The following is a 115,343-nucleotide window of genomic DNA, read 5'->3' as shown; positions in this document are numbered from 1 at the left end:
AGGAACGTCCGATGTACGAAGCCGAGATTGCGCTTTTGCGCGGTGATGTAAAGGAGCGGTTCGGTATCGGCTTCCTCGAGGACGTAGAGAAGCTGCATCATTATTTCGCGAAACATGAAATCGATCCTAGATCGTTTGTGATCGATACATGGAATCTGCTCAAAAACGATGCAAAAGCGAAAAAGGCTGATCCTCGCGAGCCGATGGAACGTCTGTATGACATGCTGGAAGTGGACGGGCCGTTGTCATCCGAGCTTACGGAGGAGCAAGTGAATCAGCGCCTAACTGCATGGTTCGCCGGGAAAGAACTTCTGGTGAATGTATAACATAGAGAAAACAAAATTGAAATAGAAAAGGAAGATTTCTCAGATGTCATCTCAATCTGCAAAAGCAACAAAAGGAACTGAGGGACGCGCTCGGATGCTGATTTCCTGCCCAGACCGACCGGGAATCGTCGCGGCTGTATCCCACTTTCTCTATGAACATGGCGCGAACATCGTTTCTTCGGACCAATACACGATGGATCCCGAAGGCGGCATGTTTTTTATCCGGTTCGAATTTGACCTTGCCGATATGGACCGTGAGCTTCCGGTTCTGGTAGAGGACTTTAATCGCGTCGCTGACCGCTTCCAGATGAAGTGGCATACGTTCCGCGCCAGCCGCAAAAAAAGATTGGCGATCTTTGTGTCCAAGGAAGATCATTGCTTGATGGAGCTTCTCTGGCAATGGCGTGCAGGCGAGCTCGATGCCGAAATCGCGATGGTTGTAAGTAATCATCCCGATATGCGCGAGTTGGTAGAGTCGTTCGGCATTACGTATCACCATATTCCGGTTACAGCGGATACAAAGGCGGAAGCGGAGCGCAAGCAAATGGAGGTCGTCGCAGATAAAGCTGATATTATCGTGCTGGCCCGTTATATGCAGATTATTTCGCCGAAGTTTATCGAGCAGTTCCCGAATCGCATTATCAATATCCACCACTCCTTCCTTCCTGCCTTTGTCGGCGGCAAACCGTATGCGCAAGCCTACACACGCGGCGTTAAGATCATCGGTGCCACCGGTCATTACGTAACGGAAGAGCTGGATGGCGGTCCGATTATTGAGCAAGACGTACAGCGCGTCACTCACCGTGACAACGTGGAGGATTTGAAGCGGATCGGCAGAACGATCGAACGAGTTGTACTCGCTCGCGCCGTGAAGTGGCACATCGAAGACCGCGTCATTGTACATGGCAACAAGACGGTTGTATTCAATTAATACCAGGTGGTACAATATTCAAAGCTTTCTACGAATTTGAAGAAACACATAGAAAATCTAATGTATTGATTATGGCACTAACGAATAGAGAACAACCAAATTAGGAGGAATCGTACAATGTCTGTCACGCAAAAATCCATCGATCAGCTATCGATCGACACAATCCGTACGCTGGCGATCGACGCAATCGAAAAAGCCAAATCCGGTCATCCGGGCATGCCGATGGGCGCCGCTCCAATGGGCTACCAACTATTCGCCAAGGATATGAACCACAATCCTTCCAATCCAGAGTGGGTCAACCGTGACCGCTTTGTATTATCCGCTGGACATGGCTCCATGCTGCTTTATAGCTTGCTGCACCTGTCCGGTTATGCATTGTCTATCGAAGAATTGCAGAACTTCCGTCAATGGGGTTCGCTCACACCCGGCCATCCTGAATTCGGTCACACTGCTGGCGTAGACGCTACAACAGGCCCGCTCGGTCAAGGTATCGCGATGGCAGTCGGCATGGCAATGGCAGAGGCGCATCTGGGGGCTGTTTATAACAAAGAAAACTTCGATGTCATCGATCACTTTACGTACTCCATCTGCGGCGACGGCGACCTCATGGAAGGTATTTCGCATGAAGCGGCTTCCCTTGCGGGGCATCTGCAGCTTGGCAAACTTGTGGTCATGTACGATTCTAACGATATTTCCTTGGACGGCGAGCTGAACTTGTCCTATTCGGAGACCGTTCAGAAGCGGTTCGAAGGATATGGCTGGCAAGTACTGCGCGTTGCTGACGGCAACGACCTCGCAGAATTGTCCAAAGCGATCGAAGCGGCCAAAGGGGATCTTACAAAGCCGACGCTCATCGAAGTGAAAACAGTTATCGGCTTCGGCAGCCCGAATAAGGGCGGCAAAGGCGGACATGCCGGTCCTCACGGCTCACCGCTTGGTGCCGACGAGACTAAGCTGACGAAGCAAGTATACGGCTGGGACGAAAATCATCAATTCCATGTGCCGGATGAAGTTCGCGCTCACTTCGGGGATGTGAAAGCAAAAGGCGAGCAAAGCAATGCAGCTTGGAACACACTCTTTGCTTCGTACAAAGAAACGTATCCTGAGCTTGCAGCGCAATTCGAGCTGGCTACAGCAGGCGACTTGCCTGAAGGTTGGGATGCTGAGCTTCCTGCCTACACGACGGAGGACAAGCCGTTGTCGACACGCGTAGCATCTGGCAATGCATTGAATGGACTTGCGAAACATATACCGAACCTGGCAGGCGGATCCGCCGACCTTGAGAGCTCGACAATGACACATTTGAAGGGTCTTACGCAGTTCAAGCCTGGCAGCTACGACGGCCGCAACATCTACTTTGGCGTGCGCGAGTTCGGAATGGCAGCAGCAATGAACGGTATTGCTCTCCATAGCGGTATCAAAGTGTTCGGCGGCACGTTCTTCGTGTTCACGGACTACCTGCGCCCAGCAGTACGATTGGCAGCGCTCATGAATCTGCCTGTCGTGTATGTACTTACACATGACTCCATCGCGGTTGGCGAAGATGGTCCAACACACGAGCCGATCGAACAGCTGGCTTCTATTCGTATTATCCCGGGCCTCACGGTAATCCGTCCTGCGGATGGCAATGAGACTTCGGCAGCATGGGCATATGCAGCCGAGAACAAAGGAAATCCGATAGCACTGGTGTTGACGCGCCAGAACTTGCCGATTCTCGAAGGTACGGTATCAGGCGCTCGCGAGAACATTGCCAAAGGTGCTTATGTGGTTTCCGATGCAGCCGGCGAGCCGAAAGCGCAATTGCTCGCTACTGGCTCCGAGGTGCAGCTTGCTGTTGCTGCACAGAAAGCATTGGCTGAAGAAGGTATTCCAGTACGTGTTGTCAGCATGCCGAGCTGGGATCTGTTCGAACGTCAACCAAAGGAATACAGAGATTCTGTCATTCTGCCAGGCGTTAAAGCACGTCTTGCGATTGAGATGGCTCATCCGTTCGGCTGGGAACGTTACACGGGCGATCAAGGCGATATTCTTGCCATTGACCGCTTTGGCGCATCGGCTCCAGGCGATCGCGTGATCAAGGAGTACGGCTTCACGGTGGAGAACGTAGTTAGCAAAGTAAAAGCTCTGCTGTAGATTTCAATAATAACCGATGATCGACCGGGAGAAACTCAGCGAGCCTTTTCCTGGTCGAAGGATCGTAATCATCATCCATTATAATGCCCTGAGCCCAAAGGAGATTGAATTCACTATGTCCCAATTCGAAAACGTAACAGTTATCAAAAAAGCAAATGTATACTTCGAAGGTAAAGTAACAAGCCGCGCCGTAGTATTCGCTGACGGCACAAAGAAGACGCTTGGTATCATGCTGCCAGGCGACTATGAATTCGGTACAGATTGTCTCGAAATTATGGAAATTCTCGGCGGAGATCTGAAGGTGCTTCTGCCAGGCGAGACAGAATGGATTCATATCCAAGGCGAAGGCGAATTCAAAGTGCCGGCTAACACGAAGTTCAAGCTGCAAGTGGCGGAAGTCACAGACTATTGCTGCTCTTACATCTACGAATAAAATATCGTTTTCTTCGAGGAGCTGTATCGCTGTAGCGATGCGGCTCTTTCTTATTGGAGGAGCAATGGAATTCCATTCTTCTAAGCGCGTGCGGAGTATTGTAACAAATACGTCAACACTCCGACATTGTAATCTCTGCTTTATTTCGGCTACAGTAGAGACAAACAATCAACCTATATCAATGTTGCACAGGGAGGCCATTCATGAAACAAAGAAACTATACGCCGTTGGTGGCGGTTCTAACGATCGTTATCGTCGCGTTGATCGCCATTCTGTTCTTCTTGCCGGCATACGATGGCGAGATTGGCTTCGACGTGTTAATACTGCCGCTGTTAAACGCGATTTTCAACTGCTTTACGTTTCTGGCGCTAATCATAGCGTTAGTTGCGATCAAGAGAAAAAACATCAAGATGCATCGGGCTTTTATCGGTCTGGCATTCTTATCGACGACGCTGTTCCTCGTCTCTTATGTGTCCTATCACTATCTGACGGAGTCGACAAAATATGGCGGAGAGGGTATTCTGCGAGGCATTTATTTCTTCGTGTTGCTCACCCATATCGTGTTAGCTGTTGTTGTCGTCCCGCTGGCGCTAATGTCGGCTATTCGCGGTATTACGAATCAAATTGAAAAACATCGCAAAATCGCAAAATGGACCATGCCGGTATGGCTCTATGTCAGCTTTACAGGCGTTGTCGTATACTTGATGATTTCCCCTTACTATTAAGGTCAGAACGACTTGACGGAGCGGTTCAATCGAACCGCCTTGCAGGTCAGAATGCTTGTATTCCCAAAGTAAATCCGATATTCTAATGAAATAGTGTAATGAGGAGGAGAAAGCTAAGATGAGCAAAACAGTACAATTTGATTACAGTAAGGCGCTGGGCTTCCTCGGCCAGCATGAGATTGACAACTTGACGGAGCAAGTCAAAGCGGCGCATAGCCAATTACATAACGGTACGGGGGCTGGCTCTGACTATCTGGGCTGGATCGATCTGCCGACGAACTATGACAAAGAAGAATTCGCTCGAATCAAACAAGCCGCGTCCCGGATCCAATCCGACTCTGAAGTGCTGATCGTGATCGGCATTGGCGGTTCATATCTCGGCGCGCGCGCTGCAATCGAAATGTTATCGAATTCATTCTATAACATTCAGACAAAGGAACAGCGCAAGACGCCTCAAGTGTTGTTCGCTGGCAATAACATCAGCTCGACTTATGTCACGCATCTGACTCAGTTGCTCGATGGCCGGGACTGGTCGATCAATGTTATCTCCAAATCAGGCACAACAACGGAGCCGGCGATTGCGTTCCGTCACTTCCGTGCGGAGCTGGAGAAGAAATACGGCAAGGAAGAAGCTCGCAAACGGATCTATGCGACGACAGACCAGGCGAAGGGCGCACTCAAGCAGCTTTCGAACGAAGAAGGGTACGAATCATTTATCATTCCGGACGATGTGGGAGGACGTTACTCCGTACTGACAGCGGTTGGTCTTCTGCCGATTGCGGTAGCAGGCATTGATATCGACGCGATGATGCAAGGCGCGGCTGACGCATCCAAGGAATACGGCAATCCTAACCTTGCAGAGAACGAAGCGTATCAATACGCAGCAGCGCGTAATGCCCTGTATCGCAAAGGCAAGGCAACGGAAATCCTCGTAAACTACGAGCCTAACCTGCACTTCGTATCCGAGTGGTGGAAGCAACTGTTCGGCGAGAGCGAAGGCAAGGACTACAAAGGCATCTACCCGGCTTCCGTTGACTTCTCGACGGATCTGCATTCTATGGGGCAATTTATCCAAGAAGGCAACCGGAATATTTTTGAGACGGTCATCCAAGTCAAGGAAGTCGCAGAGCATATCTCGATCGGTCATGACGATGACAATCTGGATGGGCTGAATTTCCTAACAGGCAAAACGATGGACTTCGTGAACAAAAAAGCGTTCGAAGGCACGTTGCTTGCTCATACGGACGGCCAGGTGCCGAACTTGATTGTCAACATCGCGGACATGACGCCGTACACGTTCGGATATCTCGTTTATTTCTTCGAGAAGGCATGCGGGATCAGCGGTTATTTGCTGGGTGTCAATCCATTCGACCAACCAGGCGTTGAGGCTTATAAGCGCAACATGTTTGCTTTGCTGGGCAAACCAGGTTTTGAGAAGGAAAAAGCAGAGTTGGAAGCTCGTCTGTAGTTCCCGGAAAAGGGGTCGAAGCCGATGAGTTTTACTTTAACCAAATACAATACAGTAAGACAAGAAGCGAATAACGAAATTGTGATTAAGAAATCACGGTTTATCGGTTATGCGAAACCTGTGCAGTCCGAGGAGGAGGCAGTCGCTTATATCGACGAGATTAAGCGACTGCACCGGCAAGCGACACATAACTGTTCGGCTTATGTCGTTGGAGAACGCGATCAGCATCAGAAGGCGTCCGACGACGGAGAGCCGAGCGGTACGGCAGGCAAGCCGATCCTCGAGGTGATCAAAAACAAAGGCCTCAAAAATGTGGTCGTTGTTGTCACTCGTTATTACGGCGGCATTATGCTTGGGGCTGGCGGGCTCGTGCGTGCGTATACGGATGGTGCAGTTGCAGGTATCGAAGCCGCGGAAGAAATTGAGCTTGTGCTGCACCGGGAAGTATTTGTCGACGTGGATTATACGTGGTATGGCAAGATCGAGAATGAACTGCACGGCCGCGGTACTCGTGTTGGCGACACTCAATTTACCGATCGTGTGACGGTATGCTGTTTGCCGGAGGAGCCGGAGTGTGATGCTTTCATCGCATGGATGACCGATCTGACGCAAGGGCAAGCCGAGATTGCGCAAGGCGAGAGCCGATATTATATACAAGGTGAATGAAAGGAGATCGGCGCATCTACGCCGGTCTCCTTTTTCTATGTCAAGCAAACCAACCCTCCTGCATCATATTAGCACATATATTATTCGATGAAAGTTAAAAAAGGTGGGCGGTTTCGCTGTATAAGCATATGTTATGGAGTGTGTGTGTTTTTCGTAATAAACCATTGACTTCCATTAGTAGAGGATGCTACATTTATAATACCTAGTAAATTAATAGGAATTATGCGGTTATTGATTGTTTTAGAACACCAACGGCTCGAGCCGACGGTTTGGAGGGCATTGGAAAGTGAACGCATTATTCCGGGGAAAAGCTTGGAGCTTCGGCTTTAGAAGCGCCATCATGATTTATTTTATATGTTTGATCGTTCTGCCGATTATAGGGATTTACACGCAATCACTTTCGCTCGGCTGGACGCCATTCTGGGAGAGTGTATCGGATCCGCTGGCGTGGAAGGCTGTATTGCTTACGCTCAAGCTGGCACTGATTTCGACACTGCTCAATATATTCCTCGGAACGATGATTGGTTGGGTCTTGATTCGTTATCGTTTTCCGGGTAGGAGCCTGCTGAACAGTCTGGTCGATCTGCCCTTCGCTTTGCCTACTGCGGTAGGCGGCTTGCTTATCTTGCTGCTGCTGGGTCCCAACAGTCTCGTAGGCGATCTTGCACAGAGAATGGGCTTTGAAATCGTATTTCATGAACCGGCGATTGTCATTGCGATGTTGTTCGTAACGTTTCCGTTCGTAATCCGTGCGATTCAGCCGCTCCTCGAAGAGCTGGACCGTTCCGAAGAAGAAGCAGCGTATACGCTCGGGGCGTCCAAAGCTAAAGCCTTTATGAGTGTTATCTTCCCGACGATGCTGCCCGGCATTCTGAGCGGCGCGATGCTTGCCTTCTCCCGTGGGCTTGCGGAATTCGGAGCCGTCGTACTTGTCGCCGGCAATATCCCTGGCAAGACTTTAGTTGCATCCGTTTATATTTTTGGCGAAATCGAAAGCAATAATCCGCAAGGAGCGGCGGCTGTTTCGGTCATGCTGCTTACGCTGTCCTTCCTGATCCTGTGGCTTGTTAATCAGTTGCAGGCTAGGAGGTCGAAGCCATGAGACAATTGTGGATTACCTTAACGTACGTCGTATTTGCGCTCTTACTGATCGTTCCTCTGATCCAGATCTTTACCGGAGCATGGGAAGAGGGGGTTCATGGCTTCTGGGAAGCCCTCTCAAGGCCGCAATCGATACATGCCCTAATGATGACAGGAATTATAGTAATCGTCGTTACAGCGATCAATATGGTGTTTGGCGTCATGCTGGCTTTGTATCTAGTGAGAGCATCGTGGATCGGGTCAAGACTTAAGCGACTGCTTAACAGTATTGTGGATCTTCCCTTTGCTGTTTCGCCGGTTATTGGCGGTTTGATGATCGTCCTCATCCTGGGACCAAGCACAGTCATCGGCACATTGTTCTCTGATATGGGGATCGATATCGTTTATGCCCTCCCAGGGATGATATTGGCGACATTGTTCGTTACATTTCCAATTATGGTTCGTGAGGTCATGCCAGTGCTGCAAGAAATCGGAGGCCTGCAAGAAGAAGCGGCTTCCACACTTGGTGCCTATTCTTGGTACACCTTCTGGAAAGTGACGTGGCCATCGATTCGCTGGGGTGTCATCTATGGCGTCGTTCTGACGGTGGCGCGTGCGATGGGTGAATTTGGGGCGGTACTGGTTGTCTCCGGTAATATTATGAATAAAACGCAAACAGCAACGACGCTTGTTTATCAAGACGTCGAGAACTTTAACGTAGTAGCCGCTAACGGCATCGCTTTGGTGCTGGCCGCGATATCTGTCGGTTTACTCCTATTGATGGAATGGTCGAAGAAAAGGAAGGAAGTGCATGAATGATGCATATTGAAGTTCGCGGCTTAAATAAAAGCTTCGGCGATTTCCACGCCGTCAAGGATGTCAGCTTTGACATCGAGAAAGGAAAGCTGATCGGCCTGCTTGGTCCTAGCGGCGGCGGCAAAACGTCGATTCTGCGCATGCTTGCTGGTCTAGAATCGCCGACTAACGGCGATATTGTATTCCACGGCAAACGAGTCAATGATCTGCCACCGCAAGAACGCGGGATCGGGTTCGTCTTCCAAAACTATGCCCTTTTTAAACATATGACTGTGTACGACAATGTCGCGTTCGGACTCAAAGTAAAGAAGTTGTCCAAGGAAAAGATTCGGGAGCGCGTCATGTATTTGATCGAGCTCACCGGACTCAAAGGCTTCGAGCATCGTTATCCGCATCAATTATCCGGCGGACAACGGCAGCGGGTCGCTTTTGCCAGGGCGCTCGCTCCTGAACCGCAGCTCTTGCTGCTCGATGAGCCGTTCGCGGCCATTGATGCCAAGATTCGGACGGAATTGCGTACGTGGCTGAAGGAAATGATCGAGCGAGTCGGCATTACTTCGATCTTTGTAACGCATGATCAAGAAGAGGCGATTGAAGTTGCTGACGAAATTATGATCATCAGCAAAGGGCGACTGGAGCAGAAGGGCAGTCCGTGGGACATCTACAAAAATCCGGAGACGCCGTTCGTAGCGAGCTTTATAGGCGAATCCACGATCATCGATGATATCTCTGTGCTCAAAGGGTTCCAATCGGCAGCAGATATGCCAGGCACGAAGGCGCTAATCCGTCCGGAATATATCGAGCATGGCAAGCCGGGCGAGATCAAGCTTGCATCGGCGGCAACGACAGCGACAGTACGCCATCTTCATTTCCGTGGCAGCGAGTGGATGGTGGAGCTTGTCATTGGAGATACAAAGCTGATTACGTATCGTTCGTTAGAGCGAGACGTACTCCATGTTGGAGAGCAAGTACAAGTACTTGTACATCGCGCGTATTTGTTCAACGAAAACGACAGCTGGATTATGGAGAACCCGCTTAAGGTCGATCCGATGCCGATCCATATTTAAACGTATAGCCAACATAAATAACGACTTTCTTGAGAAAGAGTTGTTGCATGGATGAAACACCACTATTCAATAATTAAAAGGGTTATCGCTTCTCTACTCGTGACGTCAGCTCTGTTGATGGCTGCCGGGTGCGGCGAGGAAGAAGTGGGGAAAGCAGATCAGCAAGGCGATGTTACGCTCGTTATTGGCGCTTATTCGGTTGTAAGAGATGCTTTCGCCGATCTTCTTCCTGCTTTTCAAGCGTATTGGCAAGAGGAGACGGGGCAACGCGTTGTCTTTCAAGAGTCGTACGAGGCATCTGGCACGCAAGCGAGGGCGATTGCTGGAGGCTTCGAAGCCGACGTTGCGGTGCTGGCGATGGAAGGCGACCTTGATAAAATCGAAGAAGCAGGATTTATTGATCATGATTGGCGGGCTGTGAGCGACGCTGGCATGATTACAGAATCAATTGTCGTGCTTGGAACAAGAGAAGGAAACCCACTCGCTATTAAAGATTGGGATGATCTAACCAAAGAAGGCGTTAAGGTGCTGTACCCTAATCCGAAAACTTCCGGCGGTGCACAATGGGACATCAACGCAATCTACGGAGCTGGTCTTAAGCGATCAGAAGAGCTTGAAGGCGAGAAGTCCGAGTCATATGCCAAGTCGTTTCTACAGTCGATACACGCGAATGTAGAGTCACTCGACAAGAGTGGCCGTGCATCTATGGCGGCTTTCGAATATGGGGTCGGCGACGTCATTGTGACATACGAGAATGAGCTGAAAGCGCGGATCAAACAAGGTGTGCCGTATGAGATCGTCGTGCCGGAGCATACGATTCTTATTCAGAATCCGGCCGCGGTCGTTGATCGTAACGTCGACAAACACGGCTCCAGAAAAGTAGCAGAAGCGTTTATCGCATATCTGCATTCGGAAGACGGGCAGCGCGTGTTCGCAGAACATGGCTTCCGTCCTGTCCATCAAGCCGTCAAAGAAGAGACGAAAGGGCAATTCATCGAACCGACCGGGTTATTCGATATTTCCTATCTGGGCGGCTGGGATGAGGTTCGTAGCAAACTTTATTCGAAGAAAGGCATTTGGTACCAAGTCCTTGCCGGGATCTGAACAAGATACCGTAACACATATATGCAATTATTTAGGCCGTTCTCATCAAGAGACGGCTTTTTAATTTTAGATAGAAATCCGGATATCCGGCACCACGATGGTAGCGCAAACATTTTATTTGAGTCGGTGAAGAAATTGCTATAAAATAGGAGGATGTCACGTACGGAGCGTTGAATACATATGTTAGCGGATGACATCGTTCGCAGATAGAGATTGCATTATCGAAGAAAATGGTCTACGATTAGATTAGAATTATTCTAAACAATTGAAAATTTTGGTTGAACATTGTCATTCCAACAAGGAAAGCCCAATAGAGATCATTCGGCAGAAGGGAGCAAGACAGAATGAACGTTTCGGCTGAGATCGACAAAATTAAACGAGCGTTAATGGAGAACGGATCCAAGCTGACGACGCAAAGGGAGATCATTGTGCGTGTTCTGCTTGAGAATGAGCAGGATCACTTAAGCGCAGAGGATGTCTATATGCTCGTTAAGGAGAAATTCCCGGAGATTGGTTTAGCGACGGTATATCGTACACTGGAGTTGCTCGCGGACCTTCAGGTTGTTGCGAAGATGAACTTTGGAGATGGCGTTGCAAGATACGACTTGCGCGGCGAAGGACAGGAGCATATGCACCATCACTTGATCTGTCAGCGATGCGGCACGCTCAAAGAAATTAAAGAAGATTGGTTGACCGATCTAGAAGAACGTTTGGAGCGGGAGTACGGCTTCAAGGTGCTGGATCACAGGCTTGATTTCATCGGGAATTACAAGGAATGTTCGAATAACGATTGCAAGAAGGGCAATAAGGCAGTATCTTGATTCCTGGATCATCAATAATGGAGCAGAGGACCTGACCGGGCGATGCCGGGGACAGGTCTTTTTTTAATTTCCAAATAACCACAAACGAGAGATCTCGTATGTGGTTTTTGCTGTTTAGGGTTGCACAAAACAAATGAGAACTATTATCATATATGTACATGCGATAAAGGACGGGGGATCATTACTATGAAACGAATACTCTTGATCGAGGATGAAGCGCATTATGCTAATTTTCTGGAACTCGAGCTGCAGCATGAAGGTTTTAGCGTGGAGGTAGCGCGTGACGGGATGGCGGGGGCAAAATATGCGCTTGCCGAATCATGGGATCTCATTCTGCTGGATCTAATGCTTCCTGGTATGGACGGGGCCGAAGTCTGCAAAGAAATTCGCAAATACAAAAAGACACCCATTATGATGATTACGGCAAGAGACAGTGTATCGGATCGTGTCTCTGGACTGGATGGCGGAGCTGATGATTATTTGCCTAAGCCGTTCGCAATTGAGGAGCTGCTCGCAAGAATTCGTGTTGTCTTCCGCAGACAAGCAGAAACGATGGAGGCTGGTTCAGCTCTGACATGCGGAGACGTGCTGCTTGAACGCAATTCGCGTACTGTAACAAAGGGTGGAGACAGAATCGAGCTCACCAAACGGGAGTTCGAGCTTCTGGAGGCGTTGTTAAAGAATACGAATCGAGTGATGTCGCGGGAGAAGCTTCTGGATACGGTCTGGGGATATGAGGCGGTAGTAGACAGAAATGTTGTTGATGTGTACGTGCGATATTTACGTAATAAAATAGATAAACCCGGCATGCCAAGTCTCATTGAGTCGATTAGAGGCATCGGTTATGTGATGCGCAAATGATGCCTCAGCGAAAATGGGATGCTTCGAGGCTGCTGCCGATGTTATTGAGCCGTCTGCCTTTTCCATGGCGAATGACGTTCCTGGCAGCCGCGCTGCTTAGCTTACTTATGTCACTCAGCAATATAACGCAATATGTGTTCGTCGAACGGTGGATGATCGGACAGGAAGAAGTAAGGATCAGACAAGATATGCGGGAACTGCTGAACCTGCTTCTAGCCAAGGAGATTGATATCTCTGTCGTCAATGAGACGCAGCTTCGATTGTATCTGGAGCGAGCGAACGTACGGGGAGGTATGATTACTCTACGATCCTCTCAAGGCGAAGCGGCAATCGTTGTTGCGGACAATGTGCCGGACAGGTGGGAAGAGACCTTGCCGCGGTCCAACATGGAATTAGGTTCGGTGCATTATGAATCCGGGATGCTGGCTCTGCGAAGTCCAATTACGATCTTCAATTTTCAAGGCTCGATTGAGATGGTGCGAAGCATGGAAGAGGTGGAGCGGTTAATTGCCCACTTCTATAAGATAATGTTGATCTGCTGTTGTGCTGCCGTCATCATTAGCGTAGCTGGCGGAAGATTACTTGCAATCGGATTGATTCGCCCCTTGCGTGCGATGAATGCGACAATGAGCAGAGTCAGACAGAATGGACTGCAGGAACGTATGCCTGTAGCTCTTGCCAAGGATGAGATCACGGCGCTGCAATCCACATTTAATGGCATGATGGACGAGGTGGAGAAGTCTTTCGATAAGCAAAAACGTTTTGTAGAGGATGCCTCGCATGAACTGCGCACGCCAATTGCCATCGTCGAAGGGCATCTTCGGATGCTGAGCCGATGGGGGAAAGCAGACGTTGAAGTATTAGATAATGCCTTACGGATATCTACAGAGGAGATCCAGCGGCTGAAGCGTCTTGTTGACCATCTACTTGTTCTCTCCAGGGCTGAGCAGTCGGACGTCAGTCATCCACTCGGCATCCAGTGCGAGCAACCATCAGACGTAATAGAGGAGGCTGTTGAGAAATGCAGGAGGCTGCATCCGGATTTCGAATGGGATGTGGATGTATCTGGAATAAAAGGCGCAATAATAGCTTTTGATGAACATGAGCTTGCTCAATTGATCCATATTCTGCTTGATAATGCGGTCAAATACTCCGGAGGAGGCAGGAAGATATCCGTTGCCGCTTATTCTAGAGGGACTTCGGCCGTTATTACGGTCGAAGATCAAGGGATCGGCATTACGCAAGAGGATCTGCCGCGAGTCTGGGACCGCTTTTATCGTGCAGACAAAGCGAGAAGCGGCGGCAAGGGGGGCTATGGTCTGGGTTTGCCCATCGCCAGGTCACTTGTTCGCAATCATGGCGGCGATATTCGCTTGGAAAGCACTGTAGGCGAAGGGACAAAAGTAGTTGTGGAGCTTCTTTTCATATAAATTTATTTTTCACAGCGTTTTCTCATTATTGTTCGCTACAATAAGGTGGTAATGATATTCATTATCACAATTAATCGATACGAAATGAGAGGGACGAAGAAAATGAATAAAAAGTACATAACAGGCGCGGCGACAATCATACTTGGAGCATCTATGATATTAGGAGCCTGCGGGAGCAACAGCTCCAATGCCAATGAAAAGCAATCTAGCGAGGGTACCGTTCAGACAGGTGGAAACAAAGGGGCTGTAAATGTCTTTACGGCTCGCCACTACGATATCGATTTTGCGATGTTCGACAAATTCGAGAAAGATACCGGCATCACCGTCAATGAAATCAAAGGCACAGCGGAAGAGCTCGTAGAACGTATGAAACGGGAAGGCGAAAGCACCGAAGCAGACTTGTTCATCACAGTCGATGGCGGTGTCCTGAATTATGCCAAGGAGAATGGAGTACTTCAACCGATCGAATCAGATGTCATACTCAACAATGTGCCGGAGAATTTGCGCGACTCTGAGAATCAATGGGTTGGACTTGCGACACGAGCACGCGTCATTGTATACGATAAGGAACGCGTGAAACCAGAGCAATTATCTACCTACGAGGCGCTTGCGGAAGAACAATGGAAGGGCAAAGTGCTTGTCCGCTCATCGAGTAATCTCTACAACCAATCACTTGTTGCTTCGATGATCGAGCTTAATGGCGAAGAGGCGACTGAGAAGTGGGCACAAGGGCTTGTAGCAAACTTGGCGCGTGATCCGGAAGGAGGAGACCGCGATCAAGCGAAGGGGATTGCCGCGGGAATCGCTGATGTTGCGATTATGAATACGTATTATGTTGGTCAAATGCTGCAATCGAAAGACGCGGAGGAAGTGAAGGTAGCGGAGAGCATCGGCGTGTTCTTTCCCAACCAAGAGACTACGGGTACTCATTTGAACATCAGTGGTATCGGCTTGGCTGCACACTCGAAGAACAAGGATAATGCGCTTAAGCTGGTCGAATATATGACGAGCAAAGATGGCCAAGAGATGCTGACAAGCGGCAGCTTCGAGTTCCCTGTCAACAAAGAATCGGCGCTTCCCGAACTGTTAACGCAATGGGGAACGTTCAAAACGCAAAGCATCGATTTCGCGAAGCTGGGAGAGAACAACAAAGCGGCGACGGAGCTTATGAACAAAGTAGGCTGGAAATAAGATGACCTTCTGGTTTCAAAAGCTGAAACAAAGATGGAACGCGTGGATCGTAATAAGCGGAATAGGGGCTCTAGCAGCCCTTCTTCCGTCTCTTTATATTTTGAGCGGGCTCTGGGGCAAGCCAGGGGAGAACTGGCCGCATATCCGTACGTATGTGCTTCCCAGTCATATTCTCGAATCCTTGTTGCTGGCAGCTGGAGCTGTCCTGTTGAGCATCTTGTTAGGCGTTACGCTTGCGTGGCTCATTGCCGCATATGACTTCCCGATGAGGAAGTTTTTTTCTACCATGTTGGTGCTCCCGCTTGCGATTCCTCCCTATATTGCTGCTTACACATATGGCGATATGTTCAGCTACACAGGCACGGTGCAGAGACTGCTGCGGAACAGCTTGGGGCTGAGTTTTGATCAACGTTATTTTGACATGATGTCGATGAAAGGCGCCATTTTTATTTTCGCCTTCTTTTTGTTCCCTTACGTGTATCTGATGACCAAGTCGTTCCTGGAGAAACATAGTGCGACTTATATAGAGAATGCTAGGTTACTTGGTGAGCGGCCAATATTCATTTTCCTTCGGGTGGTGCTGCCGTTATCGCAAGGAGCCATTGTAGGAGGAGCTAGCCTTGTCGCGTTTGAGGTGCTTAACGATTATGGAGTAGCCAAGCACTTCGGCATCCAAACATTAACGGTCGCTATCTTCAAGACCTGGTTCGGGATGTATGATCTGGAATCGGCAATTCGTCTTGCAGGTGCGCTTATGAGCGTCTTGATCGGAGTTTTTGTTATCGAACGGCTGATTAGAAGACGCAAGCGATACCATGCAGCGGCTAATCGCAGCACTACGATTCGACGAACAAGGCTGCATGGACTTTCTGCTGTAGGGGCATTCACTCTGTGCGGTATGGTGTTGGCTTTGTCATTCTTCATACCTGTAGCGCAATTGGCCGTTTGGCTGACATGGACATTCGGAGATGTCTGGAATGACAGATTTCCTTCGATGGTCGGAAATACACTGCTCGTCTCCGTTATAACGGTAATCCTGATTATGGCGATGTCTGTCATTGCGGCCAATTCTTTGCGGATGTGGCGCAGCGGATGGAGTATGGCAGGAAGCAAGCTGCTGTCGATGGGGTATTCCATGCCTGGGGCAGTCCTCGCGATTGGTGTGTTAGCCCTGTTCTTGTCTATTGATAACGCTATGTCTGCCATTTATGTTTTGTTAGGACTGGATTCGGGGAAGCTGGTGCTCAGCATGTCACTGGTCATGTTAATCTTCGCTTGCTTCGTACGTTTTTTGGCTATCGGCTTTAATGCCGTAGATGCCGGTTATGATCGTGTGGGAACGAGGTATGCCGAAGCTTCGAGATTGTTAGGTAACGGCGTGACTCGCACGTTCTTCAAAGTAGAGGCTCCCCTCCTTAAGGGAGTGATTCTGACGGGAGCCGTCATGACGTTCCTGGAAGTTGTGAAGGAATTGCCGCTGACTCTGCTGCTCAGACCATTTAACTTCGATACGTTAGCGACCAAGGCATATCAATACGCCAGTGATGAGCAAATACAACAAGCATCTTTGCCCTCGCTCCTAATTATAGCTCTTGGTATTCTATCTGTATCCTTCTATCATGTCATCGAGAGGGGGGAGAAAGGATGACGTACGTGATGATGAATAACCTCTCTTACACTTACGAGGGAGGGGGGCAACGGGCTGATGTCCTGAGCGGATTCACGCTCGCGATCAACAAAGGTGAGACAGTAGGGCTTCTCGGAAGAAGTGGAAGTGGCAAGAGTACACTGCTCCGTCTAATTGCGGGACTTGAGAACCCTTACGATGGCGAGATCGTTATTAACGGAGTCGTTATGGTGGGAGGCGGTTGTTTCGTACAGCCGGAACGACGAGGCGTGGGGATGGTATTTCAGGATTATGCGCTATTCCCCCATATGACAGTTGCTTCGAATATAGCTTTCGGTCTGAGGGGATTATCGCGTACAGAACGCGGAGCAAGGGTGGACGAGATGCTGGAATTGATCCAACTGTCCGGGTATGGGGCAAGGTATCCCCATGAGCTTAGCGGCGGCCAGCAGCAACGAGTGGCATTCGCCAGAGCGCTCTCGCCCAAGCCGCAGTTACTGTTGATGGATGAGCCATTCAGTAATTTGGATGCCGATCTCAAGAGTGATATCCGGCTGGAGCTTCATCAATTATTGAGGACATCTGGCATGACCTCCATATTGGTGACTCATGATACGGAAGATGCGGAGACGATCTGTGACCGGATCGTCCGCATGCCGGAGATGATTTCAGCGTGTTGACTTCTGTTCCCATGAGCCATGCTCGTGGAATCGTGTAACGCAGGCGTGACAGATACAGTTAATGCCGATAAGCGAGCGCGGGATTGCCGCAAGAAGCTCAGGGGGTATCGAGACGCCTGTGCACCAGCAATCCTGCGCGTCAGCAGATCGTTCCATCGCGCAGTCATTGTTTTGCCCGCAGAGCGGACACATCTGTTGAATATTGATGGTATACAGCCCCTTCCTTTAGACTGGCCCTGAGACGTTATTGTCATAGGGCCAGTCTTGTTGTCGTTGCATGCTGTTATTTCGCGTCCAGAACAAATTTATGGATAACATGGCTTACGCCTTCTTCGTTATTGGAGAATGTGACGTAATCAGCAATTTCCTTTAGTGCATCGATGGCATTACCCATTGCGACGCCGAGTCCGGCGGCTTGGATCATCTCGCGGTCATTCCATGCATCTCCCATGGCGATGGTCTGTTCCATCGTACAGCCGAGATGCTCTGCCATAAATTGCAATGCATGTCCTTTCGTGCCTTCCTTATGCATAAACTCTAGATAGTGGGCTTTGGATTTGGTGATATGCAATCGATCTCCAAGGACCGGCGCCAGCTCAAGCGCGATGGCATCGAGACGTGCAGGATCGTCGATGACGAGCATCTTATTGAGAGGCTTCGTAATTAATTGATCGAAGTCGGGTTCGATTCTGTAGGGGATATTGGACAGCTTGGAATAGGCTTTGATCCGGTCATTGTCTTCTGTGCCGAATAATTCGTCATCCACGTACAATTGCAGATGAAGCCCATGCTTGACGCAATAGTCATGAAGCTCTTGGGCGGCGTCAGACGGTACGTTACGTTCGTAAAGCACTTGGCCGTCCAGCAGCGTTTTGACTAGCGCTCCCTGATACGTGATAATAGGTACATTAAGTTCGATCTGGCGAGCAATCTTCTGCGCCGAGGCGAACATGCGACCGGTTGCGAGTGTAACGGTAACGCCTGCGGCGATAGCAGCTTCCATAGCTTTGCGTGTTTCATCCGTTACGATCAAGTCGTCCGTCAGTAGGGTGTCATCTACATCAATGGCAATCAACTTATACATAAGTACGATAAGGCTCCTCTCGGCAATCCAGTCCTAGTCTGTATCTTCATAATCAAGTTGATTGTAGCGAAATTCCAGCCCACATACAAGGAGAACTCACATGAACAATTATCCGTCAAGACCCGTAAAGGAGCGCTCCGGCGCCGTCTACGCTATCGGGGCGATTCTGTTATTGGCTGCGGGCTTTATACTCGGCATGTTATTTACAGGAACACGTTATCCCATTATTAAGGAGCCTCTGTTCAAACAATTCAGCGATTCGTATAGTCATGTTCTAAATGATTATCTGAACGATGTCACAGCTGAACAGCTTATACATGGGGCTGCCACTGGAATGGTCGCTTCACTCGATGATCCATACTCTAGCTATATGGCTGGCGACAAAGGCAAAGCTTACACGGACTCGTACGAAGGGCAATTCTACGGGATTGGAGCGGAGATGAAACAAGAGGATGGCAAGGTTATGATCAGCCATGTCATCAAGGATACGCCTGCCGAGCGGGCGGGACTAATGTCCGGTGATGTTATTCTTGCGGTGGACGATAAGGATATGACAGGGAAGTCGATGCAGGATCTGCTAGGCGTTGTACGCGGAGACGAAGGCACGACGATTCGGCTGCGGGTACTGAGGTCAAGCGAGAAGGAACCGCTTGAATTTACGATGATACGTGCGGCCATCCCAGTTCACACGGTTACGTCTGAGCGGCTTGAAGACGGCATAGGTTTAATTACAATTAGCCGCTTCGCCGAGGAGACAGGGAAGGAGTTTAAAGCTGAGCTCGACAAGTTGAAGGCGGAAGGAGAGCTTAAGGGGCTGCTGTTGGATCTGCGTTCGAATCCGGGAGGGCTCTTGCAATCCACAACTGAGATCGCCAACATCCTGATTCCGAAGGACAAAAAAATTCTCGATATCGTCTACAAAAATGAGCGGAGAATCGCGACACTAAGATCCAAGCAAACGGAACCTTGGACGTTGCCTGTCGTCGTGTTGGTCAATGGGCGTTCGGCCAGCGCGAGCGAAGTGATGGCATCCGCGCTCAAGGAATCGGCTGGCGCATTGCTCGTCGGAGAGAAGACGTACGGGAAAGGCGTTGTGCAGGGCTTCAAACAGTATAGCGACGGATCTGTCATCAGTCTGACAGAGGCGCAGTGGAAGACGCCTGGCGGCACATGGATCAACAAACAGGGTGTCACGCCGGATTATGTCGTCGAGCTGCCGGAATACGCAACGATCCATCAGCCTCCGCTCGGCACCGAGCTTGCCAAGGGCAGCTATGGCGATGAGGTGAAGCTGCTGCAACGGATGTTGAAGACGCTCGGATATGAACCGGTGGGTCAAGACGGATTGTTTGATGCGGATACGGAGTCTGCGCTGCAAAAGTTCCAGAGCGAGAACGGATTAACGGTGAGCGGTCAATTCGCTGATGCGACAAGCTACAAATTGATCGAGCTGTTACGGGAGAAGCTGACTAAGGAAGATACCCAGCAGCAGAAGGGAATCGAATTGTTGAAAGCTCAATAGCGCTCTCAGTATTGTTACCCGAAAGAGGCAGTCACTTCCTTGGATAAGGAGGTGTACTGCCTCTCTTCATGTTTTGCTTGACAACGGGAATGATAATTACTATCATCTTAATGAGAGCGATTATCAAAGGTTGTTTATCTGGACGACTCGGGGTGGATTCATGAAGAAGATCAAATATTGCAAGCGCAACTTGAAGCTCAGCTCCAAGTCGGTTTATAAGACGATGAAGGAGAAGTATCCCGAGATCAAACGGAAAAAAAGTGATTGCTTGGGCAATTGCAAGACCTGCAAGTTGGAATGTTTTGTAGTCATCAAGTCCAAGACAATCAGCGCTCCAACACCCGATCAATTGTATAAACGCTTGAAAAAAATGATTGGATAACATTAATGTTGGAAAATATAGGAGGGGCGGCCATTTGCCGCCTCTTATTTTTATGTTAGAATAAGTACAAATAAGAAAGCGAGGTGCACATCATTATGAAAGATTCTTTGGCTCAAGCACTAAACGAACAGATGAACTTCGAGTTCTACTCCGCTCATGTGTATCTGGCAATGGCGGCTTACTGCTCGGGAGACAGCCTAGACGGCTTCGCTAATTTCTTCATCGTGCAAGCAGAAGAAGAACGGTTCCATGCTATGAAAATCTATAAGTTCCTGAACGATCGCGGTCGTCGCGCAACTCTTGATGCGCTGCCGGAGCCTAATAACGATTACGAATCCATCCTGCATGCTTTTGAGCAAGGATATAAGCACGAGCAACAGAACACGGAACGATTCTATAAGCTGTCCGACCTTGCAATGAACGACCGTGAGCATGCGACGATCAACTTCCTGAAGTGGTTTATTGACGAGCAGGTCGAAGAAGAAGCGTTGTTCGACAGCATTATTAACAAGCTCAAGCGCATTGATAAGGACAGCAACGCATTCTATATGCTGGATGCTGAGTTTGCAGGTCGCTCGTTTACGCCTCCTGCTGGAGAATAAGCGATATAAACGAATGAATGTTGTGGAATATTACCATAGAGCCGCTCCTAAGCATGGATCTCATGCGGGGGGCGGCTTTATTTGTACACAGTAGTATCTATTCAGTTAAAGGAGATGTGTTATATGATGGAAAAAGCTGCAATTCATGATGCTGATGAGCTGCTGCCACTCTTGTTATCCGCGATCGGCAATATCGCATATACATTGTCAGGCTCGAAAGATGAAGTTTTAACACGCAGCGTCTTACGCGCGTATATCGCTGGAGACAACAGCCGGCTCAGCTATCGCAATATAATAGTGGATCGGCAAGAGGGAGTCATTGCCGGTATGTTGATCGCGTATTCCGGCGACAAGGCGGATGAGCTTGACAAGGAGATTCGGGAACGGCTGCAACGTCTGTACGGGGAGGAAGCTGCTGCTGCTGTCGTGACAGAATGTAAGGACGGCGACTATTATCTCGATTCAATCGCAGTGGACGAGAGGTTTCGCGGCAGAGGTATTGCCAAGTCGTTGATTGCTGAATTTGAGAGATTCGGACGTGCAGCGGGCTTCATACGCTTGTCGTTAATTGTCGAGCCCTACAATGATGGAGCATACAGCTTGTATCGTAAGCTAGGTTTTGTCGACGACGGGTTGTGGAACGTAAGCGACAGCGCCTACAAGCGGATGATAAAAGAGCTATAAAACAAAGGATTATCTAGTAGACACGACGGGGGATAACGAGTTGAAGATCTTCGGGGAAAAAGCATGGAAGTGGGTTCTAAGCAATTACATCCTTATTCTGTTGTTAATGGTCGGCACAGTCGTCCGTATATGGCATGGCGGCCTCATACCGCCGGGACTCAACCAGGATGAAGCATCGGTGGGATATGATGCATACGCGATACTTCACTACGGAATGGATCGGAATGGAGTCAGTCTTCCTGTGCATTTGATCGCATGGGGGAGCGGACAGAATGCGCTTTACGCCTATTTGTCCATGCCCTTTATCTCCTTGTTCGGACTTCATGTATGGACTATTCGTGCTCTTAGTATGGTTATGGGCGTGATTGGGATGCTCGCGATGTATGGGGTTGGCCGCAGGTTGTTCGGAAGCGAAAAATTCGCGCTTGTCACGTTGTTTTTGGCAGTCATCAGCCCATGGCACATCATGATGTCCAGATGGGCTCTGGAGTCTAATTTGTTTCCTACGCTTGTGCTGCTTGCCGTGTATTGCCTGCTGCGAGGACTGGAGAAGCCGTTTTGGCTTTACGGCTTTACTTTTTTGCTGGCGTTATCGATGTATGCGTACGGGACGGCCTATTTCTTTGTACCGGTGTTCGCTGCAGCTGTAGCCATTTATCTGTGGTTGACCAAAAGATTGAAACCGCTCTTGCTGTTGATCCACGGGGGACTGCTGGTCGTGTTGTCCTTGCCTATTCTGTTATTCCTATTCATTAACCGGGCCGGTAAGGCGGACATCATAACACCTTTCTTTACGATTCCCAAGCTAACCGTACCTCGAGTAGAGCAAATATCGTCGGTGTTCTCTGATCATGTTCTGCAGGGGCTTGTCAATCGGGCGGGCAAGCTGTTTGAGCTTATTGTTACGCAAACCGATGGTCTACCTTGGAACGCCATTCCTGCGTACGGCTACCTGTATCCAATCGCCCTACCATTCCTCATCATTGGGATCGGCGTGATGGCCGCCAAGGCGAATGTTATCAAAAGCGCAGCTCATGCCGTTACTTTAATTTGGTTCCTGACAGCAAGTTTGATGGCGCTAATCATGGAGATTAATATGAATCGAATCAACATTATTATTTTCCCGATCATACTGATCACAACCGTGGGGCTCGTATGGTGCGCTGAAAACATTCGCCATTCGTTCAAGGTATCCGTTGCAGCATTTACGATTGTATTCGGGATGTTCGGGTGGCATTACTTTACGAAGTATCCAGAAGAGATATCTCCGTACTTCTACGAGTCGTTTGGCGAAGCCATTCGGTACGCCTCGGATGCCAGTGACGGTCCCGTTTATGTGACAGACAAAGTCAATATGCCCTACATATATGTATTGTTTTACGAAAAAATCGAGCCGGAAACTTTCCAGCAGAGTGTGGAATACGCCAATCCTGGAGCGCCGTTCCAGCAGGTTAGCAAGTTCGACAGATATCAGTTCGGGAGCTATGTTCCTGAGCTTGGGACTGGCGCTGTTTACGTGCTTCGCAATGACGAGCTGCGGCCAGATGCAACGGCCGAAAACTTCGAAGTTCAACGGTTCAAACTTTTTTCGGTTTTCAAGGAAACTTCCTCCAATTAACTCTAGTTCATGATTAAATCTGCCGATATAAATAGGGTTAAGAATATTCAACATAGAGCAAGCCTATACCAGGGGGAGACAACCTATTATGGAAACAGTCAAGTCGCAAGGAGATCAGTCCTACAATGTAAAAAAAGTGCATAGAGTCAATCTAATTATGATGTGGTCGATCATTTTTATTATTGTCGTGCAATCCCTTCTCGTCAGTGGATTCGATTCGTTCGTGTCGAATTTAATTGATGGGCTGCCGATTGGCATAATCGTGACGCTCGTTTATTTTTTGCCTTTTATTCATGATCGATATAAGTCGCTCGTATTCGGTGTCGTGCCAGCCGTGGTGGGTCTAATGCTCAATTTACTTGACGGCTTCTCTCTCAGCAATTTCTTTATATTGTTTGCGTCGGTAGCTATGATCGCTCTTTATTTTGACAAGAGAAACGTATTATATTATGGCATTATCGTGAATGTTGTCATGCTGACTATGTTTATTACAGACGCCTCGACAATCGTTGGTACCGCGAAGCCAACGTTGTATATCAATATATTTGTCCTGCTCAACGGGATGTTATGTCTCATCTATTTATTGATGAAATGGGGCAGGGAGCTGGTCGACAATGCTGCTAACAAGGAAGCTCAGGTAGGAGCGCTTCTTGTCGGTCTAGAGGGGACTGTTCATCAGCTGGAGAACAGTGCGGCCGAGCTTTCTTTGACGATTACGAATGTGAATGCCAATGTGCAATCCGCTCGCGAGTCGAGCGGCGGCGTAACGATTGCCATGCGGGAGATGGCAGCCGGAATCGGCTCGCAGGCAGAGGGCGTCAGCGACATCAACGACAAGATGGGTGACTCCTCTCATCTCGTGAAGCAAGCTTTTGCGATTATTGAAGAAGTGCAGGCTAGTGCGGCGCAAGTCGTCGGAAACCTGGAGCGAAGCGGGATAAAGCTGGTAGAAATGAACGACGGGATGAATACGCTCGAAGGCTCTGTCGATGCTTCTCTGGCAACGGTTCGCAAGCTGCAAGGCAGCTTCGAGGAGATCGTTGGTTATCTGGGCACGATCGTTGATGTGGCGAGCCAGACGAATCTTCTTGCGCTTAACGCTTCTATTGAAGCGGCTAGAGCTGGTGAATACGGTAGAGGTTTCGCTGTAGTTGCTGGTGAAGTGCGTAAGCTGGCTGAACAATCAGGCGTGACCGTCCAGAATATTCAACAGATTCTAGGCCGTCTGACGCATGAGATGTCTCAAACCGTTGTGCAAGCAGAGCGGGGACAAGCCGCGCTGCAGGCGAGCAAGAGCGTAGTGAGTGAGCTGACAAATGAATTCCAGGCGGTCAAACAATCGTTCCAATTGACCGAGGAAGGTATGCAAGCCGAAACGGAGCTAGTCAAAGGAATTAACGAGCGGTTCGATGTGATTGCGCGCCAAGCGGAGAACATTGCAAGTATTACTCAGCAACAAGCCGCTTCGACGGAGGAAGTGTTGGCTGCTATTGAGGAACAAGGTGCCAATATGAACGGAATCGCTGAGCTGATGCAGAATATAAAGCTGCTTGGTGATCAGCTGACACAAGTGGCAAAGTCGGCGTCAGCGCGTTAAAATTCACTTCTACTTGCGAGAGTCTGATAATATCAAGAAATGATAGACATACCAAAATAAGGATGATAGGATAAAACGGATATGGCTTAGTTTTATATGGGAGATTTGGAGGAGAAACAAATGAAGTTCACGACTTGGTATAAAGCAGCAGTATGTACGATGGTGGCAGCCGGATTATTGTTGACACCGCTGAATCTGTCGGGAGGTCAAATCTATGCGGCAGCGCTGAAACCGGTAACGGCTCAAGCACAAACGCAAACATTGTCGCTATGGGTGGATGGTAAGGAATTAACGCTATCATCACCTCTGGTTCAAGTAAACAACGTTGCGCTTGCGCCAATGAAAGAGCTGGCGGATGCGCTCGGCGCAGTATCGGTCCTGGAGACGAAGAGCGGCGCCATGATTGTGCGTTACGGCAGCCTGACGCTATCGATGGCTGCAGGCAAGAAGGAAGCCGTTGTTAATGGCAAGACGGTTTATTTGTCGACGCCAGCGATGATTCAGAACGAAGTAGCTTATGTTCCCATTCGATTCATAGCCGAACAACTGGGTACGACCGTCAAGTGGGATGGCGCCAAGAACGCGATCAAGCTCGAGACCTGGCGATATGCGGACACACTCGCCAATGAGGATGAGGGCACGGCTCCCGAGCTTCCGAAGCTGACGGCCAAAGAAATCGTCAATCTCTATGATGGCAGCGTTGTTATGATTATGACGAACAAAGCGCAAGGAAGCGGCATTGCCATTGGCGATGATTTAATTCTTACCAACTACCACGTTATCGAAGATGCAACTTCCGCAACTGTCTACGATATCTTCTCGGATGAGATGGACGTAAAAGGCGTGGTCGCATACAACGAAGCAGCGGATTTGGCAATTATACGCACAACGAAACCGCATGAGCTGATGCCGGTGGAGCTCACATACGACTTTGTCGCGGATAAGGGAGACAAGGTCGTCGCGATCGGTAGTCCGCTTGGGCTGCAGAATACAGTCTCTGAAGGATTAATTAGCAACCTCAGCTTTGAGGGCGGCGTCAGCTGGATCCAATTCAATGCCCAGACGGATCACGGCAGCTCCGGAGGAGCATTATTCAACGAATATGGCCAGTTTATAGGCACGACTTCGGCGGGATACGATAATAGTATGGCTGATCTAAACTTTGCGGTTTCGGGATTCCATGCTTCTATGCTGCTAGGTCAAGTAACGGACGCCAAAATAAAAGATGCTAAGTTCCTTGCACAGGCGCTGCCGGATTCGCTTGTAGGTACGCCGTTGATCGATATCGAGAAGCTTCTCAAGAAGGAGTTCTCCTCTATTCCAACTTCGATGGGAGTTGCGGAATTGACGAGATGGGAAGCTGAGCGAGATGCAGAGGGATGGCTCGTTCTGAAGGCGAATATCGATCCGCTATTCTACTTATATTATGCCAAGAGTGTCGAAGACGAGCTAAAGCTATGGACGATCCAGCTGGGCCAAGAATTCCATGGTATGTTGCCGGATGACAAAATTCAGGTGCTGATTTCTTTCGAACGCGATTACGGCTTCCAGCCGCGCGGCTTTGCCCAAAGCGAGGTTACGAATGTCGGAGATGGCAAATGGCGTGTCAGACATACCGTGATCGATATGCAGTTGAAGGATCAAATGTACATCAGAACAAAAGTATAATGACGGATCAAGCAGGCGCGACCACGCGATAAGCGGTGGGTTGGCGCCTGCTTCTATTTTGCAGGGAAGTCCGGTACAATAGAAGTCAGCTTGTTTGTTGAGAGAGGGATAGAGAATGAAAGTTGTTTTGTCTACATTAAACGCAAAGTTTATTCATACGTCGCTTGCCCTGCGTTGTCTTAAGGCATACAGCGGCGATCGGTTTGATATCGATATCGCGGAATATACGATCAAGGATCCAGCGATGAATATTGCATCTGACCTGTTTGGTCGTAATCCCGACGTGGTCGGATTCTCTTGTTATATCTGGAATATAGAAGAAACGATAACCGTAGTTAATATGCTGCGCAAAATTAAGCCGGAGCTCAAGATCATCTTGGGCGGGCCCGAAGTAAGCTATGATACGGAGTATTGGATGGAGCGGCTGCCAGAGGTTGACTTTATCGTGATGGGCGAAGGTGAAGAGACGTTTGACCATCTGTTGACGGAAATCCAAGGAGCGGCCAAATACCATATGGTGTTCGGACTCGCTTACCGGAAAACGCGTAACAGCAAGACGGAAATTTTTATCAACCCGCATCGTCCGAAGTTGAATCTGAATGAGCTGCCATCCCCGCATCGATTCGCTGAGGACATCCCGAACCTCGGCAGCCGTGTCGTATATTTCGAGACGAGCCGTGGATGCCCGTTCAGCTGTCAATTCTGTCTGTCTAGCATTGAGGTTGGTGTACGGTACTTTGACGTGGAGCGCACCAAATCGGATATCAATTATCTGATCGACAATGGAGCCAAGCTCATCAAGTTCGTAGATCGCACCTTTAATATCAAACGCGATTATGCGCTGGAGATGTTCCAATTCCTCATCGAAAATCATCGAGGCTGCGTGTTCCAGTTCGAGATTACGGCGGACATCATGCGGCCGGAAGTACTGGACTATCTGGCGGAGCATGCGCCTCCCGGTGTATTCCGCTTCGAGATCGGCGTCCAGTCGACCAACGATCCTACCAATCTTGCGGTTCAGCGTCGTCAGAATTGGTCCAAGCTCGTGCGTACGGTAACCAAGGTTAAGGACTCCGGCAAAATCGATCAGCATCTGGACTTGATTGCAGGATTGCCGCTCGAGAATTACGATACGTTCCGCGGGACGTTCAATGATGTATTCGCACTGCGTCCTGAGGAGCTGCAGCTCGGTTTCCTCAAGATGCTGCGCGGAACCGGACTTCGGCTCGATGCGGAAAAGTGGGGGTATATCTATATGGATCGCGCGCCGTATGAGATGCTCGGCAACGATTTGATGCCGTTTGGCGATATTGTGCGGATCAAGCGAGTGGAGGATGTGCTGGAGAAATATTGGAATGCACATCGGATGGATCATACGTTGCTGTATCTGGTCGACCGTGTATTCCCGTCTCCATTCGATTTCTTCCAGATGTTCGGCGATTATTGGGAGGAACGAGGCTGGAGCAAGATTGGCCATCAGCTAGAGGATTTGTTCTCGCGGCTATGGAGCTTCCTGAAAGATCTACCGCAAGAGACAAAGCTGGGCGAAGGGGAGACGGTAGGTTCGAAGCTGAATCTGGACGTCGTGCTCGGCTTGATGAAATATGATTATTTCTTGAATCATAACTTCAAGCCGCGTAAGACATGGTGGGAGCACGCCATGGACAAAGCCGAATACAGCGCTTGGATGAGGAAGCTATTGGAGCGACCGGAGGATGTTTCACCGGAATTTGCCGCGATTGGCTTACATGAACGTGATCTACACAAACACGCTATGCTGGAGAAGCTGCCGTTCGACTTGGAAGCATTGCTTCAGAGAGGCGAACTTACGACGGATAGCCACACACTGCTTATTATGATGTACGCGCTGGATAAAGGCAGCAGCAAGCCGAAGCCACTCGCCTTTACGATGCAAGTCGGGCATACGGCTAACGTATAAAGCGTCATGGGCGCAACAATAAGGTCGCATGGAACGGCATTGCCGTAACATGCGACCTTATTTGATGTTTATTTGATGTTCGAATATTAAGCTGGCACGATGCTGCGAATGACTGTCATGCTGCCGGAAAGCTTGTACTCGCCAAGCGTGGCTGGAAGCAAGAAACATTCGCCTGCTTTCGCCGGGAGCTCGCCACCCGAATAACGCACGTAGCCTTCGCCGTCTGCAACGACAAGAATAACAAAGCTTTCGAGTGTTGTTGACAACGACAGCGTACCGTCGATTACGCCTTTCTCCACTTGGAAGTAAGGGGAGGAGGCGATCGTCAGCCACTCGCCTGCGCCGACACCATCCGTCTTCATCCGCTGGGCGCCTGCACCTTCGTAGGCGATAACGTTAAGCGAGTCCTCGACATGCAGCTCGCGGAGCTTGCCGTCGAGACCAGGGCGCTCATAGTCGTAGAGGCGATACGTCGTATCGGAGTTCTGCTGTATTTCGGCAACAACAACACCAGAGCAAAGTGCGTGAACAGTGCCCGCCGGTATGTAGAAGGCGTCGCCAGCTTCTACCGGCACGACCTGAAGTGTATCCATGATGCGACCGTCTCGAATTGCTTGTTCCATAGCGGCGCGATCTATACCTTCTTTAAGACCGTAGATAATCGTAGCTCCTGGCTTCGCACTCAGGATGTACCACATCTCCGTCTTGCCTAGCTCGCCTGCTGGCAAACGGTCGTAGTCATCCGTAGGATGAACTTGTACGGATAGATCATCGTTACAATCCAGCAGCTTGATCAAAAGCGGGAAACGTCCGTTTTTCTCAGAGAAGCCACGGCTCCCGAACCATTCGCGTCCGTATAACTCACGAATTTCGTCTAATCCGCGGCCCGCAAGCTCGCCGTTGATTACTTTCGTTGTTCCGTTCGGGTGATCACCGATCATCCAGCCTTCGCCGATCGAGCCATCCGGCATTTCCAGACCGTATTGCTCTAGTGCTCTGCCTCCCCAAACTCGTTCTTTCATCTCAGCTTTAAATTGTAATGGATAAGGTTGCACGTTCATGATGTATTCCCCTTTCGAATGGTGTAGGGCTAGTTGGCAGGCTGGAACAGCTCCAGCAGTTCGCCGTCTGGTCCGTACAGGAAGAAGTAACGCGCGCCGTTAGGAAGTGTTGTAATTTCAGTATCGCGTAGAGGCACGTTTAACGCTTTGATTCGTTCGAATTCCCTTTCGATATCATCTACCGTATAGGCGGTATGATGGGTCTTGCCTTCAGCAGGCAATTCACTGTTGTAGCCCTCGACGAGCTCGATTTCGGTCTCTTCGTGACCTGGGAACGACAAGAAAGCAAGTCGGATGATGCCGTTCGTGTGGAGCAGCGTAGAATTGTGTTTCAGTCCAAGTACGGAGGTGTAGAAGTGGACGGATTGCTCAATATTGCGAACCATGATGCCTACATGCTCGATTTTCTTAACTGCCATTAGGATAAGCTCCTCTCGATTGGTGAGTATGGTGCGTTGCATGACTGCGTTATGACCAGACGTAGCGTAAAGCGGGAATGGAACAGCTGGCGAACCAATATCATTGGTCCGCCAGCGCCAGCGCCAGCAACCGCGGATTGCGGAATAAGAGCTTAGTCTTGTTTGCTCTTGCGTCGCTCTATGGCAATCAGATAAGGAGCAGCCACGCGTTGCAGCTGGCGATATAGAACAACTTGTCCGACTGATGTCGGCAAGCTCGCGGCCCATGCTTCTACCGCGGCTGCTTCGGCGTCTCCTCCAGGATGACCAGGATACAGCGCACAAGTTAAAATTCCGCCAGGCCGAAGCACGTTTATCGCAGCGTCCAGCGCGCGGATCGTCGATTCGGGTTCCGTGATGACAGCCTGATCGCCTCCTGGCAAATATCCGAGATTGAACATGACGGCCGCTATGCTCCCATTGTCGCCAGGCTCAATATGCTGCTCCATCTCCGCGTGGTCTGCGAGTGTAAGCCGAACCGGGGATAGGCGTCCATTGTGTTCCGCGGCGGACAGCCTTTGTTTGGTCCGTTGAAGGGCCTCTTCTTGGATGTCGAAGGCGTAAACGGATCCCTTGGGACCAACAAGCTCAGCCAGCGCCAATGTGTCTACGCCTCCGCCGGCCGTGGCGTCGATTACTGTATCGCCGGGGTGAGCTCGTTCTGCGATCCACTTGTGAGCCATGCTAAGCACGGAAAGGAAACCCATATCCTACACCTCCTTCCGCCATAGTTTCCCTTGCCACGAGTCACGGCTGCGCAGTTCGGCGTCGATGCCGTTCAGCACAGGCCACTTATCCAGACTCCACTTAGGACCGATGAGGAGGTCGCGGGGGGCGTCGCCCGTTAAGCGCTGCACGATCATCTCCGGGGGCAGAAGCTCCAGTGTGTCGACGACTAGACCGATATAGGCGTCCCGCTCGAGAAATTGAAGCAGACCTGCTTCGTATTGCTTCACCATTGGTGTCTTGCGCATGAGATGAAGCAAGTGAATCTTGATGCCCTGCACATCCATGGCAGCGACTGCGCGCCCCGTCGTCAGCATCATCTCGTGCGTCTCTTGGGGCAAGCCGTAAATAATATGGGCACAAACACGGATGCCGCGTGCCCGCAGCCTGCGCACGGCATCCAGATAACAAGCGGTGTCATGCGCCCGATTAATCAGCTCCGACGTCGACTCGTGAACGGTCTGTAAGCCCATCTCTACCCAAAGATAGGTGCGTTCATTCAGCTCCGAGAGGTAGTCGACGACATCGTCGGGCAGGCAGTCGGGACGCGTGGCAATCGATAGGCCGACAACACCGGGTTGCTTCAGTATGACTTCGTAATATTCGCGCAGCTCATCGACTGGAGCGTATGTGTTCGTATAGGCTTGGAAGTAACCGATATACTGCGCCTCCGGCCACTTCCCGTGTTGCCGGTCGCGGATTTGGTTGAACTGGGTCACAAGATCGTCGCGGCGGCTGCCCGCGAAGTCTCCGGAGCCACGGGCGCTGCAAAATGTACATCCACCTTTTGCAAGCGTACCGTCGCGATTAGGACATGTGAACCCGGCGTCGAGGGTTACTTTGAACACCTTGCCGCCAAATTGCTCGCGCATTTCGTAATTCCATGTATGAAATCTTTTGTCCCCCCACATCATAGGTAGAGAGGGGAAAGCTTCGGGCTGATTCATGAAAATCTCCTTTTCTCCTTGCTTCACCCTACATTTTATCGAAAAAGCAGTCGAAAAGCCATGCCTATTCCATGAAGGACTAGCGATTGTTCGGATTCTGGCAGCTGGAAAATCGTCGCTGGTCAAAGGAAATTAGGCTTGCATAACCTAACATGATGTGTTATATTAAAAGTGCGACAAATCAATAAACGTATCTGACATAGCCTAAATGTAACCGTACACATGATAAGTCGATAAATTGGAAAAAATGAACGTAAATAAATCGATGAGGTGATGTGAGATGACAACGGCAAAAATTCCTTACGGCGATGAGAAAGTAACGGTAGAGCTAACAATCAAAGAACTGCAGGTGCTTGCCGGTATTCGGTTCCATTCGAACCATGAGCTTGAGATTTCGGCGCGCAAGAAGCTGAACTCGGTGCTCGAAGGCGTGAACGAGCGGGAATCCAGAGACAACGCTCCGATTCCTTATCAATTGCTTAGTTAGTATAAGATACCGGCAACTGACCGGATATGATACATGAACCTTAAGAGTCGTTGCCCTGTGGCAGCGGCTCTTTCGTTGTTACCCTGGTTATTGTGCTGTTGAAATGGATGCTGCGAATCGGTCCATAAAGGTAATCAGTTCCATCTTGGAATACAAATTATGCGTGCCATGTTTCGGGCTGATCCGAAAAAGCTTTACTTTGGAGGCGCTGTTGGGCACAATAAGGACGAATTGTTTATTAAGCGATTGAAGGAGCTAACGATATGCGTTTGAGAGGCAGAAAAGGAATCAGGGAGAATCTGGAGAGTCAGCCGGAGCTGGTCGTACTGGATGCGGAGCCACATCGCGGCAACTGGAAGGCGTTCTTCGGCAACGATAACCCGATCCATGTAGAGCTCGGAATGGGCAAAGGTCGTTTCATTAGTCAAATGAGCGTACGCAATCCACATATTAATTATATCGGTGTGGATATGTACGATGAGCTGCTGCGCCGGGCAAGCGAGAAGGGCAGATTGGCGTGGGAAGAAAAAGGCGTGGACTCGCCGCCTAACTTGGCGCTGCTTCGTGCGAATATTGAAGGAATCGAATCGATGTTTGCGCCAGGAGAGCTTGAGCGCATCTACTTAAACTTCAGCGATCCATGGCCAAAGAGCAAGCATGCGCGTCGCAGACTTACACATGAGCGATTTGTGTCCAAATATATCGAAATTCTAAATGAACGCGGCGAAATCCATTTCAAAACGGATTCGATGACGTTGTTTGAATTTTCCCTCAACAGCTTTGCAGGTATGGAGCTCGTGATGCGCAATATTTCGTTGCATCTCCATCGGGACGAGCCTAGGGAAGATTTGGTGTTCACGGAATACGAGATGAAGTTTATGCAGAAGGGGCAGCCCATCCATCGCGTAGAGGTAGTGATCGGAGAGGAAGCATTGCTGAATCACCGTGCGGGAAGACGCGAGGCAGCCAAGCTGGAAGCGGCCGCCTCGCAAGAAGAAGATCAAGAGTAGCTCTAAGGACGATTAAGTTACCCAGAAGTAATGGACGGCGAATGCTGTGGCCGTTCCTATAATGGCACCTGCGGCAACATCAGAAGGATAATGCAGGCCAAGATGCATCCTTGACCAGCCGACTGAGAAGGCAATAATGATGGCGGCTGGGATGATCATGAGACTTAGCGGAGTGCCTGTTAGCAGGAGCGGCGTAATCCATGCGAATACGGCGGTCGTGTGCCCGGATGGGAATGACGAATCCTCAAGCGGTTTCGGTCCTGTTCGTACGCCCTCCAAAGCTTGGTATGGACGCAGTCGCTTGAATTTGCGTTTGACGATCGCTACTGGCAGATGACTGATGATGACGGCAATCAGGCTTTGCCATCCGGCTGCTCCCCACGGTTGGGGTGCAAGCAGCGCGCATATAAGGGAGGCGAGGAGCGTAAAGGTCGCGCCTCCCGTATGCGTAATCGTACTGAACCAACGATCCGCCAGGACATGAAGCCTGTTCTCCGCGCGTTTCCTGTTCGCCCAGATAAGCATTCTCTGTTCGTTTGCTCTGATCCAGCCGAGCATTCTCTCCACTCTAGACCATCCTCTCTGCTTATTCCTTGCCCACATTGTAACATGATTTCGTTGTCGCACTGTTAAGGCTGCGTGAAGACTGTATTAACGAATGCTACATATCCCATTGACGTATCGCTAACAATAATCTGTTACGCTCGCTGTATACGATATTCGGCCTGTCGTGCCTGTTTGTCCAGAAGCGGCATTGGCAGCTTGCCGGAGTGACGGAGGCGATGAATGGATGAAAGTAGCGATTTTCACCGACACGTATGCTCCCGAAATAAACGGCGTTGCCCGAACATTAAGCAGGTGGACGGGATATCTCGAACGGCAAGGCATTCAATGCCGAGTGTTCGCGCCTGAGCCTACTACGGCTTCGAACCCTAGAATTCCAGCCGATAGTCCAATTGAGCGATTCATGAGTCTCCCCTTTTTTCTATATCCCGAATGCAGGCTCGCCTTTCCGAATCTGTCTTATGTCAGCCGCACCCTCCGCAGCTTCCAACCTGACCTCGTTCACGTAGCTACTCCCTTCAACCTCGGCCTATGCGGCATCCATTACGCCCGCAAATTCGACATCCCGCTCGTCGCATCCTACCATACAAACTTTGATCACTATTTGTCGTTTTACAATTTGCAATGGATGGAAAAGCTGTTATGGAGATATATGGAGTGGTTCCACCGTGATTGCAGCTCCATATTCGTACCTTCGCCTACGACACTGAAGTCATTGGTTGATCGGGGTTGGGACGATTCTCGAATGAAGCTGTGGACCAGGGGCGTTGATCCTGAGCTGTTCCACCCCGCAATCGAACGGGAACCGTTCCTTGAGCGTCACGGACTCGCAGATTGTCCATTCCTGGTTCTATATGCAGGAAGACTCGCGCCTGAAAAGGATGTCGGAATCGCGCTCGACGCGTTTGCGAAATTGCAAGCAAAGCAGCCTGGCGCTCGTTTCGTTCTCGTAGGTGACGGTCCGTCTGCACCTGCTTTAAAGGAAAAGTGTCAACGTGACGGGATTCAGGCATTGTTTGTCGGTTTTGCCGAATTGAATGAGCTGCGACTGTGGTATGCAGCAGCGGATGTACTGCTGTTCCCGTCGCCTACAGAGACGTTCGGCAATGTTGTGCTGGAAGCAATGGCTTGCGGGACTGCAGTCATCGGCGCAAACGCAGGCGGTGTCAAGGATATCATTCGCGATGGAGTGAATGGGCTGTTATGCCAGCCAGGGGATGTCGAAGCATTTGGGGATGCTTTGTCGATATTTCAGGGGGACGAGGCGTTTAGTTACGCGTTGGGGCAGAATGCCCAGGCCTATAGCAAAACCCAAACCTGGGATGGCATATTCAGCAGGCTGCTCGATGAGTACAAATTAATTAAATCTCATAACCGACCGAAAATTAGGGACATTCGTGCTAAAAACGCAGGAAATGGTTGAGAATAAGACTGTAGTGCAGGAAAAGGAGGGGATTAGATTCCCTTGCCCGAATGCAAGCGTTTTACCGACCGATTTAAACGTAATTAAGCCGATTTCCAATTTTGACAAAGCTGGGGTTTCGGTGGAAAATCAGTAAATCAAATATGACATACAGATGTTAACAAGAGAGAGCTTGCCGTCTCATCAAGAGGGGGAGGAACAAGCCGACAAATCAAAAGGTCAAGGGGGCCTCGCGTAATGTTCTTTACAGTTGTGTTTATTGCGTTTCAGGTTGTTCTAGCAACAATCGCCGTGTACCAGTTCGCGTTATCCCTGTTCGGTTTCATGAAGAACAAGAGCCGCAAACGCCAGGCTCCGCGAAAGTCATTTGCCGTGCTTGTAGCGGCGCATAATGAAGCTCAGGTCGTAGGCGCTCTGATCGACAATCTGAAGAAACTGGATTATCCGAAGGAGCTGTACGACATCTTCGTCATCTGCGACAACTGTACCGATAATACGGCTGACATTGCCCGCGACATGGGCGTTCATGCCTGCGTACGTACGAATACGCATCTAAGAGGTAAGGGTTATGCTATCGAATGGATGCTCAAGGAGCTATGGGCGTTGCCTCGCCAATACGATGCAATCGTGATGTTCGATGCCGACAATCTCGTTAATCCGGACTTCCTGCAATTGATGAACGATGATCTCTGCGCTGGACATCAAGTTATCCAGGGCTACCTGGATACCAAAAATCCTTCCGACTCCTGGGTTACGGCAGCTTACGCCATTACGTATTGGTATTGCAACCGCCTGTGGCAGCTGTCCCGCACAAATCTTAATATGAGTAACTTCCTTGGAGGCACTGGGATGTGTTTCGAATCGAAGCTGCTCAAGGATATGGGATGGGGCGCAACAAGCCTCGTAGAGGATCTGGAGTTCTCGATGCGCTGCGTGAAACGAGGAATTTATCCTGTCTTGAATTACGATGCGAAGGTGTTCGATGAGAAGCCGGTAACGTTCCGAGCCTCCGCCAGACAACGTCTGCGCTGGATGCAAGGCCACTTTAATGTGGCGCGGAACTACTTCTTCCCACTGCTGTGGGCGAGTATTAAGGAACGCAGCCTTGTGAAATTCGATGCGGCGATTTATTCGTTCTCCGTCTATAACACGTTGCTTGGCTTGCTTCTGACCGTTATTCTATGGATCGATATGATTATTCCTGCAAAGGATGTCATTCATTCGGTGTACAGCTACATGCCATGGTGGCTCGTCGCCATTGCGGTTGCTGCAACGGTTCTCCAGTTCCCTGCGGCCATGATGATGGAGAAGGTGCGCAGCTGGAAGATGTACGCGCATCTGCTTACGCTTCCGTTCTTCCTGATCTCTTGGCTGCCGATTACGTTCTACGCGTTCTTCACGCAGAACAATAAGACGTGGAGTCATACGCAGCATACGCGTGTCGTCCGCATCGAGGAAGTACAAGGGAAGTCGACAAGTTAAAGAAACGTTATAATTAACGGCAAGCTGCCTCGACCTACCTCGACTTCCTGACGGTTAGGAGGCAGCTTGTCTTGCGTCTACGGAGTAGTTGGAAAGGATGTCCCTCTATTCAGTTGAAACAATGTTCTTAAATCGGTTGACCCGGGCTTTTGTCTGTGATATAGTATTTGAGTGTTGAGATTCAACCATGATACGCACAAGAAGAAGCACCCGCTTCTCACCTTCCGGTTATGCCGACAGGTTTGCGATGATTCCAGGGTAAGCTGCCATTCTGAGTACATAGGATGGTTAAGGCAAATTCCAAGGACATTTACAAGACGCGGGTTCACTTAACCCGTGTTTTTATTTTTTTTCGGAGTTATAGGAGAGTATAGGGTCTACCTTACTTTATCTATATTTCACCTAGGCAGTATACCATTTTGGAGGTGGCACGTTATTAGCAGAGAACATCAAATCAACGATGAGATCCGGGCCAGAGAAGTACGTTTAGTAGGCGCGGATGGTGAGCAAATCGGCATTAAATCGATTCGTGACGCACTGCAGCTTGCTGTTGAAGCTAATCTGGATCTGGTGAACGTTGCGCCGACGGCCAAACCGCCGGTATGCCGCATCATGGACTACGGCAAATTCCGCTACGAGCAACAGAAGAAAGAGAAAGAAGCACGCAAGAACCAGAAGATCGTTGATCTTAAGGAAGTATGGTTCCGCGCTAACATCGAGGAGAATGACTACCAAGTCAAATTCCGTAATGTCGTGAAGTTCTTGAACGAAGGCGACAAGGTGAAGGCATCCGTTCGTTTTCGCGGGCGTGAAATCACGCATGCTTCGATCGGCCAGAAGATTCTGGAACGTTTGTCCAAAGAAGTTGCCGAAATATGCAATGTCGAGCGCGCTCCTAAGCTGGAAGGCCGGAGCATGATTATGATTTTGGCACCAAAATCAAACAGCTAGCAGCTGGTATAACATTAAGGAGGAATAACTGACATGCCAAAGATGAAAACGCACAGCAGTTTGAAGGACCGTTTCAAAATTACCGGTACTGGTAAAGTGAAGCGTCACAAAGCTTACAGAAACCACTTGCTCTCCCACAAATCGGGACGCCAGAAGCGCGTTCTTGCTGGTCAGCCGCTTATGGCTGCAGGCGACGTTCGTCGTCTGAAACAAGGTCTTTCTAACCTGAAATAATTGCACGTCTTGAAATAAAATAAGCACAATCAACTTACAGGAGGTTTCCACTCATGGCAAGAGTTAAAGGCGGATTTGTCCGCACTCGTCGTCGCAAAAGAATTCTGAAACTCGCTAAAGGTTACTTCGGTTCGAAACATCGTCTGTTTAAAACAGCGAAGGAGCAAGTTGGTAAGTCTCTGATGTACGCTTACCGCGACCGTCGCAACAAAAAACGTGACATCCGCAGACTGTGGATCGTTCGTATCAACGCAGCAGCTCGCATCAACGGCTTGTCCTACAGCAAGTTCATGCATGGCCTGAAGCTTGCAGGCGTAGAAGTAAACCGCAAAATGCTGGCTGACCTGGCTGTTAACGATATCGCTTCGTTCAACTCCCTGGCTGGCGTTGCTAAACAAAAAATTAACGCTTAAGTTTACTTAAGCCTACAAAAGAGGTTTGCTCCGGTTGAGACTGGAGCGAACCTCTTTTTATCGTTAAGAGGTTATCTGCTTTAAGTGCGTGTTCAAAAAGTACGGTTTTCAGTACCAAGAAGATGGGAGGCAGCTAGAAACTGAGTATCGGAGCGTAGCGGAGCTACGTGAGAAACGGAAGGTTCGGCTGCATTCCATATTCGCGTCGAGTAAGCTTCTTGGGTTACTTCGTAATGGGAAGCGGACTTTTTGAACATCCTCTTTAAGATGTGGATGGACTTTAGCGGACGATTGTATTAATTGCTGGTTATTGGCTCGTGCCTTACATACATATCGGTCTCAAGAGGCAGAGGCGGCGGCTGTAACTGTTGTATCGGCAATAAAGGTTTAGCGAGCTCGAAGCATTGCCACTGAGGCAAGTATCGAATGAAGGTGTATCCGAGCTTGCCGTAGAAGCGCTGAGCTCTGCCGTTAGAAGCGTCGACGAATAGACGTGCCATGCTGCACTGATGTGCTACGCCATAGCTTTCGGCATGGGCCATGAGCAGGCTTCCGTAACCTAATCCTTGATGAGCGGAGTTCGTGGCCAGCATATCGATCATCAACTGACCATCCGCGGCAAGGAAGTGGACAAAAGCAACAGGCGGTCCTTGTTTTGTTCTGGCCGCAACGTAGGTGACGCCCCAACGGAAGCGTTGTGGTAGCTCACGGATCATACGAGCGTCTAACGGTCTGGCTGTTGCGGACTGAGGAATCAGTTCCGTACGGATGAGGCGGACGAGCTCGGGATCGTCCTGGGGTTTGCGGGCTCTGATCATGGAAACCTCCAATTGCGGCGGCAATCGCGGTGTAGACGCCGACCACATGGAATGGATAAACATAGGCTACACTACTATATGTGACGCGCCGATCATTTGCGAATGACCAATAAGCAGAAAATTCGGATGTTCACTTCTTGACGTACCGTTCCAAACGGCATATAATAATGAAAAGTCATATCAATCGGCAATGATGAGGACGAAGTGATAAGGGCCCTTTTGCTCAGAGAGCGTACGGATCAGCTGCAACCGACGCCAAAATCCCTTTTCTACGAGCTCACCTCGGAGCTATTCTCCTGAAAAGCATTTCGCGTATTAGGGAGCATCGCAGGGCAAGCGTTACAGTGCCATGGTAGAGCGTCGGAATGTGCACAGCGTTCTAACCAATGGAGGTTATGTTTCGAGAGAGGCATAACGAATTCGGGTGGTACCACGGAAGCTAAACCTTTCGTCCCTTTCAGCAACAGTATGCTGAGGGACGAGAGGTTTTTTTGTTTTTCGAGAGGAGGAGAATGACTGATGGCAACGCAAAGCACGACGCTGAAGTCGAAGGAAGAATTATTGGAAAAGTTATCTAAGCCCGAGGTGATCTCGGGATCGGAAATATTGCTTCGCAGTCTCCTGCTCGAAGACGTGGATTGCGTGTTCGGTTATCCCGGCGGCGCCGTACTGTACATTTATGACGCCATGCACGGCAACCCGGATTTCAACCACGTTCTAACGAGACATGAACAAGGTGCAATCCACGCGGCGGATGGTTATGCTCGTGCGAGCGGCAAGGTTGGCGTATGTATCGCAACGTCTGGACCGGGGGCAACGAACCTTGTAACAGGTATCGCGACTGCCTATATGGATTCCGTTCCGCTCGTTGTTATAACGGGTAACGTCATTTCGTCGCTGATCGGCTCCGATGCGTTCCAAGAAGCGGACATCACTGGTATTACGATGCCGATTACGAAACACAGCTACCTGGTTCGCGACGTAGAGGAATTGCCGCGTGTCATCCGCGAAGCATTCCACATCGCCAATACAGGCCGTAAAGGTCCAGTATTGATCGATATTCCTAAGGATGTATCAGCGGCTAAGACGCTGTTCAAGCCGGTAACGGATGTGAACATTCGCGGCTACAATCCAACGGTTAACCCGAACAAGCTGCAAGTGGACAGATTGGTCAAAGCGATCCAGGAAGCGGAGCGTCCAGTCATTCTGGCTGGCGGCGGTGTTGTCTACTCTGGCGCACATGAGGAACTCTTGGAATTCGTGACCAAAACTGAAATTCCAATCACAACGACTTTGCTGGGTCTCGGTGGATTCCCGAGCGGGAATGATCTGTGGATGGGTATGCCGGGTATGCACGGCACGTATACGGCTAACACCTCCATCCAGAAAGCGGATCTGCTCATCAACATCGGCGCTCGCTTTGACGACCGCGTAACGGGCAAGCTGTCCGGCTTCGCACCGCTGGCCAAGATTGTCCATATCGACATCGATCCTGCGGAGATTGGCAAGAACGTGCCTACGGATATTCCGATCGTCGGTGACGTGAAGACGGTACTGAGCGTTGCCAACAAATTGGCAGTTCGTGCTGACAAGGCAGATGCTTGGAGGGCTCACATTCAAGCTTCCAAGAAACAATTCCCGTTCAGCTACAAGGATTCAGAGACGGAACTGAAGCCGCAGTGGGTTGTTGAGATGATTCATCAGACGACTAACGGTGATGCGATTGTAACGACGGATGTTGGGCAGCATCAAATGTGGGCTGCGCAATATTATAACTTCAACAAACCACGTTCTTGGGTCACATCCGGCGGTCTCGGCACGATGGGCTTTGGCTTCCCGTCCGCGATCGGCGCTCAGATGGCGAACCCGGATCGGGTGGTCGTATCCATCAATGGCGACGGCGGTATGCAGATGTGTGCTCAGGAGCTCGCAATCTGTGCTATCAACAACATTCCGGTCAAAGTCGTTATTCTGAACAATCAAGTGCTTGGCATGGTTCGTCAATGGCAGGAGCTCATCCATGAGAATCGTTTCAGCCATATCGATCTTGCGGGCAGCCCGGACTTCGTTAAACTCTCAGAAGCTTACGGAGTGAAGGGACTACGCGCTTCCAACAAAGAGGAAGCACGCGCAGCTTGGGAAGAAGCGCTCCGTCATCCTGGTCCAGCCGTTGTGGAGTTCGTCGTTCGCAGAGATGAGAACGTCTATCCGATGGTTGCCCAAGGCAGCACCATTGACCAAATGATCATGGGGGATGCGGAATGAAGAAACATACAATCGCTGTTATTGTGAATGACCAGCCCGGCGTTCTGCAACGCGTATCCGGTTTGTTCGGACGCCGCGGCTTCAATATCGAGAGCATTACGGTAGGCACGAGTGAAGAGCAAGGTTTGTCCCGTATGGTCATCGTCACTACTGGCGATGATCATACGCTGGAACAAATCACCAAACAGCTGTACAAGCTGATTGATGTTATTAAAGTTGTGGATCTTAGCGCTAATCCGATGGTTGGACGCGAGCTGGCATTGATCAAGGTCCATGCAGAGCCTGCTATGAGACCAGAGATTCTCGGCGTTGTGGAGACGTTCCGGGCGGCAGTTGTCGATATTGGCACTCACTCGCTTATGGTTCAAGTTGTAGGCGATACAGAGAAGATTGATGCAATGGTCGAGCTGCTGAAGCCTTATGGCATCCGCGAGCTTTCACGCACTGGTGTTACTGCGCTTAACCGCGGTAACGTAAAGCAATAATTTAAAGCAGTATCTGGTTCACGCAAGACAAGCCATCGTTCGAAATTACAAATGTCCACTTCCCGCTTTGAGCGGGAGTTTAAGAGAGGAACCGGCCGTTATGCTGACTGGGCTTCCTCGCTTAAACACCCGCTCAAAAGGGTTAAATTAAAGGAGGAAATTATTATCATGGCAGTTACATTGTATTATGAAAAAGACGCTGACCAAGGCGTTCTTCAAGGCAAAACAATCGCGGTAATCGGATACGGCAGCCAAGGTCACGCACAAGCTCAAAATCTTCGCGACAGCGGCTTGAAAGTTGTAATCGGTCTTCGCCCAGGTAAATCCGCTGACGTTGCAAGAAAAGATGGCTTCGAGGTTCTGACTGTTGCCGAAGCTACTAAAGTAGCTGACGTTGTTCAAATTCTTCTGCCTGATGAGACTCAAGCTCGTGTATACCACGAAGAAATCGAACCAAACCTGAAACAAGGCGCGGCTCTGATGTTCTCCCACGGCTTCAATATTCACTACGGTCAAATCGTACCAAGCGCGGACAAAGACGTATTCCTGGTAGCTCCTAAATCGCCAGGTCACATGGTTCGCCGCACATACCAAGAAGGTTTCGGCGTTCCTGGTCTGATCGCGATTCATCAAGATGCTACCGGCAATGCTAAAGACATCGGTCTTGCATATGCAAAAGGCATCGGCTGTACACGTGCTGGCGTTATCGAGACTAGCTTCAAAGAAGAAACAGAAACAGATCTGTTCGGTGAGCAAGCTGTATTGTGCGGCGGCGCTTCCGCACTGGTTAAAGCAGGTTTCGAAACATTGGTTGAAGCTGGATACGCTCCAGAGATGGCTTACTTCGAGTGCTTGCACGAGCTGAAGCTGATCGTTGACCTGATGTATGAAGGCGGCCTCGCTACTATGCGCGATTCCATCTCCAACACAGCAGAATACGGCGACTATGTTACGGGCCCACGCATCGTGACAGAAGAAACGAAAAAAGAAATGAAACGCGTTCTGGAAGATATCCAATCCGGCCGTTTCGCACGCGACTTCATCTTGGAGAACCAATCCGGTCGCGCAATGTTGACGGCTACTCGCCGCAACGAAGCTGCTCATCCAATCGAGCAAACAGGCAAACAACTTCGTGAACTGATGCACTGGATCAAGAAGTAAGAAATAGAATTATCATTAATCCCGGTTCACCGGCGTAACGGCTGCGTGCAATCGGGATCATTCTGTTCATGGAGGTGCAAGTAGCAGATATGCGAAAAATTTACATTTTCGATACAACGCTTCGTGACGGCGAGCAATCTCCGGGCGTGAATTTGAATACGAAAGAGAAGGTCGAAATCGCGCTTCAACTGGAGAAGCTTGGTGTAGACAGAATCGAAGCCGGTTTCCCGGCGGCGTCCCCTGGCGATCTGGCGGCGGTTAACGCTGTCGCTCGCGCGGTCAAGAACGCGACGATTATCGGCCTGTCCCGCTCTCGTGAACAAGATATCGATGCAGTACGTGAAGCGCTTAAAGGTGCTCAGGACCCGTGCATCCACCTGTTCCTTGCGACGAGCCCGATCCATCGTAAGCACAAGCTGCGGATGGAGAAGGAGCAGGTACTTGAAGCTGCAGATCGTGCAATTCGTTATGCGAAGCAATATTTCAGCAAAATAGAGTTTTCGCCTGAAGATGCTGGACGTACAGAGCTGGACTTCTTGTGTGAAGTGACCGACATGGCGATTAAAGCGGGAGCTACGGTCGTCAATATTCCGGATACAGTTGGTTACATGAATCCGCAAGAATTCGGCAACATCTTCAAGACGTTGAAGGAGAACGTTCCGAATATCGAGACGATCCAGCTTAGCGCGCACTGTCATGACGATCTAGGCATGGCAACGGCTAATGCGCTCGCAGCGATTCTGAACGGCGCTGACCAAGTAGAAGGTACAATTAACGGTATCGGCGAACGCGCAGGTAATACGGCAATCGAAGAGGTTGCTATGGCGCTTGCGACAAGACCTGATTTCTTCGGTGCTCAAACGACGCTTAACCTTAAGGAAATCGCCAAAACGAGCCGCCTTGTCAGCAAGCTGACGGGTATGGTCGTACCGGGTAACAAAGCGATCGTAGGCGCTAATGCCTTTGCCCATGAGTCCGGCATCCATCAGGACGGCATGCTTAAGGAAAAAACGACTTACGAAATCATCTCGCCGGATACGATTGGCCTGCGCGAATCCAAGCTGGTACTCGGCAAACACTCTGGACGTCACGCGTTCCGCGAGAAGCTGATCGATCTTGGTTACGAGCTGACTGATGAAGCGGTTAACGCGGCATTTGCCAAGTTTAAGGATTTGGCAGATAAGAAGAAAAACGTAACCGACGAAGATATCCGTGCAATGCTGGAAGAAAAACTGACGGATACACCGGAAGTATTCACGCTGGAAACCATTCAGGTGAGCTACGGCAACGAATCAACGCCTAATGCAACGGTTCGCGTGCGTACGGCGGAAGGCGATGCGCGAGTAGAAACGGCAGAAGGCAATGGTTCGGTTGATGCTATCTACAACGCGATCGACAAAGCAACGGCAGAGGTCGTTGAGCTAGAGGATTACTCCATCAAGTCGGTATCGCAAGGCAAGGATGCGCTTGGCGAGGTTCATGTTGTACTTAAGCAGGATGACATCTCTGCACAAGGTCGCGGTCTTAGCACCGATATCCTTGAAGCGAGCGCAAGAGCGTATCTCGACGCGGTTAACCGCTTGATCGAGAAACGCAAGTCGCCGGGACGCCGCGACAAGATGAGCTTGATCTAACCTATTGTATTGTAAACCCAAAGGAGCTGTCCCGAGAGTCATGGTGATGATGTGACGTCGGCACAGCTCCTATTTTGTTCGTTTCACCTCTTATAGTCCGCACCTATAAAGTCCATAGATTTTATATCTTGGAATGACGGCACTAAATGTGGTTAAATGATAATAGATTGAGAATGAAATAGAGGAGAGTTGAATTTAAATGCCAGAAGTGAAAAAAATCGCGGTTCTTGGCGGCGACGGTATCGGCCCTGAGGTTGTTGGAGAAGCATTAAAAATATTGAAGAAAACCGAGGAACTGTACGGCTACCAATTCGAAACGGAGCACGGCTTGTTCGGCGGTATTGCCATCGATGAAAAAGGAACGCCGCTTCCGCAAGAAACGTTAGAGCTCTGCCAAGGTGCAGACGCTGTATTGCTTGGCGCAGTAGGCGGACCGAAATGGGACAATAACTCGAAGGAGCTGCGTCCTGAGACTGGTTTGCTCGGCATCCGTAAGGCGCTTGGATTGTTCTCGAACATCCGACCTGCTACAGTCTTCGATTGTCTTAAAGAAGCGTCGACGTTGAAACCTGAAGTTCTTGAAGGCACGGATCTGATCGTTGTGCGTGAGCTTACAGGCGGCATCTACTTCGGCGAGAAGTTCCGCCGCGAAGGCGCGAACGGCGAAGAAGCAGTCGATACTTGTGTATACAACGTGCAAGAGGTAGAACGTATCGTTCGCCAGGCATTCGATATCGCGATGACTCGCGGCAAACGCCTTGCTTCTGTTGACAAAGCGAATGTTCTCGAAACATCCCGTTTGTGGCGTGAAGTTGTAAACCGGGTAGCTGTCGAGTACCCAGAAGTTGAGCTTGAGCATGTACTTGTCGACAACTGCGCGATGCAGTTGCTTCGCCGTCCGTCCAGCTTCGATGTCATTGTGACAGAGAACATGTTCGGCGACATCTTGAGTGACGAAGCTGCAATGCTTACGGGTTCCATCGGAATGTTGTCCTCCGCTTCGCTTGGCGAAGGAAGTTTCGGCTTGTACGAGCCGGTACACGGTTCTGCGCCTGATATTGCTGGTCAAGGCATCTCCAATCCGATCGCTACGATTCTGTCTGTAGCGTTAATGTTCCGTCTTACGTTCGGATACCATGACGCAGCGAAGTCCATCGAAGACGCAGTCAAAGACGTGCTTGATGCTGGTCATCGTACAGGCGACATCGCTGTCGACAAGAGCAAGGCGATTGGCACAACTGCAATGGGCGATCTTATTGCTGCAGCAATGAAGTAATAACTGCTCGACCTGGATACACCAGACAACAAGAGAGCTGTAAGAAGGACATGCCTATCCCTGAGGGGAAGGCATGTTTTTTTTTGGGGGGGGCACATGATAGATTCCTCTGGTAACAAATTGCGCAGAGCATGCTCAGATTCATCAAGCGGCTGCAGTAAACATGTGTTTGTACGTCGGCTGCTTGCCGAAAACGATGTATACCATGTATAGCCAAGCAAGAATGAAAAGCGCCCGTGCCTTCATGCGAATATAGGGGAGGGTGATGGAGGTGGCGAGACTTCTCGCGCAGATAGGTGAGGGTGAAGGAGGTGGCGGGACATCACGTAAATGATGTAATTCATACAGCAATATTATGCAATTTATAGCCAATTGGAAACAATTGATGTATTTGTGCAGCAATAATAAGCATGGGAGAGGGAAAAGGGGGGAACGGCGCAGAAATGATGTACAAAGTGCAGTAATTATCATAACTTCGAGGTTAGGAGGGCGGAATGATGTACAAAATGCAGGATTATTCGTTTGATGGTTTGTTTCGATGATTCGTTTGTGTTTGATTGTTTGATAATTCACTCCAATCGTAATCGTCTTCCGTTAGGAAATATTAATTTAGGACAGGTCAGGCAGGAATTTGCAAAGAGAGGGCCGAATAAATTAATAAATGAAGAATTTGTTTGATCTGTCGTTTCGTCGTTTCACGGTTTGTTCATCCTAACTTTAAGCAGGTTCTGCTTGCGCTGGAGGTTGACAAGATGAGTTTCTGCTGTGGAGCAAGTATGATTGGAACGAAAGGCACCTTGAAGCATATGGCTACGCATATTCATAACGTACCGATTTCCTTTTGTCCGGTATGTCATGGAATCGACATTCATTATCTGGCTCAAAGCGAATATGATATCTTGGCGGAATATGCTTATGGGGACGGTGCAGCAGAGGTCGATTTTGAGGATTATGTTGACCAGGACCCGGCTTCGCTGCTAGAGAATTGTGTGAATCACGAGAGTGAAGAGCCGATGGACGTCGTACGCAATCAGATTGATATGGCGCTGGACCTGCTCAGTTTTGCCAAACAGATTGCGGATAAGGAATGGCAGTACATGCTGAAGAAGAGGCTGCAAGTGCTAAATGGCAGGAGAAACAAGCTCCTGCAACGGAAATCCTCCGTTTGAAGCCATATCCGAAGTATAGAAAACACGCCTCCTTTATGGGGGCTTTTTATTTGCTGAGAAAAATGAGTGATTTTTAATAAGTACCCCCCCAATCGTCGAAACCGCGACGAAATCATAAGTAGTGAGGTGGAGCGGTTGTTGCTGATCCTGTTTAAGCGATTCCTGCGTAAAACGGCTCCCGCCGCGAAAGCGTCGACAGAAGCACAGTTGGAGCCGGAGCAGTACATAGCTTTAATCAAACAAGGTGACGAGATGCTTCGCGAGCAATTCATCGCTGAGTATTCTCCTTATATAGCCAAAGTAACAAGCAGATTTAGCAAACGGTACATCAATCCGGAACGGGATGACGAATTCAGTGTCGCGCTGCAGGCCTTCAATGAAGCAATTGATGGCTTTGATTATAAAGCGGGACGTTCATTCCTAGGATTTGCCAAAACCGTGATGCAGCGTCGGCTTATTGATTATGTGCGAAAAGAGCATAGGCATTTGAAGTCCGTTCCCTATAGCTCCTTCGATATAGAAGGCGAAGAACAAACAGCCTACAATGTGTTAGAAACGATGCAAGCGTTAGATGCGCATGAAACAAGCCGAATCGATCAGGAGCGCCGCTCCGAGATTATGGATCTGAACGAAGAGTTGGGGATGTACGGCATATCTATGGAAGAACTGGTCGGTCAGTCGCCCAAACATACGGATTCCCGCGTAATGCTGATTGGCATTGCCTGTAAACTGGCGGACACGCCAGAATGGATGGACATACTGACGGCGACACAGAGGCTGCCGATTAAGGAAGTAATGGAGGCTTGCGGCGTGTCGCGTAAGACGATCGAACGAAATCGGAAATATATTATCGCGATTGCCATTATTAGATCCGGTTCATATCCGTATATGAACGATTATTTGCGCATTCGAGAAAACGATGAATGGAAGAGCAAGGAGGTGAGCCGATGAAACGCGGAATCGTAATGAGCATTCACGAGAATCATGTTGTAGTAATGACCCGCGAGGGGCAGTTCCTAAGAACGCCTATCAAAGGCTCTCCATCACTTGGTGAAGAATTGCTCTTCGAAGAAGAAGCGAGTTCAACAACGAAACGAAGAAGGAAGCCGACTCGGTCGATGCTGACGAAATACGTTGCAGCGGCAGCGGTCATCCTGTTATTTTTCACTGCTTACATGGTGTATACAGCTACTCAAGCGAATGCTGTCGTCGCCTACGTTACGATGGACATCAATCCTAGTATCGAAATTGGAATCGACGAAAATGAGAAGGTACGTGAGCTAAGAGCGGTCAACGAGGAGGGCAGCCTGCTCATAGAGGGGATCTCCTTCAAAGGACAGGAGCTGGATCAAGTCGCGACAGCAGTACTGGAGAAAGCAAGCAATTCACATTATCTAGATGCTCCCCACAAGGATATTCTCATTGCAAGCATATGGATGAATAGCTCTGAACAACAAATTGAAGAGCTTGAGAGGCTGCTTGCGCAAAGCTTGGACGGTGAATTGCGCAGCTGGCTGGACGCGCATGGAAAATCGGCCGACAGTGTGACGATCACGACGTTGTTCCTCCCTGAGGAACTGAAGTCCGAAGCGGATTCGGTGGGCATCTCGGCAGGCAAGCTTGCGCTTTATTTGATGGCGAAGAACGAAGGTTATGCGCTGGAGCTTGAATCTCTTATGAAACAATCCATCGATCATGCGACAGAATCGATCGGAGGCGTTGGTCGAATTCTGGGCGATCCGGAGCATCCAACGACTAAAGCCGAGCTCCGTGAGCTGCTGAAGCAAGAGCAATCAGAGCATCAAGCAGTTGCTGCCAAACCAACGGCGACATCTGCTCCGACTGGAGGGTTACAGACTTCAAGTACGAAGCCAACGTTGAATCCCACAGCGAAACCAACGGCGAAACCAACGGCGAAACCAACCGGAAAACCGACGACAAAGCCGATAGGGAAACCAACGACAAAACCAATTGATAAGTCGACTGCTACATCTAAGCCGGGAATCGGACATGGTGGGAAGGACGACTGGGACGATTGGGAGGACTGGGAAGAATGGAAGGAAAAGTGGGGGAATAAATGGAGCAAGGCCGAGCTCGAAAAGCTTAAATCAGAATGGGAAAAGGCCGGCAAGGACTGGAGAGAGCAATGGAAGAAATGGGAGGAAGAGCACTCTTCCTGGTATGATGGTAATAACAAAGAAGAAAATAAGTACGGAAATTGGTCGTGGACCAAAGGTGATGACGATGATAAGGATGATGGTAAGGACGATAATCGGAATCAGAATGAAAGTAAAGGGAGAGGCGGTAGTGACGGAGACGACAAAAACGGTGGACGAAACGACAAGGATCGTGACGAAGATCAGGACAATGACCGGGGCTCCGATAGAGATAGCGGTAAGAAGGATGAAGGGAAAAACGATGACCGTGGAAGAGATCAGTGGCGAGATTAGAAATGGTCAGAATGTGCAATGCGTCTAATTTCCTAATTTTGGGATGCGTCCATAGGCTTTTTTCAGACTCTCATAAACGAGTCTTTTCGACTATTCAGAAGTGTTTTTTCGACAGTTTCTCCCGTTGACAGCCTTTGTAAAGTAAACCTATCATTAGGTAAGAGCTTACTTCGTTAAAACTCTTAGTTTATTGCTTTGCGGGGGGAGGAAAATAGGATGCAGGCTATTCGAAAGCGTTATTTCCCCGCGCTTGCCGAGTATATCCGCGGAGGCAAGGATGCATCGTTGATACATGCGAATGAGCTTGGAAAGCAACTGTATGGCTTTCAACCAGAGGAGATCATCGCCGTACATGAAGATTGTATTCAAGCGATTGCTGCTAACGTGGATTCCAAGGACGCCGTTCAAATTTACCATCGCTCCTTCCTGTTCCTGATGGAGTTAATGGTCGCCTGTCGTTTTCGAATGGAAATCAATTCGGACGGTGATATCATCGAGCCGACAGCAGGGCAAAAAATTGAGGCGATGCGCGAAAGAATGATGAGTACTTCCGAATCGTCATTCGAAAAGGTCAAGAATAGGTACGAGAATGTTCTGCAATATATGGACAGCGGCATCGCGTTATTTGATCACGACGGAATTTTGACATTCGTCAATGTTCAAATGGCGAAATTGCTCGACATCCCCCGAAATACGTTAGTGGGGCTCACTGTACGTGGCATTTTACTCCATCCGAAATTAAACATACAAGCCAAAAGAACGATTCTTCGTTTGTACCGTGAGATGATGATCAAGCGCAATCGGTATTACGAATTCCAGCAGAAGGACGGCAAACATTTACTTGCGACTGTTACATATGGAGACCAGCTCGACGGGGAGTACTTATTTAGTGTAAAAGATGTATCCGAATACAAACAAATCGAGCAGAGCGCTCTGCAGAACGACAAACTTGCGATGTTAGGCAAAATAGCAGCGGCGATCGCTCACGAAATCAGAAATCCGCTTACAAGTATAAGAGGTTTCATACAACTGCTGCGTCCATACTTGCTTGAGGTTGGCAAGGAGGAATACGCCAGAATTATTCTTACCGAAATCGACAGAGCAAACGACATCATTTATGAGTTCTTGAATTCGTCCAAGCCTTCTGCTCCGATGAAGCAATCCAAATCCATTGACCTGCTTATTAAAGAAGTCGTGATGCTGACCGAAAGCGAGTCGTTGCTCCGCAATTGCGAGATCGGCGTGGAGTCGCATCTGGAAGATGCTGTCGTATCCATCGACATTAAACAAGTGAAGCAGGTCATGTTGAATTTGGTGAAAAATTCGCTAGATGCTGTCGAGGCTGTACAGAGCGATCGTCGTGGCAGAATCGACATCGTCCTTAACAGTGACGGTCAATATGTCGAGATCATGATCAAGGATAATGGTAAAGGAATGGACAAGATGACGTTGACCAAACTGTTTGATCCGTTTTTTACGACAAAGGAAACGGGAACTGGTCTTGGACTGTCTGTGAGCTATCGGATTATCCGTAATCATGGAGGTACGATCAGGGTAAATAGTAAGATGGACAGCGGCACGGAATTTATTATTTATTTGCCATTAGCGGGATAAACGATTAGAATCGAATCGGGGCTTAGAGCTGTCCGGGTTTGATTCTTTTTTGTTTTGAAGGAAAGCGAGGAGAAACAATGACAACAACATTTACATATGGCGCGAGACAAGAGGGAGCAGCTTCCGTGGATGCCTGGGTGCGCTTCGTCACGGAATCTGAATTAAAGGGAGCTGCAGATACCGGCTCTAGTACTGTATTGGTGCAAGAGAAAATAGACGAGCAGTTACTGAAACGTCATGCGAGAGGGTTGTTCCAAGCCAAATTGGAGCAAGTCGAAGCCATTGCAACGTTAGGCCTATTGTCGCCTCATACGGTCATTGTAGCCGGATATGTACATGATTCGGGTACGGACGGACTACGATTAGCAGCAGCAGCGGCAGCTAAAGCCGCAAAGTCGGCGCGCGCGACTCACATCGAGCTGCAGCTTCATGACTCTACAATGGGGCAGGCGGTGAGTGAGTTAGGCGCCTCCGCAGTCGCACAAGCCATTACAGAGGGATTGCTGCTCGCGCTGCATGAACGTCAGCCGCTAAAGCGTGAAGAAACGAAACGTTTCGCCTTGAAGCATGTCGATCTGGTTTCAGACGGAGCAGCGGAACTTGGTGCTGCTGCAGATTGGGAGGCAGGAATTGCAAGAGGACGCATCGTTGCAGAAAGCGTAGCTTTCGCACGCGATTTGACCAATCTGCCTGGCAATGATTTGACGCCAGAGCGACTGGCGTTCCACGCCGAAGAGCTCGCTAGCGAATTCGATCTTGAAATTGAAGTGATAGACGAATGGACTGCTGCCGAGCAAGGAATGGGCGCTCTGCTCGCCGTAGGGCAAGGCAGTGTTAACCCTCCTCGAATGATCGTGATTCATTATCATGGCGCGCCGGATGCTGCAGAAACTTGGGGAATTGTCGGCAAAGGTGTAACGTTCGATACCGGCGGCATCTCGCTTAAGCGGGCGCCAGGCATGGAAGAGATGATCTCTGACATGGGTGGAGCGGCTGCCGTACTTGGCGCCGTAAGAGCGATTGCGGAGCTCAAAGCGGAGGTTAATGTGATTGCGGTTATTCCGGCTGCGGAGAATATGCCTTCAGATCGTGCGTATAAACCAGGAGACGTGCTTCGGACGATGAGCGGATATACGGTCGAAGTTGTCAATACCGATGCTGAAGGACGGCTGGTGCTTGCCGATGGCGTGACAACAGCAATCCGACGAGGCGCTACGAAGCTAATCGATGTTGCAACGCTGACGGGCGCGGTAATGGTGGCGTTAGGGTATGAGGCTACCGGCGCGATTACGAATCATGATGGATTGCTGCAAGAAGTAAAGGCGGCGTCCATTGCAGCTGGCGAACGGATCTGGGAGCTGCCTGCTTATCCGGAGTTCCGCAAGGCGCTTAACAGCGATGCGGCCGATCTCAAGAATGGAGGCGGCAAATATGGCGGAGCAAGCACAGGCGGGTTATTTATCGGTCATTTCGCTGAAGGATTGCCATGGGTGCATCTCGACATCGGAGGAACGGCTTGGCTGGAGCGGCCGCGAGGCTGGGAGCCCAAAGGAGCAACGGGCGTCATGGTTCGTACGTTAGTAGAGCTTCTAGCGGCGCGAGCAAGAGGGTAATCCGTTTAATTCCCGCCGAGATTGGAAATGAATAGTAGTATGAATGGGATTTCTATCATGCCTTGTCGCGAAATATCGTGAATCTTTCTAAATTATAGCGTGATTATCATCTTATCCATACCTGAAATGGATGAAACCGATGCCAATATGATTATGGAAGACAGGCGTGTAATGTACTAAAATATGAAGGAGCTACGAAACCGTGTTTGTCGCGGTCGACAGCTTCTTCTTTTGGTTTACGGCGCCGGCGTATGGAAACGCCCGCCACAGAAAATAATAGGACGGTTATGAATAGAGAGGGTGGAATTTTCTGCAATGAGCATCCATGATGACCACAATTCATCGCCTTGGAAGAGCTATTATGGACCAAACCTGGGTTATGTCCAGGAGCAATACGAGCTGTTTCTTAACGATCCCAATGCCGTAGAGGCTTCGGTACGCGACATGTTCGTTCAATGGGGCGCGCCACCAACAGATATTGCTAGCACTGTCGCATCTCCGCAGGCAGAAGTTGGCGTAAGAGCAACATCTGCTGCTGTACCAGGTCCGGTCGATAGCAATATGTTGAAGAAGGTCGTTGCTGCGCATCAGCTTATGCTGAACATTCGCCGTTACGGCCATTTAGGTGCGGATATTAATCCGCTTGGCATTAGCCAGGCTGCGGATACGAAGCTGCTCGATCCAGGGACATTTGGACTTACTGAGCAGGATTTGGCCTCCATTCCAGCTTCGCTGATCTGGGATAACGCTCCCGCATCGGTCGCTAACGGATGGGATGCTATTGTCAGATTGCGTGAAATCTACACCCGATCGGCTGCATACGAATTTACACATATCCATGATGAGAACGAGCGCACTTGGCTGAACAAACAAGCTGAGTCTGGTTCGTTCCCGGCTCCTCTCTCGACTCGCGAGAAGGAAGGATTGCTAGAGCGCCTCATGCAGGTTGAGCAATTCGAGAGCTTTATCCACAAAACTTTTGTTGGTCAGAAGCGTTTCTCCATCGAGGGCGTAGATATGCTGGTGCCTGTACTGGATGAGGTTGTCCGTGCGGTAGCTCATGATGGCGCTAATGATATCTTGATCGGCATGGCTCATAGGGGACGTCTAAACGTGCTTACGCACGTACTTGGCAAACCTTACGAGAAGATTTTCTCCGAGTTCCATCACTCCCCTAACAAGGAGCTGGTTCCTTCGGAAGGTTCGATCGGTATTAACTTCGGTTGGAGCGGCGACGTTAAGTACCATCTAGGTGCCGACAGAGCTTTCACAGAAGGCGAAACGGTACGTGCGCGAGTGACACTCGCAAACAACCCGAGCCATCTGGAATTCGTTAATCCTATCGTCGAAGGTTATACGCGTGCAGCGCAGGAAGACCGCAGCAAACCGGGCTTCCCAACGCAAGATTTGCATAAGGCCGTTACGGTTTGCGTGCACGGTGACGCGGCATTTATCGGCGAAGGTATCGTTGCCGAGACGTTAAACTTCAACAATCTGCAAGGCTACCGCAATGGCGGAACGATCCATATCATCGCAAACAACCGTCTTGGCTTCACGACCAATAGCGTAGACTCCCGTTCAACTTATTATGCAAGCGACTTGGCCAAAGGTTTCGATATTCCGATCATTCACGTTAATGCGGACGATCCGGAAGCATGTTTGGCTGCCGTACGCCTTGCTTGCGAATATCGTTTGATTTATAACAAAGGTTTTGTTATCGATCTAATCGGTTACCGCCGTTACGGCCATAACGAAATGGACGATCCGGATGCAACTCAGCCGCTTGTCTACTCCAAGGTTCGTAATCATCCTACTGTAGCCGTACTATACGCAGAACAACTGAAGTCAACGAACACGATCTCGGCTGAGCAGGTTGAACAATTGCGTGAGAAGACGGCTAATGCTCTCCAATCGGGTTATGACGCCATGAAAGCAAACGAAGGCAAAGCGCATGTTCAGATTACTCAGGAGTCAGGCGTTATCGTACCAGAAGACGTGCCAACAGCAGTTCCGATGGATACGCTCAAAGAGATTAATCTCGAGCTGCTTAATCGTCCGGAAGGCTTCACTGAATATTCGAAACTGCAGCGTATTCTTCAACGCCGAGCTACAAGCTTGAACGATGGAGAAAAGCTAGATTGGGCACATGCGGAAACTCTTGCTTTTGCTACGATCCTAGCGGACGGAACATCGATTCGTCTAAGCGGTCAAGACTCTGAGCGCGGAACGTTTGCTCATCGTCACATCATGCTGAATGATAACTCGACGGCTGAGAAATTTACGCCGCTGCATATGTTCCCGCAAGCGAAAGCGTCGTTCGCTGTGCATAACAGCCCGCTTTCGGAGACGGCTGTACTGGCATTCGAATACGGGTATAACGTCTTCGCGCCAAACTCGTTTGTCATCTGGGAAGCACAGTTCGGCGATTTCGCTAACGTTGCTCAAGTTATCTTCGACCAATTTATGTCCGCAGGTCGCGCGAAATGGTCGCAGAAGTCTGGTATCGCAGTCCTTCTGCCGCATGGCTATGAAGGTCAAGGACCGGAGCACTCCAGTGCTCGTCTAGAGCGATTCTTGCAGCTGTCCGCCGACAACAACTGGACGGTTGCGAATCTGACGACATCTGCACAGTACTTCCACTTGCTTCGTAAGCAAGCGGCGATGCTCGGCAGCGACAGTGTGCGACCGCTCATCTTGATGGCGCCTAAGAGCTTGCTCCGCAATCCGCGGGTAGCTTCGCACGGCGTAGAATTCAGCGAAGGATCGTTTAAGCCTGTCCTGCCGCAATTCAGCTTCACTGAAGCGAAAGCAGCCAAGGATAAAGTCAAACGTCTTCTTCTGGGAAGCGGCAAAGTAATGGTAGATCTGGACGAAGCATTATCGTCGAAGGATGAAGCTGATTACGGTTGGCTTCGCGTCGCTCGCGTCGAACAGCTTTACCCGCTGCCGCAAGCCGAGCTGGAGCGTGTTATCAGCCAGTTCCCTAAGCTGGAAGAGATCGTATGGGTGCAAGAAGAACCGAAGAACCAAGGATCCTGGTTGTACATGGAGCCACGTCTACGTGAGCTTGCCCCTGGCAAAGTAAATGTACGTTACATCGGTCGTCCTGACCGCGCAAGTACGGCAACCGGTCATCAAGAAATTCACGTAGCTGAACAGCAATCCATTATTTCATCCGCTTTGAATGGTCAGCCATTCGAATCGAGTCTGGTAAGGGGGTAACATAATCATGGCAGAAATTATCGTTCCAGAATTGGGAGAATCGATCACAGAAGGTACGATTACGAAGTGGTTCGTGAAAGAAGGGGATTCCGTCAATCAAGGCGATGTCCTTCTTGAGCTTGAAACGGATAAAGTTAACATCGAGATCAGCGCAGACAGCAATGGCGTCGTATCCAACATCGCTCGCAAAGACGGTGAGGTTGTACAAGTTGGCGAGGCAATCGGAGCAATTGGAGCTTCGACAGGTGCGGCACCTTCCGCGCCGGCTCCTGCGCCAGCTGTTGAGCCGGCAGCGGCAGCCCCAGTGGCTGCTGCGCCTGCGGCTCAAGCGGTTGCAGCTCCTGTACTGCCATCCTCTGCGGCAGCGGTTAATGCTTCGCCTGCAGCACGTAAGCTAGCGCGCGAACAAGGCATCGACCTTACGCAAGTACAAGGCAAAGACAGTATCGGACGCATCTTCCCGGATGATGTCCGCTCGCATGGACAAGCACCGGCTCCAGTTGCGCCTAAAGCTCCTGCTGCTCCTGCGCCAGCAGCTCCAGTTGCATCGACAACAGGCGGCAAGCCGGTCGAGCGCAAACGTATGTCGCGTCGCCGCGCTACGATTGCTACGCGCTTGGTAGAGGCTCAGCGTACGGCAGCTATGTTGACGACGTTTAACGAAATCGACATGACGGCAATTCTTGACCTTCGCAAACGTCGCAAACAATCCTTCTTCGACAAAAACGAAGTGAATTTGGGCTTCATGTCCTTCTTCACGAAGGCTGTTGTTGGTGCTCTGAAGCAGTTCCCGCTGCTTAACGCAGAGATCGACGGAGATGATATTATCGTGAAGAAATTCTACGATATCGGTATCGCCGTATCTGCTAAAGAAGGTTTGGTCGTGCCGGTCGTACGCGATGCTGATCGTCTGGGCTTCGCCGAGATCGAAAAAAACATCGTCGATCTGGCTAAGAAAGCACGTGCCAATACGCTCGCGCTTAGCGACCTTCAAGGCGGCAGCTTCACGATCACAAACGGTGGCGTATTCGGTTCGTTGCTGTCGACGCCTATTCTTAACACGCCTCAAGTAGGTATTCTGGGCATGCATAAGATTCAATTGCGTCCTGTTGCGATCGACGCTACGACAATGGAGAATCGTCCAATGATGTATATCGCATTGTCGTACGACCACCGTATCGTAGATGGAAGCGAAGCTGTTCGTTTCCTAGTCGCTATCAAAGAAATGCTCGAAGATCCAGAGCAATTGCTGCTTCAAGGTTAATTGACTCGGTCATATAACGGAAAAGAACCGATCCACTTTGTCCCTCGCGGGATGAATGGATCGGTTCTTTGTTGTTTGTCAGGTAGAGGAAGAGGAAGATGTATGATTCAGATTGTGAAGCTTGCGATATCGCTCTGGCGTCATACCCGTATGCTCTTTGAATACGCGGCTGAAATGCGATGAATGTTTGAAGCCAACATCATATCCGATACCTGTGATGCTCTCGTTATCGCTTATGAGTCGCAGCTTGGCTTGATAAACACGGCGATGCATCAAATATTGGAAGATCGTCAAGCCGGTAACCTGTTTGAAGGTTTTGGCCAAATAATATTTGTTCAAATGGAGCCTTGTTCCGATATCCTCCAAAGTGATTTCCTCGTTGTATTGATTCTCTAGATACGAAATGATCGTCTGGACATGTTCCTCCTTGAGGGATGGAAAACTTGTTTTATCTTTGAGAGGCTGGCTGCATAATTCGCTAATGAAAATAAGAAAATCGAGCAACCGGGCTTGAAATCGTTGGTATGACAGCGCTGTGCCTTGATTGTAAAGCTCATCCATCTTGGCGATCGCTTCTTCGGCTTCGCGTTTCACGTCACCCCGAAGCTGTAATCGAACATTCTGCAGCTTGCTGAAAGGCGCTAACAAATCATCTGTATACGAGGGCTGAATATGCTGCTGGAAGTAGATGGGATCTAGGTGAATCGTTGTGCGATGATAAGCGATTTGCGGATCGACATGCGCTTTGTGCAAGGTCATGCCATGCATCAGAAACATATCGCCTGGTTCAAGTGTATATATCTTGTCATTGATCAGATAATTGGCTTTGCCACCGTAGAAATAATAGATTTCGTAGTGGGGATGTGTATGATATTGATGGGCGAAGTTATAGCTGATCGTTGTTCCAAGTGTAATTGGAGCGGCGATGTGATGCTTGATAGTCATCCGATTTCCCCCTTACGGTTTCCCCTTCATTATACACCAACCAGAGTTAAATGAAAGTCGGAATCGGTTAATGCGAATGAAGTGACGAAAACGGTTACCGTGATAAAATGGAGTCATTAAGAAGTAAAGACGGAACACGGTTATCCGGTTCCCTTCAAAGGAGCGTAATTCTGATGAGTAGTGTGCGATTAGGTATTATCGGACTTGGTAATATGGGTAAAGGACATATCGGCTATATCAAGCGCGGAGAAGTGAACGGCGTTCAGCTTGCTGCGGTCAGCGATAGCGCGGAACCGGGTCAAGCGTGGGCGAAGGAAAATCTGGGCAGCGAAGTACCGTTATTCAGCGATCCCTACACGATGATGGATTCGGGTCTCATTGATGCCGTATTAATCGCGACGCCACATTATTCTCATCCTGAACTGGCTATCGCTGCATTCAAACGTAATTTGCATGTGCTCTGCGAAAAACCTGCCGGTGTATATACAAAGCAAGTGCGCGAGATGAACGATGCAGCCGCGAAGACGGACGTAAAGTTCAGCATGATGTATAACCAACGTACAAATCCGTTGTACATGAAACTTAAGGATCTGGTGGACAGTGGAGAGCTTGGCGAGATCAGAAGAACAAATTGGATTATAACCAACTGGTATCGCTCCCAGAGCTATTATGATTCCGGTACTTGGCGTGCAACGTGGGAAGGAGAAGGCGGCGGTGTATTGATTAATCAGGACCCGCATCAGCTCGATCTATGGCAATGGACTATTAACATGATGCCTAAGCGAGTTCGCGCATTCTGCTACTTTGGCAAGCACCGTGATATCGAGGTGGAAGATGATGTTACGGCATTCGTGGAATACGAGAATGGTGCAACAGGCGTGTTCGTGACGTCCACTGGCGAAGCGCCTGGTACGAACCGTCTGGAGATCAGCGGCGATAATGGCAAGGTGGTTATTGAGGACAACAAGCTGACATTCTGGAGATTACGGGTATCTGAGCGTGAATTCAATGCAACGTTCAAAGGTGGATTCGGCGCGCCAGAATGCTGGAAATGCGATATCCCGATCCATGGCACGAATCCAGACCATAAAGGAATCATCCAGAACTTTGTGAACGCGATTCTTCATGATGAAGCGTTGATTGCACCGGGCGCGGAAGGAATTAAAGGGCTAATGTTATCCAATGCCATGCACCTGTCGACCTGGACCGATAACTGGGTAGACCTGCCGATCGACGAGGAGTTGTATTATTCGTACCTTCAGCAGAAAATTGCAGAATCCAATAATCGTAAAGGGGTTATCGTATGAGCAAATCTGATGGCATGAACTACGCGCCAAAGGGGGAGTCCAAACAAGTAGTCGCTCCAGGCGAATTTATATTTGCTGCGACGAATTTGGATCACGGGCATATCTACGGGATGTGCAACGGTTTGATCGAAGCAGGCGGTGAGCTGAAGTGGGTCTATGATGCGGATCGCACAAGAGCAGAGGCTTTCGCGCAAAAGTATCCTGGCGTAACGGTTGTATCGTCACTGGAGGCGATACTTGATGATAGCGATGTGCAGCTCGTCGCAGCAGCAGCCATTACATCGGAGCGCGGCCCACTCGGCGTACGTGTTATGCGCAGCGGCAAACATTATTTTACGGACAAAGCGCCGTTCACGACGCTCGAGCAACTGGAAGAAGCACGTGTCGCAGCTGCCGAAACCGGCAAGAAATACGCAGTATATTATAGTGAACGGCTGCATGTAGAGAGTGCGATTTATGCTGGCGAGTTGATTCATCAAGGGGCGATTGGCCGAGTTGTGCAAGTGCTTGGTCTCGGACCGCATCGACTTAATGCACCATCGCGTCCCGACTGGTTCTTCAAGAAGGAGCAATACGGCGGCATCCTGTGCGATATCGGCTCGCATCAAGTTGAGCAGTTTCTATATTTCACAGGTAATAAGAACGCCACAGTTGCAGGTAGCAAAGTCGCCAATTACACGGCGAAAGATTATCCCGAGCTCGAGGACTTTGGTGATATGACGTTGATAGGCGAGAATGGGGCAACAGGATACTTCCGAGTGGATTGGCTGACGCCAAACGGACTGGGAACTTGGGGCGATGGACGTACGTTGATTCTAGGTACGGAAGGATACATCGAGCTTCGCAAGTACATTGATGTGGGCAGAGAGTCGGAAGGCGATCAATTGTACCTTGTCAATGGAGAAGGGGAACAGCATCTTCGTCTCAAAGGCAAAGTGGGCTTCCCATACTTCGGAGCTTTGATACTTGATATTATCAATGGCACCGAAAACGCGATGACGCAAGAGCATACCTTCAAAGCAGCCGAGTTGTCGTTGATTGCGCAGCGTGACGCGGTTAAAGTAGAAGGGTAATGAATAGAGGGCCGGGCATATCCAATGCCCGGTCCCTACAACGAGAAGAGCGGCATCCCGGACCAAGTAGTGAGGTCTGCGGGAGCCGCTCTTTTATGATTAAATGAGGACGTGAGATTGCGGGAAGCTCTTAGAAGTAGATCGCTTTACCCGTTTTGGCCGATTCGTAGATCGCCTCGAGAATTTGGGAAACGACGTAAGCCTGCTCCGGTGTCACAACCGGGTCGGTATCTTCGTCGATTGCTTTAATCCACATTCTCATCTCCAGATCGGAATCCTTCTCCGATTTTCCTTCGTAGAATGCAACGCCGCCAGCATTGAGGTCGATCTCTTTCGTGAACAGACGACTATGTTGCTCGCCGTTGATACGAAGGCCACCCTTCATGTCAGCCCCGCCTTCTGTGCCGCTTAGCGTACATTTGGCTTCATCTACTTCAAGCGTATTAAGTGCCCAGCTGGATTCAAGCACGATGGTTGCGCCATTCTCCATGACGATCATGCCGAATGCGGAATCTTCTACCGTGAATTGTGCTGGATCCCATGGTCCCCAAGCATTAGCTGCATTCTCGCGTCCGGACAGCTTGTGGAAGGATTGACCAAGTACAACTTTCGGTTTGTAGTTGTCCATCATCCAGAGCGTCAGATCAAGTGCGTGCGTGCCGATATCGATGAGCGGGCCGCCGCCTTGTTTTTCTTCATCGAGGAATACTCCCCATGTCGGAACGGCACGGCGGCGAACCGCATGCGCCTTCGCGTAATACACCTCGCCAAGCTCGCCTGCTTCGCAGACTTGCTTCAGGATCTGGCTGTCTGTCCGGAAACGGTTGTTGTAGCCAACAGTCAATTTTTTGCCGGTGCGTTTAGCAGCTTCCAGCATGCGGCCAGCATCGCTAGCGGTCTTGGCCATAGGCTTCTCACTCATGACATGTTTGCCGGCTTCCATCGCTGCAATCGCGATATCGGCATGAGAGTCGTTAGGCGTACATACGTGTACGATGTCGATCGTAGCATCCTTAAGCAGTTCCGTATAATCAGTGTATACACGTGCACCTTCAGCACCATACTGGGCCGCTGCTTCTACTGCACGCTCTTCGACGATATCGCAGAACGCTACCATCTCTACATTTTTTAGATGTTTAAGACTTGGCATATGTTTGCCGTTTGCAATACCACCGCAGCCGATAATAGCTAGCTTGTACGTTTTGGACATGACTTTAGCCTCCTGGATTTGTTTGTTTCCGATAATCGGATGGTGTCATGCCGTATCTCTTGCGGAATACGGCATGCAAATAATTGCTGGTGGAGAAACCTGTTGCTTTGGCGATCTCTTCAATCGACTTGACGCCTTCGGAGAGCTCGCGGCATACGGCCTCTAACCTGATGTCCTCAAGAACGCGGCTAAACGTATGGGCTTCGTCACTCATCTCCTTGAATAAACGTTGCAGTTGACGAGCGCTCAGTCGTTGCTTCTCCGCTACTTCCTCCAGTGACAACGGACCGCTGTAATTCGCTTGCATAAATTCGATGGCAAGCTGATAACGGTACGCCTTCATGTCTTTGGTCGGGAGATGTCTTGTCTCATTTACTGTATCATAGGCACGGACGGAACGCAGCAAAATTTGGATGACATTTTGTTTGATGGTCGTATAGCTTCCTGAGTAATAATCATTACAGGCCTCGTAAGCATTCAAGAAGCATCGCATTGCATCATGCGCGTCGATTGCAGGGAACAAGGGAAGTTCGATCAGCTTCTTGACGCAGGATCGCGCTTCGGCCCATTCCCAGTCTTCTTCTTCATCGCCCGTCTGTGTTCTCTCCACAATATCGATATGCAGGCAGAGTTCATCCATACCCTCACGATCGCCAGCCTCTTGATAATGCATCACGCCTGGACCGGTCAAATAAAATTGCCCGGGTCTCAATGAATATTCTTGATCCACCAATATGACCTTGCCCTTGCCCCGCGGGATAAAATGAAATTCGAACTCCGCATGTTTGTGGAAAGCGACAGCCCTGCCGGCCGGAAAATAAGTCAAATGAAATCGCAGCACGTGAATATCATAGGGTCCCCATTGGAATCTCAGATCCAGACGCTCAAGCGCATCGGGCCGTTCGCTCATGATGGAGTAAGGAAAAACCGTTGCCACTTCGAACTAGCCTTCCAATTCGTTCAGCTTGACAGAACGTCCTTGTGCCGCGGAACGTCCGGCGGCTTCCATCAATATCGTCAGCTCTCTCGCCAAGGCAATGTTCTCTTCGGCCGTCGTGCCGTTCTGAATATGTTCGACCCATTGCTCGAACGCGCTCGAACGATTCGCAGGGATCGTTACCGATGCCCAAGCCTCGTCGTCATTAGAGCGAACTAGCAGCAAGCTCTCAGGTGTTCCATATAATAAGGATCCTTTGGTGCCATGGATTTCGATCGTGAATGGCGAGTGCGGATTAACAAAGCCGGCCTCCACAATACCAATAGCGCCGCCAGCGCCGCGAAGAATTGCTACTGCATTGTCTTCAACCTCGCGTCCCGTCACATAACCGAATTGTGCGGATACTTCGGTAGGCAGCTCACCAAGGAAGAGGCGAGTCAAATACATCGGATGACAGCCCAAATCGATTAAGGCACCGCCTGCACATTGCTCCAGGTTATAGAAGTGTTCTGGCAGCCAGTTGGCAATAGCGCCGCCATGGGACAATCTGACGCGAACCTGCGTAATTTGACCCAATGTTTCTTTCTCGAGCAGCTCGCGAATCGCGAGCGTATATCCATCATTAAGGCGAGGCAGCGATACTGTCAGCTTCAATTCATTGGATTGAACCGCTTCCAGAATTTGATTCACCTCAACAAGTGTTGGTGCGATAACCTTCTCTGTGAAAATATGTTTGCCTGCAGCAGCTGCAGCTAGCATGACTTCTGCGTGGCGATTCGTTGGCGCGTCTACGATGACCGCATCGATGTCGCTTGCAAGCATCTCGTTAAGGTCAGCATAGAACGGTACGTCCAGTTTATCGGCCGCTTCGCGTCCCCGTTGTTCATCCTCGTCCCATACTGCCGCGATGACAGTGTCCGGATGTTCTTGTGTCTGTTTGGTATAGTCCCAGGCATGTACGTGCCAATAACTGATTTTGCCGATTCTCAACATTTCATCTGCTCCTTTGGGATGACCGATTCTATCTATGGAATACATGCGAATTTGTGACAACAGAATAAATCTAACATATTTATTTGACCAATATAAGTGTTAATTAGCGACTTTAAGGGTTTAAAATTGCGACATTGATTTTCGATACTCTCTAGGAGATATCGCAGCAACCTTTTTAAAGGTTTTGCCGAAATGAGAAAAGTTTTCAAATCCCACCCTTTCTGCAATGGCGGAAATCGATAGCTCCGTCTCGCGTAGGAGGCGTTGTGCTTCCTTGATCCGCGTCAGCACGACATAGTCGGTGAATACGAAACCTGTTACCTCTTTGAACATGCGGCTGAGATAATGCGAGCTGATAAAAAAACGATCGGACAGCTCCGCGAGCCGCAGCGGTTCATCGTAGTGTGCATTAATGTAGCGGACAATCTCGGAAATTTTGGCATGGAGGGGCGAGACGTGATGGAACGGTTCCGGTTGGTGTTTGGCCGCATAACGGCCGCATAGCAGCAGGAGGGACGCAGCAGCATGACGGATCGCCATGGGATAACCAGCCTCTCGGCTCTCGGCTTCTTGTTTCATTGTCCGGATAGCGGATTCGGCAATCAGGCTCTCAGAGCGCGGGAGACGTAGAACGCGCATATCCGCTTCGAACAATCGGGCGAACATCGTTTTCAGATCCCCTCCTAGCCCGCGGAACCATTCGTCTGAGCAATGAATAATGACACGCTCATGCTTAGATTCGCCCGCTTGCATAGTACGATGAAACATTTCCTTCCCGATAAAGACAAGATCTCCTTGTTCAATGGAATACGAACGGTCCTCGATAAAATAGACGCGGCTGCCTGACAAGAGGTAATAGATTTCGTAATAAGGGTGATAGTGATCGATATCCATCGTATAAGGCTCCGTACGTTTCACATATTCGACGTAGAGATCAGCTGGAGTGCCGTAATGAATCATCGATGAAGAAGAAGTCGTCAAGATATTCCTCCTATAATAAAGCATGATTTGCGTGGTTTATTGTGATTTACGCATTATTTGACAAGAATTATATCATTAATATGCTATAAAATGAATATATGAAAGCGTATGCGAAATTTGGGAGGTAATTGAGATGAATAAAAAGAAATACGTGCTTGTCGGTACAGGCGGACGTGCTGAATTTTTTTATGGAGCGATTGCAAGAGACTACCGGGATACATCGGAGCTTGTAGGTTTCTGCGATATCAATCAAACCCGGATGGACTACGCGAATAAGCTGCTGAAATCCAAATACGAATATGAGGAAGTACGGACGTACACGGCAGATCGTTTTGACCAAATGATCGAGATTGAGCGGCCGGATGCGGTGATCGTAACAAGCGTGGACCGGACGCATCATACGTATATTATCCGTGCAATGGAGCTCGGCTGCGATGTGATCACAGAGAAACCGATGACCGTCGATGCGAACAAATGCCAGGAGATTGTAGACGCAGTCGAGCGAACAGGTCGCAATGTACGCGTAACGTTCAATTACCGATATGCACCGCACCATACGAAAGCCAAAGAGCTCATCGCATCAGGCGCCATCGGGAAGGTAACCTCCGTACACTTCGAGTGGCTGCTGAATACGCAGCACGGAGCGGACTACTTCCGCAGATGGCATCGCAACAAAAACAACAGCGGCGGACTGCTTGTTCATAAGTCGACGCATCACTTCGATCTCGTTAATTTCTGGATCGGCTCCGAGCCGGAATCCGTATTCGCATATGGCGACTTGTTGTTCTATGGTCGCGAGAATGCGGAGGGACGCGGCGAGACGAAGTTCTACGAGCGTGCTACTGGGAATGAAAACGCAAAGGATGACCCATTCGCGCTGCATCTGGATGGGAACGATCATTTGAAGGCGATGTATCTTGACGCCGAGCATGAGGACGGCTATCGTCGTGATCAGAGCGTCTTCGGAGACGGCATTAATATCGAGGACACGATGGGCGTTTTGGTCAAATACAAAAACAATGCAATCCTGACGTATTCGCTTAACGCGTATATGCCATGGGAAGGATATCGTATCGCCTTTAACGGCACAAAGGGACGTATCGAAATGAGCATCATCGAACAATCCTATGTAAACTCCGGCGGTGATAAGGCGCTCGAAGGAGCGGTAATCGGCAAGACCCTGAACGTATTCCCGATGTTCGGTACGCCTTATACGGTTGAAGTGGAAGAAGGAAAAGGCGGACATGGCGGCGGTGATCCAGTATTGCTTAATGACTTGTTCGGTGTACCGAAGGAGGATCCGTTCCGTCGCGCAGCCAACCATGTAGATGGAGCGAAGTCGATTCTGACGGGTATTGCGGCTAACCGTTCCATTCAGACTGGGCTCGCGGTCGCGGTAGACACGCTGGTGAACATCGAACAATCCTAAGAGGAGGAAAGATCTTGAAGCCATTCCTGGACGAAAACTTTCTGCTAGCAAACGAAACGGCGATCCGGCTTTATCATGACTATGCCAAAGATATGCCGATCATTGACTATCATTGCCATTTGAGCCCACAACAAATATATGACAATACCAGCTTTTCCACCATTACTGAAGCATGGCTCTATGGCGATCATTACAAATGGCGGGCGATGCGCGCGAACGGGGTAGAGGAGCATCTGGTGACGGGCGGCGACGGCGCCACGGATTACGACCGCTTCTTGGCTTGGGCGGGGACTGTCCCGCAGACGATCGGCAATCCGCTGTATCATTGGTCGCATCTCGAGCTGCGGCGCTTCTTCGGCGTAGAAGAGCTTATCAATGAAACGAATGCGCCTATTATTTGGGAGAAGGTCAATGCGAAGCTTGCAACTGGACAATTCAAAGCGCGCGATTTGATCCGTATTTCCGGTGTCGAAGTCATCTGTACGACTGACGATCCAATCGATTCGCTAGAATATCATCGCCAGATCAAGGAGCTGGAGGATTTTGATACATTAGTCCTGCCTTCGTTCCGTCCAGATAAAGCGCTGGAGATCAACCGTCAGACCTTTCTTGGCTGGATAGAGGCGCTTGGGCAAGTAACAGGCGGCGCTATTACGGATTATGCGGCACTTCTGTCGGCGCTTGAATCGCGGATTCGTTTCTTCCACGAAGTGGGCTGCCGCGTATCGGATCATGCATTTGACTATGTGCCTTATGCACAAACCACGCAAGAAGAGGCAGCTGCGATCTTCTCGAAGGCGCTTCGCGGCGAAACCGTTACGCTGGATGAGGAGAAGGAGTATAAGACGTTTACGTTCCTCTTTATGGGCAGACTGTACGCAGAGCTCGGCTGGGCGATGCAGCTTCATATCAATGCATCTAGGAACAATAATAGCCGTATGTTCGGCAAGCTTGGACCGGATACTGGTTACGATTCCATCGGCGACAGTCCGGTAGCGGGTCCGCTGACAAGTCTGCTTAATGCGCTTGACGGCAGTGATTCATTGCCTCGTACGATTCTTTATTCGTTGAATGCCCGGGACAATGAAGTCATTGCGGCGCTTATGGGCAGCTTCCAGGGAGGCGGCGTGCCAGGCAAGCTGCAGCTCGGCTCGGCTTGGTGGTTCAACGATACCAAAAACGGTATGCTGGAGCAGATGAACTCGCTTGCGAACTTCGGTTTGCTGAGCCGGTTTGTCGGGATGTTGACCGATTCCCGCAGCTTCCTTTCGTATACGCGTCACGAATATTTCCGCCGACTGTTATGCAATCTGTTAGGCGAATGGGCGGAGAACGGCGAAGCGCCGAACGATCTCGAGCTGCTTGGCTCCATTGTCGAGAATATATCGTATCGCAACGCGAAGCAGTATTTTGGTTTCTGAATGACAAGATAGGTATGCCACATATCTTTACTTGAAAACAGCGTCTTCCGATAGAACGTCCTTTAGGACGGACTTCGGAAGACGCTGTTGGTATACCTAAGCATTTGCGGAACAGCTACATTGGCGGCGATGCAGAACCATTCTCCTTGCGCGAGCACTTTGCCTACCAAATAAAAAGCGAAGCCTCCTATAAGCTCAAAGGCTATAAATTCCTTCCACTTCCATGCGGGTACAACTAAGATTACATATTCGTCATACCTCGCAAGCCCCATTCTCCGCCTCATGATCGCGGTGTGCCCCCTCCTCTGCCGACTATTACCGTAATTATCGTATGCAGAGGGACAACTCGTGAATGCTATTCAATTTCAAGCAGTGCCTTGGTTAAGATAGAAGCCATCTCTTCGATATGCCACCGTTCTGTAACAAGCGGTGGCATTAATCGGATCGTCGATCCGCCTGTAACATTAATAAGCAGACCCAGCTCGAGACAACGGGAAACCAGCTTTGGCGCCATTCCCTCTGGCAGGTCAAAGGCGACGAGCAATCCTAGACCCCGCGCGTTACGCAGCAGTCCGCGTGCTTCAAGTGAGCGGAGAATGCCTAACAAATAGTCGCCTAGTCGTGCTGCGTTACCTGTTAAGCCGCGGTCGAGCAGCTCGCGAACGACGGCATAACCAGCGGCCATGCCGAGCGGCTGGCCGATATAAGTGCCGCCTTGATCGCCAGGCTCGAAGAGATCGAATTTGTCAGTAGCGAGCGCAGCGGATAGCGGATAACCGCCGCCGATTGCTTTGCCCAGCGTCATAATATCGGGTTTAATACCGAAATGTTCATAGGCGAATAGCTTGCCCGTGCGTCCCAGTCCAGTCTGAACTTCGTCAAAGATAAGGGCAATGCCGTACATATCGCAAATTTTGCGTATTCCGAATAGGTAAGCCTCGTCGACGGCATGAACGCCGCCTTCGCCCTGAACGAGCTCCAACATGATTGCACAGGTCCGATTGGAGACAGCGGCGAAACATGCGTCGAGATCCCCCAGCGGGACATGAATAAAGCCGGGCACTTTCGGTTCGAATAGGGATTCCCATTGCGACTTGCCCGTTGCGGACATCATGGCCAGTGTTCGTCCATGGAAGCTGTTGTTTAATGTAATGATTTCGTATGCGCCATCCAAATGGATCGCACCGTGTTTACGAGCGAGCTTAACTGCACATTCGTTCGCTTCGGCACCTGTGCTGGCGAAAAATACTTTATCCATCCCGCTAATATCGGTTAACAACTCGGCAAATCGAATCATCGGCTCATTATAATAGGCGGGACTAGCGAGCACCAGCTTGCTGGATTGCTCCGCGAGAGCTTGCCGAAGCACCTCCGGACTATGGCCTAGTGCGTTAACCGCCCATCCGCCAACGAAATCGAGGTAGGTTCTTCCTTCCGCATCTTTTATATACATGCCTTGTCCGGATTCCATTACAACTGCCGGACGATTGGCGGTAAATAACAAATGTTGGCGTGCTGTCCGGAGAAGCGTGTTTGTCTTACTGCCTGCCGCTAACGTTGTGGACGATAAAACTTGTTTCACAATGGTTACCTCCCTGTACATGCTATGCATGCTGGACTTGGGTGTTGTAGTGCTTGAAGTTGTAGCTGCTTTGTGTTTCGCTCAGTTGTTGCCTTAGTTTCTTATAGTGTATAAATATACACTTATAGTTATAAATATTCAATTGATTCATAGAAAATTTATTTCTGTTGTGCTTCAACACGAGAAAACAGACCTCAGACTCCACGGTTTGGTGGAATTTGAGGTCTGTTTGATAGGATTAAAAATTTGATTTTGATTAGATTAACCTTCAAAAACAAATGTAACGTCGTCCGTAATTGTCCAAGAGCCGACAGGGATGACTTCGTATTCGACGCCGGTCACGAGCTTGCCGCCATTCTGGAGTTCAAATGTGCCTTCGACACCTTTGCGTGTCTGAACTTTGTATTGTGCAGTCAAAGTGGATCCGTCGGAGCCGTTTAACTGGATGGAGCGGTATGCGAACAGCTCATCTCCTGGATCAACGTCGAGCTTGACGGATAGCGTCGTCTCGTTCACAGCATCAACTGCTGCAATCGTTAGCGGCTCGAATGCGGATGCAACAAAGGATGCATGCTCGATATCGAACCAATCCGATGTCAATTCATAACGGACACCAGGTTGCAGCGTCGTACCTTGCGGCAAACGGAATTTGGGCTCTTGTTTTCCGTCTGTAGATTGCGTGAATCCGACATACGAAACCTCGATCGGCGCGCCGCCAGCTGGTGTCAAAGTCGCTTTGCGCGTAGCCAGGGATGAAATAATCGTGACTGGCTTGCCGTTTAGGCGGTTAGCTTCATCAAGGATAGCTGCGTTAGCGCCTCTGCCGCCGGCGTATGCGGAGATGATGTAGCCATAGTCGATGACGCCTTCCTCGCGGAGGGAACTCGCTTCTATTGTATCGGCTGTAACTTGGCGAACTTCACGAAGCGGGATTCGCACGTCGCTTGCTGTTATGTCGAAGGTTTGTCCTTTGTAATCCAACGAATACGCGGCGTCCTTCATCGTCTGCACGGGTACGATATACGTTGCGTAGGATCCGGTCTTCAGCCGCGGTTGGTTCACGAGCTGGAGGCTCCCGCTGAACTTGAAGTTAGCGGAGGCTGCCGCCGTGGTTTCGTCATCGATTGTTAGCGGCGCGTCAAACTGGACTTCAAACGTCATGATGTTAAGGGCTTTGATCGATACGATCCGGGCATTCTCGGAACGGATCGACTGCTCGGCAGTGGCTAACAATTCGGCCGTATCGCCGCGTGTTACACCACCTGCGCCGCTGATGGACAGTTGTTCCATCCAATAAGCAATAGACTTGGCATCGCGTTGCAACGCTTTGGCGATCATCGATGTCATCGTCTGAATGTCTGCCGGCGCATTGGGAGATGCGTTGTCCGAAGCCGCAAGGAGTCCGTGCCCAATCGCCAATGTCATATAGGCGTCGTACCAATTGCGACCTGTCGATTGCGAAGAGGGTTCGTTATCGAGCTCGAGCGCCAGCAATACCATTTTGATCAGCTCAGCGTTCGTGACGAGATTGTTTGGACGAATGTCGTTATTCCCATAACCCTGAAGGACGCCTTTGTCGACGAGATGCGCGATTGCATTAGCTTGGGACATGGGGAGGGAAGCGACAGCCGTGGTCTGCAGGCTTGACTGAGCGAGTAGAGCATTGGCAGATGTCGTGATTGGGGCAGTAGTTGCAGCATGTGCAGCAGCCGGCAATGCTCCCCCGCTAAGCATAGCGGCAAGAAGTGCGATCGCAATGGCTTTTTGGCCGGGAGCTAGCTTGGAAGGTCTAGTGTGTTTATGGGTAAGGCTATTCTGTACGTTTTTCTGTTCTGTCATGTTCGTTACCTCCTGAGCTTTGTGGTGGACGATAGCTACATGAACAGCATAATCCTCGTTTCTAAACGGGTGGATAATAAAAGATAAACATTTTATAAACAGGCAGTAAACAATATGCAAATAAGTTGGTTGGAGGGAGACTGTCTAAACATTAAACCGGTAACCGGCGCCCCACACCGTTTCGATGAATTGCGGATTGGACGGGTCCGCTTCAATTTTCTCGCGGATGCGGGAGATATGGACGGTCACCGTGGCGATATCTCCATTCGCGTCGAACCCCCAAATCCGCTCGAACAACTCATCCTTGCCGAACACGCGATTGGGATTGGATGCAAGGAATAGGAGGACGTCATACTCCCTTGCTGTCATCAAAATCTCTCGTTCGCGCACGAACACCCGGCGTGCAGCTTTGTGAATGGACAGCTCACGAATGGCGATACGTTCCGTATTCGGCGTTCCCGCGCCGCCGCCTGTGAACCGTTCATAACGAGCCAGATGAGCCTTCGCTCGAGCGACCAGCTCGTTGGGACTGAAGGGCTTCGTAACAAAGTCGTCCGCACCAAGCCCGAAGCCACGTATCTTGTCGATTTCCTCTTTCTTGGCAGAAACGATCAGAAGGGGGATATCCAGCTTGTCGCGGATTTGTTTGCAGATGTCAAAGCCGTCCATGCCAGGCAACTGCAAATCAATGATGACTAACGAAAAAGTACCGGTTAGCGCTTGTGCCAAACCTTCGTTGCCATCACCGGATATCGAAACGTCGAAGTCGTGAAGCTGGAAGTAATCCCGTTGCAGCTCTGCGATATAAACATCGTCCTCAATGATTAATATTCGTTTCATGCCTGAGCGCTCCTCGTTGATGGATAATTATCTAGGGGGAGCTCCAGAATAAGAACAGTCCCCGCGCCTAGCTCAGATTCGGCCTTGATCGTGCCACCATGACCCTCCATAATTCCTCTTGCGATTGCAAGCCCAAGTCCGCTTCCCTGCGTGCCCAGACTTCTTGAAGCTTCTCCTCGATAAAATCTTTCGAAAATATGGGGAAGCGTCTCCGCGTCAATCCCAGGGCCGTTGTCCCGAACAGTGACAACAGCATATCCATTTCGTTCATCCATGCCTATGGTAAGTACTTTAGGATGTTCTTTCATAAATTTTAAGCCGTTATCCACCAAGTTAATGATGACCCGGCGAAGCTTCTCGCGATCGGCAAGAACGATTAGCGGACGGTTAGATGACGTTTCCCATATGAGGTCGACGTTATGTCGTTCCAGCTCAATGGTCATTTCGCCTAAAGTATGATTAAGGAATGCAATGAGCTCGGTTTTCTCGAACGAATAGGGTTCCTTGTTCATGTCCAGCTTCGAGAAGTAGAGCAGCTCATCTACCAGTCGCTCCATGTCTGAAGCTCTTGTATGAATGGCGCCCACATAACGTTGTAGCTTCTCCTCCGTATTCGTAACGCCATCGCGAATCCCTTCGGCATACCCTTTGATCGTCGTGATCGGCGTCCGGAGATCATGTGAGATGTTGGAGATAAGTCCTTTGCGGTTTTCTTCGTATCTGAGCTGAAGCTGAATGGATTCATTCAACCGCTCTCGCATGGCCTCGAAGCTCATGACAAGCTGTCCGACTTCATCTCCTGATTGTGGTTTAAGCTCATATGATAAGTTGCCCTCTTTAATCAATTCGGCAGACCGCCTTAGCTCGTCGAGCGGCTTGACGATCATACGCGTCACGTACCGATATAGCAGCAAACCCGTCAGAAGGAGCACTGCGACAAACACGACGATCAGAATCGGCAGCAGCGTCCGTACGATCTCAGCGAAGGGACTGCGTTCGCGAAGGACATAGATGCTTCCCTTGCCGTCTGGAGGCGTATCGGGAAACACGAAGTCGAACTTAGCATAGGAGAAGAAGCGGCTCCCCAAATTCATCGTGTTGCGAATGGAGTAATTACCCATCTCATAAGAGGGGAGCAGCGATGATAGCTTTTCCTCGGCAAGGGTTGGCGTGGCATATACGATGCGGTCATTCTCCCGGACGACCAGGCTGGCTTGTACCATTTTGAGCTGGATGTCGTAGCTCTCCAGCAGTTCCGCGCTGCGGAGCTGGGCAGGGTCGTGCTTGGCTAAATATTTGAGTTCCAGGAAGATGTTCTCCTCCTCGTCGGACAAGGGATGGAGCGAATAATGGATGCGATAAAAGCTGCTAATGCTGCGAAAATCTCCAGTGACGGCTACCGATAGCAGATAAGCGGCACTGACGAACAAGATGACTGAAACGATGACGACAGCAGAAAAAGACAGCAGCAATCGGAATCGGATGGACATTGGCGGTAAACCTCCTTGGCAGAGGATGGGTTTAATAGGTGCGAGAGTATCGTTTTGTTCGCCATTGTCGCATAGAAGCTTCTCAGATGCAACAATGTAGGGGGATAAGGATGGAATGATAGGCCGATACCTAGTCGAGTATGCGAAATAATAAGCCCCACAGACCATTCATCTGTGGGGCTTAACTTTCTACTTGCGAGTATAAACGAGAGGGTTGAGATGGCTTGCAGCAAGGTCACCTGCACGAAGCCCAGGGAACCATTGCTCCATATCGTGTTCCTGGGCTTTACTTGCAGGCTTGGAGATACGTTCACCATCTGCATAATAGATAACGGTCATGACTTTACGCATGTGATCGGTAGGATTGCCTGGGGCGCTGTGAATGGTCCATCCTGCATGGAACGTTGCATCGCCTGCAGCCATTGCACCGTAGTTAACCTGCTGTATGCCGCGTGCCTCAATGAACTGGCCTAGAGTGCGATGCGACTCGTCCGATATTTCTTGCCTGCTTACGTAGCCGAGCTTATGGGTGCCGGAAGCGAAATTCATCGTACCAACCTCTGCCGAAATCGGGACCAGCGGCATCCACATCGTAATGGTGTTATTCGTGTCGAGCGGCCAATAGATTTGATCTTGATGCCATGGCGTATGGCCGCCTCCGGGCTCCTTGAACAAAGCTTGGTCATGATAGATTCGCACGCTGTCTACGCCCATGAGGTCTGCTGCGATTTTCGCGAACCTCCGAGCCGTTACGAACTTCCGCACCTCTTCGCTCTTTGTCCATACGTTTCCGATTTGGATGAATGCCTTCCCATACGTATCACGTTCCGAAACCGGCTTGTTTTGATAGTTGAGCTTCATCACCCAATCCGTTATATGATTTTCAAATTCTTGTATCGCAGGTTGACTAACCAAGTTTGTCAAAAAGATATGACCATCCTCTCCGAATTTCTGTATCTGATCTTCTGTCAACGTATAGTCAAGCGAAAGCTCATTTTGATTATTTGTCATGTCTAATCCCGCCTTATCCAATTTATTTGGTTGCTGTGCTCACTTAACTATACGATAATACAGGTATATTTGGCTTTGTCATGAACAACTGTAAAGTTGTCAAAAAGTACTGGAGTAGAAGCGAGGTTATGATGGAGAAATTAGAAAAATGGCTTAGGCAGCATCCTATCGTGCCATACATTCGAGAAAGTGACTTGGCGGTACGTCATCCGTGGAGGATGCCTATTCGACGCTTGTTGGACTATTTGATCATTTACATTCAAGAGGGTGAATGTTTATTTGTGGTAGATGGAGAGGAGATTCTCTTCGGCGCGGGCGAAGTGGCAATTATTCAACCGAACAGTCTACATACGTTGGAAGGCATGACAGCAACGATTACTCCATATGCTCATCTCGACCTGTTCTATCAGGAAACCAGGGAGCAAAGTTTTCCGACCCGTGCCGGGCAAGTAGATCTCGAGCCGTATTCCCACTTGATCCAGCCTAGATTGGACGAAATTCTAGGCGTATCCATACCGGTTAAGATTCCTAATAATCTTGCTCTTCGTTTGCGCGATCCCTTTTTAAAGGCGGTCGAATGCTGGTCCAATCATACTCCGCTCATGGAGCTGAGAGCGCAACATGCAATGACTGAGGTCTGTCTCCATCTCTTACACCATTACATCGGTGACATCGAAGAGCCGCAAACGCAGGCTCAGACGCTTAACTGGATAACCTCATATTTCTCCTACCGCTTGAATGAGCCGATTTCTGTGCCCGATATGGCACGGAGAGCGAACTTGTCCATTTCTCGATTTCATACACTGTTCAAAAGGTATTACCATATGACGCCGCACCAGTATTTGCTTGATATGCGTATTCAGCATGCCTGCGAGCTCCTTAGGGGGACGGAGTACACATTGGAGCAAATCGCCTTCTATTGCGGCTTCGCGGATATTCATCACTTCTCGAAGGCGTTCAAAAACAAGATAAGAGCTTCTCCCGGCCGTTATCGCTCGGCTAAGTAAGCATGCCAAAAAGCGGCAGACGCCCCTTGGCTTCCATGATGTCGATTTCGCCGGATGCCGGCCAATGTCCGTAGGCCTGCTCCTGCGGCAGCAACCAGATGGCGGGCCAGATGTCGTCGCCTACTGGCAGCTTGGCGCGCACGATCAGCTTGCCGTACGTAAACGACATGTGATCCTTCGTGTCGATCCTCGCCGAAGTGTAAGCAAAGTTTCTACCGTCAGCCAGACGGATCGTCTCCCGGAGAGCGCAAAGATTAAACTCATTGCTGTCGATAGTGGATTTTCAATCCGTAAAAACCGTTTCTGAATTTTCATTCATATGTGCAGTATAATAGCTTAGTTTCTTATCCTCAGATTCTTTCAAATTACCATGCGTGTATAAAAAACAGTTTCACTCTTCATATACCCTCACTTCTTCTGCGTGTCATCGTAGTACTGTGCACTACTCCAAAGAAAATAAAGATAAAAACTGTGACCCGATCAAATAATAAAAAACTGTACCTTTTTATTTATCTGAATGAGGTTTAACATAAGTACAATTAATTTATTTTCTGAAGGAGATGGTTGTTATCTTTACAGGTCTGTCTGCATTTCCGCTAACTCCAATGAATGAGACTGGAGTAGATGAAATGACTCTCATACAGTTGTTCAAACGTCTAACTCAAGCGAAAGTAGATTCCATTGGAGTTTTGGGATCAACTGGTAATTATATTTATCTCAACAGAGAAGAACGTCTGCGTGTTGCTCAACTCTCAATTGAGCATGCCGAAGGAATACCAACAATCATTGGGATTAGTGCTTTACGTACACGAGATGTTCTCCAGTTAGCCGAAGATGCTCAAAAGGCAGGGGCGAATGCTGTACTCTTAGCACCTGTTTCCTATCAACAACTAACCGAAGACGAAGTGTTCTCCCTATATGAGACTGTAACAAGCTCTCTTTCAGTACCTTTATGTGTCTATGATAACCCTGGTACCTATTTAGCCCCCAAATGAACTTGGACAGTAAACCCCTTATTCCGATACAATGAAATCAGTCGGAGGGGAAAGCAATGGAGAGAAGAAGGTTTGATCTGAATTTCAAGAAGATGGTTGTAGCAAAAGGGAAAGAAATTGGTAATATGACCGCTGCTGCACGGCAGCATGAAATCGATCCGAAGATGGTACTACGCTGGGCGAGACAGCTTGAGCGTAAAGATCTTGATCAACTAGACGATACAGCTTTGAAGCAGCCAACGTTCATTCCCTCAGCAGCCGACTTCGCTGCCCTAGAGAAGGAACATGAGAAACTCAAGAAGCTTTATGCAGAGCAGGCGCTAGAGAGGGAGATCCTCCGTGACCTGTTAAAAAAAACGAACCCGCACTTGCGGATAAAATAGCGATTGCGCAGAAATATATCTGCCAGGGGCATTCGATCAGCCTTGTGCTGCGCTTTGTGGGAGTAGAGCGATCCACTTACTATACACATGTGGTTCGAACAAATCAGCAACCTGAACAATACCATAGGAGCGGTCGCCCCGCACCTGGATACTCATATACGCAAGACAACAAACGAATCAGTGACGAGCAAATCTGTGAATGGATCATGGAGTTATTAGCCGATGAGTATACGTCCGTTTATGGCTACCGTAAGCTGACAAAGCTGTTAAAACGCCAGCACGGACTTGTCATCAACAAGAAGAAAGTCTACCGACTGTGCAAGAAGATGAATGTGCTGCGGCCTCAGCGAGCGCTGAAAGTCAAGTACCCTAAGAGGCTGGCGAACAATAGAACGATTACCGGTTCCAATCAGTTGTGGGAGACGGATATTAAGTATGGTTGGATTTCAGGTGAACAGCGTTTCTTCTTTCTCATGAGCATCATCGATGTGTTCGACCGAGCCATCGTTACGTATCACCTCGGTTTGTCCTGCGAAGCCAAAGACCTTGTCCAGATCACGCAAGAGGCGCTCATGAAGCGCCAACTCTTTGGCAAGGCGAGTGGGCCAGTCATACGATCAGACAATGGACCACAGTTCATAAGCCATCGATTTGCGGAGGCCTGCGAACAATTCAAGATTATTCACGAGCGCATACCACCGAAGACTCCGAATAAAAATGCGCATATCGAATCTTTCCATGCCATTCTAGAATCCGAATGCTATCAGCGATACGAATTTGAAAGCTATCAACATGCCTATGAAGTCGTGACCGGCTTTATCCACAACTACAACCATGATCGCATTCATGGCAGCATCTACGATATGTCACCCTACGAATATATGGATGCAATTAAGCTTGGCATTGCAAAGCCTAAGGAAATCAAAGTGTGAGTCGATGAATAACGAAAATCGAAGCAACCCTAAGCAATTCTATGCAATCAATCGAATAAGAGGTGCACTGTCCATTATTCGGGGGTTAAACCGGTACAACCAATTTCCGATTCAGTGATAATTTACACGGGCGAATTGCGCAATTACAAAATGTTCAGTCCATAAAACTACCAGGAACTCCAGATGCGGACTCTGCTAAAAAGAGAGTAGAAAGTCTACGTGCTCAAATACCGACAGATGTTACATTAGGAATTAGTGGCGATCCGTATGGTACCATTGGCTTAAATGCTGGCTGCGATGCTTGGTATTCTGCACTAGGTGGTCTATTTCCTGAAATATGTTTAAAAATAACCCGTCTAGCGCTTGCTGGGCGTTCAGTCGAAGCCGAGACACAATCAGACTATTTGGAGCCTCTTTGGAAGTTGTTTCAAAAACATGGTAGTTTGCGCGTCGTTGCTACAATTGCGGAGATACTTGACCTGACCAACAATCCGAGTCTCCCCTTGCCGCTAAAAAGTTTAGATGGTGACGCTCGACAAGAATTAGGAAGTATCCTTAATAAATTGCAGCTCGAATTTCCAATAAGCTAAAGTTTGTTACTAAAGTTGTCTTATCGTCAGACGCAATGACAACCCTCCTCTGCCTGCTAAGTGCCCGCTGACCTAACAAGTTAGTGGGTTATTGGCACTTCCACCTATTTCGCAATATGGATCTGATGTTCGTTATCATCGTACTGTGCAATAATCGCCATGACTCTCGATACAAAATTCATTAAGCTAAATGGCAGATTATTGGAATATGTTGTATAATGATCGAACCTGAAAATAACCTTTAAGGGGGCTGGAAATGCGCTTATTGTCTGTTTTCTTACTGGTACTTTTTTTAGCTGGTTGTACTCATGATAAGTTTCCTTATCCAGAACTTTTACCAACACAGGATGGAAAATATTCAATACTATATATACGGGAAGAAGGTGACGGTTCACTAAAAGAACCCGATTTTCTTTCAGAGCCGGATATTCAAGGTATCCTGTCTAATGCAACTCTGACATCTTCAAGCAAAACAAACATAAAAGAAATATACCCAAAGCTTAACCTCGAAACTGTACCAATCGTTGTAATAATGGATAACAATGAGGTCTTACTGAAAACAAGCGATCTTCATAAAGCACAACAGTTTTTGACCTCATTTGCCAAAAAGTAGCCGAAGTATATGTGTTTGATAGCACATATACAAAAGGTTCTTGTACGAAAGAAAGATGATATCATTCCGCTATCGGGAGTTCAATTCACCGCCATATGAAAGAGGCGGTTTTTTTATTCCTCTCCGTCGCAATATGATTCGATTGCGTCAGCTCGTCGAACAGTTCACCACTTCATTAATAGAGCAATAAAAGGTTCGCTGTTCCAGAATCTATTCACGATTTCTTGAAGAGCTACCATGTATTTTCTGGTTTAGTCCTGAAAAACTCGACTATCGAGAGATACGATTTCGATATCGTCATAGTCGTACAGATCTTCGTCCCAATCAGTTCCTTGTACCATTCGATTGCTTCCTCAAGGGTGTATGCCATAGCCGAAAAACGCGGACATCCTTCAATCCTATTTCATCAACAACCCGTAATTCTTCCATTCTTCATCTCCCTTTCAAATTCGCTATATGGTTCTGATGTTCGTTATCGTCGGACTGAGCGGAGTTTACCTGAATGGTGACCAAGACTTGAAATTAGCAACCTATTCAAGAAAGTGTTCGTCTGATTATATCGAGGTGATATTAATGACGAAAATGAATAGTTTCATCATAATGTTAGTTTTAGTAGTGAGCATGATTTTTGCAGGCTGTACAAAGGCAAATACTGAGTCTGAACCCATACACACTGAACCAACTTCGACGAATACTTTTACAAATGAACAATCAGATTCAAACAGTAATAAAAATCAATCTGATTTAGTCGGTTCCTTTAAGGTAGAAACCTTAGGTTCCGATACTAAAATAACTTATACTTTCAAAAATCAAAGCGAAAAAATAGTGACTGTTATTGGCGGAGCAAGATATAAGTTGTTGAAAGACAACAAGGTAGTAGACGAAGGTGGGGTTCCAATAAAAGACTACATAGATTTGGAGCCTGGTCAAGACTATACAGATTTAAAGACATTTTCGAAATTGGAGCCTGGCTCATACTCAATACATGTGGATTGGAACAAAACCATTGTTTCTACTGAATTTGTTCAAAACTAAAAATCGTTAAGCTAAGGGTGAACTTTAGTCTAATAAACAGCGGCAGTCTACGACTTTATTTCCAAGTCTGTGACTGCCGCCATTTTATTTAGGGAGCCAGTCTACGACTTTATTTTGCTCGAACAACAAACACTTTTTTTCTCTTTTTAAGTTTGAAAATGTGTGATATTATAAAAAACGAACGAAAACATACATTATCGATACGTAATCACTGCGGTGTGTTTGTATCGAACGAACCTTGAGGAGGCAATTATTAATGGATATTCGTCATACGACTAACCCTACAGATGTGAAGCAATATGATACGGAGAGACTGCGTCAGGAGTTCCTGATCGAAAGTCTGTTCGTGCCTGGCGAGCTTAAGATGACTTATACGCACTACGATCGTATGATTGTTGGCGGCGCTCAACCGGCTGGCGAAGAGCTTAAGCTGGAAGCGGGATCGGATCTGCGTACCGATTATTTCTTGGAGCGTCGCGAGATCGGTTTCCTGAGTATTGGCGGACCAGCGATCATTACGGTAGAGGGCGAAGCTTACGAGCTGGATAAGCTCGATGTGCTGTATGTAGGCAAAGGCAAACAAAACGTAACAATAGCAAGCAAGGATTCTTCGAACCCGGCGAAGCTGTACTTCTGTTCCGCACTGGCGCATGCTGAGCTGCCTACGCGCAAGATGACGCGTGAAGAAGCGAACCCGACTAACCTGGGCAGTCAAGAAACATCCAATGAACGTGTACTGTACAAATACATTCATGCCGATGGCATTCAAAGCTGCCAGTTGATGCTGGGTGTAACGAGCCTGCAGACAGGCAGTGTCTGGAACACGATGCCGTCCCATGTGCATGACCGCCGCATGGAAGCTTATCTGTACTTCGATATGGCTCCAGAAACACGTATCTTCCATATGATGGGTGAGCCATCCCAGACGCGTCATCTGGTCGTGTCGAACGAGCAAGCGATTATCTCGCCTCCTTGGTCGATTCACTCCGGAGTTGGTACAAGCAACTACACGTTCTGCTGGTCGATGGCAGGCGAGAACTACACATTTACAGATATGGATGTTGTCCCTGCCAGCGGGCTGAAGTAGAATAGCTCCATGAAGCATTAATGGAGGAGGACTACCATGCTAGCGGCAGAACGCCATCGGAAAATAATCGAGAAACTAGGCGACAACGGCGCCGTCAAGGTGTCGGAGCTAAGCGAGTTGTTCTCTGTCACGGAGAAGACGATTCGCGAGGATCTGGAGAAGCTTGAGGAGAAAGGTCTTCTCAAGCGGACACACGGCGGAGCGGTGCTCGAGCAAGGCGGCGAAGACAGCCTGCTGCCGCTCCAATTCCCTAATGCGAAGCATCAAGCGGAGAAAGCGGCAATCGCTGCGCTCGCCCTTGACTGTATCGAGCCGAACGACATTATCGCACTCGATGCAGGCAGCTCGACACTGGAGCTGGCAAGACAGCTCCCCAATATCCCGCTTACGGTTCTGACAAACGATCTGCTTATTATCAGGGAACTTACGATGAAGGATGCGATCCGACTTGTAGTGCCAGGTGGCTATCGGCATAACAATCTGCTGATCGGCGGCGAATCGCAGGAGTGGATTAACCGGCTTAACGTTCACAAGCTGTTTCTGTCGACAACGGGCATTCATCCCGAGTACGGACTGACCATCTTCACCGAAGAACTGGCCAAGCTCAAGCGATTATATATGGACAATGCCAAACAATCGTATGTATTAGCTGATCACAGCAAGTTCGACAGAGGCGCGCTTATTACATATGCGTCGTTAGATGACATACATTGCATGATTACGGATAACGGAATTTCTCCCGAGGTGGAGGCTAAATATACATCGCTTGGTTTGACCATCATGAAGGCGGAAATCTCGCCAAGCGGAAGGAAAACGAAAGGGAAGGTGTAGGGATGGGTTACTTCGATCTAACAGGCAAAAAAGCAATCGTAACCGGTGCCGGCCGCGGTCTCGGCGAAGCTATTGCGCTTGGCCTTGCCAAGGCAGGAGCCGATGTGGCGCTGGTTACGAACCGGACGCCTGCGGACAAGTCCGCCGCTGCAATAGCCGAGATGGGACGCAAAGCGATCACGATTCAGGCAGACGTGGCGGATCGCTCCAAGCTTCCGGGCATCGTGGAGCGTACGGTAGACGAGCTCGGCGGCGTTGATATTTTGGTCAACAATGCGGGCATCATTCGCAGAACGCCGGCAGTTGATCACAGCTATGATGATTGGCAGGACGTATTGGACGTCAACCTCAATTCGGTATTCGTCCTCTGCCAGCTTGCTGGCAGACATATGATACAGCAAGGCTCCGGCAAAATCATCAATATCGCATCCATGCTCTCCTATCAGGGCGGTATCACCGTGCCTGGTTACGCGTCGAGCAAACACGCCGTAGCTGGTCTTACGAAGGCGCTAGCCAACGAGTGGGCCGCTAAAGGGCTTCAAGTCAACGCCATCGCGCCGGGCTATATGAGCACGGACAATACAGAAGCGCTGCGCGAGGATCCTGTTCGCAGCACGCAAATTCTGCAGCGTATTCCAGCCGGACGCTGGGGCACATCCGAGGATCTGGTCGGACCGGCCGTGTTCCTGTCCTCGCAGGCTTCCGATTACATGAACGGACACATCCTTGCCGTCGATGGCGGTTGGTTGGTTCGATAATCGGATAACACCGGTTAACACATCAAAAAAACCAAGCGGAGTTCTGCTTGGTTTTTTTGGTGTACCGATTATTATTTAACTCAACTTTCGCAGCTTGAAATTGGCAAATAAGCCTTGATGTAGCTAGGTAAATCGGCAATCCAATTCTGGAGTTGACGATGAATCAGTTTTGAGATTCTCTTTCCTGCCTTTGCAGCAATTTCGTTCATCATTTCAACCAGTTGTTGAAGCGCAACCACCCAATCCATCGTGCCCACTTCGTCGCACAACAAATAGAACAGACCTCCAATGGTTCGTTGGTCTGTGCTCTGGCGATGCTGCCAGGCAAGTAAGATGTAACGAGCGAATACGATCGTTGTGTGGCTAATGAGCAGATCATAAGATCGGCCTTGAAACTCCTTTTGCAGTCGCAGCAAGGATTTGGCGCACTTAAAAAAGACTTCAATTTCCCAACGCATTCTGTAAATCCGAATGATGTCCGAAGCAGATAACGTAAGATCGGTAGAGAGGATCGCCAGCCATTCCTTCTTCTTGGATCGATGACGAACGAATACAACAGTGACCGGAATCCCCGGGGCTAGTTCTGTTCGAATCTGGCGAAGGATGTTTCGGTTCTTCCCTTCGATACGTGCCGCCATTGCATAGAGCGAATCCAGGCAAAGGCGTTTCCCATCCACCAGATATCGCTTTTTATCATTTTTGACCATGCCAATGACGTCGAGCTTGCGATCACGCATCTCTTGAATCAGCGGCGCGTGAGTGAACCAGCTATCCATGAGCACATAAGATGCAGACATACCGGCAGCAATAGCGCGATCTAGCATGAATGTGATGTTTACAGGAGCACTTTGCATCGCTTCTTTTCGACGCTTGTAACCGGACGAGCGTTTATCGATTCCGTCCGCAATCCCATTAATGCTAGAGTTGTTCGAGCTAAGAAGCGAGAAGTCAACCGGAACGAAGGAGTGTCCATCCGTCCAGCCCATGGTTAGCAGGCGAAAACCCTTGTAGTACGCCCCAGTGGCATGATCTTTGAAGCGTGCTAGCATCTCGACAGCCTTGCTTCGGTTACGTTCAAACATCGAGTCGTCAAAGATGAACGCTGTCTCGCGTGCGTCAGAGGTTAGGTTCTCCATTCGATGAACGGTCTCGCGACTCAGTAGCGTTAAAAAGCGGCGCCAAGCATATCCGCTGTGATTGAGAAAGCGATACACCGCATCTTTACCCGGATAATTCGTACCTCTATGGCTCTCGAGTAGACGAAACCAGTTCTTCTGTTGAAACAGCAGCACAAAAATGATTCGGAATAATGTCGCACAGGTGAAGCCGAATTTCTTCTTAAAGCCCGCGTTATTCAGATGCTTGACCACTTTAAGTTCCTGAAAAGCTGATTTTATCTCGTTTGGTAGTTGATCGAATGGCTGATTTTGCTCTATCATAGAGAAGACACCTCTTCTGTGTGGTAGTGATTGGTCGCACTTTCACTTTACCAAACAAAGCGGTGTTTTTCTATTTTCAAGCCAGGTATCTCATACGCCCCAAATATAGATGACGTATGGGCTTAAGCTGATTTATTAGGTGCGAAAGTTGAGTATTTAACTTGTTGTTTGGATCTTTTTTTCTTGATTCTGGCCACAAAATACACGATAAATACAATGAAAATAAGAGTGGAAAATACAACGTTAGCAATCGAAACCGTATGCCCCGTTACCCAATCCATAATCAGAGCGCCTCCAGAACTTATTGCCAACAAGATACCAATCATGATCCAGGCTCGTGAATTCAAGAAACAGTTCCTCCAAAGATAGGTGAGTTTAATCAAATTAATTCATTGAGATTGTATCTTACCTCAATGTGAGAAGCAAGCGAGAACAAAGACCAAAAAGCTCTCCATAAGGTGCGTGCCTTAGGCCACTCCAACGGCTTCATTATCGGACAAACAAAGATTGAGAAATCGTAAAGGAGGATTTAGCACGCAATTTTTTTTCGGTAATTACTATTCACATTTGCGTTGTTATAAATTTTTCCATAATGTAGATTAGAGATATAGGAATAAAGAACTATTAGGTAATCGAGTGGAAGAGAGCGGTGTGCGAAGCAGGACTAGATCTAGATTTGCAACGATTTCGCAGAAAAAGAATCGGAAAAGAGTTTCGGGAGTTTCAGAACAGATATCGAAGCTTGGTTGAGATAGCAGAATCGAGTTGCAGTGAATTATTGCAAGGGACAACATTGTCTGCAATTTTTATGGTAACGGCAGAAGATGGTACAGTCATCTCAACTAGCGGACGTTAAAATTTATATAGCACACCAAAATTGGATATAAGTAATCCATTTTTGGTGTGCTAATGAGGTGATATGGTGCTAAATATAATTTCAATTATTGATATAGTCCCAATACTGTTTATATTCAAATATGTATATGACTCCAGAAAATTTAAAAAAATTGCCTTAGATAATGAGATGGTTTCTTTATTCGGTGGAGGAAGTATGCTTAGTAGAAAATCAATTTTAATTTTTCTGCTATTTGTGGTTACATCATTTACAACTTTGCTCTTACAATGGTTAAGTATTATTCCAATGATACCAAGGCCGTTCATGATCTTTGGATTTATAACAACATTATCAATTTTATTTTTCAGTTTCAGCAATAGTGTTTATATTGGAAAAGAATTATTACTGGTTGGTAATAAAATGTATGTGAGAAACCAAGTCAAAAATATTGATTGTATCAATAACAAAAACGAGAAATTTCCTATACACTGCACAATAACAACATACGACAATAAAGTAATTAAATCTTATGTACCGATAAAATCTAGAGATGGATTTATTGTTTATGTAAGTGAAATGATGAAACGAAACTAATTAAATTCATTGTGACTCCTTCTTGTACTGTTTTATTATCAGGTACGCTGGGACGGTGTAGCTCGCAAGGCCACTCTCGCGCAAAGCAAAGGTTTCTTATGGAAGGTGGAAAAGGAAGGAGCGGAGCTGTACCTGCTGGGATCGATTCATGTCGGCAATGAAAATATAAATGAAAATTTGTATCCTATGCGTGCCTCCGGGCTCATTATTCTCTTTACAATTCCCACCGTTTAAGCTATATTCTTCTTCCGACTCTAATAGGAGGATAACGACAAACCCATGGAAAACGGTATTATTCAGTTAAAGGGTATTAACAAAAGCTTTAAGGTCGCCGAACGGACAGCAGGGCTGCTCCCGGCCTTGAAAGCGCTATTTGTGCGGAGGCACCGAATTGTGGAAGCGCTCAAGGACATCTCGTTTACGGTTAAGGAAGGAGAGATCGTCGGGTATATTGGACCGAACGGCGCGGGTAAGTCGACGACGATCAAAGTGATGAGCGGCATCTTGGTGCCGGATGGCGGAACTTGCTCTATCATGGGGTACACGCCATGGAAGGATAGGACCGACTACGTGCGGCACATCGGCGTCGTGTTCGGTCAACGGTCACAGCTATGGTGGGATGTGCCGGTCATCGACTCCTTCGAGCTTCTGCGCGATATCTACCGGATTCCGGATGAGATGTACAAGGAGAATCTCCAGCAATTGACGGAGATGCTCGCCTTGAGCGACTTGCTCGGCATACCGGTCAGGCAGCTTAGTCTCGGCCAGCGGATGCGCTGCGAGATCGCAGCGTCATTGCTCCATAGCCCCAAGCTCTTATTTTTGGACGAACCGACAATTGGTCTAGATGCCGTTAGCAAGCTGGCAGTCAGGCAGTTCATCCGCAGAATCAACCATGAGCGTGGTGTCACCGTTATCCTGACAACGCATGACATGAGCGACATCGAAGCACTTGCGGACCGCATCTTAATGATCGGCAAAGGGACGCTTCTCTACGACGGCTCGCTGGAAGAGCTGCGCGGACGATTCGGTACAGGCAGAACGGTGACGGCCGATTTCCGCACATACGGAGGCAGAGCAGTCGAGATCGAAGGCGCTAGCTTGCTGGAGTGGTCGGAGGAACGTGCTGTGTACAATTTTGATACGGAGCAGGTGGTGCTCGCAGATGTGATCGCACAGCTATCGAAGTCGGTAGAGCTGCTTGATATTTCCGTAGACGCAAAAGACATTGACGAGATGATCGTTCAGCTGTATGAGGAGCATCAGATATGAAGGCATATACATCGATCTGGCGGCTTCGCTTCATTAATGGCATGCAGTACCGCGCAGCGGCGTTTGCAGGCATGGCTACTCAATTATTCTTCGGTTTTATCTTCATCATGATCTTCGCGGCATTCTACAAGAACGGCGGCGATTCAGCCCCGATTTCCCTTCAAGATGTTATTACGTATGTATGGCTCCAACAAATTTTCCTTTCTTTAATCATGTTATGGATCCGGGATAATGAACTTTTTACTCTGATTACAAGCGGCAATATTGCTTATGAGCTGTGCAGACCGCTTGGCTTGTACCCATTCTGGTTCACGAAGCTGATTGCTCAGCGGGTGGCTGGCGCTGTTCTTCGATGTTTTCCACTGCTGCTGGTTGTCTTTCTATTGCCGGAGCCTTATCGGATGGGGGTTCCTCCTGATTGGGGCGCATGTTTATTGTTTCTCATTGCGCTTTTTCTTGGTCTGCTTCTGGTTGTCGCCATCTCCATGCTTATCTATATTTCTGTGTTCTGGACGATGTCGCCGACAGGATCGACATTAATGATTTCGGTTGCGGGCGAGTTTCTTGCAGGTATGATCATTCCCGTACCGCTTATGCCAGATTGGCTTCAGCGGATTGCTTACGCTTTGCCGTTCCGCTGGACGACGGATTTCCCGTTTCGAGTCTATTCCGGCCATATTCCGAAAGCTGAGGCGATCGCCGGGCTGGGGATTCAACTGGTATGGCTGGCTGCACTTGCATTGTTCGGGTATTGGTTAATGCGCCGTGCTTTGCGCAACGTCGTCGTTCAAGGGGGGTAATGGAGATGTCCTTATACTTACGATATTTAAGCATTCATCTCAAGTCGCAGCTCCAGTATCGGACTTCCTTTTTATTGCTGAGCATCGGCCAATTTTTTATCCCGTTTATGGTGTTCGGGGGATTGTATTTTATGTTCGAACGATTCGGACAGCTGGAAGGCTGGAGCTTTTTCGAAGTGACTTTATGTTTTGCAGTCATTCACATGTCGTTTTCACTTAGCGAATGTTTTGCGAGGGGCTTTGACGCATTCTCAAGTCTAGTGGCTGGAGGAGATTTCGACAGACTGCTCGTCCGGCCGAGGAGTACGGTTGTTCAGGTGCTGGGCTCCAAGTTCGAATTTACAAGAATCGGACGGCTCATGCAGAGCGGTATCGTGTTGGTCTGGTCCATCTCGAATTTGCCCCAGATTTGGACATTTCCGAAGGCTGTAACGCTTTTGTTTATGATTCTTAACGGTGTATTTATATTCACAGGGATTTTCATTCTGGCGGCGACATTCTGCTTTTGGACCATTCAAGGGTTAGAGGTAGCCAATGTTTTCACCGACGGCGGGCGTGAGATGGCGCAATATCCGCTTACTATATATGAAAAGTGGGTCACTCGGTTTTTCACGTTTGTGATCCCGTTCGGCTGCGTTAGTTATTTGCCGCTTATGTACCTGCTGGACAAGGATGAAGGCACATGGGCAACAGGTTTGCTGGTCCCATTCGGAGGGCTCTTATTCCTGGTTCCCTGTCTGCTTGTATGGATGATAGGCGTCCGGCATTATCGATCAACAGGTTCCTAAATGCTCAGAAGACATACATGTACACAAGCAACGAGCCCCATGGATTCCAATTGGAAGCCGTGGGGCTCGTTCTGTACGAAACAAGTATAGAGGACGTTAGTCCAATGAAAAGTAAGCGATGGCGCGTTGTTGGAGAACGGATTCTTCGGCATGAGCTGCAAAAACCTCGCCGGAGACTGCCGGAACGCCAGCCATCTTGATCTGATCCAAAGCTGTGATGAACATGTGGCAGACTCGTTCGTCCGAATCGCTTTGACCTACGATGAGTTCATTCAATCGTTCAGTTACTGACGAAATCGGGAAACGGCCCACAAAAGATTGGAGCATGTCGCTCCAGTGCGTCATGTCGAAGCTGATGTCATTCTCACAAATAAATTGTTCGCTCCAGCCGAAGCCAAGGTCGCTTGTTAATCTGAGACATACTCTGTATCCATTGGCGTCGATCGCGAGGGCGGGGATGACAAACAATTCGATGCGGCTGATGTTGACGTACTGAGGCTGGTCAGTGGGATAAAAAGAATTGGCCAAAAATAAAGACATGTTCATCTCTCCTTTGCCGCTGACGAGGTTAGCTGTCGGATTCGGGCTAGAGAGTAGACCCTACCGGGGGCACAAATCCCCGGATTCACCCCTTGCGTCCGCAGTAGAAACTGCGAGTCGCGTTGGTTCCCCCGCTTTCTCCCAGAGGGAGAAATTAAGCGTTGATGTTTACATAATATTTTAGCGTTAAAATATCCATTTGTAAATGAGGAGTTATCGGGACAGGGCGGTGAAAAAATCCAAAAACCGACAGAATTTCTTTGCGTTCCCGCTCCATTTCAAGTATGATGGTAGATAAAAATGAACTCATGTTCACTTCGAAGGAGCAGCAGATATGCAATCGAAAACAAGTCACTGCAAGATCGTTGACTGCACGATTCGTGATGGCGGACTCGTCAATAATTGGGATTTCAGCATCGAATTTGTACAGCACCTTTATAATAGCCTAAACGAAGCCGGAGTCGACTATATGGAGATCGGCTACAAGAACTCTCCAAAGCTGCTTAAAGGCGCCGAAAGTGCCGGAGCTTGGCGTTTCCTTGATGATGATTTCCTGAAAAAAGTTATTCCGATCAAAGGCCATACGAAACTCTCCGCGCTTGTTGACATCGGACGCGTAGATGAGAACGACATTTTGCCGCGCAGCGAAAGTATGCTCGACCTTATTCGCGTTGCTTGCTACATCCAAGATGTAGATAAGGCGCTTGAGCTCGTTCAAGTGTTCCATGATCGCGGATATGAGACGACGCTTAATATTATGGCGCTATCCAATGTAATGGAGAACCAGCTCGTTGAAGCTTTCAAAGCCATCAGCGACAGCGTGGTTGACGTCGTATACATCGTGGACTCCTATGGCAGCTTGAAGCCTGACGACTTCAGCTACCTTGTTGATAAGTTCCAGCAGCATCTCCCTAACAAACGTCTCGGCATTCATGCGCACAACAATATGCAGCTCGCATTCGCGAATACGTTGATCGCTGCAAGCAAAGGCGTTGAGCTGCTTGACGCTTCCGTTTATGGAATGGGCCGCGCTGCAGGCAACTGCAACACCGAGCTGCTTGTTTCGCAGCTCCAGAATACAAAATATAACGTACGTCCTGTGCTGGACATGATCGAGAAGTACATGATTCCGCTCCGTGAGAAAGAAGAGTGGGGCTACATCATTCCGTATATGATTACCGGTATTCTCGACGAGCATCCTCGTTCGGCGATGGCGCTACGCGCTTCGGATAACAAGGATCAGGCGGTAGACTTCTACGATCGACTGACAACTCCTGAAATCTCCAAATAAGATATAGCTTAGAAGAAAAGCGCCGTATCAGAAGCTGAAGTTCAGCTTTGATATGGCGCTTTTTTTGTGGTTTGTGGATAAATACTTAGCAGCCTAGCTGTCTGGTGAATGAGCAGCCTAGACATCAGCCTTGCTATCGGTGAATGTTGTAAAATGTACAGTATTATTCGTTGGTTTATAACCAATTGGGAACGATTGATGCATTTATGCAGGAATTACGAGCCTAGACAAGGTAAAAGAGAGGATCCAGTATAGAAATGATGTACAAAATGCAGGAATCCTCGTATATTCGAGTTTTGGGGACTAGAATGATGTACAAAATGCAGGTATTTTTGATTCTAAGCCTAATAAAGCTTTGTACGCGATGGGCTTAGCAATCACAGAACAAATCGCAACCGCCGTCAAAGGATAACGGAGCCATTTCGTTATTACACATACAAAATAGGCACATAATCGTTGATCCCGTCACAGGTTAATCCACAGATTCCGTCTCTGGTTCCTCCTCTGTGCTTCCGTGTGATCGCTGAGCAAGGGGAGCGCTGCTCTCCTCGCGTCCGTCGTTACCTTTGCGAATACGTTCGTGGACTTGGATCCATTCCTGCTTATCAAGCAGTCTGGTCGCTTCTTTCTTCAGATAAGTCTGCAGCTTTATGATTCGTTCGATGAGTGCATCCACCTCAGCAGGACTCAGCAGATCCTCCATGATGAGACGAAGCTCGTCCGACTTGAGCGCGATAATCTGTTCCGCCAGCTCCTTGTCCACAAGCTTGCTGACGTTGGGATATTCCATCTGCCAGACATCCAGTTGCTCCGTTTGTTTACCGAATGCCATTTCGTTATCGATATCCGTCACGCTTAATACGTTGCCGAATTCGTCGCGATGAATAAAGAAGCTGCCGACATTGCTGTCGATCTGCATCGCGATCGTATCAATCAGTTGAAGTCGTGAAAGTGTTAGCTGAAACGCTGGGGAGTTGATATCGAACGTATCTTCTTTTCCCTCTTCAATATCATCGGGCGCAGGGTTAAGCAGTTGCTCGGCGGATTTTCCCTTGACCTTATCCATATAACTTCCCTTAATGATACCTTCGCCGGATTGAACTAAGGCGAATTCGGCCCGATCGATTGCGCCTGTGTTCAGCAGGCTGGCGAGACGATGCATCGCCGAGTTGCGACTTACCATTTGGGCATCGGCTGAAGCGATGCCGGCTGCGACCATGCTCATTTCGCCGCTGCCAGAAGTGCCCGAATCCATGGACTCGTTTAGTTGGAGTTTGGTGGAGCCCGTCAATAGCTTCCAATACGGACGTTCTTTGGCCTGATCTATTTTATATTCCGCAGAGGCGGAGCGTATAGCGTTTTTCTCGAAAGAGAGCGTCTCTTTGAGCTTTTTGATGTAGACGAGCTTGGGGTCTTTCTTGTCGCCATCATTATGTTTGATATATGCTTCGCTAACCTGTTCTACTTCACTGTATAACGTCATGATCACGTTCAATTGACTGCTTATTATGTCAGGCGTATCCCCGACAATCTCGCCGTCAATGAATCGGTCGAGGTTTTCGAGCTTCTGCAGGAGGGCGCGGTAATGCGTACTGTTCTGTTTAAGAGTGTCCGTGACTCCAAGCTGTTTGGCAAAACGGTTATGGATTGGATGATGTACAGGTTCTTTGGGTTCGCCAAGCTTGTTCTTCACATCGGAGGGGCGAGGCATGCGCTGCATGACCGGATCCGAGTCTGACGAGCTGTTGTCCAAGCTGGGGCTCGCTGCTTGCTGGATCGGTGCAGATTCGAAGTCGGAAGAAGCCGCGGCTTTGGCTCCCAACCTATCAGCCTCGCTCTCGAGCGCCGGATTATCGTTTAGCTGATGTCCGGTCGCAAGCTGTGCAGTAGGCGAGACGCGGCCCTCCTTCTGCTGCACGACATGAGTGAGCTCATGTCCTAGCAATTGCTGGCCGGACTGACTTTCAGGGTTGTATTCGCCGGGAGCGAAATGTATATCGGAGCCCTGCGTATAAGCAAGGGCGCCTACTTTATTGGCCTGAGTGCCTGTATGTATGCGTACATCGGAGAAATCGGCGCCGAGCGAACGTTCCATTTTGATCTGGACTGCGGTTGGAAGGATGGCCCCGCTTCCAGAAACAGAGGGAGCGGATTGAGGGCTAGACTCCTTCTCCGCTGCGTTGTCTTCTTTGAATCTTTGCAAGACAGCTTGATTGCCTGCGGACGCTTGCATCTGGGCCAGATGCAAAGCAGAATGGTTATTCTCTTTGCGACGCGATGGCGTGGCTGCTCGGACAGAACGCTGCAAGACGTTGTGACGTTTCTTCTCCGTTTCCTTCATGGGTTCACCTTCTTCTTGATCATCTTCCTATGATTATAACGTATCGTCGGTCCCGCAGATATCCCTATCCGCAAATTATACGCCGTCGATTGCCGTACTTTCGTCCGCTAAAGGTTCGAAACATGTGATATAATGCAGAAATAATGAGACTGATTACAAGCGGGCGGGGAAGCCGCGCCGATAGTGGGAGTAGGTCAACGGATGAGCGCGGTGAACGATGCGGTAAGCGTCTATGGCGCGATGGAACATTTGCGCGATGAATTGGAATGGCTGGATGCCGGTCTGCGAACGTTGCTTGGCGCGAGCGGCAGTGATCCATTCTCGGATCCCCTTGCAGCAATCAGAGGATTCATGATCAACAGAGAGGAACTGGAGACGGAGTCCGCTGCGCCAGACCCGCTGCTTGCCAGCGCTTGGCAGGCGTATGCCGCTTATCGCCAGGAGCTTGAGGATCGCAATGCCGAAAGATCGGGTCATGTTCAAGGTTTGCCGCTCATTCGTCTTGCAACGGCTCTCCGGCTTACCATATGGGAATACCGGTGCGTTGTCTTATGTGTGGCAATAGACGCGGATCGCAAGTATGAGAAGTGGTACGCCTACTTCAATGATGATGCTACTGCGAGAAGTGCAACCGTGGACCTAGCGCTGAGGTTGCTCGGAGACACCGAAGAGGATCGGACACTTGGCAGAGCACTGTTAGGTCGCGACGGCAAGCTGCGCCGGTGGCTGCTGCAGCAGCCGGACGATGCTGCAACGATCGGGCTGAAGTCGCCATTGCGTCTCGATGAGCGTGTCACGAGTTTCCTGCTCGAGACCGAGCGTGCTGATGGCAGATTAAGCGGGATCGCCGAAGCGCTGGAGCCTGGCGAGTTTCCCGATCTCGATTGGCAAGGGGCAGCAGTAACGGAAAGGACGATTGCACAAGTTGTGGGCAGTTGGCCTGCGGGCAGTATGCCGATTATCGGGGTTTGGGGCGCGAGAGGCGCCGGCAAGCAGACGCTTCTGCACCGGTTAGCCGCATCACGCGGTCAACGGCTTCTGATTGTATCGCTTGAGGCATTGCCGTCTGATGATGTCAAGCTGCGCGGTCTGCTGGATCATATCATTCGCGAAGCGCTGCTTACGGATGCTATCATTGTCCTGAACGAAGTTGACGGAGTCTGGAAGGATCGCCTGTCGCAGGAGGCTTTGAAGTCGGCTCTTCAAGCTTATTGGGACTATGCGCTTCGTCCACTGGCTGGTTGGATGTCTACCGAGCGGAGAACGGTCAGCGAGCTTCCGCTTCCTGCGGAAGCTGTGTTCTGGAGCACGGAGGTGCCGCCTCCTGACATCAACGAACGAGCTGCGATCTGGCGTAGACTTGCCAAGGAGCTGCCTGCAGATGCCTTCCAGAATCATCGACAGGATTACGAGGTGCTTGCGGATGAGCTGGCGAGCCGCTTCCACTTCACAACGGGACAGATCGCCACTGCCTGGAGGCAATCGCTTATTCTAGCGGCAGAGCGAGGAGACAGGCTGCCAAGTCGCGCCGATCTGGCCGTGGCTGCTCGCGGTCAATTCCGGCATAGACTGTCTCAGCATGCCATCGCCATCGAACCTCGCAGCAGCTGGAGAGATCTTATTCTGCCGACTGAGTCCTTCGATCTGATCCGCGAGGCTTGCAATCGATATATGCTGAGGGAAACGGTTCTGGAGGGCTGGGGCTTCTCGAGCAGAGTAACCTACGGCACGGGTGTTCATATGTTATTTGCAGGACCTCCCGGCACGGGCAAGACGATGGCTGCTGAAGTAGTAGCCGGGGATTTGGGCTTGGCGCTTTATCGTGTCGATCTCTCTCGAATCGTAAGCAAGTACATAGGCGAGACGGAGCAGCGGCTGCGAGAGCTGTTCGAGGAGGCGCGCCAGAGCGGAGCGATTCTGTTCTTCGACGAAGGCGATGCGTTATTCGGCAAGCGGACAGAAGTAAAGGATGCGCATGATCGATATGCGAATATGGAAGCAGCATATTTGCTGCAACTGATTGAAGCTTATGATGGTGTGACCATTCTGGCGACCAACCTGATGCAGAATCTGGACGAAGCGTTACTTAGACGGATGAGCGTAATTGTTAAATTTCCGTTTCCAGCTGCGGAGGATCGAGCGCGCATATTCGCTTCGCTGCTTCCGGCGGGAGCCCCGCTTGGCGAGGAACTGGACTTGCCGTTCCTGGCGCAGCGCGTCGAAGTGTCAGGCGGACATATCAAGAATATCGTGCTTGCCGCTGCTTTCCTCGCAGCTTCGGAGCGATTGCCGATCGGCATGAGTCACATGATTCGGGCTTGCAAGGCGGAGCTTCAGAAGTTAGGCAAAATACCAATGCGCGGCACATTCGCGCCATATAGCGAATAATGGAGGAGAATGATCATGGGGAGCTACACGGTAATTGCAGACGCTGGAGCCAGTCTGATAAAGCTGCTGCGCGAGGGGATGGCTGCTGATCTGGTAACCCGTCCCGAGCTGATCGGCATGGCAAGCCCTGCGGACAAAGGGGACTTGATGATCTCGTTATACATCATTTCCGTTCTCGAAAATAACGAAGCGCGCCGCACAGATATGCTGCTTGAAGGTGATATGCTGCGATATCCGCCGCGATCGATCGATCTTGAAGTGTTAATTACAGCGCACTCTAATGCGGATATTTTGACACGTACGCTCGATGAGCATCGTTTGCTTGGCAAGGTGGCACAGATTCTGCATGACAATAGCGTGCTGCGCGGGCCGATGCTGGAAGGCACGCTCGCCGATTCGGATGTCGGGCTTAAGATTGTACCGATGCAATACAGTACGGAAGATATGACAAGGTTATGGCAATTTGGCGATGTGCCGTACAAGCTGTCGCTCGTATACAAGATCGGTCCATTGCATCTGGATTCTAATCGCGTTAAGCCTGCCGCCCGCGTTGTGGAGAGAAAGATATCGCTCCGCGAAAAAGAACGGGGGAACTAACCCATGTACGACTCCCAATGCACAACGGTATCCCGCTGTTCCCTTGTCGTCCGGACGACGGATGTATGGACCGGACGACCGGCAGCTTCGTCGTCGGTGCGAGTGCGGCTTAAAGATGGCTTTACGTCGCCGCTGCGTACATCCGAAGGAAGCTGGGCGTTCTTGGATCTCAAGGCTTCGTTATGTGAAATTATCGTAGAGTCTTCGATCTATCTGCCCTGCACCATTCAAGTGAATCTTGCGACCTTACATGCATCAAATCCAGTTGTTGAACTCTTTATGCTGCCGAGCCGGACGTATACGCCGCCTGCTGCAGCGACTGGTATCACCCGTAGGCTCATCGATGGGAATGGCAAACCGCTGGCTAACATCCAGGTATTCGCGTATCCCGAAGATGATCAAACTGCCAGAGGGCGGATCATTGACGAGGAAGTTCCCGCCGGGAGCGAGATGCTGAGCTGTTTGGCCGGAACAACAAAGCTGCTTAATGGGGACGCCTTAGTTGTTCGTGGCAAAGGCGGGGCAGGGGCGGAATGGTTCCGCGTGTCTCCAGAGGAAGACGGAGAAAGTGTCAGGCTGCGGTTGGATAGACCAACTTCGGGCAGCTGGAGAAAACATCAGCTGTTGTTGCCAGGCGCGGCAGCGGTAAGCGACCACGATGGCTGGATCGTATTGCCGTTCCGAGGACGCCTGTCTTCGCCGAATCATGTCCGTGTCGTATTGCGGCTTGGTAACGCGGTAAGCGACGTGCTGTGGCCAATCGAGGAGGGGAAAACGACGGTTCTCCCCGAATATGTATGCGCACTCTAATCAAACAATAAGGCTCGCTATCGTTCGAACGGAACGATGGCGAGCCTTTGTTCAATTCAAATTATCCCAGATGCTGAAGCTCGCCTTCACCGCGAATCGCAAGCGCTCGGTGCGCTGCATTAGGGTGGGCATATGCCGTTCCGGCGATATTGTTCCCGGTGTCTGACACAGCGTCGAACGTCACTCGAATATCTTCGCTGCTCGTCAGCCAGTCCAAAAGCTCGAGGTCCGTAACGCCATCAACATCGATATACCAAAGTCGTTCTCCGTACTGAGTGACGATCAACAGCTTGGCTTCCTCAAAGGAGATGTCGCGGCCCGCCCATAGATCGTTGCTGATCGCGACGCTGCGTAGTTTGATCATTTCTACTTCCATTCTCTCTCCACCTCCATGCGATAAGCATACAAACTGCGAAAATCCCAGTCAACGAACGACCTTAGCTTATTCCGCAATTCAATTGTACTAGCATTAATAGAGCTTTCCTTGTCTAAAGAGCACCGATGAAAGTTTCATGACGGCATGAACGTAACAGTTTTCGCGGAGTGTGTTCAGGTTCCCGAAGAACGCGGGCAGCAGGCTGTTCATTGTTTTCTGCATCTTGGCGTAGAGCTGCTTATAGATTTCTTCTTCGGTATAGAACTGCGTTTCTCTTCCTTGCAGCCATTCGAAATAAGAGACGATTACGCCGCCGGCGTTCGCCAGAATGTCAGGAATGATAATAACGCCATTGCCCGACAGAACGGCATCCGCATCGCCCGTAATGGGGGCATTAGCGCCTTCGACGATGATACGTGCTTTGATCTCCGCGACATTGTCCCCTCGAATCTGATCTTCCAGCGCTGCCAGGAACAACACATCGACGTTTAGATACAGGACATCCTCGCGTCCCATTACTTGTGCTTTCAACCCCGTTGACTCCAGCGATTCGGCGCTGGAAGGAAGGTCGCCCTTATTGATCGATGCATATTCGATCAACGCGGGAATATCGAGTCCTTCTTCGTTGTACAACGTGACGTTGCGATCGCTGACCGCAACTACGCGGTTGCGAAGCGATGAGCACTTGTACGCCTCGAGTGCGGCGACCGAGCCGACATTACCGAAGCCTTGCACCGCGATGGATAGCGGTCTGCCGGTGTGCTCGCGAGCCGTCTGGGCAAACGTATTGCCGCTGCCGGATAGCCAGCTGCCATGCTCGTTCAGATAATCATGGAGCATATAACGGAACGTGAAATATACCCCTTTGCCCGTCGCTTCGCGCCGGCCGAGCGAGCCGCCGCTGACGATGCTTTTGCCCGTGAAGCTGCCTAAGTAGGGGGAGCCTGGATTGATGTTTTTGTATTCCGCCATCATCCAATCCATTTCGCGTTCGCCGGTGCCCATGTCGGGAGCGGGGATATCCTTGTCTGGTCCCAGAACATCGCTGAAGTATTGGACGTATTTTTTGCAAATGAGATATAGATCCTTCTCGGAGAAGGTGCGTGGGTTAATGACGACCCCGCCTTTGCCGCCCCCGAAAGGAACTTCGTGCAAAGCGTTCTTGAGTGTCATGAGCGCGGCCAGATTGGTGACTTCTTCTTCGTTGACCGTTTCGTGAAACCGAATGCCCCCTTTGTAAGGACCTAACGCGTCATTGTGCTGGATGCGGAAGGCGGGGATTCGGACGACATTGCCATCGCCAAGGGCGATACGCAGAAAAGCCTTGTGAACCTTGTTCGGCGTGGACAATATGGCGGCAAGAGACTTGAACGAACGTTCGCGCAGCTCGCCTTGCAATTGCGGTAGAAACGAAGAATCATCCATCAGAGCGGATAGCGATTGCTGTACGATTGTGCCGGTTTGACTAGCCATTGGAAGTGTCCTCCTAGCAAGCATATTAGTGGGAAGCGATAGCGAACCCATTGTACCATATCTTGCCTTGAAGTTCGAAATGACTGCTGCTGGCTAGGTTGTTACTTGGAGGAGAGGGGAGTTAGGCGGGAAGGGAAATTGTCCTTTCTGTTACGGTTTAGTACACTTAGGCTGAACTGGTAAGGAAGGAATGGTGGATGGATTGCTAAGCAGCAGGTTTATAACAAGGATTGCTTTTGTGGTGCTTATTCTGGCAGGGGCTTCGGCATTGCCGGCTATCGCAGACGCGTCGGGCGCACTCGCTCCTCTTCATGTACATGAGGAAGGCGGCTCCACGAGTTACTGGATCAAAGAAGTGGCGGTATATAGTCTCAAGGTCTGCTATTACGTACTCCTGCTTGCAACAGCGGGTACGATGCTGACGTTTCTCGCCGTGACGCCGGGCGCAAGAGGAGATGTTCAGCGGAATTGGATGAGCAAGTGGTCCTCGTCATTTGCGAAGGGCTTGATGCTGGCTTCTTTTGCACACGTATTTATTCAATCGAATCGGATCGCAAGCGGATTAAGCGGAGGATTAACGGATTGGCTTCGGATCTTCACGCAAACATCGTCGGGCGAAGCATGGCTTGTCTTGCTTATTCTTGCCATTATCGGACCTATGATCATTAAACAATCAGATGTAATAAAAGCCGCGTGGGCGTTACTGCTGCTCGCAGCGGAGAGCTTCGTCGGACATCCTGCAGGGGCTGATGAGCTTACGCTTGCTGTGTTGTCTGATTTCATCCACTTGGCATGCGCTTCCGTGTGGGCTGCCGGCGTCATCCTGCTGTTGCTGTTCTGGCGAGCAGATCGCAAGGAAGCGGGACGGTTCTCCGAAACGTTCTCAACGCTTGCATGGCTAATGATTGTCATACTGACCGTGACCGGCGCGCTGCTTGCTTGGCTGCTGTTGCCCGATTGGACGGCTCTTTGGCGCGGCAGTTGGGGGAGATGGCTGCTGGTCAAAATGGCTCTGGTTCTTGCGGTCATCGTAATCGGGACCGTTATGCGCAGCCGCGCAAGGCGAGGGGAGCTTCCACGCAGTAAGCTGCTCAAGCTCGATGGTTTGGCAATGGGGGCTATTCTGATCATCGTGTCCGTATTTACGACGATCAGCCCGTCACCTCCAAATGACCCAGTCAATTACCACCAGATGGGCAACGAGCTCCATTTTACGTTAAAAATCGAACCCAATGAATCAGGTCCTAACGATATTGAACTTCAAATTTGGCTGCCGGAGGATAAGGGCGAGCCTGTCGATCTGGAGTTGGAGCTGAGCCGGGATAAGGACAAGGGGACGGCTGACAATTCGTCCGTTCGACCAGATTTGGTGCGCGGCACTGTCGGATCCGAAATCCCGTTCCCTGGATACACAGAGTATCGTTTCGTCGCCAAGGATGCAGAGTTAACCGGCCAAGGGTCATGGACAACTCGAATGGTCGTGCACTTGGCCGACGGATCGGAGATTATCCGTGAACTAACTTTTGAGCTAGGTTATTAGACGCAGTCGGTGTATGCATACAGCGTAGTTGTTGCTAGGTATGTAAAAATTCGACGAATTTTCCGAAAAATCGACGACAATCGGCAGGATTGAGAGCGTGCGTGGAGAACTACAGTAAGGTTATCATCGTTCAGCCCGCGTGGTCTGTACGCAGGGGGAGTCTGATCGGAGAAATCGGAGGATCGCGAATGTCGAATTGGCCGCAACACACGATTGAATGCTCGCTCCGTCTTCGCAACGATATGGAGGAGCTGCAGCGATTGAACGAGGAGCTCGAAGCGGTGGGCAACACGCTGGGATGGGCACCTCGTTCGGTGCTGGATCTCTCGCTTGCATGCGAAGAGCTTGTGGTGAACATCGTCAACTATGGGTATCCGGTTGGCAGCGTAGGACAGATCGAAGTAGAGCTTAGGGCATCGAAGGACGCTGTTGAAATTAACTTAGCCGATCACGGCAAACCATTTGATCCGCTTCAAAAGGCTGATCCGCTAGATTTGCTTGATCTGGACGTCGAGGATCGTCCGATCGGCGGTCTCGGCATTTTTTTTGTCAAGCGGCTAATGGATGAAGTGGAGTATGAGTATGCGGATGGCATGAACCGTCTGCGGTTGAGGAAAAGATGGGCTTAGGCCGAAGGTATCGGGAGGAGAAAACAACATGAATATTCAAGTAGAGGACATTGGGGGCATTACGATCCTTCCTTTGGAAGGCAGGCTGGACGGCAATAATGCCGGAGCGGCCGAGGCTGTATTTTTGGCGGAGCTGGCTGCAGGGAAAGGACCGTTTATCTTTGATTTCAGTCAATTGCAATATATCAGCAGCGCGGGATTGCGCGTGATTCTTGTAGCAGCCAAGAAGCTAAGGGCATCCAAAGGTCGGATGATATGCGCGAGCTTGACGGAGCAAGTGTATGATGTGTTCGAGATGTCGGGCTTCACAAGCATTCTGGAAATTACTGCAACGAAGGAAGAAGCACTAGAAAAGCTGAAGGCAGGCGCGTAAGTCGTCCTTAGAGTGAGTGTTCAAAAAAGTTCGATGTGGAGTGGGCTTCTTGGCATACTTCGTGATCAAAAGCGGACTTTTTGAACTACCTCTTAAAGGCGCAAGAGCAGGAAGGGCGGTACTCATTTTGTCAGTCATGTATTTGCTTATCGGTGCGGCGGGAGCCTGCGCCGCGCTCTACACATTCGTTGCCAATAGACGATTGGCAGCCAAGTTACGCAACGCGGAGAAGTTGTTCGAGCTGAGCGCCGGACTGCATAACTCGCTTAATCGTCCCGATCTCCTGAAGGCGGCTGAAGCGGCTGCACGGGAGTTAGCCGGTACACATGAGGCGGCGGTATCCATCGCTTATGGGGAAGAGAGAAGGCAAGACGCGGAGCGCCAAGTAGAAGTTGAGATCCCGATTGTACGAAGCGGCAAACGGCTGGGGGCCATGCAGTTAACCGATAGCGGCATGACTATCGGACGCGAGAGCGAAGCGCTTCTTGCCCGCTTTGCGGAGCCGCTGGCGATTGCAATGGATAATGCGATCAAGTACGAAACGCTGGAAGAGTCGGTCAGTGAGATGCAATCGGTCACCTCGCTCAAAGAACGTTTGGAGAGCGAGCTCCAGATTGCGGGCAGTATCCAGCTAAGCTTTCTGCCGACGACGATGCCATCATCGAACGAGCCGTATGATGTTTGCGCACTGCTGAAGTCGGCGAAGGAGGTCGGCGGCGATTTCTACAACTTCTACAAGATTGACGATCGACACTTGTTCTTTACGCTAGGGGACGTCTCTGACAAAGGGATGCCGGCTGCATTGTTTATGTCGATGACATTATCGCTTATCAAAGGCAGCATGCATGCCGGTCTGACGCCCGGTGAACTGCTTGAGAAAGTGAACGACATGTTGTGTGAAGATAACGCACAGCTGTTCGCGACGATCGTATGCGGCGTTCTACAGATCGACACAGGAGATGTCGTGTTATGCGATGGCGGACATTGTACGCCGTACATCGTCAAGGCGGACGGATCCGTGAATCCTATTAAGCTTAAGAAAGGCATACCACTAGGCTCTTTCCCCGAATTTGCATATACCAATGTGAATCTCAAGCTTGATAGAGGCGATCGGCTGATCGTATATACGGACGGCATCACAGAAGCGGAAAACGAAGCACAAGAACAGTATTCGACAAGCAGACTTGAACACTTCCTATCGATGACAAAAGATTATTCCAACGCCGAAATTATCGATGCGCTGCTGATGGATGTTTTTATGTTTGCGAACGGAGCGCCGCAGTCGGATGATATTGCCGTGTTATGTTTATCGAGGAGATAATCGGCCCTTCTTTTTGCGAATCCTGTCGATTGAATGGGTTCAAATAGGCTGAAAATCTCGCTTTTTGCTGCAACAGTTCTCTGGAATGACAAGAAAAGACTTTTTCTCTAAATCTATGAGTAATTTTACGTAGTCATATTGTTGTATAAGAAGTATAATACTAGATGAAAATGTAAGTGCTCATCGCTAGGCTCATAGGCAATGAGTCGCATCTTGATAAGTAGGCTCGATCGATGTCGGTTGGCCGAACGTTGAGACTGCTGCTTACCCAGCATACATCGCGTACAGTCAGGAGCCTGTGGAGCAACAACGCTCCAAGCAGGCCGGTTACGGTCTTGGGGTTGACGGAGGACCGAGGGTCCCCGTCGAAAGCCTAATACATAAATCGTTTGAGAGGAGATCACACATGGCTGAGTATCTATCGCCAGGCGTTTACGTCGAAGAATTCGAAAGCGGCGCTAAACCGCTCGAAGGAGTAAGCACAAGCACGGCCGGCTTTATTGGACTTGCAGCAAGAGGGCCTGTATCCGGATTGCCGTTGCTTATTACAAGCCCAGCTGATTTCGGACGCGCATTCGGTTCTTTTCTGTCTGAGAGCGCATTCGGATCCTACCGTTATCTGGCTTACGCTGTGAATCAGTTCTTCATGAATGGAGGCTCCCGTTGTTATGTCATGCGCGTTGCGCCTGCAGACGCGAAAGCCGCCGCTGGCGGCGGAGAAGTATTGTCCGTGGCAGCGAAGAATCCAGGAGCATGGGGCAACCAGATTCGTCTGTCGTTTGTTCCATCTAGCAAAGCTAAGACTCAAATCTACGAGGAGCTAGAGGGCAATCGCTACCGCCTCAAGAATGCTTCCGGATTCTACCCTGGAGATGTAGTTGTCTTCACTGACGGCTCTTCCAAGCAGACGAACACGGTAGTAACGGTTCACGATGGCGTAATCGAGCTGGCATCCAAGCTAAGCGGAGATGTAGTAGACACAACGCTTGTTCCGGCTAAGACGATCGCGACATCCGAATTTACGCTTCAAGTCTCTTACGGCACTGAAAACGAGACTTACGAGAAAGCTTCTCTTAATCCGGAAGCTCCTAACTATGTAGAAAAGCTGACAGGCCGCTCGAACTTGATCGATCTTCATGTCGTGGCTTCTGCATCCGCTGAAGCACCATATGGATTGATTGCAGGCTCATCCGATGCTGAATCGTATTCGTTCGCTCTTGCGGGCGGAAGCGACGGCTCGGCTGCAAGTCTGTCTCCTGCGGATTTCGTCGGTGTCGACGAAGGCCCAGGAAGAAGAACTGGCATCCAGTCGTTTATCGACAATGATGTTGTTAGCATCATGGCAATCCCAGGCGTTACGGACCCGAACGTGCAGCTGTCGCTTGTGGCGCATTGCGAATTGCTTGGCAGCCGCTTTGCGATTCTGGATCTGCCGCGCGAAGCTACTAAGGTACAAGATGTGCTGTCGCACCGCGATCTGTTCGATTCCAGCTACTGTGCGCTTTACAATCCGTGGCTGCAAGTATTTGATCCGCTCGACAAGCGCAACATCTTTATCCCGCCATCCGGCACGATCGCTGGCGTGTTCTCCCGTTCGGACTCCACGCGCGGCGTACAGAAGGCTCCTGCCAACGAAACGCTTCGCGGCGTAGTAGGCCTGGATGTGCAATATAACAATGGCGAACAAGATATTCTGAACCCGGCAGGCGTCAACCTGATTCGTGCGTTCACAGGTCAAGGGATCCGCGTATGGGGTGCTCGTACGGCTTCCTCCAACCCGCTCTGGAAATACATCAACGTTAGAAGGTTGTTTATTTTCCTGGAGAGCTCGATCAAGAATGGCTCGAACTGGGTTGTATTCGAACCGAACACCGAACAATTGTGGGCTCGTGTACAACGTACGATTGATGCATTCCTGACGCGCGTATGGCGTGATGGAGCACTCGCAGGCACAAGCCCGTCCGAGGCGTTCTACATCAATATCGGCCGCGACACGATGACTCAAGATGATATCGATAACGGCAGACTGATCTGCGTAATCGGCGTCGCTCCTGTGAAACCAGCCGAGTTTGTTGTCTTCCGTATGACACAGAAGACTGGGTCGGAGTAGGATTGTTTGATTAGTCTCAATTATGAATATCGAATAACGGAAGGGGATTCCCATGGCAGGAGATCGCACGGATCCATATCGTAATTTTAGATTCCGGGTCGAAGTAGAAGGTCTGGAGCAAGCCGGCTTCAATGAGGTGTCGGGCTTCGACGCTTCCATCGACGTCATCGAGTATCGCGAAGGCAATGAATTGACGACGCCACGCAAGCTGCCGGGTCTGACGAAATACGGCAACATTACACTCAAATGGGGTACAACAGATTCCGTTGAGCTCTACGAGTGGCTGCAAGAATGCGTAGAGGGAACGATCGAACGCAAGACGATTACGATCATTGCTCTCGACGAAGAAGGTAATGACGTTGCTACTTGGCAAGTCATTGAAGCATGGCCGGTTCGCTACACGGCGCCTTCCTTTAACGGTCTTGGTGCGGAAGTTGCGATCGAGATGCTTGAATTCGCGCACGAAGGTTTGCTGAGAACGGCATAATTTCAATATCATGTGGCTTCGATTGTCGCCTCGCGCCGCTATCGAAGCCCACACCGGATAAACAAGGGCCGGCCATCGGCGTCATGACGCTTGAGGCGCCCCTTGTTTTCCGCTTTTTTTGCCAGACCAATATGATTAGCAATGGAGAGATGAACCAATGGCGTTCCAGACGGAGTACGACTTTGAACTTCCGCGCGGTTATGTCGACGAGCATGGGAATCTGCATCGCCGCGGTACGATGCGACTTGCGACAGCTGCTGACGAAATCTTGCCGATGAAGGACCCGAGAGTACAGTCCAATCCCAGCTATTTGACCGTCATTTTGATGGCTAGGGTAATTACGAGACTCGGCGATGTTAAACATGTCGACACCAAGTTGATCGAGAAGCTGTTTACGGCGGATCTGGCATATCTACAAAATTTGTATCGTCAAATAAACGATCTGGAAAGTCCCAAAGTGCTCGCGGTTTGTCCAAAGTGCGATCATGAGCATGAGGTCGCGATTGATTTTTTGTCCTTAACGGAAGCCCTCTCCTAGCCTATCCTGTCGATCGGCTGTATGAGGAGGTCGGCTTCATCGCGTATTACTTCCACTGGAGTCATGACGACATTATGAACATGGAGCATGCGGAGAGACGAAGATGGTGCGACGAGGTATCGAAGATTAACCGCAAGATGAATGACGATAGCGACAAGAAAAACGTCTTCGACGTGTTTGGGAAGAGGTGAAGCTCATGGCCGCAATTAAGGTGCCCGGCGTGAACCGGATTCACCGGCTGGCGAGCTCGTTCCATTTTTGGGTAGAGCTTGACGGCATATATGTAGCCGGATTCTCTGAGGTGTCCGGACTGGAAGCGGAGACTGAGTTCGAAGAATACCGGGAAGGCGGCTTGAACGGCTACGTTCATAAACTGCCGAAAGGGATTCGACATCCCAATCTCGTGCTTAAGAGAGGCATGACGAAGTCGCCTGTGCTCTGGAATTGGTACGAGAGCACGTTGAATGGAGCAGCGGCGCGCAAATCAGGTTCAGTCGTCCTGCAACAAGCGGATGGCAAGGAATTTGGACGTTGGAATTTCTATGACGCGTACCCGGTGAAGTGGAGCGGACCTCAGCTTAATGCCGCATCAAGCGACGTGGCAGTAGAAACGCTGGAGATCATTCATACTGGATTGCATGGCGGGTTTGGCAAATAGGTGTACCAGTTAAAGGAGGCTGCGCACGGGTGGATAGGAGCAGGGAGCCAAAGCGAATAAAGGCTGCAGAACCTGCGGCTGCCGTCCAAACGTTTGCCGGGAGCATTCTGAACAAACATCGAACGGGACGCGGCCGGGATCGTTACGGCAGTGCACCGATGCTGCATGCGAAGCCTAAAGGAGAAACATCTGGCGTACAACAGCGCATTCATATTCATGTTACTCCGCCGAGATCGGCGGAAACAAAGAAGACGAACAAACAAGAAACACCCGTTCACCCTCGGATTATCGAGCGAGAGACAATCAAGACGGAACGACAAACAATCATCATTCGTGAAACAATCAAAATTATGGATAATCAACGGGCCGTAAGGGCGCTGGCAATGACCGCACCTATACGAACCGAAGCAACAACCCAACATCGCCAACAACCTGATGCGGCTGCCGTGCCAAAGGTGCAAGAAGCTGGCAAACGGCATCAGGATTATAATAGCGGCTCCCTGCCCGCAGCATTATCGCAGGGAACGACTTATGCGAAACAATTGTCAGTATTGATTACGCAAGGGCTAAACATAGATAAGATTCGCCAAATCGTAGCAGCTGGAGAAGCTCGAAGCAAACTTGCTCCTACACGTCTCAGTCATACGCGGCCAATTGGCGATGCGGCTTCACCTGCTCCAATGGCAGCTCGCAAACGACCGTTGACCTATGCGCAACGCGACGCAAAGCTCGGGTACGCGGAGCGGACCGGGCGAGCGATGGAGCAGTCGGCGGAGCGAGCCGAACGTAACGCCGAGCGGCAAGCGGCGGAGACGGAGCGTGCGGCGAAGCGCCGCGTCGCGAAGTCCGCGCAGGCGGAGCAGGCGGCGGAGCAAGCCGAGCGCAACGCCGAGCGGCAAGCGGCGGAGACGGAGCGTGCGGCGAAGCGCCGCGTCGCGAAGTCTGCGCAAGCGGAGCAGGCGGCGGAGCGAGCGGGGCGTAACGCCGAGCGGCAAGCGGCGGAGACGGAGCGTGCGGCAGATCGCCGCGTCGCGAAGTCTGCGCAAGCGGAGCAGGCGGGTCGTAACGCCGAGCGGCAAGCGGCGGAGACGGAGCGTGCGGCAGAGCGCCGCGTCGCGAAGTCCGCGCAAGCGGAGCAGGCGGCGGAGCAGGCGGCGGAGCAAGCGGAGCGTAACGCTGAGCGGCAAGCGGCGGAGACGGAGCGTGCGGCGAAGCGCCGCGTCGCGAAGTCCGCGCAGGCGGAGCAGGCGGCGGAGCAAGCGGAGCGTACCGCCGAGCGGCAAGCGGCGGAGACGGAGCGTGCGGCGAAGCGCCGCGTCGCGAAGTCCGCGCAGGCGGAGCAGGCGGCGGAGCAAGCGGAGCGTAACGCTGAGCGGCAAGCGGCGGAGACGGAGCGTGCGGCAGAGCGCCGCGTCGCGAAGTCCGCGCAGGCGGAGCAGGCGGCGGAGCGAGCGGGGCGTAACGCCGAGCGGCAAGCGGCGGAGCGAGCCGAGCGCAACGCCGATTCGCGCATGTCATCCCAATCAACAAGGTCTGATAGTTGGACGGGTCAAATAAGCGATAATGATCGCACCGATAATCAGCTACAACAGCATGAGGCTCAACCGCTTCAAACGGCGCGAATCGCATTTGCATCATTAAAGCAGCGTCGCCAAGGAAAAAACGATACTTCGCATTCGAGACGATTTCCCGTTCTAATCGGGGCAAGAAGGCGCCAGGCGAATGACCTCACTGCTTCGACTTCATCGAAGTCAGCGAAAGGGAGCAGCGTGCGAGAAGTACAGAGCGAAACATTCGATAACATCTTAGGCAGCCAACAAGCACTTCCAGCAGTGAAATCAAACATTGGCCCAACAAGTAGTGCGCTTCAACTTCCAGGTAAACTTGAGAAAACGGAAGCCTTGCGTTTCACATCGGATAATAATAGACAGGAAACATCTTCGATTTCGGCTAGACGATCTGACTCACTTCCAGTGTACAGTCAATCTGAAAGAAGTAGATATGCACGCCTGTCGGATCAACGGATTCATAACGTCAGAGAGGCAGTTATACAACGCCTAGCAGTTGGACGATTAAACCGAATCCTTAACCAACCTTCACATTCGGACAACGTCAAAGCCAATCTTGCCAAGCCTGTATTTCTCAAGCAGGGAAGTGAGCTGGTATTCCGGAAATCCGATGCAGGCAAACAAGGAAGCAGTGAAAACAATCTAAATCGCACCGGAGCTCCGGCAGCAGGCATCACGACGTTAAGTGGCAAAGCAGAGGCAACAAACCGAAGCATTTCTGAGCGTCTACAATCTCTATCCACGAACATGCAGCAGCCGAATACAAGCTCTAAGACGATAAGTTCTCAGATCGCCAAAGAGCAGATAGATAATTCAGCCGAGGTAACGTCACAGCCAGGTACAGGGCAAGCAGGTAACTCGGCAATCATGACGTCACAGATTGGCAATAATCAGATTGGAATACCAACTGTCGCTGCGTCACAGAATGGCAAGGTGTACAACGCTTATGCACAAGGTGATCGACAGTCAACATATAAACCTAACCCGCTGGGACTTGTTTTAAGACGGAATTTCGCCGCGATCGGAGACACCTTAGTCAGACAAGCGCGAACAAGTCGAGTAGGGTTACATACATCGCAGACTAACAATACGAATCCGGACATCAGAAGAACCGAGGGATCGCGTGAGGCAATCCGAATTGTGACGACTCGTAACAAGCCGATCTCCGTAGCACTGATAGGCAGGCAAATGAGTTCGCAAGCGGCCGAGAGAAATTTCGGAAACACCGGTGCAACAAATAAATACGAGCCTTCTGTTCGTCCGTTCTCAAGCACTTTTCCGGTTCATGCCAGCGAATCGTCAGGCACGATCAAGTCTGGCAATGAGCAGGTTGCCAAGGCTTCGAGAACGACTTCAACCGTCAAGTCGTCAGAAGGATCAACTTATCCCAACGCAATTGAACAAAAACAAAAAGAACGTACGGCTGCGGCAGTTCCCTTGATAACAAGATCTACTGCTGTTGGCATTCACAGGATGCCGAGTCATCTAAAAGCCGTTCAAACTCAATTTGCGAATCAACATCTGATCAATGGAAACAAACAAATCGCAGGTCATAAAGCAACTGCGAAACCTATAATGACGGGCAATACACATGCGCGTGGACGCGATAGCGGGATAAGATCCGCCGTAGATGAACGAGGCATAAAGGCGGCACCGTCGGCTGGACAGATTGGACAGACGTTTACAATGCTTACGAATGTTTCGTCGCCTGCCTCACTTCAAATGGCTGCACCACTCGTAAATAGCCGAGCTCTTGATACAAGCGTAGGGGCTTCGGGAGCCCTTACGTTCCAGCAGCAGGCCATAAGTGCAGAAACAACAACCAATAACGGCTCATTACCGGTTGGCTTAACACATCGATCACAGCCGACACCTCAAGCCGAACCGCAGCGTCAGGTGCAGGTAGAGGCGCCTCGCGAGCTGGAACCGGAGAAGCTGCAGCGCATGATTATGAAGCTGCCTCAGCTTAATCCAGAGGCAATTGCCGATCGAGTATACAAGGCGCTGGAGCGCAAGATGAAGCTGGAGCAGCGGCGTAATGGCTATTAGCATAACTTGAATGATTACCAAATTGACAAAGAGGGAGGGCGGAGAACGTGGCTTTAAGCAAAGCGCAGTTCTGGATCTACAAGAGCAGCGAAACGGAAATTGTTGACGTGTTGTTTAACCCGACGGAATATGAACTTTCTTCGAATAACCAGTATGCCGAGAACGATGTGCCGGGGCTGCAGTCGCCAACGACGCAATTCGTAGGCGGAGGTGCTTCGGAATTATCGATCAATCTTTTTTTTGATACCTATGAAGCAGGTACTGATGTCCGGGAATATACGTCCAAGATCGTCGGCATTCTCGACGTCGATTCGGACTTGCATGCGCCTCCCGAATGTCGATTTGTATGGGGATCTCTCGATTTCAAAGGTGTAATCGTATCGATTACACAGAGATTTACGATGTTCCTTGAGTCTGGCGCTCCCGTTCGTGCAACTCTCGACCTCAATATGCGCAGCACGCAGACGATGAAGGAACAATATAAGGAAATACCAAGGCAATCGGCGGATCGAACCAAACGTAAGACTGTCAAACAAGGCGATCAGCTATGGAGTATTGCTGCCGAAGAATACGAAGATCCCGGAGCATGGCGGCATATCGCCGAGGCAAATGGAATCGATAATCCGCGACAAGTTGCAGCAGGTAGGAACTTAACGATTCCAAGACTGGAGTGAGCAGTATGCCGACCTATAAGATGAGCGATCTGGAGGAAAAATATTATAATTTCGTTGCTCCAGAATTCGAAATAATCATTGAGGGCCACTCCGCTAAATTAGATGAAATGGCTATAGGATGGATCGAAGTGGATCTGACAACGGACGCCAAAGCGGATGTTGCTAGATTCACGGTTCTTAATGCATACGAATGGAGCTCCAGTTCACTGGATTGGATGGATGACAAGATTGTTCCGGGAAAAGTGCTAGTGATCAAGCTTGGTTATGTGGACAAAAAGAGCCAGGTTTTCGAAGGTTTAATTACGGGATACACGATTAATTATTCATCGAATGGCAGCCCGACTGTAACTGTAACCGCAATGGATCGATCAATGCTGATGATGAAGACCTCAAGATCCAAAGTGTGGAAGTCAGTAAAGGACAGCGATGTCGTTACGACCATTGCCTCCGAATATGGCCTTACGCCTGATATTGACGCACTGACAATACTTAAAGATTCCATTGAGCAAATAGGCGTAAGCGACTTTCATCTCGTACAATCGCTGGCGCAAGATAATGATTACAGGTTCCACGTGACGGGCAACAAGCTTCACTTCCGCAAACAGGCAACAGAAGGCACACCGATTGTAGAGCTCAAGTACGGCTTTAGCCTTATCGATTTTACCTTAACGGTAGATGTGACGGGACAAGCATCCGAGGTAAAGGTCAGAGGCTACGACACCAAGACCAAAAGTCCGGTCGCAGGAAGCGCAAAAAGCGTCACGGTGATTAGCGGATCAAAGAGCGGTCCGAGCCTGGCGGGCGCGTTATCTTCAAGGAAGATAGAGACGCTCTACACGCAGGTATCCTCGGTGGAAGAAGCTAATCATCTTGCGGGGGCAATGCTGAACAAACTGTCCCGGGACCTCGTCAGAGGACATGGATCTTGTATTGGATTTCCGGAGATGATGCCGGGAAAGATGATCTCCATTTCCGGCATTGGGGGCTCCAAGATGGATCGTAATCTGATGATGACCAGAGTCGTACATCGCGTGGATGCGACTGAGGGCTATACCATTCAATTCGAAGCGGAGGGGAATGCATTATGAGATCCATGTATCCCGGGTTCTTCGAGCACCATGCGCGCGCCATGCCTACCGAACAGTTGTCTGGCGTCTGGAACGCAATCGTTACCAATAACAAGGATCCAGACAAGCTGGGTCGCGTAAAGCTCAAGTTCCCGCATCGCGAAGGGGAGCTCGAAACGGAGTGGGCCCGTGTCTCCACATTTATGTCTGGGAATGACCGCGGATCATTGTTTATACCCGAGGTCAACGATGAGGTGCTGGTCGCTTTCTTGATGGGGAGACTGGATCAGCCCGTTGTGATCGGCTCGTTGTGGAATGGCAAGGATAAACCGCCAGCTGGCGATGAGAACAATAAAATTCGCAAAATAAAAACAGTCTCCGGCCACGAAATAACCTTTAACGATAAGGAAAATGAAGAGTCCATCAGCATCAAAACAAAAAAGGGACATTCGATTGTATTATCTGACAAGGATGGCAGCATCAAGATGAATACGTCCGATTCGCAGCATAACTTGGAGCTTGATGAGAAAGGCAAAAAGGTAACGGTGAAGTCGGGCACGACTAAAATTGAACTTACATCAAGCGGCAACGTGACGATTAGCGGCTCACAATCGCTTACGGTCAAGGGCACAGAGGTGAAGGTCGAGGCGACCGCTTCCATGTCACTCAAGGCAGCAGGCATGCTTGATATCAAATCAGATGGCATGATTAACATCAAAGGATCCATGGTGAAAATTAATTAACGCCGGAGGGGGAGTCCGACATGTCTGCACCATTCTTAGGCAAGGGCTGGAAGTTTCCTGTGCAAGTAGACAAAACAACTGGGCGCATTCGGATGTCCGAAGGCGAAGATGACATTAAAGAAGCGATCCATATCATCATACGCACCTCAAAGGGCGAAAGATTGATGCGTCCGGACTTTGGCAGCGGTCTCCGAAACTTTGTGTTCGGCACGACGGACGATATGTCGATGCGGCTTATCGCAAGCGATGTGAAAGCAGCCATCCGGGACTGGGAGCCCAGAGTGAAGGACATCGAAGTAACGGCCCGGCCCGATCCTTCATCGAACGGACGAGTTCTGCTCGAGGTAGGGTACACGGTAAGATCGACAAATAATCTCTTTAACCAGGTCTATCCTTTTTATCTAGAGGAAGGCACGAAATAACGGGAGCGGTCAGCGAACATGACATATGCGGGAACAGGCGGCGGAGAGCGTCGGCCTCCGAGAATCAACACAAACAACTTGTCCACCTATATGGAAAAGTTCAAAGAGATGGCACCGCATTATACGCCAGAATGGCGTTTCTCGCTGGATCAGCCGGACGCCGGAACCGGACTTGCTTATATTGCCGGAGAGATGCTTGAGGAAACGGTGCAGCGGCTTAATGGAGCACCTATGAATCATTTGCTCTCCTTCCTCGATCTGATCGAGGTAAAGCTAGGGGCGCCTCGTCCAGCTCGAGCAAGGGTCGTTTTCCAGCTTAGCGAAGGTTCTACGGAGCCTGTTCACGTGCCAGCAGGACTCAAGCTGACCGCCCCGAATCCTCAAGGGGGAGATCCCCTTGTCTTCGAAACGGAAGGTGCATTAGCAGCGACGCCTGCCAAGCTGACGGCTATCGTCAACGTAAATCCCGCAAGGGACGAAATCGTGACGGCAGCCCGTGCTTACGACGAGAAGCTGGAGGCTGGCTTGGCTAACGAAGTACCGCTATTTGATACACAATCTGCGCCGAATGAGCAAGAGCATACCTTGTTTGTCCGTCACGATGATCAGTTGCTGGTTGATCGGCCATGCCGTATCTATATCAATGTGTTTCACACTGAGAAACGATATGCAGAACCCGAATTGGCTGCAGCGCTGGCATCCGAATACGTAGTCTGGAGCTACTTCAGCGAAGGGGAGTGGAAGCCGTTCCACTCTGTGATCGCGGCAGGCAACCTGATTATGTTGCACAAGAGCGAGCCGGGTAAGATGGAATTGACATCACATCAAGGCGTCGAAGGCCGCTGGATCAAATGTACGGTGAAACCAATACTTGGACATGCCTCCCCGATTCTGGCCAAGGGATTAGAGATGGACAAGATGCGATTGCGCGTCTCACATGACGCTGCTGGTGATTTGGAACGAATCAGACCCGATCATTTGTATTTTAATGATATGGCGTTATCCGAGGATGGAGCGTTTCCTTTCGGCGAACATTTTGTCCCTTACTCTGTCTTCTATCTATCCAGTGAAGAAGCGTTCAGTAAACGACAGAGCAAGCTGGAGCTCACGTTCTCGGCAATGGCCAAGGCTAATCGGCTGCGCATGGCTCCAGACCCGGATGTCAAATGGAAAATGGTCATGCGCACGTCGGAATTCGAAGAAAAGGATCCGCCGCGAATTCGGATCAGACAAGTTGTGTGGGAATATTGGAACGGTAGCAATTGGAATGTGCTGCCGGGCAATGAGCATTATGTCAACTTCTTTGAAGAACTGCCGGAGCAAGCCGTCAAACCGTTTCGACTAACATTTGATTGTCCGGAGGACATGGAGAAAACGTATGTAAACGGTGTTTATCAATACTGGGTACGGGCACGAGTGCTGCAGACGGATCCAGTCATTGCGCCGATAATGCAATATATGTCTCCATGGCTGGAGACACCTAGATTGTCTTATACGACCGGAACGCAGACTGTATTTGCGCCGCATAATGTTTATACGAGAAACAATGCAGATGATCGGGACAGAAGTTTGTCCGCAGATCAGGGGGTCGAGTCTTTCAAGCCGTTTGAAGGTATTCCGTCACCATGCCCTTCGGTATATATGGCTTTTCATCTTCCTCCTCAAAAGGGACCTATCCGCCTTCACTTCGAACTTGCAAGACGGTTCGTAACAGGCGACGAGCGACCATGGACGGACTGGGAGGCGTTATGCCGAGAGAATGGCCGACTCGTATGGAAGCCTCTGAAGATCGAGGATGGAACGGATGGCTTCGGCATGAGCGGCGAGTGGAGCTGGGTAGGGCCGCAGCATATGGCTGCCGCGCGTCTGTACGGACATGATCAGTACTGGATCAGAGCGATCAACAGAGACAGTCGGCTTAGCGAAGCGTATCCGGATAACCCTATTGCAGAAAGTATTCGCATCAATACGATAGCTGTCGTTCAGCAGGTTAGCCAGGAGCGCGAGATGACGATTCCAGCCGACGGACTTGTCGTGTTAACACCTACGGCATTTGTGGACGAGAGCGTATGGTTGGATGAATTGGCGGACTTTACGCCATCCGAAAGGGCAGCGATGCTGGATGCTGAACCAGATGACTGTTACGCCCAAGAGGGGAGCGAAGGGAATATCCTTCGATTCTGGGTCAGGTGGAAGGCGGTTTCGTCGCTCGCTGATTCTGGACCGGATGACCGTCACTATTCTCCGGATCGTGCAGGCGGTTTGCTCCTGTTTGGAGATGGCATGCATGGTCGTTCTCCGTCGGCCGAATACGACAGATTGGCTCGTATCTCCTATCGCACAACATCAGGAGCGTATGGTCGAGTCGAGGCTAACCAAATTAAGGGCATGCAGCTGCCGATCGCATACATCGACAGCGTCAGCAATCCCAGAGCCGCAATCGGCGGAAGCCATACAGAATCCATGGATGCCGTATTGCAGCGCGGGCCGCAGCGCCTGAAGAATCGTGGTCGAGCGGTTACGACAAAGGATATTGAATGGATCGCTAAAGAATCGTATCCCGGCATAGCCAAAGTAAAGTGCCTCAGCAATCGTAATTCTGTATTGGGGAGAGCGCCGGGGTCGGCTACGGTTGTTGCTTGCACAGACGGGGGATATGGGGATTCGGCTCAATTCCCGGAGCTTCGCAGGAGAGTGGAGTCTGAGCTGCTGAGAACCGCTTCCGGTGTGCTCGCTGTAGGCGGCGGGATCGCTGTAATCGAGCCGGCTTATCTGGAGGTGTCTGTACATGCAACGGTGGCTGCCGAATCCATTGGCGGTCTGCTCCCGCTCGAGCGCGCATGCACAGAGAAATTAACGACCTTCCTAAGCTTTATGAACGGCAACACGGACGGGCATGGATGGAATATCGGGGAACCGCTTCATCTTTCCCTGCTATATTCGCTGCTTCATTCCGTGAGGGGATTGTTATACATTGAGAGGTTATACGTACACGTATTCAAGATCGAGAACGGGGTTCGAACAGAATGGGACCCTGCCAGAATGAACGAAGTCATGCATGGGCTAGTCATGAGCGGCACGCACCGGATCACGGCGGTGCCGGCTGACGGAGCTTCGCGCTAATCGGAAGGAGGGACAATGATGTTGCC

At 49.9% G+C, this 115,343-nt stretch carries 105 protein-coding genes, 1 pseudogene and 1 riboswitch (2 of these 107 cut by a window edge); of the genes and pseudogenes, 82 read left to right on the top strand and 24 right to left on the bottom strand.

Going from position 1 to position 115,343, the window contains the following annotated elements:
- The 17 genes from ACX1C1_RS26360 to ACX1C1_RS26280 all read left to right on the top strand — a co-directional run.
- Positions 1–326 carry the 3' portion of a deoxyribonuclease IV gene (locus ACX1C1_RS26360; protein WP_458955075.1) on the top strand. The gene continues 805 nt to the left of window position 1, outside the view, so the window shows 326 of its 1,131 coding nt (coding positions 806–1,131); the start codon falls outside the window, past its left edge; it ends in the stop codon at positions 324–326.
- A gap of 43 nt (positions 327–369) precedes the next feature.
- Positions 370–1,257, top strand: coding sequence for a formyltetrahydrofolate deformylase (purU, locus tag ACX1C1_RS26355; protein ID WP_458955074.1), 888 nt, complete (start codon positions 370–372; stop codon positions 1,255–1,257).
- A gap of 117 nt (positions 1,258–1,374) precedes the next feature.
- The gene (gene tkt / locus ACX1C1_RS26350; RefSeq protein ID WP_458955073.1) at positions 1,375–3,390 is read left to right on the top strand and encodes a transketolase; all 2,016 of its coding nucleotides are present in this window, start codon (positions 1,375–1,377) and stop codon (positions 3,388–3,390) included.
- A gap of 115 nt (positions 3,391–3,505) precedes the next feature.
- Positions 3,506–3,823: a pyrimidine/purine nucleoside phosphorylase gene (gene ppnP / locus ACX1C1_RS26345; protein ID WP_458955072.1), complete on the top strand. Its 318-nt coding sequence runs from the start codon at positions 3,506–3,508 to the stop codon at positions 3,821–3,823.
- Between the two features lie 203 nt (positions 3,824–4,026).
- The gene (locus ACX1C1_RS26340; RefSeq protein ID WP_458955071.1) at positions 4,027–4,548 is read left to right on the top strand and encodes a DUF420 domain-containing protein; all 522 of its coding nucleotides are present in this window, start codon (positions 4,027–4,029) and stop codon (positions 4,546–4,548) included.
- Between the two features lie 118 nt (positions 4,549–4,666).
- Positions 4,667–6,016, top strand: a complete 1,350-nt coding sequence (locus ACX1C1_RS26335; protein WP_458955070.1) for a glucose-6-phosphate isomerase — start codon at positions 4,667–4,669, stop codon at positions 6,014–6,016.
- A gap of 24 nt (positions 6,017–6,040) precedes the next feature.
- Entirely contained in the window at positions 6,041–6,682 is a 642-nt protein-coding gene (locus tag ACX1C1_RS26330; protein ID WP_458955069.1) for a YigZ family protein, read from the top strand.
- A 286-nt stretch (positions 6,683–6,968) separates the two neighbouring features.
- Positions 6,969–7,784 (top strand): sulfate ABC transporter permease subunit CysT, encoded by an 816-nt coding sequence (cysT, locus tag ACX1C1_RS26325; protein ID WP_458955068.1) that lies wholly within the window; start codon positions 6,969–6,971, stop codon positions 7,782–7,784.
- The gene (locus ACX1C1_RS26320) at positions 7,781–8,581 is read left to right on the top strand and encodes a sulfate ABC transporter permease subunit (protein WP_458955067.1); all 801 of its coding nucleotides are present in this window, start codon (positions 7,781–7,783) and stop codon (positions 8,579–8,581) included. Before cysT ends, ACX1C1_RS26320 begins: the two co-directional genes overlap by 4 nt.
- Entirely contained in the window at positions 8,581–9,645 is a 1,065-nt protein-coding gene (locus ACX1C1_RS26315) for a sulfate/molybdate ABC transporter ATP-binding protein (RefSeq protein ID WP_458957808.1), read from the top strand. The genes ACX1C1_RS26320 and ACX1C1_RS26315 overlap by 1 nt, the downstream gene beginning before the upstream one ends.
- Before the next feature lie 117 nt (positions 9,646–9,762).
- On the top strand, positions 9,763–10,749 hold the full coding sequence (locus tag ACX1C1_RS26310; protein WP_458957807.1) for a sulfate ABC transporter substrate-binding protein: 987 nt from the start codon (positions 9,763–9,765) through the stop codon (positions 10,747–10,749).
- Between the two features lie 344 nt (positions 10,750–11,093).
- The gene (gene fur, locus ACX1C1_RS26305) at positions 11,094–11,570 is read left to right on the top strand and encodes a ferric iron uptake transcriptional regulator (RefSeq protein WP_458955066.1); all 477 of its coding nucleotides are present in this window, start codon (positions 11,094–11,096) and stop codon (positions 11,568–11,570) included.
- Positions 11,571–11,756: 186 nt separating this feature from the next.
- Complete coding sequence (locus ACX1C1_RS26300) at positions 11,757–12,431, top strand: response regulator transcription factor (protein ID WP_458955065.1); 675 nt, start codon at positions 11,757–11,759, stop codon at positions 12,429–12,431.
- Positions 12,428–13,861, top strand: coding sequence for a HAMP domain-containing sensor histidine kinase (locus ACX1C1_RS26295; RefSeq protein ID WP_458955064.1), 1,434 nt, complete (start codon positions 12,428–12,430; stop codon positions 13,859–13,861). The genes ACX1C1_RS26300 and ACX1C1_RS26295 overlap by 4 nt, the downstream gene beginning before the upstream one ends.
- Before the next feature lie 102 nt (positions 13,862–13,963).
- Positions 13,964–15,052, top strand: a complete 1,089-nt coding sequence (locus ACX1C1_RS26290; protein ID WP_458955063.1) for a Fe(3+) ABC transporter substrate-binding protein — start codon at positions 13,964–13,966, stop codon at positions 15,050–15,052.
- A gap of 1 nt (position 15,053) precedes the next feature.
- Positions 15,054–16,700: an ABC transporter permease gene (locus tag ACX1C1_RS26285; RefSeq protein WP_458955062.1), complete on the top strand. Its 1,647-nt coding sequence runs from the start codon at positions 15,054–15,056 to the stop codon at positions 16,698–16,700.
- Positions 16,697–17,359 carry an ABC transporter ATP-binding protein gene (locus ACX1C1_RS26280; protein WP_458955061.1) on the top strand — a complete coding sequence of 221 codons (663 nt, stop codon included), beginning with the start codon at positions 16,697–16,699 and terminating at the stop codon, positions 17,357–17,359. The genes ACX1C1_RS26285 and ACX1C1_RS26280 overlap by 4 nt, the downstream gene beginning before the upstream one ends.
- On the opposite strand, the gene ACX1C1_RS26275 is transcribed toward ACX1C1_RS26280, so the two are convergent.
- Positions 17,348–17,551: a cysteine-rich CWC family protein gene (locus ACX1C1_RS26275; RefSeq protein WP_458955060.1), complete on the bottom strand. Its 204-nt coding sequence runs from the start codon at positions 17,549–17,551 to the stop codon at positions 17,348–17,350. The genes ACX1C1_RS26280 and ACX1C1_RS26275 overlap by 12 nt on opposite strands.
- Positions 17,552–17,642: 91 nt before the next feature.
- On the bottom strand, positions 17,643–18,443 hold the full coding sequence (locus tag ACX1C1_RS26270; protein ID WP_458955059.1) for a Cof-type HAD-IIB family hydrolase: 801 nt from the start codon (positions 18,441–18,443) through the stop codon (positions 17,643–17,645).
- A 100-nt stretch (positions 18,444–18,543) separates the two neighbouring features.
- Here ACX1C1_RS26270 and ACX1C1_RS26265 point away from each other — a divergent pair, with 100 nt between their 5' ends.
- The 8 genes from ACX1C1_RS26265 to ACX1C1_RS26230 all read left to right on the top strand — a co-directional run bounded on the left by ACX1C1_RS26265 (position 18,544) and on the right by ACX1C1_RS26230 (position 28,455).
- Positions 18,544–19,965, top strand: a complete 1,422-nt coding sequence (locus ACX1C1_RS26265) for a S41 family peptidase (RefSeq protein ID WP_458955058.1) — start codon at positions 18,544–18,546, stop codon at positions 19,963–19,965.
- 160 nt (positions 19,966–20,125) lie between these two features.
- Complete coding sequence (locus tag ACX1C1_RS26260) at positions 20,126–20,347, top strand: DUF1450 domain-containing protein (RefSeq protein WP_458955057.1); 222 nt, start codon at positions 20,126–20,128, stop codon at positions 20,345–20,347.
- Positions 20,348–20,442: 95 nt separating this feature from the next.
- The gene (locus tag ACX1C1_RS26255; protein ID WP_458955056.1) at positions 20,443–20,949 is read left to right on the top strand and encodes a ferritin; all 507 of its coding nucleotides are present in this window, start codon (positions 20,443–20,445) and stop codon (positions 20,947–20,949) included.
- 123 nt (positions 20,950–21,072) lie between these two features.
- Positions 21,073–21,633, top strand: a complete 561-nt coding sequence (locus ACX1C1_RS26250; RefSeq protein WP_458955055.1) for a GNAT family N-acetyltransferase — start codon at positions 21,073–21,075, stop codon at positions 21,631–21,633.
- A gap of 40 nt (positions 21,634–21,673) precedes the next feature.
- Positions 21,674–23,251 carry a glycosyltransferase family 39 protein gene (locus ACX1C1_RS26245; RefSeq protein ID WP_458955054.1) on the top strand — a complete coding sequence of 526 codons (1,578 nt, stop codon included), beginning with the start codon at positions 21,674–21,676 and terminating at the stop codon, positions 23,249–23,251.
- A gap of 88 nt (positions 23,252–23,339) precedes the next feature.
- The gene (locus ACX1C1_RS26240) at positions 23,340–24,848 is read left to right on the top strand and encodes a methyl-accepting chemotaxis protein (RefSeq protein WP_458955053.1); all 1,509 of its coding nucleotides are present in this window, start codon (positions 23,340–23,342) and stop codon (positions 24,846–24,848) included.
- Positions 24,849–24,968: 120 nt separating this feature from the next.
- The gene (locus ACX1C1_RS26235; protein WP_458955052.1) at positions 24,969–26,516 is read left to right on the top strand and encodes a trypsin-like peptidase domain-containing protein; all 1,548 of its coding nucleotides are present in this window, start codon (positions 24,969–24,971) and stop codon (positions 26,514–26,516) included.
- A gap of 115 nt (positions 26,517–26,631) precedes the next feature.
- Positions 26,632–28,455, top strand: a complete 1,824-nt coding sequence (locus ACX1C1_RS26230) for a B12-binding domain-containing radical SAM protein (protein WP_458955051.1) — start codon at positions 26,632–26,634, stop codon at positions 28,453–28,455.
- Positions 28,456–28,541: 86 nt separating this feature from the next.
- On the opposite strand, the gene ACX1C1_RS26225 is transcribed toward ACX1C1_RS26230, so the two are convergent.
- The 4 genes from ACX1C1_RS26225 to ACX1C1_RS26210 all read right to left on the bottom strand — a co-directional run bounded on the left by ACX1C1_RS26225 (position 28,542) and on the right by ACX1C1_RS26210 (position 31,647).
- Entirely contained in the window at positions 28,542–29,516 is a 975-nt protein-coding gene (locus tag ACX1C1_RS26225; protein WP_458955050.1) for a type I phosphomannose isomerase catalytic subunit, read from the bottom strand.
- 29 nt (positions 29,517–29,545) lie between these two features.
- Positions 29,546–29,935 carry a VOC family protein gene (locus ACX1C1_RS26220; protein WP_458955049.1) on the bottom strand — a complete coding sequence of 130 codons (390 nt, stop codon included), beginning with the start codon at positions 29,933–29,935 and terminating at the stop codon, positions 29,546–29,548.
- A 152-nt stretch (positions 29,936–30,087) separates the two neighbouring features.
- On the bottom strand, positions 30,088–30,681 hold the full coding sequence (locus ACX1C1_RS26215) for a tRNA (mnm(5)s(2)U34)-methyltransferase (RefSeq protein ID WP_458955048.1): 594 nt from the start codon (positions 30,679–30,681) through the stop codon (positions 30,088–30,090).
- Positions 30,682–30,684: 3 nt separating this feature from the next.
- Positions 30,685–31,647, bottom strand: a complete 963-nt coding sequence (locus tag ACX1C1_RS26210; protein ID WP_458955047.1) for a TIGR01212 family radical SAM protein — start codon at positions 31,645–31,647, stop codon at positions 30,685–30,687.
- Positions 31,648–31,927: 280 nt separating this feature from the next.
- Here ACX1C1_RS26210 and ACX1C1_RS26205 point away from each other — a divergent pair, with 280 nt between their 5' ends.
- Together ACX1C1_RS26205 and trmB are read left to right on the top strand one after the other, a co-directional pair.
- On the top strand, positions 31,928–32,134 hold the full coding sequence (locus tag ACX1C1_RS26205; protein ID WP_458955046.1) for a hypothetical protein: 207 nt from the start codon (positions 31,928–31,930) through the stop codon (positions 32,132–32,134).
- A gap of 263 nt (positions 32,135–32,397) precedes the next feature.
- Positions 32,398–33,144 carry a tRNA (guanosine(46)-N7)-methyltransferase TrmB gene (gene trmB, locus ACX1C1_RS26200; protein ID WP_458955045.1) on the top strand — a complete coding sequence of 249 codons (747 nt, stop codon included), beginning with the start codon at positions 32,398–32,400 and terminating at the stop codon, positions 33,142–33,144.
- Positions 33,145–33,156: 12 nt separating this feature from the next.
- On the opposite strand, the gene ACX1C1_RS26195 is transcribed toward trmB, so the two are convergent.
- Positions 33,157–33,702 carry a phosphatase PAP2 family protein gene (locus tag ACX1C1_RS26195; protein WP_458957806.1) on the bottom strand — a complete coding sequence of 182 codons (546 nt, stop codon included), beginning with the start codon at positions 33,700–33,702 and terminating at the stop codon, positions 33,157–33,159.
- A 232-nt stretch (positions 33,703–33,934) separates the two neighbouring features.
- On the opposite strand from ACX1C1_RS26195, the gene ACX1C1_RS26190 reads away from it, so the two are divergent.
- The 5 genes from ACX1C1_RS26190 (at position 33,935) to rplT (ending at position 38,211) form a co-directional block, all read left to right on the top strand.
- Positions 33,935–35,131 (top strand): glycosyltransferase family 4 protein, encoded by a 1,197-nt coding sequence (locus ACX1C1_RS26190; protein WP_458955044.1) that lies wholly within the window; start codon positions 33,935–33,937, stop codon positions 35,129–35,131.
- A gap of 237 nt (positions 35,132–35,368) precedes the next feature.
- Positions 35,369–36,613 carry a glycosyltransferase family 2 protein gene (locus ACX1C1_RS26185; protein ID WP_458955043.1) on the top strand — a complete coding sequence of 415 codons (1,245 nt, stop codon included), beginning with the start codon at positions 35,369–35,371 and terminating at the stop codon, positions 36,611–36,613.
- 453 nt (positions 36,614–37,066) lie between these two features.
- On the top strand, positions 37,067–37,564 hold the full coding sequence (gene infC, locus ACX1C1_RS26180) for a translation initiation factor IF-3 (protein WP_458957805.1): 498 nt from the start codon (positions 37,067–37,069) through the stop codon (positions 37,562–37,564).
- Positions 37,565–37,597: 33 nt separating this feature from the next.
- Positions 37,598–37,798, top strand: coding sequence for a 50S ribosomal protein L35 (gene rpmI, locus ACX1C1_RS26175; protein ID WP_458955042.1), 201 nt, complete (start codon positions 37,598–37,600; stop codon positions 37,796–37,798).
- 53 nt (positions 37,799–37,851) lie between these two features.
- Positions 37,852–38,211: a 50S ribosomal protein L20 gene (gene rplT / locus ACX1C1_RS26170; RefSeq protein WP_458955041.1), complete on the top strand. Its 360-nt coding sequence runs from the start codon at positions 37,852–37,854 to the stop codon at positions 38,209–38,211.
- Between the two features lie 296 nt (positions 38,212–38,507).
- On the opposite strand, the gene ACX1C1_RS26165 is transcribed toward rplT, so the two are convergent.
- The gene (locus tag ACX1C1_RS26165; RefSeq protein ID WP_458955040.1) at positions 38,508–39,029 is read right to left on the bottom strand and encodes a GNAT family N-acetyltransferase; all 522 of its coding nucleotides are present in this window, start codon (positions 39,027–39,029) and stop codon (positions 38,508–38,510) included.
- Between the two features lie 519 nt (positions 39,030–39,548).
- On the opposite strand from ACX1C1_RS26165, the gene ilvB reads away from it, so the two are divergent.
- From ilvB to odhB, 12 genes are all read left to right on the top strand, one after another.
- A complete protein-coding gene (gene ilvB / locus ACX1C1_RS26160) occupies positions 39,549–41,294 on the top strand; it encodes a biosynthetic-type acetolactate synthase large subunit (RefSeq protein ID WP_458955039.1) in 1,746 nt (581 codons plus the stop codon).
- Positions 41,291–41,779: an acetolactate synthase small subunit gene (ilvN, locus tag ACX1C1_RS26155; RefSeq protein WP_458955038.1), complete on the top strand. Its 489-nt coding sequence runs from the start codon at positions 41,291–41,293 to the stop codon at positions 41,777–41,779. Before ilvB ends, ilvN begins: the two co-directional genes overlap by 4 nt.
- A gap of 168 nt (positions 41,780–41,947) precedes the next feature.
- Positions 41,948–42,940: a ketol-acid reductoisomerase gene (gene ilvC, locus ACX1C1_RS26150; RefSeq protein ID WP_458955037.1), complete on the top strand. Its 993-nt coding sequence runs from the start codon at positions 41,948–41,950 to the stop codon at positions 42,938–42,940.
- 89 nt (positions 42,941–43,029) lie between these two features.
- A complete protein-coding gene (locus ACX1C1_RS26145) occupies positions 43,030–44,574 on the top strand; it encodes a 2-isopropylmalate synthase (protein ID WP_458955036.1) in 1,545 nt (514 codons plus the stop codon).
- A 199-nt stretch (positions 44,575–44,773) separates the two neighbouring features.
- Complete coding sequence (gene leuB / locus ACX1C1_RS26140) at positions 44,774–45,850, top strand: 3-isopropylmalate dehydrogenase (protein ID WP_458955035.1); 1,077 nt, start codon at positions 44,774–44,776, stop codon at positions 45,848–45,850.
- Between the two features lie 752 nt (positions 45,851–46,602).
- Positions 46,603–47,019, top strand: a complete 417-nt coding sequence (locus tag ACX1C1_RS26135; RefSeq protein ID WP_458955034.1) for a hypothetical protein — start codon at positions 46,603–46,605, stop codon at positions 47,017–47,019.
- A gap of 138 nt (positions 47,020–47,157) precedes the next feature.
- Positions 47,158–47,970 carry an RNA polymerase sigma factor SigI gene (sigI, locus tag ACX1C1_RS26130; protein WP_458955033.1) on the top strand — a complete coding sequence of 271 codons (813 nt, stop codon included), beginning with the start codon at positions 47,158–47,160 and terminating at the stop codon, positions 47,968–47,970.
- Positions 47,967–49,469 carry a PT domain-containing protein gene (locus ACX1C1_RS26125; RefSeq protein WP_458955032.1) on the top strand — a complete coding sequence of 501 codons (1,503 nt, stop codon included), beginning with the start codon at positions 47,967–47,969 and terminating at the stop codon, positions 49,467–49,469. The genes sigI and ACX1C1_RS26125 overlap by 4 nt, the downstream gene beginning before the upstream one ends.
- Positions 49,470–49,685: 216 nt before the next feature.
- Positions 49,686–51,083 (top strand): ATP-binding protein, encoded by a 1,398-nt coding sequence (locus ACX1C1_RS26120; RefSeq protein WP_458955031.1) that lies wholly within the window; start codon positions 49,686–49,688, stop codon positions 51,081–51,083.
- A gap of 77 nt (positions 51,084–51,160) precedes the next feature.
- Entirely contained in the window at positions 51,161–52,696 is a 1,536-nt protein-coding gene (locus ACX1C1_RS26115; protein ID WP_458955030.1) for a leucyl aminopeptidase, read from the top strand.
- Positions 52,697–53,011: 315 nt separating this feature from the next.
- Positions 53,012–55,918 carry a 2-oxoglutarate dehydrogenase E1 component gene (locus ACX1C1_RS26110; protein WP_458955029.1) on the top strand — a complete coding sequence of 969 codons (2,907 nt, stop codon included), beginning with the start codon at positions 53,012–53,014 and terminating at the stop codon, positions 55,916–55,918.
- Between the two features lie 7 nt (positions 55,919–55,925).
- Positions 55,926–57,182, top strand: coding sequence for a 2-oxoglutarate dehydrogenase complex dihydrolipoyllysine-residue succinyltransferase (odhB, locus tag ACX1C1_RS26105; protein WP_458955028.1), 1,257 nt, complete (start codon positions 55,926–55,928; stop codon positions 57,180–57,182).
- 78 nt (positions 57,183–57,260) lie between these two features.
- Here odhB and ACX1C1_RS26100 read toward each other — a convergent pair whose 3' ends face one another.
- Complete coding sequence (locus ACX1C1_RS26100) at positions 57,261–58,127, bottom strand: helix-turn-helix transcriptional regulator (RefSeq protein WP_458955027.1); 867 nt, start codon at positions 58,125–58,127, stop codon at positions 57,261–57,263.
- A 173-nt stretch (positions 58,128–58,300) separates the two neighbouring features.
- On the opposite strand from ACX1C1_RS26100, the gene ACX1C1_RS26095 reads away from it, so the two are divergent.
- Both ACX1C1_RS26095 and ACX1C1_RS26090 read left to right on the top strand, forming a co-directional pair.
- Complete coding sequence (locus ACX1C1_RS26095) at positions 58,301–59,434, top strand: Gfo/Idh/MocA family protein (protein WP_458955026.1); 1,134 nt, start codon at positions 58,301–58,303, stop codon at positions 59,432–59,434.
- Positions 59,431–60,507 carry a Gfo/Idh/MocA family protein gene (locus tag ACX1C1_RS26090; protein ID WP_458955025.1) on the top strand — a complete coding sequence of 359 codons (1,077 nt, stop codon included), beginning with the start codon at positions 59,431–59,433 and terminating at the stop codon, positions 60,505–60,507. The genes ACX1C1_RS26095 and ACX1C1_RS26090 overlap by 4 nt, the downstream gene beginning before the upstream one ends.
- Before the next feature lie 130 nt (positions 60,508–60,637).
- Here ACX1C1_RS26090 and ACX1C1_RS26085 read toward each other — a convergent pair whose 3' ends face one another.
- The 4 genes from ACX1C1_RS26085 to ACX1C1_RS26070 form a co-directional block, all read right to left on the bottom strand.
- Positions 60,638–61,717, bottom strand: coding sequence for a Gfo/Idh/MocA family protein (locus ACX1C1_RS26085; protein ID WP_458955024.1), 1,080 nt, complete (start codon positions 61,715–61,717; stop codon positions 60,638–60,640).
- A gap of 4 nt (positions 61,718–61,721) precedes the next feature.
- A complete protein-coding gene (locus ACX1C1_RS26080; protein WP_458957804.1) occupies positions 61,722–62,627 on the bottom strand; it encodes a cupin domain-containing protein in 906 nt (301 codons plus the stop codon).
- 33 nt (positions 62,628–62,660) lie between these two features.
- Complete coding sequence (locus ACX1C1_RS26075) at positions 62,661–63,647, bottom strand: Gfo/Idh/MocA family protein (RefSeq protein WP_458955023.1); 987 nt, start codon at positions 63,645–63,647, stop codon at positions 62,661–62,663.
- 120 nt (positions 63,648–63,767) lie between these two features.
- Positions 63,768–64,628, bottom strand: coding sequence for a helix-turn-helix domain-containing protein (locus ACX1C1_RS26070; RefSeq protein WP_458955022.1), 861 nt, complete (start codon positions 64,626–64,628; stop codon positions 63,768–63,770).
- 133 nt (positions 64,629–64,761) lie between these two features.
- Here ACX1C1_RS26070 and ACX1C1_RS26065 point away from each other — a divergent pair, with 133 nt between their 5' ends.
- Together ACX1C1_RS26065 and uxaC are read left to right on the top strand one after the other, a co-directional pair.
- Entirely contained in the window at positions 64,762–66,057 is a 1,296-nt protein-coding gene (locus tag ACX1C1_RS26065) for a Gfo/Idh/MocA family protein (RefSeq protein ID WP_458955021.1), read from the top strand.
- A 14-nt stretch (positions 66,058–66,071) separates the two neighbouring features.
- Positions 66,072–67,478 (top strand): glucuronate isomerase, encoded by a 1,407-nt coding sequence (gene uxaC, locus ACX1C1_RS26060; protein WP_458955020.1) that lies wholly within the window; start codon positions 66,072–66,074, stop codon positions 67,476–67,478.
- 62 nt (positions 67,479–67,540) lie between these two features.
- Here the strand turns inward: uxaC and ACX1C1_RS26055 are convergent, their stop codons facing one another.
- From ACX1C1_RS26055 to ACX1C1_RS26030, 6 genes are all read right to left on the bottom strand, one after another.
- A complete protein-coding gene (locus ACX1C1_RS26055) occupies positions 67,541–67,762 on the bottom strand; it encodes a hypothetical protein (RefSeq protein ID WP_458955019.1) in 222 nt (73 codons plus the stop codon).
- Positions 67,763–67,833: 71 nt separating this feature from the next.
- Positions 67,834–69,060, bottom strand: coding sequence for an aspartate aminotransferase family protein (locus ACX1C1_RS26050; protein WP_458955018.1), 1,227 nt, complete (start codon positions 69,058–69,060; stop codon positions 67,834–67,836).
- Positions 69,061–69,321: 261 nt separating this feature from the next.
- The gene (locus ACX1C1_RS26045; RefSeq protein WP_458955017.1) at positions 69,322–70,899 is read right to left on the bottom strand and encodes an S-layer homology domain-containing protein; all 1,578 of its coding nucleotides are present in this window, start codon (positions 70,897–70,899) and stop codon (positions 69,322–69,324) included.
- 144 nt (positions 70,900–71,043) lie between these two features.
- Positions 71,044–71,739, bottom strand: a complete 696-nt coding sequence (locus tag ACX1C1_RS26040; protein ID WP_458955016.1) for a response regulator transcription factor — start codon at positions 71,737–71,739, stop codon at positions 71,044–71,046.
- Positions 71,736–73,229, bottom strand: coding sequence for a sensor histidine kinase (locus ACX1C1_RS26035; RefSeq protein ID WP_458955015.1), 1,494 nt, complete (start codon positions 73,227–73,229; stop codon positions 71,736–71,738). Before ACX1C1_RS26035 ends, ACX1C1_RS26040 begins: the two co-directional genes overlap by 4 nt.
- Positions 73,230–73,418: 189 nt before the next feature.
- Positions 73,419–74,240, bottom strand: a complete 822-nt coding sequence (locus ACX1C1_RS26030; RefSeq protein WP_458955014.1) for a phytanoyl-CoA dioxygenase family protein — start codon at positions 74,238–74,240, stop codon at positions 73,419–73,421.
- Positions 74,241–74,458: 218 nt separating this feature from the next.
- On the opposite strand from ACX1C1_RS26030, the gene ACX1C1_RS26025 reads away from it, so the two are divergent.
- From ACX1C1_RS26025 to kduD, 11 genes and pseudogenes are all read left to right on the top strand, one after another.
- The gene (locus ACX1C1_RS26025) at positions 74,459–75,247 is read left to right on the top strand and encodes a helix-turn-helix domain-containing protein (protein ID WP_458955013.1); all 789 of its coding nucleotides are present in this window, start codon (positions 74,459–74,461) and stop codon (positions 75,245–75,247) included.
- Between the two features lie 64 nt (positions 75,248–75,311).
- Positions 75,312–75,554: a hypothetical protein gene (locus tag ACX1C1_RS26020; protein WP_458955012.1), complete on the top strand. Its 243-nt coding sequence runs from the start codon at positions 75,312–75,314 to the stop codon at positions 75,552–75,554.
- Positions 75,555–75,816: 262 nt separating this feature from the next.
- A pseudogene (locus ACX1C1_RS26015) lies at positions 75,817–76,224 on the top strand (dihydrodipicolinate synthase family protein); the annotation flags it as partial.
- 74 nt (positions 76,225–76,298) lie between these two features.
- Positions 76,299–76,625, top strand: coding sequence for a transposase (locus tag ACX1C1_RS26010; RefSeq protein WP_458953847.1), 327 nt, complete (start codon positions 76,299–76,301; stop codon positions 76,623–76,625).
- Positions 76,622–77,557 (top strand): IS3 family transposase, encoded by a 936-nt coding sequence (locus tag ACX1C1_RS26005; RefSeq protein WP_458957576.1) that lies wholly within the window; start codon positions 76,622–76,624, stop codon positions 77,555–77,557. The genes ACX1C1_RS26010 and ACX1C1_RS26005 overlap by 4 nt, the downstream gene beginning before the upstream one ends.
- A gap of 134 nt (positions 77,558–77,691) precedes the next feature.
- Entirely contained in the window at positions 77,692–78,147 is a 456-nt protein-coding gene (locus ACX1C1_RS26000; protein ID WP_458957803.1) for a dihydrodipicolinate synthase family protein, read from the top strand.
- Positions 78,148–78,403: 256 nt separating this feature from the next.
- A complete protein-coding gene (locus ACX1C1_RS25995; RefSeq protein WP_458955011.1) occupies positions 78,404–78,760 on the top strand; it encodes a hypothetical protein in 357 nt (118 codons plus the stop codon).
- A gap of 573 nt (positions 78,761–79,333) precedes the next feature.
- On the top strand, positions 79,334–79,795 hold the full coding sequence (locus tag ACX1C1_RS25990; protein ID WP_458955010.1) for a hypothetical protein: 462 nt from the start codon (positions 79,334–79,336) through the stop codon (positions 79,793–79,795).
- A gap of 256 nt (positions 79,796–80,051) precedes the next feature.
- On the top strand, positions 80,052–80,882 hold the full coding sequence (kduI, locus tag ACX1C1_RS25985) for a 5-dehydro-4-deoxy-D-glucuronate isomerase (protein ID WP_458955009.1): 831 nt from the start codon (positions 80,052–80,054) through the stop codon (positions 80,880–80,882).
- Positions 80,883–80,918: 36 nt separating this feature from the next.
- A complete protein-coding gene (locus ACX1C1_RS25980; RefSeq protein ID WP_458955008.1) occupies positions 80,919–81,713 on the top strand; it encodes a DeoR/GlpR family DNA-binding transcription regulator in 795 nt (264 codons plus the stop codon).
- A gap of 2 nt (positions 81,714–81,715) precedes the next feature.
- Complete coding sequence (kduD, locus tag ACX1C1_RS25975) at positions 81,716–82,471, top strand: 2-dehydro-3-deoxy-D-gluconate 5-dehydrogenase KduD (RefSeq protein WP_458955007.1); 756 nt, start codon at positions 81,716–81,718, stop codon at positions 82,469–82,471.
- 80 nt (positions 82,472–82,551) lie between these two features.
- On the opposite strand, the gene ACX1C1_RS25970 is transcribed toward kduD, so the two are convergent.
- Positions 82,552–83,910, bottom strand: coding sequence for an IS4 family transposase (locus ACX1C1_RS25970; RefSeq protein ID WP_458954257.1), 1,359 nt, complete (start codon positions 83,908–83,910; stop codon positions 82,552–82,554).
- Between the two features lie 1,708 nt (positions 83,911–85,618).
- On the opposite strand from ACX1C1_RS25970, the gene ACX1C1_RS25965 reads away from it, so the two are divergent.
- The 3 genes from ACX1C1_RS25965 to ACX1C1_RS25955 are packed head-to-tail and all read left to right on the top strand — an operon-like array spanning position 85,619 to position 88,199.
- Positions 85,619–86,611, top strand: a complete 993-nt coding sequence (locus ACX1C1_RS25965) for an ABC transporter ATP-binding protein (protein WP_458955006.1) — start codon at positions 85,619–85,621, stop codon at positions 86,609–86,611.
- On the top strand, positions 86,608–87,411 hold the full coding sequence (locus ACX1C1_RS25960) for an ABC transporter permease (protein ID WP_458955005.1): 804 nt from the start codon (positions 86,608–86,610) through the stop codon (positions 87,409–87,411). Before ACX1C1_RS25965 ends, ACX1C1_RS25960 begins: the two co-directional genes overlap by 4 nt.
- A 5-nt stretch (positions 87,412–87,416) precedes the next feature.
- A complete protein-coding gene (locus tag ACX1C1_RS25955; RefSeq protein WP_458955004.1) occupies positions 87,417–88,199 on the top strand; it encodes an ABC transporter permease in 783 nt (260 codons plus the stop codon).
- Positions 88,200–88,295: 96 nt separating this feature from the next.
- Here the strand turns inward: ACX1C1_RS25955 and ACX1C1_RS25950 are convergent, their stop codons facing one another.
- Positions 88,296–88,739 carry a hypothetical protein gene (locus ACX1C1_RS25950; RefSeq protein ID WP_458955003.1) on the bottom strand — a complete coding sequence of 148 codons (444 nt, stop codon included), beginning with the start codon at positions 88,737–88,739 and terminating at the stop codon, positions 88,296–88,298.
- A gap of 1 nt (position 88,740) precedes the next feature.
- Positions 88,741–88,910, bottom strand: a riboswitch (cyclic di-AMP (ydaO/yuaA leader).
- A gap of 163 nt (positions 88,911–89,073) precedes the next feature.
- On the opposite strand from ACX1C1_RS25950, the gene ACX1C1_RS25945 reads away from it, so the two are divergent.
- A complete protein-coding gene (locus ACX1C1_RS25945) occupies positions 89,074–90,030 on the top strand; it encodes an aldolase catalytic domain-containing protein (RefSeq protein ID WP_458955002.1) in 957 nt (318 codons plus the stop codon).
- Between the two features lie 472 nt (positions 90,031–90,502).
- On the opposite strand, the gene ACX1C1_RS25940 is transcribed toward ACX1C1_RS25945, so the two are convergent.
- Entirely contained in the window at positions 90,503–92,371 is a 1,869-nt protein-coding gene (locus tag ACX1C1_RS25940) for an eCIS core domain-containing protein (RefSeq protein WP_458955001.1), read from the bottom strand.
- Between the two features lie 201 nt (positions 92,372–92,572).
- On the opposite strand from ACX1C1_RS25940, the gene ACX1C1_RS25935 reads away from it, so the two are divergent.
- From ACX1C1_RS25935 to ACX1C1_RS25925, 3 genes are read left to right on the top strand one after another with little or no spacing between them, the layout of a single operon-like run.
- Complete coding sequence (locus tag ACX1C1_RS25935; RefSeq protein WP_458955000.1) at positions 92,573–94,759, top strand: AAA family ATPase; 2,187 nt, start codon at positions 92,573–92,575, stop codon at positions 94,757–94,759.
- Positions 94,760–94,774: 15 nt separating this feature from the next.
- Positions 94,775–95,356: a DUF4255 domain-containing protein gene (locus ACX1C1_RS25930; RefSeq protein WP_458954999.1), complete on the top strand. Its 582-nt coding sequence runs from the start codon at positions 94,775–94,777 to the stop codon at positions 95,354–95,356.
- Between the two features lie 3 nt (positions 95,357–95,359).
- A complete protein-coding gene (locus tag ACX1C1_RS25925; protein WP_458954998.1) occupies positions 95,360–96,166 on the top strand; it encodes a hypothetical protein in 807 nt (268 codons plus the stop codon).
- 61 nt (positions 96,167–96,227) lie between these two features.
- Here the strand turns inward: ACX1C1_RS25925 and ACX1C1_RS25920 are convergent, their stop codons facing one another.
- Positions 96,228–96,542 (bottom strand): hypothetical protein, encoded by a 315-nt coding sequence (locus ACX1C1_RS25920; RefSeq protein ID WP_458954997.1) that lies wholly within the window; start codon positions 96,540–96,542, stop codon positions 96,228–96,230.
- A 93-nt stretch (positions 96,543–96,635) separates the two neighbouring features.
- Positions 96,636–98,015 (bottom strand): Glu/Leu/Phe/Val family dehydrogenase, encoded by a 1,380-nt coding sequence (locus ACX1C1_RS25915; RefSeq protein WP_458954996.1) that lies wholly within the window; start codon positions 98,013–98,015, stop codon positions 96,636–96,638.
- Positions 98,016–98,253: 238 nt separating this feature from the next.
- On the opposite strand from ACX1C1_RS25915, the gene ACX1C1_RS25910 reads away from it, so the two are divergent.
- The 16 genes from ACX1C1_RS25910 to ACX1C1_RS25835 form a co-directional block, all read left to right on the top strand.
- Positions 98,254–99,555 carry a copper resistance D family protein gene (locus ACX1C1_RS25910; RefSeq protein ID WP_458954995.1) on the top strand — a complete coding sequence of 434 codons (1,302 nt, stop codon included), beginning with the start codon at positions 98,254–98,256 and terminating at the stop codon, positions 99,553–99,555.
- Between the two features lie 101 nt (positions 99,556–99,656).
- The gene (locus ACX1C1_RS25905; protein WP_458954994.1) at positions 99,657–100,184 is read left to right on the top strand and encodes an ATP-binding protein; all 528 of its coding nucleotides are present in this window, start codon (positions 99,657–99,659) and stop codon (positions 100,182–100,184) included.
- A 28-nt stretch (positions 100,185–100,212) separates the two neighbouring features.
- On the top strand, positions 100,213–100,557 hold the full coding sequence (locus ACX1C1_RS25900; protein ID WP_458954993.1) for an STAS domain-containing protein: 345 nt from the start codon (positions 100,213–100,215) through the stop codon (positions 100,555–100,557).
- A 49-nt stretch (positions 100,558–100,606) separates the two neighbouring features.
- Positions 100,607–101,878, top strand: a complete 1,272-nt coding sequence (locus ACX1C1_RS25895) for a PP2C family protein-serine/threonine phosphatase (RefSeq protein WP_458954992.1) — start codon at positions 100,607–100,609, stop codon at positions 101,876–101,878.
- Positions 101,879–102,284: 406 nt separating this feature from the next.
- Positions 102,285–103,988 (top strand): phage tail sheath subtilisin-like domain-containing protein, encoded by a 1,704-nt coding sequence (locus ACX1C1_RS25890; RefSeq protein ID WP_458954991.1) that lies wholly within the window; start codon positions 102,285–102,287, stop codon positions 103,986–103,988.
- 52 nt (positions 103,989–104,040) lie between these two features.
- Complete coding sequence (locus tag ACX1C1_RS25885) at positions 104,041–104,475, top strand: phage tail protein (protein WP_458954990.1); 435 nt, start codon at positions 104,041–104,043, stop codon at positions 104,473–104,475.
- A gap of 157 nt (positions 104,476–104,632) precedes the next feature.
- A complete protein-coding gene (locus tag ACX1C1_RS25880; RefSeq protein WP_458954989.1) occupies positions 104,633–105,013 on the top strand; it encodes a phage tail assembly protein in 381 nt (126 codons plus the stop codon).
- Between the two features lie 17 nt (positions 105,014–105,030).
- Positions 105,031–105,204 (top strand): DUF6760 family protein, encoded by a 174-nt coding sequence (locus tag ACX1C1_RS25875; protein ID WP_458957802.1) that lies wholly within the window; start codon positions 105,031–105,033, stop codon positions 105,202–105,204.
- 5 nt (positions 105,205–105,209) lie between these two features.
- Positions 105,210–105,671 (top strand): phage tail protein, encoded by a 462-nt coding sequence (locus ACX1C1_RS25870; protein WP_458954988.1) that lies wholly within the window; start codon positions 105,210–105,212, stop codon positions 105,669–105,671.
- A 29-nt stretch (positions 105,672–105,700) separates the two neighbouring features.
- The gene (locus tag ACX1C1_RS25865; protein ID WP_458954987.1) at positions 105,701–109,288 is read left to right on the top strand and encodes a hypothetical protein; all 3,588 of its coding nucleotides are present in this window, start codon (positions 105,701–105,703) and stop codon (positions 109,286–109,288) included.
- Positions 109,289–109,335: 47 nt separating this feature from the next.
- A complete protein-coding gene (locus ACX1C1_RS25860) occupies positions 109,336–109,962 on the top strand; it encodes a CIS tube protein (protein WP_458954986.1) in 627 nt (208 codons plus the stop codon).
- A gap of 5 nt (positions 109,963–109,967) precedes the next feature.
- Entirely contained in the window at positions 109,968–111,050 is a 1,083-nt protein-coding gene (locus tag ACX1C1_RS25855; RefSeq protein ID WP_458954985.1) for a phage late control D family protein, read from the top strand.
- The gene (locus ACX1C1_RS25850; RefSeq protein ID WP_458954984.1) at positions 111,047–111,772 is read left to right on the top strand and encodes a phage baseplate assembly protein V; all 726 of its coding nucleotides are present in this window, start codon (positions 111,047–111,049) and stop codon (positions 111,770–111,772) included. Before ACX1C1_RS25855 ends, ACX1C1_RS25850 begins: the two co-directional genes overlap by 4 nt.
- A 20-nt stretch (positions 111,773–111,792) precedes the next feature.
- A complete protein-coding gene (locus ACX1C1_RS25845) occupies positions 111,793–112,194 on the top strand; it encodes a GPW/gp25 family protein (RefSeq protein WP_458954983.1) in 402 nt (133 codons plus the stop codon).
- Between the two features lie 18 nt (positions 112,195–112,212).
- The gene (locus ACX1C1_RS25840; protein WP_458954982.1) at positions 112,213–115,317 is read left to right on the top strand and encodes a baseplate J/gp47 family protein; all 3,105 of its coding nucleotides are present in this window, start codon (positions 112,213–112,215) and stop codon (positions 115,315–115,317) included.
- Between the two features lie 15 nt (positions 115,318–115,332).
- Positions 115,333–115,343 carry the start of a putative baseplate assembly protein gene (locus ACX1C1_RS25835; RefSeq protein ID WP_458954981.1) on the top strand. The gene runs 2,215 nt beyond the window's last position, so the window shows 11 of its 2,226 coding nt (coding positions 1–11); its start codon is at positions 115,333–115,335; its stop codon lies off the right edge, out of view.

This window comes from Paenibacillus sp. strain BS8-2, from assembly GCF_054483835.1.
The sequence above is the reverse complement of the archived record's forward strand: the minus strand, read 5'-3'. Positions and strand labels throughout refer to the sequence as shown.

Coding starts and splice junctions, on each gene's coding strand:
- purU (WP_458955074.1), top strand. CDS start 370: ATGTCATCTCAATCTGCAAAAGCAACAAAAGGAACTGAGGGACGCGCT.
- tkt (WP_458955073.1), top strand. CDS start 1,375: ATGTCTGTCACGCAAAAATCCATCGATCAGCTATCGATCGACACAATC.
- ppnP (WP_458955072.1), top strand. CDS start 3,506: ATGTCCCAATTCGAAAACGTAACAGTTATCAAAAAAGCAAATGTATAC.
- ACX1C1_RS26340 (WP_458955071.1), top strand. CDS start 4,027: ATGAAACAAAGAAACTATACGCCGTTGGTGGCGGTTCTAACGATCGTT.
- ACX1C1_RS26335 (WP_458955070.1), top strand. CDS start 4,667: ATGAGCAAAACAGTACAATTTGATTACAGTAAGGCGCTGGGCTTCCTC.
- ACX1C1_RS26330 (WP_458955069.1), top strand. CDS start 6,041: ATGAGTTTTACTTTAACCAAATACAATACAGTAAGACAAGAAGCGAAT.
- ACX1C1_RS26320 (WP_458955067.1), top strand. CDS start 7,781: ATGAGACAATTGTGGATTACCTTAACGTACGTCGTATTTGCGCTCTTA.
- ACX1C1_RS26315 (WP_458957808.1), top strand. CDS start 8,581: ATGCATATTGAAGTTCGCGGCTTAAATAAAAGCTTCGGCGATTTCCAC.
- ACX1C1_RS26310 (WP_458957807.1), top strand. CDS start 9,763: ATGGCTGCCGGGTGCGGCGAGGAAGAAGTGGGGAAAGCAGATCAGCAA.
- fur (WP_458955066.1), top strand. CDS start 11,094: ATGAACGTTTCGGCTGAGATCGACAAAATTAAACGAGCGTTAATGGAG.
- ACX1C1_RS26300 (WP_458955065.1), top strand. CDS start 11,757: ATGAAACGAATACTCTTGATCGAGGATGAAGCGCATTATGCTAATTTT.
- ACX1C1_RS26295 (WP_458955064.1), top strand. CDS start 12,428: ATGATGCCTCAGCGAAAATGGGATGCTTCGAGGCTGCTGCCGATGTTA.
- ACX1C1_RS26290 (WP_458955063.1), top strand. CDS start 13,964: ATGAATAAAAAGTACATAACAGGCGCGGCGACAATCATACTTGGAGCA.
- ACX1C1_RS26285 (WP_458955062.1), top strand. CDS start 15,054: ATGACCTTCTGGTTTCAAAAGCTGAAACAAAGATGGAACGCGTGGATC.
- ACX1C1_RS26280 (WP_458955061.1), top strand. CDS start 16,697: ATGACGTACGTGATGATGAATAACCTCTCTTACACTTACGAGGGAGGG.
- ACX1C1_RS26275 (WP_458955060.1), bottom strand. CDS start 17,551: ATGTGTCCGCTCTGCGGGCAAAACAATGACTGCGCGATGGAACGATCT.
- ACX1C1_RS26270 (WP_458955059.1), bottom strand. CDS start 18,443: ATGTATAAGTTGATTGCCATTGATGTAGATGACACCCTACTGACGGAC.
- ACX1C1_RS26265 (WP_458955058.1), top strand. CDS start 18,544: ATGAACAATTATCCGTCAAGACCCGTAAAGGAGCGCTCCGGCGCCGTC.
- ACX1C1_RS26260 (WP_458955057.1), top strand. CDS start 20,126: ATGAAGAAGATCAAATATTGCAAGCGCAACTTGAAGCTCAGCTCCAAG.
- ACX1C1_RS26255 (WP_458955056.1), top strand. CDS start 20,443: ATGAAAGATTCTTTGGCTCAAGCACTAAACGAACAGATGAACTTCGAG.
- ACX1C1_RS26250 (WP_458955055.1), top strand. CDS start 21,073: ATGATGGAAAAAGCTGCAATTCATGATGCTGATGAGCTGCTGCCACTC.
- ACX1C1_RS26240 (WP_458955053.1), top strand. CDS start 23,340: ATGGAAACAGTCAAGTCGCAAGGAGATCAGTCCTACAATGTAAAAAAA.
- ACX1C1_RS26235 (WP_458955052.1), top strand. CDS start 24,969: ATGAAGTTCACGACTTGGTATAAAGCAGCAGTATGTACGATGGTGGCA.
- ACX1C1_RS26230 (WP_458955051.1), top strand. CDS start 26,632: ATGAAAGTTGTTTTGTCTACATTAAACGCAAAGTTTATTCATACGTCG.
- ACX1C1_RS26225 (WP_458955050.1), bottom strand. CDS start 29,516: ATGAACGTGCAACCTTATCCATTACAATTTAAAGCTGAGATGAAAGAA.
- ACX1C1_RS26220 (WP_458955049.1), bottom strand. CDS start 29,935: ATGGCAGTTAAGAAAATCGAGCATGTAGGCATCATGGTTCGCAATATT.
- ACX1C1_RS26215 (WP_458955048.1), bottom strand. CDS start 30,681: ATGGGTTTCCTTTCCGTGCTTAGCATGGCTCACAAGTGGATCGCAGAA.
- ACX1C1_RS26210 (WP_458955047.1), bottom strand. CDS start 31,647: ATGAATCAGCCCGAAGCTTTCCCCTCTCTACCTATGATGTGGGGGGAC.
- ACX1C1_RS26205 (WP_458955046.1), top strand. CDS start 31,928: ATGACAACGGCAAAAATTCCTTACGGCGATGAGAAAGTAACGGTAGAG.
- trmB (WP_458955045.1), top strand. CDS start 32,398: ATGCGTTTGAGAGGCAGAAAAGGAATCAGGGAGAATCTGGAGAGTCAG.
- ACX1C1_RS26195 (WP_458957806.1), bottom strand. CDS start 33,702: ATGCTCGGCTGGATCAGAGCAAACGAACAGAGAATGCTTATCTGGGCG.
- ACX1C1_RS26190 (WP_458955044.1), top strand. CDS start 33,935: ATGAAAGTAGCGATTTTCACCGACACGTATGCTCCCGAAATAAACGGC.
- ACX1C1_RS26185 (WP_458955043.1), top strand. CDS start 35,369: ATGTTCTTTACAGTTGTGTTTATTGCGTTTCAGGTTGTTCTAGCAACA.
- rpmI (WP_458955042.1), top strand. CDS start 37,598: ATGCCAAAGATGAAAACGCACAGCAGTTTGAAGGACCGTTTCAAAATT.
- rplT (WP_458955041.1), top strand. CDS start 37,852: ATGGCAAGAGTTAAAGGCGGATTTGTCCGCACTCGTCGTCGCAAAAGA.
- ACX1C1_RS26165 (WP_458955040.1), bottom strand. CDS start 39,029: ATGATCAGAGCCCGCAAACCCCAGGACGATCCCGAGCTCGTCCGCCTC.
- ilvB (WP_458955039.1), top strand. CDS start 39,549: ATGGCAACGCAAAGCACGACGCTGAAGTCGAAGGAAGAATTATTGGAA.
- ilvN (WP_458955038.1), top strand. CDS start 41,291: ATGAAGAAACATACAATCGCTGTTATTGTGAATGACCAGCCCGGCGTT.
- ilvC (WP_458955037.1), top strand. CDS start 41,948: ATGGCAGTTACATTGTATTATGAAAAAGACGCTGACCAAGGCGTTCTT.
- ACX1C1_RS26145 (WP_458955036.1), top strand. CDS start 43,030: ATGCGAAAAATTTACATTTTCGATACAACGCTTCGTGACGGCGAGCAA.
- leuB (WP_458955035.1), top strand. CDS start 44,774: ATGCCAGAAGTGAAAAAAATCGCGGTTCTTGGCGGCGACGGTATCGGC.
- ACX1C1_RS26135 (WP_458955034.1), top strand. CDS start 46,603: ATGAGTTTCTGCTGTGGAGCAAGTATGATTGGAACGAAAGGCACCTTG.
- ACX1C1_RS26125 (WP_458955032.1), top strand. CDS start 47,967: ATGAAACGCGGAATCGTAATGAGCATTCACGAGAATCATGTTGTAGTA.
- ACX1C1_RS26120 (WP_458955031.1), top strand. CDS start 49,686: ATGCAGGCTATTCGAAAGCGTTATTTCCCCGCGCTTGCCGAGTATATC.
- ACX1C1_RS26115 (WP_458955030.1), top strand. CDS start 51,161: ATGACAACAACATTTACATATGGCGCGAGACAAGAGGGAGCAGCTTCC.
- ACX1C1_RS26110 (WP_458955029.1), top strand. CDS start 53,012: ATGAGCATCCATGATGACCACAATTCATCGCCTTGGAAGAGCTATTAT.
- odhB (WP_458955028.1), top strand. CDS start 55,926: ATGGCAGAAATTATCGTTCCAGAATTGGGAGAATCGATCACAGAAGGT.
- ACX1C1_RS26100 (WP_458955027.1), bottom strand. CDS start 58,127: ATGACTATCAAGCATCACATCGCCGCTCCAATTACACTTGGAACAACG.
- ACX1C1_RS26095 (WP_458955026.1), top strand. CDS start 58,301: ATGAGTAGTGTGCGATTAGGTATTATCGGACTTGGTAATATGGGTAAA.
- ACX1C1_RS26090 (WP_458955025.1), top strand. CDS start 59,431: ATGAGCAAATCTGATGGCATGAACTACGCGCCAAAGGGGGAGTCCAAA.
- ACX1C1_RS26085 (WP_458955024.1), bottom strand. CDS start 61,717: ATGTCCAAAACGTACAAGCTAGCTATTATCGGCTGCGGTGGTATTGCA.
- ACX1C1_RS26080 (WP_458957804.1), bottom strand. CDS start 62,627: ATGAGCGAACGGCCCGATGCGCTTGAGCGTCTGGATCTGAGATTCCAA.
- ACX1C1_RS26075 (WP_458955023.1), bottom strand. CDS start 63,647: ATGTTGAGAATCGGCAAAATCAGTTATTGGCACGTACATGCCTGGGAC.
- ACX1C1_RS26065 (WP_458955021.1), top strand. CDS start 64,762: ATGAATAAAAAGAAATACGTGCTTGTCGGTACAGGCGGACGTGCTGAA.
- ACX1C1_RS26055 (WP_458955019.1), bottom strand. CDS start 67,762: ATGAGGCGGAGAATGGGGCTTGCGAGGTATGACGAATATGTAATCTTA.
- ACX1C1_RS26045 (WP_458955017.1), bottom strand. CDS start 70,899: ATGACAGAACAGAAAAACGTACAGAATAGCCTTACCCATAAACACACT.
- ACX1C1_RS26040 (WP_458955016.1), bottom strand. CDS start 71,739: ATGAAACGAATATTAATCATTGAGGACGATGTTTATATCGCAGAGCTG.
- ACX1C1_RS26035 (WP_458955015.1), bottom strand. CDS start 73,229: ATGTCCATCCGATTCCGATTGCTGCTGTCTTTTTCTGCTGTCGTCATC.
- ACX1C1_RS26030 (WP_458955014.1), bottom strand. CDS start 74,240: ATGACAAATAATCAAAATGAGCTTTCGCTTGACTATACGTTGACAGAA.
- ACX1C1_RS26025 (WP_458955013.1), top strand. CDS start 74,459: ATGCCTATTCGACGCTTGTTGGACTATTTGATCATTTACATTCAAGAG.
- ACX1C1_RS26020 (WP_458955012.1), top strand. CDS start 75,312: ATGTCCGTAGGCCTGCTCCTGCGGCAGCAACCAGATGGCGGGCCAGAT.
- ACX1C1_RS26010 (WP_458953847.1), top strand. CDS start 76,299: ATGGAGAGAAGAAGGTTTGATCTGAATTTCAAGAAGATGGTTGTAGCA.
- ACX1C1_RS25995 (WP_458955011.1), top strand. CDS start 78,404: ATGCGCTTATTGTCTGTTTTCTTACTGGTACTTTTTTTAGCTGGTTGT.
- ACX1C1_RS25990 (WP_458955010.1), top strand. CDS start 79,334: ATGACGAAAATGAATAGTTTCATCATAATGTTAGTTTTAGTAGTGAGC.
- kduI (WP_458955009.1), top strand. CDS start 80,052: ATGGATATTCGTCATACGACTAACCCTACAGATGTGAAGCAATATGAT.
- ACX1C1_RS25980 (WP_458955008.1), top strand. CDS start 80,919: ATGCTAGCGGCAGAACGCCATCGGAAAATAATCGAGAAACTAGGCGAC.
- kduD (WP_458955007.1), top strand. CDS start 81,716: ATGGGTTACTTCGATCTAACAGGCAAAAAAGCAATCGTAACCGGTGCC.
- ACX1C1_RS25970 (WP_458954257.1), bottom strand. CDS start 83,910: ATGATAGAGCAAAATCAGCCATTCGATCAACTACCAAACGAGATAAAA.
- ACX1C1_RS25965 (WP_458955006.1), top strand. CDS start 85,619: ATGGAAAACGGTATTATTCAGTTAAAGGGTATTAACAAAAGCTTTAAG.
- ACX1C1_RS25960 (WP_458955005.1), top strand. CDS start 86,608: ATGAAGGCATATACATCGATCTGGCGGCTTCGCTTCATTAATGGCATG.
- ACX1C1_RS25955 (WP_458955004.1), top strand. CDS start 87,417: ATGTCCTTATACTTACGATATTTAAGCATTCATCTCAAGTCGCAGCTC.
- ACX1C1_RS25950 (WP_458955003.1), bottom strand. CDS start 88,739: ATGTCTTTATTTTTGGCCAATTCTTTTTATCCCACTGACCAGCCTCAG.
- ACX1C1_RS25945 (WP_458955002.1), top strand. CDS start 89,074: ATGCAATCGAAAACAAGTCACTGCAAGATCGTTGACTGCACGATTCGT.
- ACX1C1_RS25940 (WP_458955001.1), bottom strand. CDS start 92,371: ATGAAGGAAACGGAGAAGAAACGTCACAACGTCTTGCAGCGTTCTGTC.
- ACX1C1_RS25935 (WP_458955000.1), top strand. CDS start 92,573: ATGAGCGCGGTGAACGATGCGGTAAGCGTCTATGGCGCGATGGAACAT.
- ACX1C1_RS25930 (WP_458954999.1), top strand. CDS start 94,775: ATGGGGAGCTACACGGTAATTGCAGACGCTGGAGCCAGTCTGATAAAG.
- ACX1C1_RS25925 (WP_458954998.1), top strand. CDS start 95,360: ATGTACGACTCCCAATGCACAACGGTATCCCGCTGTTCCCTTGTCGTC.
- ACX1C1_RS25920 (WP_458954997.1), bottom strand. CDS start 96,542: ATGGAAGTAGAAATGATCAAACTACGCAGCGTCGCGATCAGCAACGAT.
- ACX1C1_RS25915 (WP_458954996.1), bottom strand. CDS start 98,015: ATGGCTAGTCAAACCGGCACAATCGTACAGCAATCGCTATCCGCTCTG.
- ACX1C1_RS25900 (WP_458954993.1), top strand. CDS start 100,213: ATGAATATTCAAGTAGAGGACATTGGGGGCATTACGATCCTTCCTTTG.
- ACX1C1_RS25890 (WP_458954991.1), top strand. CDS start 102,285: ATGGCTGAGTATCTATCGCCAGGCGTTTACGTCGAAGAATTCGAAAGC.
- ACX1C1_RS25885 (WP_458954990.1), top strand. CDS start 104,041: ATGGCAGGAGATCGCACGGATCCATATCGTAATTTTAGATTCCGGGTC.
- ACX1C1_RS25880 (WP_458954989.1), top strand. CDS start 104,633: ATGGCGTTCCAGACGGAGTACGACTTTGAACTTCCGCGCGGTTATGTC.
- ACX1C1_RS25870 (WP_458954988.1), top strand. CDS start 105,210: ATGGCCGCAATTAAGGTGCCCGGCGTGAACCGGATTCACCGGCTGGCG.
- ACX1C1_RS25855 (WP_458954985.1), top strand. CDS start 109,968: ATGCCGACCTATAAGATGAGCGATCTGGAGGAAAAATATTATAATTTC.
- ACX1C1_RS25850 (WP_458954984.1), top strand. CDS start 111,047: ATGAGATCCATGTATCCCGGGTTCTTCGAGCACCATGCGCGCGCCATG.
- ACX1C1_RS25845 (WP_458954983.1), top strand. CDS start 111,793: ATGTCTGCACCATTCTTAGGCAAGGGCTGGAAGTTTCCTGTGCAAGTA.
- ACX1C1_RS25840 (WP_458954982.1), top strand. CDS start 112,213: ATGACATATGCGGGAACAGGCGGCGGAGAGCGTCGGCCTCCGAGAATC.